Source organism: Actinoplanes sp. NPDC026619 (assembly GCF_040638295.1).
Taxonomy (GTDB): domain Bacteria; phylum Actinomycetota; class Actinomycetes; order Mycobacteriales; family Micromonosporaceae; genus Actinoplanes.
In genome coordinates this window covers 1-89,631 of record NZ_JBEZYA010000035.1, presented here as the reverse complement: position 1 = coordinate 89,631, position 89,631 = coordinate 1, and the positions used below count along the sequence as shown (strand labels likewise).

The 89,631-nt window shown below is 69.1% G+C and carries 70 protein-coding genes and 1 pseudogene; 39 read left to right on the top strand and 32 right to left on the bottom strand.

Annotated elements, in window-relative coordinates; all coding sequences use genetic code 11:
• The first annotated feature begins 209 nt into the window (after positions 1 to 209).
• Positions 210 to 803 (top strand): hypothetical protein, encoded by a 594-nt coding sequence (locus AB0E90_RS44865; RefSeq protein ID WP_360418547.1) that lies wholly within the window; start codon positions 210 to 212, stop codon positions 801 to 803.
• Between the two features lie 20 nt (positions 804 to 823).
• On the opposite strand, the gene AB0E90_RS44860 is transcribed toward AB0E90_RS44865, so the two are convergent.
• From AB0E90_RS44860 to AB0E90_RS44810, 11 genes are all read right to left on the bottom strand, one after another.
• Positions 824 to 2,059, bottom strand: coding sequence for a hypothetical protein (locus AB0E90_RS44860; protein ID WP_360418545.1), 1,236 nt, complete (start codon positions 2,057 to 2,059; stop codon positions 824 to 826).
• A 20-nt stretch (positions 2,060 to 2,079) separates the two neighbouring features.
• Positions 2,080 to 7,011 carry an AAA domain-containing protein gene (locus AB0E90_RS44855; protein ID WP_360418543.1) on the bottom strand — a complete coding sequence of 1,644 codons (4,932 nt, stop codon included), beginning with the start codon at positions 7,009 to 7,011 and terminating at the stop codon, positions 2,080 to 2,082.
• A 148-nt stretch (positions 7,012 to 7,159) separates the two neighbouring features.
• The gene (locus AB0E90_RS44850; protein WP_360418541.1) at positions 7,160 to 7,390 is read right to left on the bottom strand and encodes a hypothetical protein; all 231 of its coding nucleotides are present in this window, start codon (positions 7,388 to 7,390) and stop codon (positions 7,160 to 7,162) included.
• Positions 7,387 to 7,647 (bottom strand): hypothetical protein, encoded by a 261-nt coding sequence (locus AB0E90_RS44845; protein ID WP_360418539.1) that lies wholly within the window; start codon positions 7,645 to 7,647, stop codon positions 7,387 to 7,389. The genes AB0E90_RS44850 and AB0E90_RS44845 overlap by 4 nt, the downstream gene beginning before the upstream one ends.
• An 11-nt stretch (positions 7,648 to 7,658) precedes the next feature.
• A complete protein-coding gene (locus AB0E90_RS44840) occupies positions 7,659 to 8,129 on the bottom strand; it encodes a hypothetical protein (protein WP_360418537.1) in 471 nt (156 codons plus the stop codon).
• Between the two features lie 109 nt (positions 8,130 to 8,238).
• Positions 8,239 to 8,847 carry a DUF4352 domain-containing protein gene (locus AB0E90_RS44835; protein WP_360418535.1) on the bottom strand — a complete coding sequence of 203 codons (609 nt, stop codon included), beginning with the start codon at positions 8,845 to 8,847 and terminating at the stop codon, positions 8,239 to 8,241.
• 178 nt (positions 8,848 to 9,025) lie between these two features.
• Entirely contained in the window at positions 9,026 to 10,561 is a 1,536-nt protein-coding gene (locus AB0E90_RS44830; RefSeq protein WP_360418533.1) for a protein kinase, read from the bottom strand.
• A gap of 10 nt (positions 10,562 to 10,571) precedes the next feature.
• On the bottom strand, positions 10,572 to 13,580 hold the full coding sequence (locus AB0E90_RS44825; protein WP_360418531.1) for a type I restriction endonuclease: 3,009 nt from the start codon (positions 13,578 to 13,580) through the stop codon (positions 10,572 to 10,574).
• A 31-nt stretch (positions 13,581 to 13,611) separates the two neighbouring features.
• Positions 13,612 to 14,880 carry a restriction endonuclease subunit S gene (locus tag AB0E90_RS44820; protein WP_360418529.1) on the bottom strand — a complete coding sequence of 423 codons (1,269 nt, stop codon included), beginning with the start codon at positions 14,878 to 14,880 and terminating at the stop codon, positions 13,612 to 13,614.
• A complete protein-coding gene (locus AB0E90_RS44815; RefSeq protein ID WP_360418527.1) occupies positions 14,877 to 16,838 on the bottom strand; it encodes a class I SAM-dependent DNA methyltransferase in 1,962 nt (653 codons plus the stop codon). Before AB0E90_RS44815 ends, AB0E90_RS44820 begins: the two co-directional genes overlap by 4 nt.
• The gene (locus AB0E90_RS44810) at positions 16,835 to 18,718 is read right to left on the bottom strand and encodes an N-6 DNA methylase (RefSeq protein WP_360418525.1); all 1,884 of its coding nucleotides are present in this window, start codon (positions 18,716 to 18,718) and stop codon (positions 16,835 to 16,837) included. Before AB0E90_RS44810 ends, AB0E90_RS44815 begins: the two co-directional genes overlap by 4 nt.
• A 191-nt stretch (positions 18,719 to 18,909) precedes the next feature.
• Between AB0E90_RS44810 and AB0E90_RS44805 the strand changes: the two genes are divergently transcribed.
• The 5 genes from AB0E90_RS44805 (at position 18,910) to AB0E90_RS44785 (ending at position 27,968) form a co-directional block, all read left to right on the top strand.
• Positions 18,910 to 21,585, top strand: a complete 2,676-nt coding sequence (locus AB0E90_RS44805) for a hypothetical protein (RefSeq protein ID WP_360418523.1) — start codon at positions 18,910 to 18,912, stop codon at positions 21,583 to 21,585.
• A gap of 5 nt (positions 21,586 to 21,590) precedes the next feature.
• A complete protein-coding gene (locus AB0E90_RS44800) occupies positions 21,591 to 23,087 on the top strand; it encodes a hypothetical protein (RefSeq protein ID WP_360418521.1) in 1,497 nt (498 codons plus the stop codon).
• 41 nt (positions 23,088 to 23,128) lie between these two features.
• Positions 23,129 to 25,504 (top strand): AAA family ATPase, encoded by a 2,376-nt coding sequence (locus AB0E90_RS44795; RefSeq protein WP_360418519.1) that lies wholly within the window; start codon positions 23,129 to 23,131, stop codon positions 25,502 to 25,504.
• Positions 25,501 to 25,872 carry a hypothetical protein gene (locus tag AB0E90_RS44790; protein ID WP_360418517.1) on the top strand — a complete coding sequence of 124 codons (372 nt, stop codon included), beginning with the start codon at positions 25,501 to 25,503 and terminating at the stop codon, positions 25,870 to 25,872. The genes AB0E90_RS44795 and AB0E90_RS44790 overlap by 4 nt, the downstream gene beginning before the upstream one ends.
• Before the next feature lie 119 nt (positions 25,873 to 25,991).
• Positions 25,992 to 27,968: a tetratricopeptide repeat protein gene (locus AB0E90_RS44785; protein ID WP_360418515.1), complete on the top strand. Its 1,977-nt coding sequence runs from the start codon at positions 25,992 to 25,994 to the stop codon at positions 27,966 to 27,968.
• A gap of 53 nt (positions 27,969 to 28,021) precedes the next feature.
• Here the strand turns inward: AB0E90_RS44785 and AB0E90_RS44780 are convergent, their stop codons facing one another.
• Positions 28,022 to 29,068 (bottom strand): hypothetical protein, encoded by a 1,047-nt coding sequence (locus AB0E90_RS44780; RefSeq protein WP_360418513.1) that lies wholly within the window; start codon positions 29,066 to 29,068, stop codon positions 28,022 to 28,024.
• 543 nt (positions 29,069 to 29,611) lie between these two features.
• Between AB0E90_RS44780 and AB0E90_RS44775 the strand changes: the two genes are divergently transcribed.
• Positions 29,612 to 30,403, top strand: a complete 792-nt coding sequence (locus AB0E90_RS44775) for a Bax inhibitor-1/YccA family protein (RefSeq protein ID WP_360418511.1) — start codon at positions 29,612 to 29,614, stop codon at positions 30,401 to 30,403.
• Between the two features lie 85 nt (positions 30,404 to 30,488).
• On the top strand, positions 30,489 to 30,767 hold the full coding sequence (locus AB0E90_RS44770; protein ID WP_360418509.1) for a hypothetical protein: 279 nt from the start codon (positions 30,489 to 30,491) through the stop codon (positions 30,765 to 30,767).
• A gap of 65 nt (positions 30,768 to 30,832) precedes the next feature.
• Here the strand turns inward: AB0E90_RS44770 and AB0E90_RS44765 are convergent, their stop codons facing one another.
• From AB0E90_RS44765 to AB0E90_RS44755, 3 genes are all read right to left on the bottom strand, one after another.
• Positions 30,833 to 32,077: an acetyl-CoA C-acetyltransferase gene (locus tag AB0E90_RS44765; protein ID WP_360418507.1), complete on the bottom strand. Its 1,245-nt coding sequence runs from the start codon at positions 32,075 to 32,077 to the stop codon at positions 30,833 to 30,835.
• Positions 32,078 to 32,182: 105 nt separating this feature from the next.
• A complete protein-coding gene (locus AB0E90_RS44760; protein ID WP_360418505.1) occupies positions 32,183 to 32,971 on the bottom strand; it encodes an SGNH/GDSL hydrolase family protein in 789 nt (262 codons plus the stop codon).
• 105 nt (positions 32,972 to 33,076) lie between these two features.
• Complete coding sequence (locus AB0E90_RS44755) at positions 33,077 to 34,084, bottom strand: SGNH/GDSL hydrolase family protein (protein WP_360418555.1); 1,008 nt, start codon at positions 34,082 to 34,084, stop codon at positions 33,077 to 33,079.
• A gap of 165 nt (positions 34,085 to 34,249) precedes the next feature.
• Here AB0E90_RS44755 and AB0E90_RS44750 point away from each other — a divergent pair, with 165 nt between their 5' ends.
• Both AB0E90_RS44750 and AB0E90_RS44745 read left to right on the top strand, forming a co-directional pair.
• A complete protein-coding gene (locus AB0E90_RS44750; protein ID WP_360418503.1) occupies positions 34,250 to 34,594 on the top strand; it encodes a YkvA family protein in 345 nt (114 codons plus the stop codon).
• Between the two features lie 3 nt (positions 34,595 to 34,597).
• Positions 34,598 to 35,959, top strand: coding sequence for a cystathionine beta-synthase (locus AB0E90_RS44745; RefSeq protein WP_360418501.1), 1,362 nt, complete (start codon positions 34,598 to 34,600; stop codon positions 35,957 to 35,959).
• Here AB0E90_RS44745 and AB0E90_RS44740 read toward each other — a convergent pair.
• Entirely contained in the window at positions 35,956 to 36,900 is a 945-nt protein-coding gene (locus tag AB0E90_RS44740) for a trypsin-like peptidase domain-containing protein (RefSeq protein ID WP_360418498.1), read from the bottom strand. The two genes, AB0E90_RS44745 and AB0E90_RS44740, sit on opposite strands and share 4 nt — an antisense overlap.
• A 164-nt stretch (positions 36,901 to 37,064) precedes the next feature.
• On the opposite strand from AB0E90_RS44740, the gene AB0E90_RS44735 reads away from it, so the two are divergent.
• Both AB0E90_RS44735 and AB0E90_RS44730 read left to right on the top strand, forming a co-directional pair.
• A complete protein-coding gene (locus tag AB0E90_RS44735; protein WP_360418496.1) occupies positions 37,065 to 37,364 on the top strand; it encodes a hypothetical protein in 300 nt (99 codons plus the stop codon).
• Between the two features lie 321 nt (positions 37,365 to 37,685).
• Positions 37,686 to 39,887: a tetratricopeptide repeat protein gene (locus AB0E90_RS44730; RefSeq protein ID WP_360418494.1), complete on the top strand. Its 2,202-nt coding sequence runs from the start codon at positions 37,686 to 37,688 to the stop codon at positions 39,885 to 39,887.
• Positions 39,888 to 39,937: 50 nt separating this feature from the next.
• On the opposite strand, the gene AB0E90_RS44725 is transcribed toward AB0E90_RS44730, so the two are convergent.
• Positions 39,938 to 40,495 carry a GNAT family N-acetyltransferase gene (locus AB0E90_RS44725; protein WP_360418492.1) on the bottom strand — a complete coding sequence of 186 codons (558 nt, stop codon included), beginning with the start codon at positions 40,493 to 40,495 and terminating at the stop codon, positions 39,938 to 39,940.
• A gap of 111 nt (positions 40,496 to 40,606) precedes the next feature.
• Here AB0E90_RS44725 and AB0E90_RS44720 point away from each other — a divergent pair, with 111 nt between their 5' ends.
• Positions 40,607 to 40,927 carry a hypothetical protein gene (locus AB0E90_RS44720; protein ID WP_360418490.1) on the top strand — a complete coding sequence of 107 codons (321 nt, stop codon included), beginning with the start codon at positions 40,607 to 40,609 and terminating at the stop codon, positions 40,925 to 40,927.
• Here the strand turns inward: AB0E90_RS44720 and AB0E90_RS44715 are convergent.
• A complete protein-coding gene (locus AB0E90_RS44715) occupies positions 40,924 to 41,085 on the bottom strand; it encodes a hypothetical protein (protein ID WP_360418488.1) in 162 nt (53 codons plus the stop codon). The genes AB0E90_RS44720 and AB0E90_RS44715 overlap by 4 nt on opposite strands.
• A gap of 122 nt (positions 41,086 to 41,207) precedes the next feature.
• Here AB0E90_RS44715 and AB0E90_RS44710 point away from each other — a divergent pair, with 122 nt between their 5' ends.
• From AB0E90_RS44710 to AB0E90_RS44700, 3 genes are all read left to right on the top strand, one after another.
• Positions 41,208 to 42,641 carry a CYTH and CHAD domain-containing protein gene (locus AB0E90_RS44710; protein ID WP_360418486.1) on the top strand — a complete coding sequence of 478 codons (1,434 nt, stop codon included), beginning with the start codon at positions 41,208 to 41,210 and terminating at the stop codon, positions 42,639 to 42,641.
• 31 nt (positions 42,642 to 42,672) lie between these two features.
• On the top strand, positions 42,673 to 43,617 hold the full coding sequence (gene ppk2, locus AB0E90_RS44705; protein WP_360418484.1) for a polyphosphate kinase 2: 945 nt from the start codon (positions 42,673 to 42,675) through the stop codon (positions 43,615 to 43,617).
• Between the two features lie 339 nt (positions 43,618 to 43,956).
• Positions 43,957 to 44,871, top strand: a complete 915-nt coding sequence (locus AB0E90_RS44700) for a ribonuclease Z (RefSeq protein ID WP_360418482.1) — start codon at positions 43,957 to 43,959, stop codon at positions 44,869 to 44,871.
• Here AB0E90_RS44700 and AB0E90_RS44695 read toward each other — a convergent pair.
• Genes AB0E90_RS44695 through AB0E90_RS44685 form a run of 3 tightly spaced genes read right to left on the bottom strand, consistent with a single transcriptional unit; the run spans position 44,822 to position 47,191 of the window.
• Positions 44,822 to 46,057 carry a DUF6596 domain-containing protein gene (locus AB0E90_RS44695; protein WP_360418480.1) on the bottom strand — a complete coding sequence of 412 codons (1,236 nt, stop codon included), beginning with the start codon at positions 46,055 to 46,057 and terminating at the stop codon, positions 44,822 to 44,824. The genes AB0E90_RS44700 and AB0E90_RS44695 overlap by 50 nt on opposite strands.
• Positions 46,058 to 46,069: 12 nt before the next feature.
• Complete coding sequence (gene msrA / locus AB0E90_RS44690) at positions 46,070 to 46,729, bottom strand: peptide-methionine (S)-S-oxide reductase MsrA (protein ID WP_360418552.1); 660 nt, start codon at positions 46,727 to 46,729, stop codon at positions 46,070 to 46,072.
• Between the two features lie 48 nt (positions 46,730 to 46,777).
• Positions 46,778 to 47,191, bottom strand: coding sequence for an HIT family protein (locus AB0E90_RS44685; RefSeq protein ID WP_360418478.1), 414 nt, complete (start codon positions 47,189 to 47,191; stop codon positions 46,778 to 46,780).
• Positions 47,192 to 47,342: 151 nt separating this feature from the next.
• Between AB0E90_RS44685 and AB0E90_RS44680 the strand changes: the two genes are divergently transcribed.
• Positions 47,343 to 48,701, top strand: coding sequence for an amidase family protein (locus AB0E90_RS44680; protein ID WP_360418476.1), 1,359 nt, complete (start codon positions 47,343 to 47,345; stop codon positions 48,699 to 48,701).
• Positions 48,702 to 48,722: 21 nt separating this feature from the next.
• Complete coding sequence (ilvA, locus tag AB0E90_RS44675) at positions 48,723 to 49,943, top strand: threonine ammonia-lyase (protein WP_360418474.1); 1,221 nt, start codon at positions 48,723 to 48,725, stop codon at positions 49,941 to 49,943.
• A gap of 15 nt (positions 49,944 to 49,958) precedes the next feature.
• On the opposite strand, the gene greA is transcribed toward ilvA, so the two are convergent.
• Positions 49,959 to 50,453 carry a transcription elongation factor GreA gene (greA, locus tag AB0E90_RS44670; protein WP_360418472.1) on the bottom strand — a complete coding sequence of 165 codons (495 nt, stop codon included), beginning with the start codon at positions 50,451 to 50,453 and terminating at the stop codon, positions 49,959 to 49,961.
• Between the two features lie 128 nt (positions 50,454 to 50,581).
• Positions 50,582 to 51,001 carry a DUF4307 domain-containing protein gene (locus tag AB0E90_RS44665; RefSeq protein WP_360418470.1) on the bottom strand — a complete coding sequence of 140 codons (420 nt, stop codon included), beginning with the start codon at positions 50,999 to 51,001 and terminating at the stop codon, positions 50,582 to 50,584.
• 89 nt (positions 51,002 to 51,090) lie between these two features.
• Here AB0E90_RS44665 and mca point away from each other — a divergent pair, with 89 nt between their 5' ends.
• The 9 genes from mca (at position 51,091) to AB0E90_RS44620 (ending at position 67,549) form a co-directional block, all read left to right on the top strand.
• Positions 51,091 to 51,978: a mycothiol conjugate amidase Mca gene (gene mca / locus AB0E90_RS44660; protein ID WP_360418468.1), complete on the top strand. Its 888-nt coding sequence runs from the start codon at positions 51,091 to 51,093 to the stop codon at positions 51,976 to 51,978.
• Between the two features lie 56 nt (positions 51,979 to 52,034).
• Entirely contained in the window at positions 52,035 to 52,328 is a 294-nt protein-coding gene (locus tag AB0E90_RS44655; protein WP_360418550.1) for a hypothetical protein, read from the top strand.
• Between the two features lie 249 nt (positions 52,329 to 52,577).
• Positions 52,578 to 55,121: an EAL domain-containing protein gene (locus tag AB0E90_RS44650; protein WP_360418466.1), complete on the top strand. Its 2,544-nt coding sequence runs from the start codon at positions 52,578 to 52,580 to the stop codon at positions 55,119 to 55,121.
• Between the two features lie 265 nt (positions 55,122 to 55,386).
• Positions 55,387 to 58,170 (top strand): alpha/beta fold hydrolase, encoded by a 2,784-nt coding sequence (locus AB0E90_RS44645; RefSeq protein WP_360418464.1) that lies wholly within the window; start codon positions 55,387 to 55,389, stop codon positions 58,168 to 58,170.
• A 3-nt stretch (positions 58,171 to 58,173) separates the two neighbouring features.
• Positions 58,174 to 58,473 carry a hypothetical protein gene (locus AB0E90_RS44640; RefSeq protein WP_360418462.1) on the top strand — a complete coding sequence of 100 codons (300 nt, stop codon included), beginning with the start codon at positions 58,174 to 58,176 and terminating at the stop codon, positions 58,471 to 58,473.
• A 14-nt stretch (positions 58,474 to 58,487) separates the two neighbouring features.
• Positions 58,488 to 64,499, top strand: a complete 6,012-nt coding sequence (locus AB0E90_RS44635) for a carboxypeptidase regulatory-like domain-containing protein (protein ID WP_360418460.1) — start codon at positions 58,488 to 58,490, stop codon at positions 64,497 to 64,499.
• Positions 64,496 to 65,452, top strand: coding sequence for a polyprenyl synthetase family protein (locus AB0E90_RS44630; RefSeq protein WP_360418458.1), 957 nt, complete (start codon positions 64,496 to 64,498; stop codon positions 65,450 to 65,452). Before AB0E90_RS44635 ends, AB0E90_RS44630 begins: the two co-directional genes overlap by 4 nt.
• A 187-nt stretch (positions 65,453 to 65,639) precedes the next feature.
• Complete coding sequence (locus AB0E90_RS44625) at positions 65,640 to 66,020, top strand: hypothetical protein (RefSeq protein WP_360418456.1); 381 nt, start codon at positions 65,640 to 65,642, stop codon at positions 66,018 to 66,020.
• Positions 66,021 to 66,085: 65 nt separating this feature from the next.
• A complete protein-coding gene (locus AB0E90_RS44620; RefSeq protein WP_360418454.1) occupies positions 66,086 to 67,549 on the top strand; it encodes a protein adenylyltransferase SelO in 1,464 nt (487 codons plus the stop codon).
• Between the two features lie 137 nt (positions 67,550 to 67,686).
• Here AB0E90_RS44620 and AB0E90_RS44615 read toward each other — a convergent pair whose 3' ends face one another.
• A complete protein-coding gene (locus AB0E90_RS44615; RefSeq protein WP_360418452.1) occupies positions 67,687 to 70,464 on the bottom strand; it encodes a BTAD domain-containing putative transcriptional regulator in 2,778 nt (925 codons plus the stop codon).
• A gap of 214 nt (positions 70,465 to 70,678) precedes the next feature.
• On the opposite strand from AB0E90_RS44615, the pseudogene AB0E90_RS44610 reads away from it, so the two are divergent.
• A pseudogene (locus tag AB0E90_RS44610) lies at positions 70,679 to 70,837 on the top strand (DUF255 domain-containing protein); the annotation flags it as partial.
• A 79-nt stretch (positions 70,838 to 70,916) separates the two neighbouring features.
• On the opposite strand, the gene AB0E90_RS44605 reads toward AB0E90_RS44610, so the two are convergent.
• Positions 70,917 to 71,345, bottom strand: a complete 429-nt coding sequence (locus tag AB0E90_RS44605) for a MarR family transcriptional regulator (RefSeq protein ID WP_360418450.1) — start codon at positions 71,343 to 71,345, stop codon at positions 70,917 to 70,919.
• Positions 71,346 to 71,407: 62 nt separating this feature from the next.
• On the opposite strand from AB0E90_RS44605, the gene AB0E90_RS44600 reads away from it, so the two are divergent.
• Together AB0E90_RS44600 and AB0E90_RS44595 are read left to right on the top strand one after the other, a co-directional pair.
• Entirely contained in the window at positions 71,408 to 72,499 is a 1,092-nt protein-coding gene (locus AB0E90_RS44600) for an FAD-dependent monooxygenase (protein WP_360418448.1), read from the top strand.
• Positions 72,500 to 72,801: 302 nt separating this feature from the next.
• Positions 72,802 to 73,383 carry a hypothetical protein gene (locus AB0E90_RS44595; RefSeq protein ID WP_360418446.1) on the top strand — a complete coding sequence of 194 codons (582 nt, stop codon included), beginning with the start codon at positions 72,802 to 72,804 and terminating at the stop codon, positions 73,381 to 73,383.
• Between the two features lie 428 nt (positions 73,384 to 73,811).
• On the opposite strand, the gene AB0E90_RS44590 is transcribed toward AB0E90_RS44595, so the two are convergent.
• Both AB0E90_RS44590 and AB0E90_RS44585 read right to left on the bottom strand, forming a co-directional pair.
• Complete coding sequence (locus AB0E90_RS44590) at positions 73,812 to 74,096, bottom strand: hypothetical protein (RefSeq protein ID WP_360418444.1); 285 nt, start codon at positions 74,094 to 74,096, stop codon at positions 73,812 to 73,814.
• Positions 74,093 to 74,536: a hypothetical protein gene (locus tag AB0E90_RS44585; protein ID WP_360418442.1), complete on the bottom strand. Its 444-nt coding sequence runs from the start codon at positions 74,534 to 74,536 to the stop codon at positions 74,093 to 74,095. Before AB0E90_RS44585 ends, AB0E90_RS44590 begins: the two co-directional genes overlap by 4 nt.
• A gap of 318 nt (positions 74,537 to 74,854) precedes the next feature.
• On the opposite strand from AB0E90_RS44585, the gene AB0E90_RS44580 reads away from it, so the two are divergent.
• The 5 genes from AB0E90_RS44580 to purE all read left to right on the top strand — a co-directional run bounded on the left by AB0E90_RS44580 (position 74,855) and on the right by purE (position 81,275).
• Positions 74,855 to 76,060, top strand: coding sequence for a hypothetical protein (locus tag AB0E90_RS44580; RefSeq protein ID WP_360418440.1), 1,206 nt, complete (start codon positions 74,855 to 74,857; stop codon positions 76,058 to 76,060).
• A gap of 52 nt (positions 76,061 to 76,112) precedes the next feature.
• Positions 76,113 to 77,381: a polysaccharide lyase family 1 protein gene (locus AB0E90_RS44575; protein WP_360418438.1), complete on the top strand. Its 1,269-nt coding sequence runs from the start codon at positions 76,113 to 76,115 to the stop codon at positions 77,379 to 77,381.
• A 236-nt stretch (positions 77,382 to 77,617) separates the two neighbouring features.
• Positions 77,618 to 79,606: a thioredoxin domain-containing protein gene (locus AB0E90_RS44570; RefSeq protein WP_360418436.1), complete on the top strand. Its 1,989-nt coding sequence runs from the start codon at positions 77,618 to 77,620 to the stop codon at positions 79,604 to 79,606.
• A 28-nt stretch (positions 79,607 to 79,634) separates the two neighbouring features.
• On the top strand, positions 79,635 to 80,777 hold the full coding sequence (locus tag AB0E90_RS44565; protein ID WP_360418434.1) for a 5-(carboxyamino)imidazole ribonucleotide synthase: 1,143 nt from the start codon (positions 79,635 to 79,637) through the stop codon (positions 80,775 to 80,777).
• Complete coding sequence (purE, locus tag AB0E90_RS44560) at positions 80,778 to 81,275, top strand: 5-(carboxyamino)imidazole ribonucleotide mutase (RefSeq protein WP_360418432.1); 498 nt, start codon at positions 80,778 to 80,780, stop codon at positions 81,273 to 81,275. It begins immediately after the preceding gene.
• Positions 81,276 to 81,285: 10 nt separating this feature from the next.
• Here purE and AB0E90_RS44555 read toward each other — a convergent pair whose 3' ends face one another.
• A complete protein-coding gene (locus AB0E90_RS44555) occupies positions 81,286 to 82,089 on the bottom strand; it encodes an SAM-dependent methyltransferase (RefSeq protein ID WP_360418430.1) in 804 nt (267 codons plus the stop codon).
• A gap of 202 nt (positions 82,090 to 82,291) precedes the next feature.
• Between AB0E90_RS44555 and AB0E90_RS44550 the strand changes: the two genes are divergently transcribed.
• Positions 82,292 to 83,884: an MFS transporter gene (locus AB0E90_RS44550; RefSeq protein WP_360418428.1), complete on the top strand. Its 1,593-nt coding sequence runs from the start codon at positions 82,292 to 82,294 to the stop codon at positions 83,882 to 83,884.
• On the opposite strand, the gene AB0E90_RS44545 is transcribed toward AB0E90_RS44550, so the two are convergent.
• Positions 83,844 to 84,656 carry a helix-turn-helix transcriptional regulator gene (locus tag AB0E90_RS44545; RefSeq protein ID WP_360418426.1) on the bottom strand — a complete coding sequence of 271 codons (813 nt, stop codon included), beginning with the start codon at positions 84,654 to 84,656 and terminating at the stop codon, positions 83,844 to 83,846. The two genes, AB0E90_RS44550 and AB0E90_RS44545, sit on opposite strands and share 41 nt — an antisense overlap.
• A 97-nt stretch (positions 84,657 to 84,753) precedes the next feature.
• Here AB0E90_RS44545 and AB0E90_RS44540 point away from each other — a divergent pair, with 97 nt between their 5' ends.
• Positions 84,754 to 85,545 (top strand): SAM-dependent methyltransferase, encoded by a 792-nt coding sequence (locus AB0E90_RS44540; protein WP_360418424.1) that lies wholly within the window; start codon positions 84,754 to 84,756, stop codon positions 85,543 to 85,545.
• Between the two features lie 9 nt (positions 85,546 to 85,554).
• Entirely contained in the window at positions 85,555 to 85,911 is a 357-nt protein-coding gene (locus tag AB0E90_RS44535) for a DUF6086 family protein (protein ID WP_360418422.1), read from the top strand.
• Positions 85,912 to 85,936: 25 nt separating this feature from the next.
• On the opposite strand, the gene AB0E90_RS44530 is transcribed toward AB0E90_RS44535, so the two are convergent.
• Both AB0E90_RS44530 and AB0E90_RS44525 read right to left on the bottom strand, forming a co-directional pair.
• Positions 85,937 to 86,599: a hypothetical protein gene (locus AB0E90_RS44530; protein ID WP_360418420.1), complete on the bottom strand. Its 663-nt coding sequence runs from the start codon at positions 86,597 to 86,599 to the stop codon at positions 85,937 to 85,939.
• Between the two features lie 169 nt (positions 86,600 to 86,768).
• On the bottom strand, positions 86,769 to 87,101 hold the full coding sequence (locus AB0E90_RS44525; RefSeq protein ID WP_360418418.1) for a hypothetical protein: 333 nt from the start codon (positions 87,099 to 87,101) through the stop codon (positions 86,769 to 86,771).
• A 386-nt stretch (positions 87,102 to 87,487) separates the two neighbouring features.
• Between AB0E90_RS44525 and AB0E90_RS44520 the strand changes: the two genes are divergently transcribed.
• Positions 87,488 to 89,161 carry an ATP-binding protein gene (locus AB0E90_RS44520; protein ID WP_360418416.1) on the top strand — a complete coding sequence of 558 codons (1,674 nt, stop codon included), beginning with the start codon at positions 87,488 to 87,490 and terminating at the stop codon, positions 89,159 to 89,161.
• 72 nt (positions 89,162 to 89,233) lie between these two features.
• Here AB0E90_RS44520 and AB0E90_RS44515 read toward each other — a convergent pair whose 3' ends face one another.
• Complete coding sequence (locus tag AB0E90_RS44515; RefSeq protein WP_360418414.1) at positions 89,234 to 89,530, bottom strand: hypothetical protein; 297 nt, start codon at positions 89,528 to 89,530, stop codon at positions 89,234 to 89,236.
• Positions 89,531 to 89,631: the final 101 nt, after the last annotated feature.

Genomic DNA, 89,631 nt, shown 5'->3' with positions numbered 1-89,631 from the left:
TCGTGGTCACGGCACCCCGCTCACGTCCCGCCCCAAGCCCGCGGCCAGTCCCATTCCATGAGCCCAGGCCAGGGGAATTACGTGAGCGTCAACACGAATCTGGCCGGTGGCGCGTTGTGAAGGGTCTCTGCGAGAATCCGGCCAGGTGCGGGCATGTGAGGGATGGGGTCAGCGATGTCAAGACCGGTAATTGACGAAGGTGACATCTGATGGCGTACCGGCGGACGATCGGATCGGAGATCCAGCGGCTACTGCGTAATCTCGCTGTCGAAGTGGCGCGCGATGTACTCGATGAACAGCGGCCGCGCGTCATTAGGTGGGTGAACGACCGGGCGATTCCGGCCGTGCGGTCGACCGTAGCGTCGGCCGCGACATCGGCCCGGCGGACGGTCACGACTATCGGTCAGCGGCGCAAACGTCCCGTCCATGTCGAAGCGAAGGTTGGCCCGGTCGAGGCGGAGCCGGCGGTGGAGCAGGGGCCCACGGAGGCGCCGCACGACGTGGCGGCTGTGATCGATGCGTACCGAGCAGGGATGAGCAAGGCTGAGGCGCGGCGGCGCATCGTCGCGGCCTTGGCGGCGAACCTGTCCAGCGAGCAACAGCTGGAGATCGCGCGGCAAGCGGGGATAGACGACAACGGCGACACGCCGGAGCTGGCCACCGCGACGATCGCGCTCACCCAGAAGCAGCTTGGGGAGAGCATCCAGCTGCTGCTGGAGACGACTCCGTCCCTGGTCAGCGAAGAGTCGCTGGACGCACTCCGGGAGATCCTCGAAGCCGAGCCCCTCGCGGACGCCGATTAGAGGCCGGATGCCGAGCCTGCCTACTCAGCGTCTCCGCGTTGCCGGCGCGCCCGGTCGGCGAGCTTGCCAGCCAGCTTGCCGGTCACCGATCCGGCCCGGTCGAGCGTCTTGCTGCCGAAGCTCACGGCGGCGCCGACGCCGTTTGCTCCGGTCTCAAGGGCCTTGTCTTTCGCTTCCGAGGCTGCGTCGACCCAGCGTCTCGCCTCCGCCGACTCCCGGCCGGACTCGATGCCGAGCCGCCCGTGGAATTCATCGACGCTGATCGCGACGTGGTTGCTGGACCGGACGACAGCTGGGGACGTGGTCGGATGCAGCAGCACCTTTTCGTTGGCCATGCCGGCAGCCGCGTTTATCCGGGTCACCAGAAGCTGGGTGGTACGCGAGATGAGTTCCAGCCGTTTCTGGCGGGCCTCCTTCAGCCCGAGGCGGTGCCCGTCCAGTTCGTCGGGCGACGCGTCCAGCACCCGGTCGAGCTCGAGCACGGCGATCGCGTCCTGCAGCTGGAAGCAGCGAGCCAGCACCGCGAGCCACTCCTGGACCTTGGCCTCGGCTTCCTTGGCCGCGGTGGCGAGGTCACCGATGCCTGTCTTGCGCTCCAACTTCTCCGCGAGCGCGTCGAGCTGTCGCAGCGCGTACGCCTGGGTCTCCGCAATCGTCGTCGGTGCGGTCTGCACCTTCGACCAGGTGACCTCGTCGACCCTGCCTCTGGACTCCCGGAGGGTCATTGCCTCCTCGAGGACAAAGCCCACTCCGATCATGCGGGCCAACACGGCGTCCTTTTGGGCGCGCAGCACGTCGTCGACCTTCTCGTCGATCGTGGCGAGGTAGTCGGTGATCTCGTCCATGGCCTGCTGCATCGCCAGCTGCGCCATGATGCTCGCCGCCCCGGCCAGGATCGCCGGGTTGCTCAGCAGCGCACCGGGCTTCTTGGCGAACTCGACGAATCCCCCGATCTGGCCCTTCTGCCCCTTCACTACCCCGGTCTTGAGACCGTTTTTCGAGCTTTCCCGCAGGCCGTGCTTCTTGACGAGGTGTGCCGACTCCTTGGTCAGCTTCATCCAGCGACTGGAGTTAGCTGAAATCTCCGAACCGGCCTGCGCGAGCGCCGACCCGGCGCTGGCGACGGACTTGAGCCGCGGCAGCGGGAGATCCTTCGCCGACAGTCCCTCCGATGCGAGGAAGCGTTCCACATCCGTCGGGTCGCCAATGATCGCCAGTCCGTCGCCGTCGCTGATTAGTTGAATCTCGTTGTCCATCGTCCGGTCCTGGGAATTCATCAATGCTCGTCTTTCGCGTAGTCGGAACGTCGCCCATCGGGCTCGTGTCTCGCGCCGCGGATCCGCAAGAGTCGCGTGGAGCTGCGGAATCGTTGTGCCTCGGCGCTCTGAGGGGGGTAGTACTGCACGTGACCGGTGTAGCCGCGTCCCCGCTCACCTACCGCGATGTCGGACTGCTCTGCGGCCGCTTGCAGCAGGGCCTTGGCTTCCGCCTGGCGTAGCCAGCACACGAACCGCGTCCCCGCCGGTGATACCCGCTCCAGCAGGACGTTCGCGCCGTACTTCCGTGCCTGTTCCGAATCGTCAGGATGGAAGCGGGCCCAACCGGTAGTTCTGCCGTGTTCCCGGATCGGGGCATCCTCTCCGGTGGCATAAGCCTGCGAGACCGCCTCGGACTCCTGCGGACGTACCCAAGCGACGCTGCGGTATCCCTCCGGCACATCAACCCATCGGGAGTCCTCGGTCGCCGAGGTTTCATGTGCAGGCGGCACCTCGGGCGGCGGGAATTGCTCGGCCGGCTCGCGCTGTTCCGGCAGAGCTTCGCTGGCGGGCTCGGCCGGTGCGGTGGACGCTGCGGGAAGCGGGGGCGCCGCCGGTGCGGGGTACTCCGGGGGCGCCGGTGGGCTGACCGGCGCCGGGTGTTCGGGGACGACGGCAGCGACTCCGCCCAGTTCCTCGATGCGGTGCCACAGCGGCTCCATCGCCTTCTCCGGGTCGCGGCTGAAGACGCTGCCCCGGATGCGGACGAATACGCAATTGCCGACCCGCTCGAGCAGCGCCTGCCGGCGGATGTCCGCTTCCCATTGGTCGGGGCCGTGATAGGCGTCGCCGTCGCATTCGATGGCCAACCGCCGGCCGTCGGCTAGTGGCAGCACGAAGTCGATCCGATAGCTACCGATCTTGAACTGGGGGAGCGGCCGTAGGTCGCGCAGCAGCATGCGCTTGAGGACAGCGCGCTCGAAGTCGCTGTCGCAGCGCTTCTCCAGATCCTGGTATGCCTCCTGGGCCGTGCCGACGTTCTGGCAATAGACGAGCAGCTTCCCGCGGGCGTCGTCGGCCGGGACGTCGTCCGGTTGGAACGAGTGGAAGACCCAGAGCTGGTCGCGGGCCCGTGAAGCGGCGACGTTGACGCGCCGGTGGTAGTCGCGTTTGGTGAAGGGTGCGATCCGGCCTCCGTTGGCCGACGCGACGAGGGAGAGCAGCACGACGTCGCGTTCGTCGCCTTGGAACGTGTAGGAGTCGCCGACCCGCAGTTTCCGTCGTTCGAGCTCTTCCATGCCGACCGTTTCCCGCAGCTGATGCAGCAGGTACATGCCCTGGTCACTGGTGCTCAGCAGGCTGACGACGCCGATCGTCTTCCCGTCGTACGCCGGGTCGGCCACGATGGCCAGCACCCGCTCGACGAGAAGCCGTGCCTCCTCGACGTTGACATCGCCGTAGGAGTCGACCGCCTGGCGAACACCGCCGGGCACGTACACGGCCTGGACCGGTGCGCCGATGCCGGCCGGCCGGTCCGTGCGCAACGGCTCGATCTTGCTGTCGTAGTAGTTGATGCTGGAGAACTCGATGATCTGCGGCACGCACCGGAAATGCTCGGTCAGCAGAATCCGCTCGGACCGGCGTACGGCGTGGTCGTAGAGACTGCCCTCGGGGTCGAACTGGTTCGCCGACGGCACGTCGTCCAGGTGCGCCTCGATCAGGCCCTGCACGTCACCGACGAATGTCAGCTGGGGGCCGATCTGCTGGTCGTCGCCGACCACGACGGCGCGTTCGGCGAGGCTGAGCACCGGCAGCGAGAACATGTCCGCCTGCGACGCCTCGTCGACGATGATGACGTCGAAGTTGCCGCCGGTCGGGAACTGCTCGATGGCCCGGTCGATCGACATGACCCACACCGGCACCGCGTCGACGGCGGCCGACATCTGCCGCTGTGCCTCGGCCTGCCAGTGGGACGCCTTCTTGCCGGTGCCCTTGCCGATCTTGCGCAGCGAGGTGGCCCAGTCGGTCAGAGCGGCTCGCTTGCGGTCGTCCAGGGCACGTGACACCGCCAGCCAGGACGACGCGACCACCACTTCGCTGGTGAGCTTGCGGATCTGCGCGCGGCAACGCTCGACGCGGCGGCCGATCACCGCGGCGTCCAGGTCACCGATCGCCTCGTCGAACCACGTCTGCACCTGACGCCAGCGCCAGCGCTGAAGACAGTCGGCTCCGGTTCCGTGCAACGCCGTCGCCGTGCCGGCGTCGATCTCGGCGGACCACTGCGGTGCGACGGCGGCGACGCGGTGCCGCAGATTCGCGTACGTCTGGGCTTGCGGAACCAGCGACGCCAGCCGGCGGATCTCCGCGCAGGTCGCATCCCAGCCTTGCAGATCCGCCTCCTGCCACTGCAGATCCAGGACGCGCCACAGATCGCTGGCCGCGGGCCGGGACATGCCCTCCTGCAGGTACGCCGCGATGCGGTTCTGCGCGGAGGCCAGATGATCGTGCTCGAACACGGCGGTGGCTCGCCCGAGTAGCTGGGCCGCCGAGTGCAGGGTCCCGCTGTCGGCACGCGGTTCCAGCTGGGGCAACGCCTGCCGCAGTTTTGCGTACAGGTCGGGCCATTCGTCGCTGTCCCAGCGCACCGCGGTGCGGGCCTGTTCGATCAGCTCGCTGGCCCACATCTCCGGGGCGCCCTGCAGCTGGTCCGGCGGGATGCCGAGCCACTGCGCCCAGTCGGTCCACCGCGCGGCCAGCTGAGCGCGCACCTGCTGGCGAGTCACGTGGGCAACGACTAGATCAACATCTTGCACCGTACGCAGCGGTTCGCCGTCGACCTGGCATTCCTGGGCCAGCTTGGCCAGGCTGCCGTGGAACAGCTTGCTGACGGTCTTGCCGGCGGCGAACCGCTGCCGCACCTCGGCCAGGTCCGCCTGGAGCTGCCGCGGCTGACTTGCGTACGAGTCGGGAACGGCGACGATGTGGCCGCCGATCGTGCCGGCCAATCCGGCGAGCTGCGCCATCGCGGCGTGGCACGCCTGCACGTGCTGACTCCACAGGTGCTGCCATTGCGGATCGTTCAGGCGACGCCCGAGCCGGTCGATCCACGCACCTTCCCGCCGGCGCAGCAGGCCGACCGCGTCGTGCAGGCGTCGTTCGAGCTCGGCGAACGCCTCGTGGCCCATCACCCGCACCGCACCGAGGTGAATGCCGGCCGCCGACAGTTCGCGGAGCTCGGCAGCCAAGGCAGCCAGGCGCTGACGGTCGGCGCGGACGGCTGCTTCCGGCGGCACGTTGCCGACCAGTGGCAGCTCGCGCAGTGCCTGCACCCGATCGGACGCGGTGAGCGCCGTGGCCAGGTGGAGCAGCCGGGAGAACTCGTCCGCATCGAGCGGGGGCGGCTGGTCGTCCCGTACGGAATCGGGAATGTCGCCGAAGGTGCCCTCCCGGGCACCGAGCCATTCGCCCACGTCGGCCGGTCCCAGCAGCGCGTCATCCAGGCGGTACGTCCGCGCATCGTTCTCGGCGATCGACCGCAGCGCTGCCAGCGTCCGGGCGAGCTCGCGTTCGGTCTCCTCCAACTGGCCGGTAAGGAGGTCGATGTGCTGCTGAGCCCGGCGCTGGTCGAGCGTGGCGGCTCGATCGGACAGCTCGCGCGCGGCCAGCTGCAACTGCACGAGCTGGTCCGCCGAGCGACCGAGCACCGCCAGGCACAGCGCCTTCACCTCCTCCGGGAGCCCGTCCCGCAGCACCCGCAGCGGATCTTCCTTCTGCGCCACCACCAGGACGCGCTTGCCGTGCGCCATCAGATGGCAGATCAGATTGCGAATGGTGTGGGTCTTGCCGGTGCCGGGTGGGCCCTGCACCGCGACCGTGCGGTTGCGCGACAGCCGCTGCGCGATGGACTCCTGCGCCTCGTTGGTCGGCAACGGCATGAGCAGTCGCGTGCCGACCGGTTGCCACCGTCGCGGGTCGTCCGAGGGCATCTCGAGCCTGCTCGGCTCGTGCGCGAGCACCGAGGCAAGCGCCCCGATGGTGTCCGTTTCCCCGGCGAGCAGCCGATCGCGGAGCTGCTCGAGGAAGCGCCGCAGCATCCGTTGCCGCGGCCGGACGAACAGCACACCGGTGTCGTGAATGTGTGGACCGCCGATCGCCGGCGCGTTGGCCAGGCGCAGCACCGGGTCGTGGCCGAGGCGGCGCAGCGCCCGCTCGAACAGCTCGCGCCGCTCCAGATCGTCCCAGGGGTCGACCGCAACCAGGCCACCGTCGCCGAGGCCGAGGAGCTGACGCAGCGACTGGTCGTCCAGCCCGGTCAGCGCGTCGGTCTGCAGCCGGGCCGGCCCCTGCGGCGACACGCTCACCACGGCCCGGTCGGCGTCGTAGTCGATGGCGACGGGCGTGGCCACCAACGGATACGCGACGCGATGCCCCGCGACATCGACGTGCACGACGCCGTGCCCCCAGACCAGTTCCTCGCCGGCGGCGTTCATGTCCAGCCGGCTGCGCAGTTCGATCAGGCGCGCATGCAGCTCGCGCGTTGCGTTGATCCGCTGCGTCGCGGCGGCCCAGGGCCGCCACGTGTTCTCGACCCACTCGGCGACCTCGGCGGCCCGGTCCTTGACGTCCTCTTGGCGGAGCCCGGCCGGAGCGCGGAAGGCGGGTTCGCGGGTCGCCTCGATCGGTCCGGAGAGCATCGAAGAGATCCGGCCCGGAGCGGCCAGCGGTTTGGGCTTCGGCGGCCGACCCACGCTGAGCCAGCTGGAGTCGGCGTCCCGCGGCCCGAGCCGGCAGTCGGGGTGCTCGGGAAGCCCGTGCTGCCAGATCGCCGATCCGGTGGGCACGCTCCGCGCGGGTTTTTCCATCTGAGCGCGCACAGCGAGCAGATACTCGGTGAGTGCGGCCGCCCGGGCGCGAATCGTGGTGGGTGCCTCGTGGTGGAGAAGCGAGGTCATGGTTCGCCGAACTCCCTGGCGCTGCGGGTGAGGGAACTGTGTACGCTACGTCATCTCACCGCTAATTGATGAGAATCGAACTGGGTCGTCACGGCCTAATAGGTCGTCCGGCCGTGCGCAGAGTCGACCGTTTCGGCCACCGTCGTGGTCAGCGAAACGTCTGACCGTCGAGCGTGTTGATCAGCTCGTCGTCGCGGGTGACGGTGAAGCCGCGCTCCCGCAGCGCCACGAGCAGTTCCGCCTCCGCCGCGACCGGAATCTCCAGGAAATCGCCGTTGAGGCTGGTGTCCATGCGGTGGCCGAACCGCGCCAGCAGCTCGCTGGGCAGCAGATCGAGCGCTCGGCTCGTCACCATCGGCGGCCAGTCGCCCTCGATCACCTGCCCACCTGATTGATGTCGAAGCTCGCGGCGTCATCATGCTCGTCGGGATCGTCCTCGATTTCCGGGACGGGGTTCCACACGTGCCGAGGTGCGATACCACGCGCCTCACCCCAGGTGCGGGCCGAGGCGATGGCGACGATCTCCCGCGCCTCCGCCGTGGCGGTCTCACCGTCGGCAATGGCGAGGCAGTCGTGCAGCTCGGCGTGGCCGTAGACCAGCGAGCGGGTTCCCGCAGGCGAAGGCTTGTTGATCATTGCGGGATTGTTCAAGAGTTACAACCTTCGCTATACGGCAGGGGGTGAGAAGTCGTCGCGTGTTGCTGGGCCACCTGAAGACAGGCCCGCATGGTTTCGTCCGGTACGCCCATGGCTGCCGCAAGCGCCTCTTCGGGCGCCGCTTGTCCACGGCTGACCAGATCGTCACGGATGTCCAAGAGGCCGCGGTGATAGCCGTCGGCGTCGGCGGGCAGTGCGGCCAACCGGTCCTCGAGGTAGCGGCGCACCATGACCGCGTGTCCACCGACAGCGGGAATCTCGTTGAATTCGGCCGCCATGTCGGCGAGGTGACGGTCGGCACGGCGCATCACGCTGGATGTGATGCCGCCCGCGATATCGGCTGCCACCTCGACGGCGACCCGTCGCGGGCCGGCGAGGTGCGTCGAGTCCTCGGCGCCCTCCCATTCGGCGACGACGTAGAGAGTGGGCTCGCGACGCTCGAGCCGAGTGGTGCTGTTCATCCGAAGAGACCTCCAGGCTCTACAGAACTTCGATGGAGTCGACGCTGAGTTGCGATGCGGTGCGGTGGTGCTGCCGCCGATCTGGGCGGCTCCGGCGGCGGAAGATACGTCACTGGAGCGCCACCTCAACGCCGCCGGAAAAGATCGAGTCGTGCAGCTCCAGTGAGGTCAGCTTGGTGCCCTTCGGTACGTCGAACACCAGCGTGCCGGTGACCGCGTTGCCCGGGTTGATGTCCTGGTAGAGCACCTGGTTGTCGCTGTTGGCATAGATCCCCGCGGCCGAGTCGGCGGAGTATTCGACCTTCTCGGCGCCGTACGCCTTCTGTGCCGAGTCGGCGAAGGACTGTGTCTGTTTGCCGATGTTCTTCACCCGCACGGTGATCAGGCAGTACTGGCCCTGCGCCTTCGCGCCGAGCAGGTCCGAGCCGACCTTGGTGGCGCCGCACTTGACGCGGGCGACGGTGAACTCGAATTTGCCGTCGCGGACCGGCTGGTTCAGACCGGGCGTCTTGTCCTGCTTGATTTCCTGCTTCGCGGTGGTCTGCTTCGTCGGCGCTGAGGTCGCGGCCTTGGTTTCTGCCGTCTCGGCGGTGTCCTTCTCTCCGCCGCTAGACACGCCGCAGCCCAGCATCACGACGAGGACGGCACCGTAGACGATCCAGGGCCACGTGCGGTGCTTGGCCGGAGTGAGGAATGGGTTCAGCTGCGGAGAGGTCATGGCGGACTCCTAGAGAGTTTCAGTCTCGGGCGATGAGGGCGCGAGGGCGCAGTCAATGTAGATCGCGATTGAAAGCTCTGTCAACAGACCAGGTACTTGCCGAACGCGTACACGAGGGGCGCGGCAAAGCAAAGAAATCTTGCCGCCGACATAGGCGGCACCGATGAACCGCTTGCTCTCAGCCCTCGTCAGCGAGACGCCGAAGATGATCTCGCAGGGCTTCCACTTCGGCGATCTCCATGGGATCCGTCCCGAACATCGATCGCATGTCGGCCAGGAGTGCGTCGAGTTGCTGGAAGGCCTCGTCAACCTGCCCGACGCCGGCCGTGATCACGGCCATCTGGGTGCGCAGCGGGAAGCCCTCCGCATCGGGGGATTCACGCAGGAGATCCTGCAGCGTGCGCAGGGCCTCGGTGGCTTCCCCCAGTTCGGCCTGGCACGTTGCCACCTGCAGTCGGCATTCCCGCACTGCCTGGTGTTCGGGGCCGTACTGAGCCGTCAGGTCGGTGATGAGCTGCTCGAACGTGACCAGCGCCGTGCGGAAATCGCCGGCCAGCATGAGCATTCCGGCATAGTCCAGCCGAGCCTCGAGAATCTCCGGCGATCGCTGCCCGTAGATCGGGGCGGCCCGGCGCAGCATCGTCTGCAAGGCATCCGCCGCCTGGCCGAACCTGTCGTCGTCGGCTAGGGCAAGCGCCTGCGCGCGGACGGCGTGCACGTCGTTGAGGCTCGGGATGCTCGCGGGCGCGGCGGAGGCGGCCGGACGTGCCCGGGCGATCGTGTCGCGAGGCAGAGGCCCGAACGGAAACCGATGCGGAGACGTCGGATCAGCGGCGCTGTGCTCGGGCGGCGCCTTGGCCAGGTCAGGCAGCTCGGCGCTGGCCCACTGCAGCAGCTGTCGGTAGACGACCGCGGCCGAATCGGGCCGGCCTTGCGGGTCCTTGGCGAGCAGCGTGACGATGAGCTTGTCGAGTTGCGCGGGCACGTCGTCACGGGAGTCCGCGACGTGCGGGATGGGTGACTCGAGGTGCTGGTGCAGCATGCCGAGCGCGTTGTCCGCCAGATACGGCGGATCCCCGACGAGCAGTTCGTATAGAACGCAGCCGAGCGCGTAAAGGTCGGCGCGGGGGCCGACCGACGAGCTGCCGAGCGCCTGTTCCGGCGCCATGTAGGTCGGGGTGCCGATGGTCTCGCCGGTTACCGTGAGCTTCGGCAGGTCGGTGTCGAGCACCGCCGCCACCCCGAAATCAAGCACCTTGACCAGGCCGGTCGGTCCGAGGATCAGATTGTTGGGCTTGAGGTCGCGGTGCACCAGCGACGCGGCGTGTGCGGCGGCGAGCACCGAACAGATCTGCGCGCCGATGGCCGCCACCCACGGCACGGGCAGCGGTCCGTTCTCGGCGACCAGGTCGGTGAACAAGGTGCCGGGCACAAGCTGCATGACGATGTACAAGTCGTCGCCGAACACCCCGGCGTCGTGCACCGTGGGCACTCCGGGGTGGTCGAGACGCGCGGTGATGCGCGCTTCCCGCTGGAACCGCTCGACGACGTCGTGGCGGTCAGCTTCGACGGCGAGACCGGGTTTGAGGAATTTGACAGCGACGGGCCGGTCGAGTCGTTCGTCGTAGCCGGCCCAGACGTGCCCCATGCCGCCGCTGCCCACCGGGTACGTCAGCTCGTACCGGTCGGCGATCCGCGTTCCCGCCTGCAGCACCTGTCTCCCGTCAGGTCAGGCCGTGCTTGCGCCGGATCAACTTGTACGCCTGGCTGCGCGCGAACTGGTTCATGTGGCTGCGAAGCGTGTCGTCGTCCAGATATCGCTGCATTAGCTTCCCGTTGTCGTCGTGCCGAGACAGGATCACATCTTCGATGCGTTTCTCGCACACCACGCCGAAGTTGCTCTCGTCGTTGACGAGCGCGGCGGCTTCGACAGCCCCGTCGTCGGCGAGCGCAACGACCTGCTGCTCAAACCACACCTTGTCGCCCTCGCCCAGGCCCATCCCGAACCGGTCGTTGAGGTCGTCGATCAACTCGGACAGGGCGACCTTGTCGGGGTCGTTCTGCGGCCCGGCGCCGCCACCGGTGAAGCCGGGCAGCATCTGCTCCCCTTCGGCCTCCAGCGCCTTGTCCTGCGCGACGCCCGCGGTCAGCCGCAGGTGGGTCAGCTGCACCTCGCCGATGTCGACCGACGGGTCCTGCCGGCGTGGCAGCCGGTTCAGCAGCGCCCGGCCGTACAGATAGAGCCGTTCGAGGTCCTGGTCCTGGTAGGGCACCACCTGGGAAAGGAACGCGTACATCCGGACGTAGTCCCGCAGAGCGGTGCGGAACCCGTCGGCGGCCTCCGGGTCGTCGGCGGCGAGCGCGATGTAGCGGTCGCGCGCCGGGTCGGTGAAGCGGTAGAGCGCCTGGTGCGCCTTCGCCAGCGCGGCGTCGTTCTTCGCCTTGCCTTCGGCTTCGAGCAGAGCTTCGGCGTACGCCTGCATCTCCGATTTCACCAGCAGCGGGTACGACATGACTGCGCCCTCGGCCCGGTAGAGCAGGTTCGGGTCGGTCGGCACCGTCGCGGCGGTTTCGAAGTACGGCTTGAACTGGTCGGCGATGTCGTCGGCCTTGTTGACGAAGTCCAGCACGAACACGTCACCCTGCGCCTTGAGCGGGTGGATCCGGTTGAGCCGGGACAGGGTCTGCACCGCGGCCACGCCCTTGAGCGGCTTGTCCACGTACATCGTGGTGAGCAGCGGCTGGTCGAAGCCGGTCTGATACTTCTCCGCCACCACCAGGATCTTGAACTCGACCGGCTGCTTGGCCTTGGGCGTCCCGGCGTGCTTGTCGTCGGCGGCCGTGTAGCCGAACCGTTCCGGCAGCTCGCTCTCGCCGAAGCCGTTGAGCCGCGCCTCGGTCACCTCCGCCTCGTTGCCGATCTTGAGTTCGCCGGAGAAGGCAACCAGGGCCGCACAACCGATGTAGCCGTTGGTCTCGATGTACTTGTTGATCGCGGTGTAGAGCTTGACCGCCGCCTCCCGGCCGCCGGTCACCACCATCGCCTTGGCACGGCCGCCCAGCAGCGGCGCGGTGTGCCTGCGGAAGTGCTCGACGATGATCTCAGCCTTCTGCGCCATCATCGTCGGGTGCAGCACCGCGAACCGGGCCAGCTGCGACGACGCCTTTTTCGGATCGACCTCAGGATCCTCCGGGTTGGCGTTCGCCAGCTTCCAGTACACGTCGTAGTCCATGTACTGCCGGAGCACGTCGAGGATGAAGCCCTCCTCGATCGCCTGCCGCATCGAGTACGTGTGGAACGGGTGCATATTCCCGTCGTCACCCAGCGTCCCGAACAGTTCCAGGGTCTTCGGTTTCGGCGTCGCGGTGAACGCGAAGTACGACAGCGTCTCGTGCCGGCCCCGGGCCAGCGCCGACGCGGTCAGCGGGTCCCCGTCGTCGTCGATGTCGTCGCTGCCCTTACGCAGCAGCACCTTCTTCATCGAGGCGGCGTTGTCCCCGGACTGCGACGAGTGCGCCTCGTCCACGATCACCGCGAACCGCTTGCCGCGCAGCCCATCCACCTTGTCCAGAATGAAACCGAATTTCTGCATCGTGCTGATGACGACCTTGGCGGTCTCCCCGGACAGAGCGGCGGCAAGCTGGTTGGAGTCCTTGTCGATGCGCTGCACCACACCGGGCACGTGCTCGAACTGGAACACCGTGTCCTGCAACTGCCGGTCCAGCACCACCCGGTCGGTGATGATGATGACCTTGTCGAACACCGGCTCGTTCGCCTTGATGTCCTTTTCCGTGATCGCCCGGACGGTGTGCAGGCTGGACAGCCGGTGCGCCAGCCAGGCGATGGTGTTCGACTTGCCCGACCCGGCCGAGTGCATGACCAGGTAGTTGTCGCCAGAACCGTGCGCGGCGGCATGGTCGGTCAGCGCGGTGACCGCATGCCACTGGTGGTAGCGCGGGAAGATCAGCGCTCGCGACTCCTTGTCGGTGTGCAGGAACCGCCGCATCAGATCCATCCACGTGTCCGGATGCCAGATCTGCTCCCACAGGTAGGCGCTCCGGTAACCCTCGGCCGCCGGGTTGCCCGCCCCGCCGGACACCCCGGGCCCGTCCGACCCGGTGTTGAACGGCAGGAACCGGGTCTTCGCCCCCGCCAGCTTCGTCGTCACGAAAACCAGATCAGGATCAACAGCAAAATGCACGAGGGTACGCCGTGAGAACAGCAGTTCCTTCGGGTCTCGTTTCTCGCGGTACTGCTTCTTGGCGTCCTCGACGGTCTGGTTGGTCAGCGGATTCTTGAGTTCCGCAGTGGCCAGCGGGATGCCGTTCACGAAGAGGGCAAGGTCGAGGCTCTTCTCGTCGTGCGCGGAGAAGTGCAGCTGCCGGGTCACGGTGAGCCGGTTCGCCCGGTACAGCTTCAGTGCGTCGTCGGTGATCGAGTGCGCCGGCTTGAAGTACGCCAGCCGGAACAGGATCCCCTTGTCCTTGATCCCACGCCGCAGCACGTCAAGCGGCCCCCGCTCGTCGATCTGCCTGGCCAGGTATTCTTTGAAGTGCCGCTGCGTCTCGGCGACGTCGTTCCCGTGGTAGGCGACCAGCTTCAGCCACGCGTCGTTCTGCGTCGCCCCGATGAACGCGAACAGCTCCGAAGTGTCCAGCCCGAGGTGCCGGTCATAGTTCCCCGGAATCCCCCGCAGCCAGCGGCTATCGAGCAGCACCTGCTCGATAGCCACCTCGAACGAACCCTCCCCGTGCACACTCACATCAATCCACTCCCCGAGCCGTAGTAACGTCAATCTGACCAGTAACCACGCCGGTGATCAAAGCATTCAACCTTTCCTCGAGAAGAACACTCTGCCGGTTCCGGGCTACACGCAGGGAGTCAATTCTGCCGATTTCGTTCTCGATGCGCTTAGCAGTCAATTGCTGAACATCAGTCGGATGGACGGGAATTCGAATGTTGCGAACATCCGGCAACGATAACTGTGTTTTTGTGCCTCCATACTGGGAGGCAAAGAGGCTTTGCTGAACCCTAGTTGAACTCATCACATAGGCCAGCCATTGAGCATGGGCCGCGGCAGCCGGACGCACAAGACATACATGTTGACTCACGTAGCCGCCCGCGACAGATGGCCCCGCGAGCGAAATCCAACCCGTGTTGGCGCCAGTGATACCGATCAAGACATCGCCACAGCGGATCCGCGCTCTACCGGCTTCGACCGCCACCTTGGCTGGCGGGTCGACGTAGACCACAGAAGTCAGGTTCGGATTGATTCCGTCACGTCGCAGGTTGGCGCTCCTGAAGAAGACGTCTCCACTTTCACCGACAAGCTCGGACCAGGAACGTGACCCGCTGGTAGCAAGGCTTACCCTATAGCCGAGGCGAACGCTCGGCGAATCGAAATCCCATACGCCATTGATGACCGAAATGCGATGCTCCCGAGCCAACGCATCCGCAGACGCGAGAGCAGCTCTCAGACGCTCGAACTTGCCAACCTGCGCGTCGAGGAAGTCAGCGATTCGCCGCTGCTCCTCCATCGGAGGAATCGCTACAGGTGCACTGCCAAGTCTCTCTCCGACCAACTCGATTTGGTTCGTGGCTCCGACGATCAGCGCCGAGTAGATGTAGTGCTGGAACGGCTCGGACGAGAAGTAGTAAAACCCGAATCGGGGATGCAGTATCTCCGTGTTAGCCCTAACCCGAGTGACGTGTCCATCGGCCATAGCTGGACGATCGTCGGGACTTCCGGTGAAGTAGCCGACTCTGCCTAGGGTGCCGCGTCCAGTAGAGTTGATGAGGATGTCCTCGGCAGCCAATAACCCTTTGAGTCCCGCGACCCGCGAGCCTCCGTGAAAGCGGGCCCGATCCCAATCCAGCCGATTTGGCTGGTTCACAGCTTGGCTAACGGCCCAGACCGGGCCGTCGTCGACATAATCCGGCGCGGAGCCTCGATTGGCGGCACGGACCGCGTGCTTCAGTGGCCGCCATTGCCATCCGACAGGCAACTCAAGGCCGGCGAGCCCTGTGGTCACTTCGTCACCTCACCCAGAAGATTCTGAATCTGCGCTTCCAGCGCCCTGATCTCGGCATCGATTTCGATAAGCTGCCGCGGTGGCTGATAGACGTAGAAGTGGCGGGTGAAGGGGATCTCGTAGCCAGTCTTCGTCTTGGGCTCGTCGATCCAGGCGTCGGGGACGTGTGGGAGGACTTCGCGCTTCAGGTAGTCGCTGATGTCCTCGTTCAGCGGGACGTTCTCATTGTCGCGCAGGTCGGCGTCCGGCAGCGGGTTGCTCTTGCGGTCGGTCTGCACCTCGCCGTCCGGGCCGCTGATCGAGAACGCTTCCCAGATGGCCTTCTCCACGGGAGCTGGGAGCTTGCCGAGCGCGGCAAGCTTCATCGCGAACTCCGAGCGGGTGCTCGCCGCCGTGCCGAGCAGGGACTTCACTGTGGTCAGCAGGGCCTCGCTATCGGCGTACCGAAGAATGGGTTTGGCGTCAGCGAGCAGAGCGAGCGTCTCTTCGGTGATCTCGAAGCGCAAGCGCAGCGGGCGCTCGACGGTGATGCGCTGGTAGCCGAAGTCGGTGGTCTTGAAAACCTTGACCTTACTGTGTTGCTCATGCGCAGGGTCATCGGCGATGGACAGGGCATTGACGTAGGCCTTGGTGAGCGCCGCGATGTGGTCGGCGTTGAGCATTTTGCGCTTGTCGCCGAGGCTCTTGCGCATCTTGACCCAGTAGTCGTGGCCGTCGAGCAGCACGACCTTCTTGCGGCGTTCCGGGGGCTTGCGGTTGGTGAGGATCCAGAAGTAGGTGGAGATGCCGGTGTTGTAGAAGAGCTGGTCGGGCAGGGCGACGATGCCTTCGAGCAGGTCGTTCTCCAAGATCCAGCGACGGATCTCCGACTCGCCGGAGCCGGCCGCGCCGCTGAACAACGGGGAGCCGTTGAAGACGATTGCTAGCCGGCTGCCGCCGTCTTCCGGGCGCTTCATCTTCGAGATCATGTGCTGGAGGAACAGTAGCGAGCCGTCGTTGATCCGGGGCAGCCCGGCGCCGAAGCGCCCCGCGTGGCCGCGCGCCGCCTCGTCCTTGACGAACTTTTCGACCTTCTTCCACTCCACGCCGAACGGCGGGTTGGCGAGCATGTAATCGAAGCGTTCGCCCTCGTGACCGTCCTGGCTGAACGAGTTGCCGTACGCGATCTTGTTGGGGTCGCCGCCCTTCATCATCATGTCGGAGCGGCAGATCGCGTACGTCTCGCCGTTGAGTTCCTGGCCGTAGACCTCGACGGTGGCGTGCGAGTTGTGCTTTTCGATGTGGTCCTGGGCCTCGCTGAGCATGCCGCCGGTGCCGCAGGCCGGGTCGTAGACCTTGCGGACGATGCCCGGGGTGACCAGGTCGTCCTCGTCCGGGGCGAGCAGTAGGTTGACCATCAGTTTGATGACCTCGCGCGGGGTGAAGTGTTCACCGGCGGTCTCGTTGCTGATCTCGGAGAACTTCCGGACGAGCTCCTCGAACAGGTAGCCCATCTGATGGTTGCTGACGGCCTCGGGTCGCAGGTCGATTTCGACGAACTTGCTGACTACCTGGTAGAGCAGCCCGGCCTCGTCCAGGCGGGTGATCTGGGTGTCGAAGCCGTACTTGTCGAGCACGTCGACCGCGCCGGGCGAGAAGCCGCCGATGTAGGAGCGCAGGTTGGTCGCGACGTGGTCCTGGTCGGCCAGCAGGTTGCGGAAGTTCAGCTGGCTGGTGTTGTAGAACGTGAGCCCGGCGCTCTTGCGCAGCACGGGGTCCATGTTCTGCACCCCGGCGGACTTGAGCTGCTGATGTCGGGCGAGCACGGCGTCCTTGGTCGGTTCGAGGACCCAGTCGAGGCGGCGCAGCATGGTCAGCGGCAGGATCACCCGGCCGTACTCGGACCGCTTGTAGTCGCCGCGGAGCAGGTCGGCGACCTGCCAGATCAGGTCCGCCAGTTTCTGGTGATCGGTGCTCACCGGGGTCCTTCCTCGATCTTCTTCTTGGTGGGGTTCAGCTTGCCGGAGGCGAGGCCGTCGGCCGTCAGTCGCGTCAAATCGGCGCTGAAGGCGGCAGCCCGCTGCATCGTGTCGTTCAACTCGTCCAGTCGCCGGAAGACTTCGCCGTGGCTGCGTTGCTCCACAATCGGTATTCGTGGCACTTGAGCGCGTCGAACGTCCAGCCGCAGTGTGCCGGAGAGACTGCTGGCATGGCGTTCATTGGACGAGGTGCGCAGGTGCCCGGCCAGGAACCAGGGGTCGAGCACGTCCGGGTTGGGGCGCAGCAGGAAGATGTGGCGGCCCAGCAGTGCGCCGCCTTCGGCGACTACGCGGGCGGTCATCTGCCGGGAGATCACTGGTACGACGACGTCGCCTTCGTGTACGGAGATCCGCTGGTTGATGGTGTCTTCCGCGGTGCCGGACGCCGGCCGCCCCATCACGATGTCCTGTGCGGTGAGGATGGGCGCCTGCGCGGGGTCGCCGTCGTCGCCGCCTCGTATAGGTCCGAGGATCTCGAGCGCTCCGCCGCGCGCCAGGTCGGCGATCGAGACGGTGGGTCTGGTCGCGCCTGCGGATGCCTCAGTGACCATGCTGGGTAGCAGTGAGGGAAGGCGGTCGACAAGCGTGGCGAGGCGGCTCCCGGTTTCGTGTAACTCGTCCGCCAGATCCGGATGGGATGCTTCGGCGGGGGCTCGGCGGCCGGGGGAGAGGTCGACCTCTTCGTCCAGCAGGTCGATTACCGGCACCGGATGGGCGATCGGGTCGGCCGGGTCCGCGCCGTCCAGGAACCGTTCGACGGTGATCTTGGCCTGGTGGTAGGCGGCGTCCAGATCCAGCGCTGAGGCGTCGACGAGTAGGACGGTCGGGGCGGCTCGCGGCGTACGGTGCAGGATCCACAGGTGGAGCCCGATGGCGTGCGGCGCGGCAGCTCCGGGAGGAAGGGCGATGATCGCGCGTAGGGCGCCGCGGCGCAGCAGCTCGGCGCGGATGCGCCGGCCGGCGCGGCGGCCGGCGGCCGATGGCGGCATGAGGAGTACGGCGGTCCCGTCCGGTTTCAGGTGCGCGAGCGCGTGCTGCACCCAGGCCAGTTCCGATTCAGTGCGCGGCGGCACGCCGAACTCCCAGCGGCGGTCGTAGCCCAGTGCTTCGTGCCCCCAGTTGGTCAGGCCGAACGGGAGGTTGGCGACCACCGCGTCGACGGTGAGGTCACCGAAGGCGTCGTCGCGTAGGGAGTCACCGGTGCGGATCTCACCGGTCAGGTCTTCGATGCCGAGCCAGAGCCGGGCCAGGCGGGTGGCGGCCTGGTCGTTGTCCTGACCGTAGACAGTGGCGGCGCCGGCCTCGGCCGCAGCGCGCAGCAGTCGGCCGGTGCCGCACGCCGGGTCCAGGACGGTGCGGTCCCGAACGACGGCGAGCCCGATCATCAGCTGCCCCAGGGCGTCTGGGGTGGTGACGGCGCGCTGGCCGGGTAGGTCGGCGAACCTCGCCCACAGGTGCGCGAACGCGGCGCGGACCCCGTGTTTTGTCGTAAACGCATCGAGGTCGGGGCGCAGCGTCTCGAACGGCAGAGGCCGGGTGCCGTTGAGGTGTTCACCGGCGGCGGCGAGAGCTTCGGCGGGGTCGCCGGCTGCCGCCAGCAGGTTACGCCAGAGCCGGTCCTCGTCCGCGACGGCTGGCAGCTTGTCGTTCTCCGCGAGCCACTGTTCGACCTGGTCGAGGTCGAATTGCGGGCTCGCGGCGGTGCCTCCCACCGGGTCGGGGAAGGAGCCGTAGCGCTTGCGCCAGTTGCTGACCGCGGCTCGTCCGACGCCGGCAAGCCGGGCGATGTCGGCTGCGGTCACTCTCGCTGTCTGTTGCACGAGAGGCAGTGTACGCGACTGTCAAGAGGTATGTGTGTTGACACAGCTTTCATGCGGTGTTTCTATGTGTCGTGTCCACGGCGTTCCACGTGGTGTCTGGGGCCAGACGTCGAGGCCGCGGAAGAAGTTATGTCACCGCGCAGACGTCCGATACCACGCGTGGGAACCCGAGAAGAGCGAGGGAGCGGTACATGGGTGGACTGCAGTCCGGAGGGGGAACGAGTGCCGTAGCCGCGTCGGCGCATGCCGGGTGTGAGCGATTCCGGCTGACCGATCCCTTCATCACCCGCAAGACCCGCAAGGCTCTTGCCGCGCACATCGGCCACCCGGACACGAGCGCTGGGATCCCGGAAGCCCGCTGGATGCGAGCGATGACCTTCGAGACGCTCGTGCGCTCCGAACGGTTCGTCGCCGAGCTGCTGACCAAAACCGTGGGACGGCTCGGCCTGGCTCGCCCGGTGGGGGTGCGTCGGCGAGACTGTCACGGCGCCGTCGACATCACGGCGAAGGAGCTCGAGCAGGCGCACCGCAAGGCCGTACTCGCTGGTGAGGCCACCATGCTGACCGCTCTGGCGGTGCCGTATCTCAGCCTTGAGGACGTCGCCGGCGCCACCGCGATCCAGCCGGACTTCGCGATTGTCTGCCCTCGCCCGGCTGACGAAGGCCGTCCGGCCGGATCTTGGTTGATCATGGGAGACGCCAAGGACTACGAGCGGGTCCGCTCCCGCATCGACGACGGCCGGATGCTCAAGGGCTTCCTGCAGGTTGCTCTCGGCGCCGAGTCCGCCGCGGCGTGGAGCAAGCTTCCCGATGGGATGCACGTTCATCGGTCGGGTGCGCTGGCGGTGCCGCGTAACGCCTTCCTGCAACCGGAGGCGGTTGTCGAACTGCTCGACGACCACCGGCATGAGGTGCGCACCCGCGCCGATGAACGGCTGGCGGTGAAGGAGAAGCTCGGCGACGACACTCCGGCGGAGAACGACCTGGCAACGTACGTCGCCGGCCTGGAAGCCGACTTCGATCCGCACAGCTGTGTCACCTGCAATCTGTTCTCCTCGTGCCGGCAGGAGTTGCGCGCGGACGACGACCCCCTGGCGCTGCTGACCGAGATCGGCGTCGATCGGCTCACCCGGCCCGCTGTGGTGGCGATCGTTACCGCCGACGGGCGATTCGATAATGTGCCGCACAGCACCGTCGCGCAGGTCACCGCCACCGTTACCGGTCTGCCGCACTGGACCGGCCGGCTGCGTACGGATCCGTGCGGGCTGCCCGGCACGATCAATGTCATCCTGGTGAAGTCCGACGCCGCGGCCCTCGGCGTGTACGGCATCGCCGTTCAGGTCGTCGACGCGAACGGGCCCGGGACGTGGGTGCGGCGGGTCTTCGAGGAACCGCAGTCTCCGCTGACCCGGCGGGCCGTGATGCGCCTCCTCGGCCGCGCCATCCGGGAGATCTTCGAGGGCGGACTGGGCCCGGTCCATCTGGTCGTCCCTGACCGGCCGACTGCCGATCTGCTGGCCACGGTCGCGGATTCCCTGGCCGGGGTGGAGTTGAGCCGGCTGCGCTGGCAGCACGACCTGAACTCCGGCCGTCCGGCGCTGACCTTCGACGGTGAGCCGGCCACACTGCCCGACCCGCTGGACTGCGATGAGCGGGTCGCGGTGAGCTTCCTGTTGGAGGAGGACCGGGCCCGGGCGATGAGTCTGCGTACGCCTCTCGTCGACCTGCGGTCCGTCCTGGCCGCGCACGTCGTGCCGGGCGGCCCCGCGGTGGACGCGGGCAGGCTGGATTACCTCGTCACCTGGGCGGAGGCGGCCGAGCCGCTCGATCACCGCGTGGTGTCCGACGACATCGCGACGCGCTCGGACACCCCAGGCGCCCGGCTGTCCAACGACGCGTCGGATGCCATCCATCGCGCCCAGCGCCAGGAGAAGGACCGGCCGACGTACGAGGGGCTGGTACAAGAGGCGTTGGACTACCGCATCGCGGTGGTCGGACGGGCGCTGGCCGTTCTTGACGGCGTCGCATCCTCGCAGCTGCGAGGAGTGCACCGCGTCCTCGAAGGCGACGCGCAGGAGGTGTGGGGCCGCCGACTCGCGTTGCAGGCCTCGGACCTGGTGCGGTTCTCCCGCACCTATCCGAACTGGCGCAACGCGCAGGTCGGGATGCTGGACGACGACCGCAAGTGCCTGGACCAGCTCACCTGTCTGACCGACGCGTCCGCCGCGCGGGACAAGGCCATCGACGCCGGCGTGCGCGAGATTGCCCTCGCGACGGTGATCAGTGTCGACCCGATCCGGCTGGAGGTCAGGTCGCGCCGTCTGGTCCACGGTTCACAGGTCGTTGCTCTGCACATCGGAGGTCGCAACCTCGTCGAGGACCCCACGACGACCCTGAAGATTCAGAAAACGTCGTTCAAGCTCGGCCAGTTCCCGCTCGGCCTGCTCACCGAGGTTGCAGGTGAGGACGGACTGCTGTGGCAGCCGTCGGTCACGCCGAGCATGGCGGTGGGCGACGAGGTGATCCTGGCCGACACTGCCTGGTTCGGGAAGGCTTTTCGCTCCGGCCATGAGATCGCGGTGTGCCGTCCCTCGCTCGACAACCAGTCCGCGCCCAAGGCTGCCTGCGGCACCGCTACCTATGCGGCCGACCCGGAGGGCCACCGATGGTGCTGCAAGCCGCACACCGTCGCCGAGGCCGAGTGGTCGGATCTTCTGGCGCAGCGCCGGGAGCGCGGCGAACTCAACCCCGAGGTGTGGCCGCCGCTGGTCGACGAGGAGCGGTTCGACGTCGGCCCCGCCGCCGAACCGCCCGGAGACCCGCACCCGCCGGTCCCCGACCGCCTCACCCTCGACGACCTGGACTGACAGCCGTGACCATCACCCTCTCCGTTCCGACCGCATCGGCCGAGAACGCCGTCCACCACGAGCAGGCGGCTCGCGGCAACATCGATGCCGCCCAGCGCGCTATCTCTGCCCTGACCGCGGCCCTGAGCGGCTCGGCCGACTTCGACAAGATCCTGCTGCGGGCCGCCGCGGGTGCCGGAAAGTCGTATGCGCTGGTCCGCATGGTCCGCGAGGCCCTCGACCACCCTGACTGCACCCGTGTCGCGGTCACCGCCTTCGCCAACAAGCAGGTCTTCCCGCTCGCCGGTGATCTGGGCAAGGCGCTGGGCGCCGCACGAGTCTGCCTGTTCGTGGCGGGGGACCGGCTCCCGGACGTCCCGCAAGAGGTGCGCGACAACGTGTCCATCGCGTCCACGACCAGCGCCATCCCGACCTCGTGCGACGTCGTTCTCGGAACATCGCACAAGCTGGGCGCCTTCGGCGAGCGCCGACGACTGCTCAACGAGCTCGGCGAGGCCGCCAACGGTTCATTGCCCTTCGACGTGCTGTTCGTCGACGAGGCTTGGCAGCTGCCCCGGCACCGCTACTCGACCGTCGAGGGGCTGGCTCCCGTCTCCGTCGGCGTCGGTGATGTGGGCCAGCTGCCGCCCATCGACCCCAGCCAGAACCCGTGGCGCGGCGACCCCGGCTACAACCCCTATCGGGCTTGGCCGACCGCCTACGAGAAGAACGAAGCGACCTGCGTGGTTGATCTCCCGGCGGTGTGGCGGCCCACGGCCGCGCAGCTGCCGCTGTGGCGAGCCTTCTACAGCGACTGGGATGAGCTCCAATGCGTGGCGGCCCCCGGCGACCGATCGGTGGAGCTACCGCCGTTGACCGGAACGCCGTCCGTGGTCTGGAACTCCGTCGTCACCGGAAACCCCACGCTCCTCGAAGTCGACGGTCTGCCCGCCCCCGAGGCGGTCGACATCGACCTTCCGGTGCTGGGCGTCGTCGAGGATCTGCTCGCTCCCCTTCTTGAGGGCGGCTTCAGCACCGTCACCCGCCGCTACGACAGCCAAGGCGCCCCGCTCGACGCGGTTCGCACCGACGCGGCGACGCCGCACGGCGACCCGCTGATCGTCATCCTGGCCACCCGTAACCAACTCGTCGACGACGCGACCGACATGGTTGAGCGTCTGACCGACAAGTACGCCCTCCCCGAAGGGGTCCTCGTGGCGTCGACGGTCGACTCCTGGCAGGGACAGACCAACGCGATCACCATCGCCATCCACCCGCTCTCCGGCGCCGAGCAGCTCGACGAGTTCAACTCCGCCTTTGGGCGCCTTGCCGTCACCTGCACTCGGGCGACGCACGGTCTGCTGATGGTCGCCCGCGGCGGTCTGGACGACTTGCTGGCCAAGGCGCCGGCTCGCCCGGGTACGCCCCTGGGCGAACCCGGATCACGATCGCTTCCCCGCCAGACCCACCAGCGGATCCTGGCCGCCTTCAGCCGAGCACGCCTCGTCGACGAGCCCGCCTGAACAGCCGCGCTATCCATCCCCTCGTGTTCTGGGAGAACCAGATGACCAGAGATCAGGCACTACTCGACTTTCTGTTCGACCGGCTGGCCGACACGAACGCTCCCGACCGGCTCGCCGAAGTCATCCTCGGCGCGTACGCCGGCGACGATGAGCTGCGGGCCGTGCTGGCCGGCGAGGACGCCCATCTGCCGCGCCGCACCGACGACGCCGACGCTCGGGCGGATGTCTATCTCGACCGGGTGAGCGTGGCCGGCTTCCGCGGCATCGGCCCGAAGGCGACGCTGCACCTGCGCCCGGAAAACGGTCTCACCCTCATCGTCGGCCGCAACGGCTCCGGCAAGTCCAGCTTCGCTGAGGCCATCGAACTCGCGCTGACCGGCGACAGCCAGCGATGGGCCGAGCGCAACAGCATCTTCCGCGACGGTTGGCGCAACCTGCACACCTCAGCGCCCTGCGAGATCGACTTGATCGCCCGGGTCGACGGTGTGGCGGCACCCTTGCGACTGCGGCGCACCTGGGACACCGACGCCACCGAGCCCGGGCAGGCCGAGGCATCGCAGCCCGATGCCGACGCGCTCGGCTGGCGGCAGCCGCTGGACACCTACCGGCCCTTCCTCACCGCCAACGACCTCGGCCGGCTCATATCGTCCCGCCCCAGCGAGCTGTTCGACGCGATGGCGCCGCTACTGGCGATCGAGCCGGTCACTGACGCCGAGACCCGGCTGAAGAATGCGCGCAAGATCTACGACGACCGGGCCAAGACCGTCCGGACCGGCCGGCTCGCCCTACGGACCGCGCTCGCCGAGGTCGACGACGACCGAGCCCGAGCCGCCGGAAAGCTGCTCGCCGCCACCAAACCAGACCTCGACGCGCTCGACCAGCTACTCAGCGACGACGACGAAGCCAACCCCGCAGTTGCCGCCTACCGGCGCCTCGCCGCCATCCCCGATCCCACTCCTCCGGACGAGATTGCGGACCGGCTGCTCGCCGCCGGATCTGCGCTGGCCCACATGCCCGCCGCCCCCGATGAACTGACCCGGCTGCTGCAGACCGCGGTCGAGCACTTCGACCGGCGCGGCGCCGGCGCCTGCCCGGTCTGCACCACCGGCTCGCTCGACCAAGCCTGGCGGGACGCCGCCGAACAACGGCTCGGGCAGGTGCGGCGCGAGGCAGGTGCCCGCCGCGAGGTCGAGGAGCAACTACGGGCTGTCCGGCGGGACGCGGCGCGCTTGCTGTCCTACGGCGTCGATCTCCCCGCCGTCATGGGCGAGGAAATGGCGACCGCCGAGCAGCGGTGGCGTGCCGTTGACCTTGACGCGGACCCGCAGGTGCTCGCCGAGCATCTTCGCGAGCATTACCCGGCCTTGCGTGCCGCCGTCGACAACGTGCGTGCTGCCGCCGCCGACTGGCTGCGCACCAGACACGACGCCTGGCGCGAACACGCAACCGAACTGCACAACTGGCTCACGGCGGCGCGCGACGCCCGGCAGGATGAGGAACCGCTGACCCTCCTCAAGGACGCGCTCACTTGGCTCAAAGTGGCCATCGCCGATCTGCGGACCGCTCAGCTCGCCCCGTTCGCCAACCAGTCCCAGCAAATCTGGGAACAGCTGCGCCAGGAGAGCAATGTCGAACTCGCCGGCATGAGACTCGACGGCACCAGCACCCGGCGTCGGGTCGCCTTCCCGGCTACCGTCGACGGGACCGCCACCTCGGCTATGGCCGTCATGAGCCAGGGCGAGCTGCACGCCTTGGGACTGGCCGTCTTCCTGCCCCGCGCGACCGCGGCGGCGAGCCCGTTCCGGTTCCTCATCATCGACGACCCCGTGCAGAGCATGGATCCATCCAAGGTCGACGGTCTCGCCCAAGTTCTCGCCGACCTCGCGCAACACCGACAAGTTGTCGTGTTCAGCCATGACGACCGGCTCCCGGAAGCCGTACGCCGCCTCGAAATCGACGCGGTCATTTGGGAAGTCACCCGCCGTGTCAATTCCGAGGTCGAGATCCGCAAGAACCTCGACCCCGCCGAGCGGTATCTCGCCGACGCTCGTGCCCTGGCGAAAACCGACGAAATCCCCGCCGATCTACGCTCGCCACTGATCACCAGTTTCTGCCGCTCCGCCCTCGAGGCCGCCTTCCATCAGCGAATCAGAGCCGTACGCATCGGCCGCGGCGAACGCCACAGCGACGTCGAAATGCTGATCGACTCTGCGAGAACCACCACCCAGGTTGCGGCGCTCGCCCTCTTCGACGACCCGGACGCCGGCAACCGGGTGTACAGCTACTTCAACAACCGCCTGGGCCCGTGGGCCGCGGACTCCTTCCGAGCATGCAAGGAAGGTGCCCACGGCGCCGCGGTCGCCGACCCGGAACGACTCGTCGGGAATGTCGCGCGCATGGTCGAGGCCGCCCGATGACCTCGCCCCAGACTTACCTCAGCGAGGCCGAACACCTCATGGCGGCCCCGGCCACGGGAACCCGCGGACTGTGGCCGCGAGCCTGCGCGTGGCTCCTGCGGCTCGCCCTCGAATCGGCGCTGGACATCTACTGGACGGCCACCGCGCCGGCCGTCGGTGCCTGCCGCAGCCGCCGATCTCAGATCCTGATGCTCAGCCGCTACCACGAAGCTGGCAGCGCCCGGCGGGTCGCCATGCTGTGGTGGTCGTTGTCGCGGGCCGGGCACCACCACAGCTACGAACTCGCCTTGACTGCCGGTGAGCTCAGACACTTACACGCCGAGGTCCGCAGCGTTGTTGTCGCCTTGCAACCCGGTTCACCGAGCTAACCACGGCTGAGCGCTTGCGCTGTCGACCCGGCAGCGGGGAGATACCCCTCAGCTCGAGCGAATTCGAGCCGACTGAGGTGGCCATGTCAGTGCAAGCGCCCCCACGTCAGCACGTCGCCTTGCTCAGCAGCCAGTGGCCACAGACCCGCCCGCAACACGTGGTTGTGGTCGACGCGCCACCGGTCGCCAACCAGCTGCCCGCCTCCGACGGCCGCTGCGGCATCTACGTCCTGGCGTTCGACAACGGGCAGCTGTATGTCGGGCAGGCCCGCGACGTCGTGCGCCGGTTTGGCAATCACCGCAAGACCTACGGCGATATCACGGAGATGCACTTCTGGCGCATCCCGCAGGCGAGCCTCGACGAGTTCGAGCAGCAGGCCATCCGGACACTGCAGGCCGAGGGGTTTCTCCTCCGCAACGTGACCCATGCTGCGGGACGGCTCGGAGCGGGCAGCCTGGATTCGCTCGTCTCGGCCGCGCGGCAGCAGGAGTGGTTTACCTCTCCGGAGTCCGACGATCTCGGTAACGAGGTTCGCCCCGACCGGGCGCAGGTCCGCATGGCCAATCAGGTCAGATTCGAACGGATCAAAGCCGATCCCCGGCTGGCTGCGATGCTGCCCGCGGTCCGTCGCTACCTTGCCCGCACCGTACCCCTCCCCCGCCACACCGAGTTCTCCCGCTGGTCGATCAGCGCCGCGCCCGACACCAACAAGAATTCCTCGCCGCGGATATTCACGATCACCGTGCACTCGCTGGAGACGCTGCACGTCTGGGCGCCGTTCGAGGAGCAGCACCGGACGATCTTCGAGCTCAACGTCGACCTGGCGACGATGCAGCGGCGCTGGCCCGACCTCGGCGAGATGGTGGAAATCTTCGGTGCCGCCGTCGTCCAAGACACGATTTATTCGGTACGTCCGGGCGTGCTGAGGCTGGCGGTCGAAGGCGCCCGAAATTTCATGCTTCTCCTCGACCTCGACGGAGTGGTCGAGGCAGCACGCCGGCTCAACCTCGACATGATGCGCAAGGGCGCGGCCATGCAGTGGAAGAGCCACTCCTTCGCCCTTGCTGATCTGCTGCTCGATGCGGACGTCGAGCCGGTTGGCAGCGAGGATGGTGACCCGTTGACGCGCGGCCTGGCCGCCGATTGTCTGGGTGACCTGCGGCAGGCGGAACGGTGCTACCTGCAGGCCGCCGACGGCGGCAACCCGGAAGCCGCCTTCCGGCTTGGCGAGCTGTATGCAGAGATCCGCGATGACGAGGAGGCGGCATGTTGGTACGAGCGTGCCGAGGGTGGTGGCTACCACGGCGTACGGCGAGCTGCGGAACGAGCTAACACCTACGCCCTCATGACGTACGCCCGCCACAGCGCGGAGGACGGCGACCTGTCCGCGGCCGCCGACTACTACCAACGGGCGGTTTACAGCGGCTGCACCGAGGCGTACGCCGAACTCGGTCTGCTTCTGGAAGAGTTGGGTGACACGGCCGAGGCCGAAGTGGCGTACCGGCATGCCGGCGAAGCGGGCCACGGGCTCGGTTGGTCGGGTCTCGCGTCACTGCGGATGCAGGTGGGCGACCTTGAACAGGCAGAAACCCTGTATAAGCGAGCTGTCGACGCCGGTCATCTGGGCTCCCTGATCGACCTCGGCCTATTGCACCAGCAACGGGACGAACAGGAGCTCGCCGAGGCCAACTTTCGGACGGCGGCAAAGGCCCGCTTTCCCTACGCCGAGGTCCTGCTCGGTGACATCGCCGCACAGCGTCAGGATCGCGCCGCCGCCGTCAAGCATTACAACCGCGCCATCAAGTGGGGTCACACGGACGGACTGATCGGCCTGGGCCTCTTGCTCGAGAACGAGAGCGACCTGGCCGGCGCGGAGATTCACTACCGCCAGGCAGCCGACGCCGGAAACCTGCGTGCACTGGTCAACTTGGCAATGCTGTACGTCGTGCAGCACGACGACGAACGAGCCGAGGCCTACTGCCGCGAGGCGGTTAACGCCGGTCATAGCGATGCGTTCGTCGAACTGGGCGACATGCTGCACGGCGAGGGCTACCCGGAAGCGTCGGAACGATACTACCGTCTAGCTGGCGCCTGAGGTGGAGTCTGCTGCAGGGATAAGGGACATCTGTGGCTGGGTAGGGCCGGCTTTCAAACGTCGCTAGCGTCTTCCACTTCGGAGGCGATCCACCACAAGGTTCGTCCCAGGTAACACCAGGTGTCGCCAGCGGAGAAATTTGGTTCTGGCGCTCCTGCGCGGGCGAAAATGGTGTTGCGTAGGGCCGAAGGCGTCCATGTCTTGTCGGGTTCGACGGCCCATACGAGCGGCCGTATCGGGTCGTTGACCCACGTGATTCGGGCGCGATCAGGATTTTCGGTGAGCCACGCATCCACCTGCGCTTTCACCTCCGGACGGCTGACTCCACCCAGTTCAAGGGTCATCAGCGCGCCCGCCGGGATCAGATCATGCTCGACGATGAGCTTGGCCGATCGTGCCCGGCGCCGGTTGGTTGCAACCTGTTCACTGGTCTCGTTCGCGGCCGCGGTCACGGCGGGCCGTAGGCGCCGATTTTCCAGGGTGTCGACGGGGAAGAGCCGCTGGAAGCTGACACAGAGCCCGTCCGTGTCGCGAAATAGCTGGTACTCGTGGCATTCGATGGTGATGGCAGGGGCCGCTGTTGCCAGCCATTGGACCGTGGTCAGAACTTGTGCGGGGAAGTGCTCGGCGACCAGCAGCAGCCGCGGGAGAGTAAGAAGTTCGTCATTCCACTGCGAGTCGACGTGGGCAGTGAGCCGCTCCAGCGCTTCCTCAGCGCTGATGCGTTCGTCGCGTTCGCGGGCCAGCCAGTCGGCGTGTGCCTGCGCGAGGGTCTCTTTGGTAAAACCTGCTACGAGCGCCCCGTAGGTGATGGCCTGCAAGTGGATGCGCCGGTCGCCGTCGCGCTTGAGCTCCATGACGACGAGTTCGCCGCTGGTCGACAATGCCAGTACGTCGGGGCGTTCCCGGGCCGCGTCGTCGTTTGCTGCTGCCCAGGAACCGAACTGGTTGGTGACCACCAGGAGGGTGTCATCGATCAACTGTGGGCAATCTTTGATCCAGCGTTCCAAGTCGGTTGTCTCGGTCTTGCCGGCGGCCACCATCGTGGTTCGCTCAAGCGGGATGAACGTGTCGTGCGTCACGCGCAGCAGTTGCGCCATCGTCGGTCACGTCCCTTCCGTAGGTGGCCATCATCTTCTCTCTCTCGGACCAGTCGCAGTGCATCCATTCCGGGAACATCCGCGCTCGAACGTGATCCCCATCTCAACGGCTCCTTTGCAGGTGGCCTTGATCTTTGTTGCGCGACGCCGAGACATACTGGTGTTTCGTCAAGTCGACGGTGACCCTCCCGGCGATCTGGCCTTGAGTGGCGTGGTCCGGAGCCGGTCACCTGCCGGGACTCGCCGCCGGACCGGACGACGGACCACGGTCGCACAGCGTCCGAATCCTAATGGTCGCGCTCACCCAATTTCCCGGAACTCCTGCCTCGGCGGCAAGGCGACACGCTCCTGGATGACGAGCTGCCCGGGCTGGCGTGGTGTGGTGTGCTAGACGTTTGAGAGGCTCTGCGTGACCCGCCCCGGGCACCTACCAGGCTGTTTAGACCGCTGTTTTTTCAGCCTGCTCACAGCTTCTGGCCCCCTCATCGCGAGCATGCGACCCGTACCCTTGAGGGGCAGTTCAATCTCAGGGAGGCTGGACAAGTGAAATCTTCGAACCCGGTGCTATCCCGCCTCGGCCAGGCGGCCGAGCGTGAGCGGGCGGCCGGGTACGGATATAGCGAGCCGTACCCGACGCAGGGATACCAGGCGGCTCCGCCCGTAGCCCAGTCCATGACGATCGACGACGTGGTCGTCAAGACCGTCATTCTGCTCGGCCTCACCGGCATCTCGGCCATCGTCGCGTGGAACGTGTTCCCCGACAGCGTGGCCGGCGGGGCCCTGTTCGGTGCCGCGATCGTCGGTTTGATCCTCGGCTTCGTGATCTCGTTCTCCCGGATGGCCAACCCGGCGCTCGTGGTGGCCTACGCGGTCATCGAGGGTGTGTTCGTCGGTCTGGTCAGCAAGGCGTTCGAGTCGTTCTACAACGGCATCGTCCTGCAGGCGGTGACCGCCACCTTCGGCGTGTTCCTGATGATGGCGGTGCTCTACAAGTTCCGGGTGATCCGGGCGACGCCGAAGTTCACCAAGGGCCTGATCGCCGTCATGGGCGGTCTGTTCATGATCATGCTGATCAACCTGGTGCTGTCGTTGTTCGGTGTGCACACCGGCATCCGTGACAACGGCGCGATCGGCATCATCTTCAGCATCGTCTGCATCGTGGTCGCGGCGCTCAGCTTCATCCTCGACTTCGATCAGATCGAGCAGGGCGTCCGGATGGGCCTGCCGCAGCGTTACTCCTGGACCTGCGCGTTCGGCATCCTGGTCGGCCTGATCTGGCTCTACCTGGAAATCCTGCGCCTGCTCAGCTATCTACAGGGCAGCAGCAGAGACTGACGCCATTCTTCATTGAGCAATCAGCCTCATAGAGCAGCGCCCGGGCCGTCCTCCCACGGTCCGGGCGCTGTTTTATGCTGCCGGCGTGACCGATTTCGCGACCTCCGTCGAGCGCCTGCACAACCAGGTGCGGCATTGGGAAGGGCAGCGATGGAAGGCCAAGGCCGAGCAGATGTACGGGTTGGTCCAGCTCCTCGCAGACTTGGGCGCCGACGCCGAGGGTCGGCCGCATCGACCGATCCCGCGTGAGCACGACATGGTCCTGCCCGACCAGCTACGCGTGGTGACCGACGATCTGATCGCCGCAGGCCCGGTGCCGGCCGAGGCGATCGCGGCGGTCGACGAGGTCCGCCGGAGCATGTGAAATGAAAACCGCCGAGCCCGGCCGCTCGTGGCAGGCCGGACCCGGCGGACATCCGGGGGGATCGCTCAGCTGAGGCGCTCGATGATCAGTGCCATGCCCTGACCGCCGCCGACGCACATCGTCTCCAGCCCGATGCTCTTGTCGTGCCAGTCGAGCGAGTTGAGCAGGGTGCCGGTGAGGCGGGCGCCGGTCATGCCGAACGGGTGGCCGACCGCGATCGCGCCGCCATTGACGTTCAGCTTGTCGATCGGGATGCCCAGGTCCTGGTACGACGGGATCACCTGGGCCGCGAACGCCTCGTTGATCTCGACCAGGTCGATGTCGTCGATGGTCATGCCGGCCCGCTTGAGCGCCTGCTTCGACGCCTCCACCGGGCCCAGCCCCATGATCTCGGGGGAGAGCGCGGTGACGCCGGTCGAGATGATCCGGGCCAGCGGGGTGATGCCGAGCTCGCGGGCCTTCGTGTCGCTCATGATGACCACCGCGGCGGCGCCGTCGTTGAGCGGGCAGCAGTTGCCCGCGGTGACCCGGCCGTCCGGGCGGAACACCGGCTTGAGACCGGACACGCCCTCGACGGTCACACCGGCGCGGGGGCCGTCGTCGTGCGAGACGACCGTGCCGTCCGGCAGCGTCACGGGGGTGATCTCCCGCTCCCAGAAGCCGTCGGCGATCGCCTTCTCCGCGAGGTTCTGGCTGCGTACGCCGAACTCGTCCATCTCTTCGCGGGAGATGCCCTTGATCTGGGCGAGGTTCTCCGCGGTCTGGCCCATCGAGATGTAGATGTCCGGCACCTGGTTGTCCGCGCGCGGGTCGTGCCAGGTCTGGCCGCCCCGCGCGTAAGAGAGAGTGCGCTCCTGGGCGGATGCGAAGTACGGGTTCTCCCAGCCGCCGCCGACCAGCGCGGCCAGCTCGGAGGGGAGGCCGTCGGAGGAGCCCCGGGCGAACCGGGAGACCGTCTCGACGCCGGCCGAGAGGAAGATGTCGCCCTCGCCCGCCTTGATCGCGTGGAACGCCATCCGGGTGGTCTGCAGCGAGGACGAGCAGTACCGCGTGATGGTGGCGCCGGGCAGGCCGTCGAGGCCGAGCTTGGTGGCGACCACGCGGGCCATGTTGAAGCCCTGCTCGCCGCCGGGAAGCCCGCAGCCGAGGTAGAGGTCCTCGATGAGGGTGCGGTCGAGCTCGGGCACCTTGTTCAGAGCCGCGTCAACGATGGTGGCGGCGAGGTCGTCAGGACGAAGGTCCTTCAGCGATCCCTTGGCGGCACGGCCGATGGGGGAGCGAGCGGTGGCGACGATGACGGCTTCGGGCATGCGCCGATGTTAACCGGCGAGTAACAACCCGTGCGAGTGCAACTTTGTCACACAGCTTTATCACAATGTCACATAGCGTGCTCACATAGCGGACATTCGGTCGTATCACACCCCGGACATCGCCGCCTTGGCCACTGCCGGGTAGAGCGCGTGCGCCCAGACTCGATAGCCGTCCGCCGATGGGTGGAAACCGTCGTAACAAAAAGTGCCGGCGTCGGCCCGGAACACCGCGCCGGTCTCCTCGGCCAGGTCGACCACCGCGCCGCCGGCCGCCACCACCGCCTTCGTCTGTGCCTTGGCCATCCGCCGGCCGAGCACGCTCGCCACCTGGCGCAACGGCGGCGCGATCGCTCGCAGCGCGCCCAGGTCGGGGCAGGTGCCGACGACGACACGGACGCCCGCCTCGCGCAACCGGCGCACCGCCTGGCCCAGCAGCTCGGCGGACTCCTCCGGGCTGCGCAGGCTGGTCGCGTCGTGCGCGCCGATCAGCACCACGGCCACGTCCGGCCGGTCGCCCAGCAGCGCCCGCGCCACCTGGGTGGCCAGGTCGGCCGACCGGGAGCCGGCCACGCCCACGCTGGAGAGCAGCACGTGTCGTTCGCCGGTGTCGGCGCCGCCCTCGGCGAGCAGCCGGGCCAACTGGCCGCCGACCGTCTCGGACAGCCACTCCACGCCGACGCCGATCGCGGCCGAATCGCCGAGCAGCACCAGGCGCAACGTGGGCGAGGAGAGCTTGCCCATCGAGGTGCGCAGTGCCAGGCCCATCGTCGGCTTCGCGTAGCGCCGGGCCTTGGCGGCGAGCACTTCGCCGGCGAGCAGGGCGAACCCGCTCACCGCACCGGCGAGCAGGCCGGTAGCCGCCGCCTTACCGATCCGTGCGTTCAGCCCCGCCATTTCGCCCCCTCGGAAAGGTGCTCTCTATGAGGGTTATTCAGGGCGGTGGAGACCAGCGCGCTGACCTGCGGCAAGTCGCCGGTCAAGGTAGGCCCTGAATAACCCTCATTGATCCGCTGGAGTCCAGCCTACGGCTCCGGCCGCCGGACGGCCGCTCGGAACGGGTGCCTTATGTCCGAACCAGGTGCGCGGCTCACCGAACCAGGGGTGCTTGCGCAGCACCGCCCAGCGCCCGGCCGGCCCGCGTTCGCGCCCGCCCACCTTGACCGGGCTGACCTCGGTGCCGGCCGTGTGGACCGCCTCCTGCGCGGCCTCGGAGAGACTGCGCACGCCCTCGCCGGCGGCCAGCGCCGGGCGGTCATCCTCGCCGAGTGCGGCCAGCAGGGTCGGCAGCACCACCGACGCGGCCCGGGCATAACCCTCGGCGGACGGGTGGAAGTGGTCCGAGCTGAACATCCGCACCGGGTCGGCCTCGAACACCGGGCCCAGCAGGTCGACCAGCGAGACCGAGCGGCCGCCTGCCTCGACCACGGCGACCGTCTGCGCGGCGGCCAGGTCGCGGCTCCACTTGCGGGCCAGCCAGCGCAGCGGCGGCTTGATCGGCTGGATCGCGCCGATGTCGGGACACGTGCCGACGACCACTTTGCAGCCCGACTCGCGCAGCCGGCGCACCGAGTCGCCCAGGTAGCGCACGGCCATCGCCCGTGCCGACACGTGCGTGACGTCGTTGCCGCCGATCAGGATCACCGCGACGTCCGGCTCGTATTCCAGCGCGGCGTCGACCTGATAGGGCAGACCCGACGACATGGCGCCGACCACGGCCACCCGGTAGAGCTTCACCGGGCGGCGCAGGCGGCGGGACACGCCGGTGGCCAGCAGCGCGCCGGGTGTCTCGCGGGGACGGTGCACGCCGTACCCCGCGGCGGAGGAGTCGCCGAGAATGACCATCGTGATCGACTTGCCGCCGAACTTCGCGCCGTAGACGCCGTCGCCGCGCGGGGGCGGCGCCTCGGCCATCGGGATGATCCGCCGGGCGGCGGCCGCCTGCCGCATCAGCAGCCCCGCCGACAGGGCAGTCACGCCGGCCAGGGTGCCGGTCACGCCGCCGGCGATCTGCCCGGCGAGCTTGATCCGGCGCCAGTCCTCCGCGGTGAACTCGATGCCGCTCACGGGTCCCCCCCTCCAGATCCGGCTTGGATTTCGAGGCTAACTCGTTCCGGCGAGAGGCAATCATGGCGCGTCCACGTCATGCTTGGGGGACAGAGAGGGGAAATAGAGATGGCTAAGACGTTGAAGCGAACGGCGGCCTTCACGGCGCTGGCCAAGCAGTTGATGCGGGGCGCTCGCGGCGGACCGTCGATGAGCCAGCGCATGTCCGCTCTGCCTCGCATGATCAAGGCGACCGCCAAGGGGGAGTACGACGGCGGCATGCGGGTCGCGATGATGGCGGCCGCCACGGCGTATGTGGTGTCCCCGATCGACTTCATCCCGGAGGCGTTCCTGCTGGTCCTCGGGCTTGCCGACGACGCCGTGATGATCACCTGGCTGGCCGGCTCGGTGCTCGCCGAGACCGAGCGCTTCCTGGAGTGGGAGAAGCAGCGAGATCGCGTCGTCGTAATCTAGGGCGTGCGTTACTACGACAACGTCGTCGAGATCATCGGTGACACACCCCTGGTCAAGCTGAACCGTGTCACCGAGGGCATCTCCGCCACGGTGCTGGCGAAGGTCGAGTACTTCAATCCGGGCGGGTCGGTCAAAGACCGGATCGCGTTGCGGATGGTGCTCGATGCCGAGCAGGCCGGCTTGCTCCGTCCGGGTGGTGTCATCGTCGAGCCGACCAGCGGAAACACCGGTGTCGGTCTGGCTCTGGTCGCGCAGCGGCGCGGCTACAAATGCATCTTCGTCTGCCCTGACAAGGTCAGCGAGGACAAGCGAAACGTCCTCAAGGCGTACGGCGCTGACGTCGTCGTTTGCCCGACCGCGGTCGCTCCCGAAGACCCGCGGTCCTATTACAACGTCTCCGACCGCCTGGCCCGCGAGGTGCCCGGCGCGTGGAAGCCGGACCAATACTCCAACCCGGCCAACCCCCGGTCACATTACGAAGAGACCGGCCCCGAGCTGTGGAAACAGACCGAGGGCCGGATCACTCACTTCGTCGCGGGCGTCGGCACCGGCGGCACGATCACCGGCGTCGGGCGCTACCTCAAGGAGCAGGGGCCGGTCCGGGTGATCGGCGCCGACCCGGAGGGCTCGGTCTACTCCGGTGGCACCGGGCGGCCCTATCTGGTCGAGGGCGTCGGCGAGGACTTCTGGCCGACCACCTACGACCGGGACATCTGCGACGAGGTCATCGAGGTCTCCGACTCCGACTCGTTCGAGATGACCCGCCGCCTGGCCCGTGAGGAAGGCCTGCTGGTCGGCGGCTCGTGCGGGATGGCCGTGGTGGCGGCGCTCGAGGTGGCCCGCAAGTGCGGCCCGGACGACGTGATCGTGGTGCTCCTGCCGGACGGCGGGCGGGGCTACCTCTCCAAGATCTTCAACGACGACTGGATGGCCCGGTACGGCTTCCTGCATACCGGCGACGGCGACGCACCCACCGTTGCCGACGCCCTGGCGGGCAAGGACGGCCGGACGCCGCCACTGATCCACGTGCACCCGACCGAGACGGTGCGCGACGCGATCGACTACATGCGGGAGTACGGCGTGAGCCAGCTCCCCGTGCTCAAGGCCGAACCGCCGGTGGTCACCGGCGAGGTGGCCGGGTCGATAGCGGAGAAAGCGCTGCTGGACGCGCTGTTCACCGGGCAGGCCCACCTGCACGACACGATCGAGCGGCACATGACCGAGCCGCTGCCGATGATCGGCGGCGGCCAGCCGGTGGCGGAGGCGGTCGCCCTCCTGGAGAAGTCGGACGCCGCCATGGTCCTGATCGACGGCAAGCCGGCCGGCGTGCTGACCCGCCAAGATCTACTGACCCACCTGAGTTAGTTCAGCTCGGCCGGGATCGTGACGACGTCCACCAGGGCGTTCTTGCGGAGCAGAGTGATCGGCAGCTGGGCGCCGATGGCGGGGCTCAGCATCAGCCGCTGCAGGGCCTGAACGGTCTGCAGCGGCTGGGCGCCCGCCGAGATCAGGATGTCGCCCAGATAGATCCCGGCCGACCCGGCCGGGCTTCCCGGAATCACCTCGACCACGCGCAGGCCCAGTTTCTGGCCCAGGCGCTCGGCGAGCGGCGGTGGCAGGGGCGTGGGCATGCCGGCCACACCCAGCCAGGCGCGGCGGACCCGGCCGGTCGCCACCAGCTCGCCGATGATGGTGCGGGTGGTCGTGTTGATCGGGACGGCCAGGCCCAGGCCGTAGCCCGCGACCGCGGTGTTGATGCCGACCACCGTTCCGGTCGAGTCGGCCAGGGCGCCGCCCGAGTTGCCGGGGTTCAGGGCCGCGTCGGTCTGGATGACGCTGTCGATGATCCGGATCCGGCGGCCGTCGCGGGCCGGGAGTGAGCGGCCGAGGCCGGAGACCACCCCGGCGGTGACCGAGCCGGCCAGCCCCATCGGGTTGCCGACCGCCACCACCAGCTGGCCGATCCGCAGGCGGTCGGCGTCGCCGAGCGGCGCGGCCGGTGCGCTCGGGCTGTGCACCCGGACCACGGCGAGGTCGGAGAGCGGGTCGGCGCCGACCACGTCGAACTTCGTCTCGGTGCCGTCGGCGAAATCGGCGGTGCCGCTGGTCGCGCCGGCGACCACGTGAGCGTTGGTGAGCAGGAAGCCGTCGTCGGTGAAGGTGACTGCCGAGCCGGCGCCGGTCCCGCGGGCGGTGCGCACCGAGAGCGCAGCGACCGAGGGCAGGAGGCTGGTGGCGACACCGGTCACGACGCGGCTGTAGGCGTCGAGCGCCTCAGGTTCGACACCCGTGTGTTCGGTATCCATGAGGGCCACAACACCAGCCCGAACCGGGTCCATGCCGCCCCGTCGTCCGCTCACGGCGAACAGCGACAGTCACGGATCGCACCTGTTGTCCGACCCTGGGTGAGGATGCTGGGGTTGTATCTGACGTACCGGAGGTTGCAATACGACCCGACGGAGTGTGATTGATGGTCATCGCCGACCAGTCAGTGCCGCCCGACATCGTGGACCGCCTGCTCTGGCGCGACGCCCAGCAGATGCTGGGGCGGCACGCCGAGGCGGATCGCGACGCCAATTGCGTTTGGTGCGGGTGGCGGTGGCCATGTGCTCCGCGCCGCTTGGCCGAACGTGCCGACGCCGCGTCCCGGCGTCCGTGGCGGGAGGCGTGGACGCTGCGGCACGACCTGAACAGCATCCGGGCGATGCCCGGCTTCGGGGACAACCCGGATCGGCATGCCCGGTCCCGCAACCGCGGATATTTCGACTGACAACTCCATGAATCCGGCTCCGACGTCGTGCCGACAGCTTGACCTCCCCCGGCAGGCCCCGGCTCTCCAGCCCGGCCGACGTCTCCGGCGGTGACACCGCTGCGCCCCGCCAGCGCCGCGGCATCCCGCCACAGGGCCCGCCCTTGAACTGGTAGGACCAGCACGCCTCCGCTGGTCCAGCGCCTCCGGCCAGGCGCGACCCCCGGTCTGGGCGGGATGGTTGGCGGGAGCGCGTGACCACAGGTTCCCCCGCAATATCTCGGTCGCGCGCTCCCGCCCACCTATAGTGGAACCGGTCCATAGTGGAGGTGCGGCGCCGCCATGTCTGTTCCCGCCAACCTGCCTCCTGACGTTGCCGGGTTCACCGGGCGCGACGCCGAGATAGCCGCCCTCGACGCCGACTCCAGCGCGGTCACGGTTCTCCACGGACCACCCGGCGCCGGCAAGAGCGCCCTCGCCGTGCACTGGGCCCGTGCCGCCGCGCGCCGCTACCCCGACGGCCGCCTCTACCTCGACCTGCGCGGGTTCGGCAGCGCCGAGCCACGCGACCCGGCCGACGGCCTCCGCCTGCTGCTCACCGCGCTCGGCGTCGAACCGGGCGCGATGCCGGCCGACCTCGACGGCCGCCTCGGGCTGTTCCACGAGCTGACCGCATCACGGCGGTTGCTGCTGATCCTCGACAACGCCCGCGACGACGAGCAGGTGCGGCCGCTGCTGCCGGCCGGCGACGCCACCCGCACGGTGGTGACCAGTCGAGGCACACTGACCGGCCTGATCGCCGGGGCCGGCGCCCGGCCGCTCGCCGTCGCGATGCTGCCGCCGGCCACCGCCACCGAGCTGTTCCGCCGCCGGCTCGGCCCTGAGGAGACCGAGGCCGCGGCCGAGGCGGAGATCGTCCGGGCCTGCGCCGGCCTCCCGCTGGCGCTGGCTCTGGCCGCGGCGCGCATCCGCACGGCCAGTTACCCGCTGGCCGCGTTGACCGCCCTGGCTGCCGAGATGCGCCGGCCGGTCAACCGCCTCGAAGCCCTGGGCCCGGCCCGGGTCGTCTTCTCCTGGTCGTACCACGGGCTCGAACCGGCCGCGGCCCGGCTGTTCCGGCTGCTCGGGCTGGCGACCGGGCCGGACATCGGGCTCGCCCCGGCCGCCGCGCTGGACGGCCGGCCGCCCGCCGAGACCCGGCGCACGCTGCGTGAGCTCGTCGAGTCGGGGCTGGTGGCCGAGCCCGCGCCGAACCGGTTCGCGATGCACGACCTGATCCGCTCCTACGCTCTGGAGCTGGCCCGCGAGCAGGAGCCGGCCGACGGCCGCCGGGCCGCGCTGACCCGGCTGCTCGACCACTACACGCACACCGCCTACCAGGCCGATCTCGTGCTCAACCCGACCCGGGCGCCGATCCCGATGACGCTGCGCGCGCCGGCCGATGATTCCCGGCCCCGCCCGCTCGTCGACATGAAGGCCGCCATGGTGTGGCTGCGCGGGGAGCGGGAGACGCTGCTCGCCGCCGTCCGGCAGGCGCGCGACGAGGGCCTGGACACCCAGGCGTGGCAGTTGAGCTGGGCGCTCGACTCGTTTCTGCACGAGGAGGCGCGCTGGGACGAGGAAGGGGCAGCGTGGGCGGTCGCGCTGGACTCGGCGGCCACACTCGCCGATGGGCCGGCCCTGGCGTACGCGTACTCCTTCCTCGCCGTCGCCGATGGTCGCCGGCAGCGCTTCGCCGAAGCGCAAGCCAACCTGAGCCGGGCTCTCGCCGTGGCCGAGAGCGCCGGGGAGGGTGCCGGCGACGTGACCGGCATCGCCGAGTGCCGGTTCATCCTGTCCTACCTGTGGTGGCTCCAGGGTGATCAGGAGCAGGCGCTTGCTGAGGCCGGCGCGGCCCTGGAGCTGTTCGACACGGCCGGCGACACGATCTGGGCGGGCAAGGCTGCGCTGGCGGTGGGGTGGTACCACGCGCAGCGCGCCGAACCGGGCGTGGCGCTGCCGCACTTCGGCCGGGCGCTCGCGCTGCAGCAGCGGGTCGGCGACTGGGAGAACGAGGCGATCACCCGGGACAGCCTCGGCCTGCTGCATCTCACGATCGGCGAGCACGATCATGCGGCCCGGCACTTCGAGGAGGGGCTGCGGCTCGCCCGCAAGACCGACAATCCGGTGCTGGAGGCGCAGATCCTCGCCCACCTCGGTGACCTCTACGAATCGTTGCGCGACCCGGACGTGGCGGCGGAACGCTGGCGGCAGGCGTACGCAATCCTCGCCGATCTGAGCCACCCGCAGGCCGCCGACCTGCGCAGAAAGCTGGCCCCGGGAAAGAATCGGCCGGAACCGGCCGGGATCCGCGGCCATCGGCTGCGGCGCGGCATGTCGCAGGAAGAGCTGGCCGAGCGCACCGGGCTGAGCGTGCGCACCATCCGTTACCTCGAGTCGCGCAAGGCCGGCCGGCCGCGCCCCGAGACCGTGCGGTTGCTGGCCGACGCCTTCGGCCTGACCGGCGAGGAGCGGGAGCGGTTCCGCGTCGTGCTGTCCCGCTGATTGCCGGTTATTTGCATATGCAGTTGCCTGGGCCGGCGGCCCTCATCCACTCAGGATGGAGGTATTCCGGGGGAGCGCCCGGGCGGCCGACTGGTCGTCCGGGCGCTGAGGTCCAGGCGGTAGCGCAACTGCGCCACCGGCACCCCGCTGATCGGCTCGACCCGGGTGGCGCCGTCCGGCCGCCAGCCGCCGCGGTCGTAGAAGCGGCGCGCCTGTTCGTTGTCCTCGAGCACCCAGAGCACCGCCGGGCCGTCGGACATCTCCGCGAGCTGGCCGAGCGCGTTGACCATGAGCAGCCGGCCGACCCCGGTGCCGACCAGGTCCGGTTCGACGTGGATGGCGTATAGCTCGGCGGCGCCGTCGACCTCGCTCGGCCCGACGTAGGTAAAGCCGGCCAGCCGACCGCCGTCCTCGGCGACGGTCAGCCGATGGGTGTCCTGCTCCCACTTCCACCGCTCGCTCCACCAGGCGCCGAGGGCGTCCGCCGACAGCGAGGCGAGCGTCTCGGCGGTGAGGATGTGCGCATAGGCGGCCGCCCGCGATCGATAGTGCAGGTCGCCCACTGCGAAAAGATCAACGTCGGCGGCGGTACGCAGGGAGGCGGTCACCGCCCCACGTTAGCCGCCGCCCGATGTCACGCGGCTGGCTGAAAAAGATCGACATATCCCGACATCGTTCGCACACTGGAGGCGACCCTCTACACCCCGGGAGGTGCGACCGTGCCGACATTCAACAACGAGGAGGAGCGAGCCGCCTGGGCTCTCGCCGAATCCCTCACCGAGCAGGCCGGGAAGATGATGCGCCAGGCCGAGGCCGCCCTCGAGACATGGAAGATGGGCAAGGAGATGAACCGGCTGCGCTGCGAGCGCCGGGGGATCAGCGCCTCGGACGCGGAGATCCGCTGGGCGGGGTCGGCCAACTCGAAGAACGCGCTCACCGACAACAGCTTTCACGTCGGTCTCGCGACGATGTATTTCAGCGCCGCCACCGCGAGTTACTCCCGCGCGCTCTACCTGCGGGCCAAGTCGGGTGGTCGCTAGTCCTTGTCGACGATCGGGGAGGCCGCCGGCTTGGGGCGGGCATCGTCGGCCGGCGATGCGGCCGACGCCGGTGTCGCGAGGGTCAGGCCGAGCACGGCTCCCGCGCTGATCAGGCCGATGCCGGCCAGCGAGATCGGGCGACGGTCGGGCTTATCCATGTGCTACCTCCAGCCGGATGAACCGGCCCTCAACAGTGCCACCGCCACCTGAGACGAACCTGTGCGGAAGCTGCCAATCCATTGGTCTGTGTATGCGCCCCTCGGTCGGGCAACATGAACGCATGGAGATCGCCAGCGAAACAGAGCGTAAATACGACGTCCCGGACGGCTTCGTACTTCCCTCGCTGGTCGGCACGGCCGGCATTCGCGACATCACCGGCGCCGAGACGCACGATCTCGACGCGACTTACTTCGACACCGATGATCTGACCTTGATGCAAAACCGGCTGACATTGCGCCGGCGGACCGGCGGCGGCGACGCCGGCTGGCATCTGAAGACCCCGGGCGCCGGCAACACCCGCACCGAGCATCGCGTCCCGCTCGGCGACGACAAGGACACCGTGCCGGCCGAGCTGCACGGCCTGGTCCGGTCGGTCAGCCGGCGGCAGAGCCTCGGGCCGATCGCCCGCCTGCGCACGCACCGGATCGAGACGCCGCTGCGCGACGCGAAGGGCCGCACGCTCGCGCTGGTCGCGCAGGACCAGGTGATCGCCGAGTCGGACGGCAAGGAGCAGCGCTGGCAGGAGGTCGAGGTCGAGCTGGTCGACGGCGACACCGCGGTGCTCGAGGCGGTCGAGCGTCGCCTGCTCGAGGCGGGCGCCACGCCGGCCGCCGGCCCGTCCAAGGTCGCCCGCGCGCTCGACAGCCGCCTGCGGAAGGTCCGCAAACCGATCAAGAAGAAGATCAAGACCAACCCGGTGATGACGTACGTCCGGGAGCAGCGCGCCGCCCTCACCGAGTTCGACCCGGGGGTCCGGCAGGGCGACCCCGAGTCCGTGCACAAGATGCGGGTCGCCACCCGGCGCCTGCGCAGCACCCTGAAGACCTTCAAGCGCTCGCTGCCCGGCTTCGAGGAGCTCGGCGGCGAGCTGAAGTGGCTCGCCGACCTGCTCGGCCAGGTGCGCGACGGCCAGGTGCAGGAGGGCAAGCTGCTGGCAAGCATCGAGGGGGCCGGCTCGCAGTTCGACGAGGTCTCCGCCCGCATCCGGGAATACCTGGACGACCAGGTGGCGAGCGGCCGCACCGCGCTGGCCGAGGCCCTGGAGGGCGAGCGCTACCTGACGCTGCTCGACCGCGTCGACGAGCTGACCGGCCTGGCCGGGGACGCCGAGCCGAAGCCGGTCAAGCGGGCCGCGAAGAGCCTCGCCAAGGCCGACGACCTGCTCGACCAGGCGCTGGCCGGCGGCGAGGATGTCGAGCTGCACGAGGCCCGCAAGGCCTACAAGCGCGCTCGCTATGCCGTCGAGGTCTTCGCGGGTGACGCCGGCAAGCCCGGAAAACAGCTGGTCAACGCGCTCACCGACCTGCAGGACGTGCTCGGCGCACACCAGGACTCGGTGGTCGCCCGGGAGCTGCTGCACGAGCTCGGGCCGGACAATTTCTGGTTCGGCGTGCTGTGGGCCCGGCAGGAGCAGGTCGGCAAGGACACGTACGCCGAGCTGCCCGTCGTCGTGGAGGCCTCCCGAAAGCGAAAGCTTCGAGCCTGGATCGGCTGAAGTTCACTTCCGGCGGGTATGAAATCAACTTATGCAGGCGGAGTTCCAGGAAGACGCGACCACCGAGCCCTACGACGGCCCGATCACCACGCTGGGCGGCTACCGGGTAGCCGACGATGACGATGACGACCCGGTGCTGCTCAACGCCGACGGCAGCCCGGTGGACACCTGGCGCGAGGACTATCCGTACGACGAGCGGATGGACCGTCAGGAGTACGACCGTCACAAGCGGCTCCTGCAGATCGAGCTGCTGAAGCTGCAGAACTGGTGCAAGAGCACCGGCGAGCGGATGGTGATCCTCTTCGAGGGCCGGGACGCGGCCGGCAAGGGCGGCACGATCAAGCGGTTCATGGAGCACCTGAACCCGCGCGGCGCGTCGGTGGTGGCGCTGGAGAAGCCCAGCGAGCGCGAGAGCAGCCAGTGGTACTACCAGCGCTACATCAGCCACCTGCCGGCCGCCGGCGAGATCGTTCTGTTCGACCGTTCTTGGTACAACCGGGCCGGCGTGGAGCGGGTGATGGGCTTCTGCACCCGCGCCGAGTACCTGGAGTTCATGCGGCAGACCCCCGAGCTGGAGCGGATGCTGACCCGCTCGGGCATTCACCTGATCAAGTTCTGGTTCTCGGTGACCCAGGGCGAGCAGCGCACCCGCTTCGCGATCCGCCAGGTCGACCCGGTGCGCCAGTGGAAGCTCTCCCCGATGGACCTGGCCTCGCTCGACAAGTGGAGCGACTACACCGAGGCCAAGGAGGCGATGTTCTTCTACACCGACACCGCGGACGCCCCGTGGACGGTGGTGAAGAGCAACGACAAGAAGCGCGCCCGCCTGGAGGCGATCCGGCACGTGCTGAGCCGCTTCAAGTACGAGAACCGGGACGATGAGGTGGTCGGCCGCCCCGACCCGCTGATCGTCGGCCCGGCCGCGCTCGCGGTCGAGGGCACCGAGATCTCGCCCAAGGTATTCCCTCGGCTCTAGTGAGGGCGAGGAGTGAGCCGGTTTTGCGAGCCCCGCAGTCGCGAACGAAAAGCGGTTCTGTGATTCAAAAATCATTGGCACCACCTCCCTGACGTGGTTACCGTGGCCGTACACGTGAAGGGAGGTGGTCCAAAGTTGGATAGCAACGGGACTCGTGAGGTGGCTGTCCGCTAGCCGCTGTCCTCGACAGCTTGTTTGAGCGTCGAGATCGTGTGGCAGCGGTCGCGGCGAAAATCAGGCAGCCATCCGACCCCCAGGGATCCGGCCTTGTCCGACCGGACCACTGCGCTTCGCGTCAGTGGAAGCCCCCTGGGGGTCGACCATATTCAGGAGTCGGTGATGCGCGAGCTGGTCGTGCTCGGCACGGCGAGCCAGGTCCCCACCCGGCACCGCAACCACAACGGTTACGTGCTGCGCTGGGACAACGAGGTGATCCTCTTCGACCCCGGCGAGGGCACCCAGCGCCAGATGCTGCTGGCCGGCCTGGCCGTGACCCCGCTGCGCCGCATCTGCATCACCCACTTCCACGGCGACCACAGCCTCGGCCTGCCCGGAGTGCTGCAACGCATCTCGCTGGACAAGGTCGCGCACCAGGTGACGGTCCACTATCCAGCGGCCGGCCAGGAGTTCTACGACCGTCTGCGGCACGCCACGAGCTACTGGGACAACGCCGACATCAAGGCGGCCCCGGCCGACGGCGCGATCTTCGAGGCGGAGACCTCGGCGGGGCGGCTCACCGCCCGGCCGCTCTGGCATTCCCTGCCGACGTACGGCTATCGCCTCACCGAACCGGACACCCGCCGCATGCTCCCCGAGCGCCTGGCCGAACACGGCATCGCCGGCCCGGCCGTGGGTGAGCTGCAGCGCGCCGGCCGCCTGGGCGAGGTGACGATCGAGCAGGTGAGCACGCTCCGCCCGGGCCAGACGTTCGCCTTCGTGATGGACACCGGCCTGTGCGACAACGTCTACGCCCTGGCCGAAAATGCCGACCTGTTGGTGATCGAGTCCACTTTCCTCGACGAGGATGCCGAGCTGGCGGCCATGGTGGGCCACCTGACCGCCGCCCAGGCGGCCACCGTCGCCCGCGAGTCGAACGTCCGCACCCTGGTCCTGACCCACTTCTCCCAGCGTTACCCGGACGCGTCCCGCTTCCTGGCCGAGGCCCGCCCGCACTTCGCCGGCGAGATCGTCCTGGCCGAGGACCTCATGCGGGTCCCGGTCCCGCCCCGGCCAACTGGTCGCGGCGAAGGCTGAGGTAAGCCTGCTCGGCGGTGTTGCCGGCCAGCCCGATCGCCCGGTCGTAAGCGTCCCGCGCCTGATCGCCGTGGCCCAGCCGGCGCAACAGTTCGGCCCGGGTGGCGTGGAAGGCGTGATAACCCTCCAGCGACAGCCCGTCGACCTCGGCCAGCCCGGCGGCCGCCCCGTCCAGTTCGGCGACCGCGATCGCCCGGTTGAGCCGCACGATCGGCGAGGGGTCGAGCCGCAGCAGTTGGTCGTAGAGCGCGACGACCTGCGACCAGTCGGTGTCCCGGATGTCGCGCGCGTCGGTGTGGACCGCGTTGATCGCGGCCAGGATCTGATAGCGCCCGGGTGCCTGCCCGGCGGCGAGGCGCGCGCGGACCAGGGCGTGGCCCTCGGCGATCAGCTCGCGGTCCCAGGCGCCGCGGTCCTGCTGGTCGAGGGGGACGAGCGCGCCGCTCGCCGACACCCGCGCGGCCCGGCGCGCCTCGGTCAGCAGCATCAGCGCGAGCAGGCCGGTGGCCTCGCCGTCAGCCGGCATCAGCTCGCCGACCAGGCGGGTCAGCCGGATCGCCTCGGCGGTCAGGTCACCGCGGACCGGCGCTTTCTCCGGATCGGAGGCCAGGTAGCCCTCGTTGAAGATCAGGTAGAGCACGGCGAGCACCCCGGTGATCCGGTCCGGGAGGTCGTCCCGGGACGGCACGCGATAGGGGATCCGGGCCGCCCTGATCTTGTCCTTCGCGCGGGTGATCCGCCGGCCCATCGCGCTCTCCTGAACCAGGAACGCGTGGGCGATCTCGGGCACCGTGAGCCCGCCGACCATCCGCAGCGTCAGCGCCACCCGCGTCTCCATCGCGAGCGCGGGGTGGCAGCAGGTGAACAGGAGGCGCAGCCGGTCGTCGTCGACGGCGCCGAGCGGCTCGGGGGCGCCGGTCAGCATCAGCGCCTGCTGGTGTTTCCCGTCCCGGCCGGCCTCCCGCCGGAGCCGGTCGATGGCCTTGCGGGTGGCGGTGGTGGTGAGCCATCCGCCGGGATTCGGCGGCACGCCGTCGGCCGGCCAGCGCTCGACGGCGGCGGCGAACGCGTCGGCGGCCGCCTCCTCGGCGACGTCGAGATCGCCGAAGCGGCGGGCCAGAGCCGCGACCACCCGGGCCCATTCCTCGCCGTGGGCCCGGGTGATCGCTTCGTCGACGTCCGTCATCCGCCTTTCTTATCAGGCGGTTCGGGCCACCCCGACCGGGCAGGTCATCCCGTTGGGGCCGTGGGTGCAGTAGCCGTTCGGGTTCTTCGAGGGCGCTAAGTACTGCTGGTGGTAGTCCTCGGCGTAGAAGTAGGTTGTCAGCGGCTGGATCTCGGTGGTGATCCGGCCACGGCCGGCCTTCGTCACCACCGGTTGGAAGGCCTCCTCGGACGCCTTCGCCGTGGCCAGCTGCTCGTCGCTCGTGGTGTAGATCGCCGAGCGGTACTGGGTGCCGACGTCGTTGCCCTGGCGCATGCCCTGGGTCGGGTCGTGGTTCTCCCAGAACGCCTTCAGCAGGTCCTCGTAGGCGATCCGGCTCGGGTCGTAGACCACCTGGACCACCTCGGCGTGACCGGTGGAGCCGGAACAGGTCTCCTCGTAGGTGGGGTTCCTGGTGAATCCGCCGGCGTAACCGACCGAGGTCGAGTAGACCCCGGGTAGCCGCCAGAAGATGCGCTCGGCGCCCCAGAAACAGCCCAGCCCGAAGACCGCGACCTCGAGGCCGGCCGGCCATGGGCCCTTGAGCGGGGTGCCGAGCACGGTGTGCTTGTCGGCGACCGGCATCTCGAGGAGGCGACCAGGCAGAGCCTTGTCGGGGGTGGGCAGCTCATGCTTCTTGTACCGCAGGAACACGGTCACTCCCTTCATCCGATCTCTGCAACGCTCGGAGTTAGGTGACCCTTACCCGAGCTCGGCGGCGATCTTCTCGGCGTACGTGGTGGCCTCGTCGTCGTTCGCGTACCTGGTGCGTGGCCAGAAGAAGCCGCGCAGGCCGTCGCCCTTCGTCCGCGGCACCACGTGGGTATGCAGGTGCGGGACCGATTGCGACACGATGTTGTTTATCGCGACAAACGTGCCGGTGGATCCCAGCGCGAGCGGAACCGCCGCGGCCACCCGCTGGACCAGACCGAAATATCCTGGCAAAAGGTCGGCGGGCAGGTCGGGCAGCGTCACCACGTGGGGGCGGGGGACCACCAGGACGTGGCCCTTGAACACCGGGCGGGTGTCGAGGAACCCCACTCCGTCGGGGGAATCGATGACCTTGAAAGCGGGCACCGACCCCGCCACGATCGCACAGAACACGCAGTCCGCCACCCCGCGAGACTAGCCTTGCGCAGCACGACACACCGGTCCGCCGCGGTCTTGCCGCTTGAAGTCCCCGCCGATCTCGTGCGACTGTCTGTCGGCATCGAAAGCGGGCACTCGGCTGAGACCCCTGAGCTGATTTCAAAGCATGGAGCATGGCATGTCGGATGGCACGAGCTGGGTGGGCGCCACGGCGAAGCAGATCTCCCGGGCGGTACGGCGTGGTGACGTGTCCGCCACCCAGGTCGTCGCCGACACGCTGGAGCAGATAGCCATCTCCGACCCCTCGCTGGACGCGTTCCGGGTGGTGCGCGCAGGCGAGGCGCTCGCCGAGGCGGAGAAGGTCGACGACCAGGAAGATCTGGCCAACCTGCCGCTGGCCGGCGTGCCGGTCGCGGTGAAGGAGAACACCGCGGTGGCCGGCCTGCCCACCTGGGGCGGGTCCGCCGCCGCGCGCGGCCCGGTCGCCGAGGTGGACCACGAGGTGGTGCGCCGGCTGCGCGGCGCCGGCGCGGTCGTCGTCGGCGTCACCCGGATGCCCGAGATGGGGCTGTGGGCGGTCACCGACGACACCGACGTGCCGACCCGCAACCCGTGGGATCGCGACCGCACCCCGGGCGGCTCGTCCGGTGGCTCGGCCGCGGCGGTGGCCGCCGGGCTGGTGCCGATCGCGCAGGGCAACGACGGGCTCGGCTCGATCCGCATCCCGGCCGCCTGCTGCGGTCTGGTCGGGCTCAAGCCGGGCCGCGGCGTGATCCCGGCCGAGCTGGGCATCGACGACTGGTTCGGGCTGGTGGAAAACGGCGTGCTGACCACCACGGTGGCCGACGCGGTGCTCGGCTTCGCGGTGCTGGCCGGCCGTGAGCCGATCCGGCTGGTCGAGCCGCCGAAGCTGCGGGTCGGCATCTCGACCCGGTCGCCGGTGGTCGGCATCAAGCCCGACGAGCCGAACCGCCAGGCCGTCGCGACCGCCGCAAAACTGCTGGTGGGGGCCGGGCACGACACGGTCACCGCGGAACCGCGCTACCCGACCTCGCTGGGTCTGCGGGTGCTGGCCACCTGGTTCGCCTCGGCCTACCGCGAGTCGCAGCAGCTCGACGTGTCGCAGCTGCAGCCGCGCACCCGCCGGCACATCCGGCTCGGCAAGTGGGCGTGGAAGGCCGGGCTGGTCAAGCAGTCGCACCGGGACGCCTGGCGGGAGGCGGCCATCGCCTTCTTCGCGGAGCACAACGTGGATGTGCTGGTCACGCCGGCGCTGGCCGCCGCGCCGCCGCTCGCGGAGCAGTATTCGACCGGCTCATGGCGGCACAACATGCAGGTGAGCATGCGGTACGCCCCGTACGCCGCGCCGTGGAACGTGGCCGGTCTGCCGGCCATCGTCGTCCCGGTGGGCATGCGCCCCGACGGTCTTCCGCTGACCGTGCAGATCGTCGGCCCGCCCGACTCGGAGCTGCTGCTTCTCGCGATCGCCGGCCAGTTCGAGGTCAGCAACCCCTGGCAGCGTCACGCCTTCGGGTGACCGGGTGGCAGGATTCCTACCATGGACCTCCTGTCCCTCGCCGATGTCCAAGCGGCTCGTGAGCTGCTTACCGGGATCGCCACCAGGACCCCGCTGATCGAGTCCCGCCCGCTCTCCGAGATCACCGGCGTGCCGACCTGGTTGAAGTGCGAGAACCAGCAGCGCGCCGGCTCGTACAAGGTGCGTGGCGCGTACACCCGGATCGCCCGCCTCTCCGACGCCGAGCGCAAGCGCGGCGTCGTGGCCGCCAGCGCCGGAAATCACGCGCAAGGGGTGGCGCTCGCCGCCGGCCTGCTCGGCGCGCGCGCCACGGTCTTCATGCCGGAGGGCGCGCCGCTGCCGAAGGTCACCGCCACCAGGGGGTACGGCGCGGCCATCGAGTACGCCGGGACCAGCGTGGACGACGCGCTCGACGCGGCGCACCAGTTCGCGGCGGAGACCGGGGCGGTGCTGATCCACCCGTTCGACCATCCCGACGTGATCGCCGGTCAGGGCACGGTCGGCCTGGAGATCCTCGAGCAGTTGCCGGAGGCGGCCACGATCGTCACCGCGACCGGTGGCGGCGGCCTGATCTCGGGCTTGGCGGTGGCGGCGAAGGCGCTGCGACCGGACATCCGGATCGTCGGCGTGCAGGCCAGCGGGGCTGCCGCCTTTCCGCCGTCGCTGGCCGCGGGCGCGCCGGTGAAACTCGAGCGGGGCGTCACGATCGCCGACGGCATCGCCGTGCTGCGGCCCGGGGATCTCACGTTCGCGCACGTCAGCAAGCTGGTTGACGAGATCGTCACGGTCACCGACGAAGATCTGTCGGCGGCGCTGCTGGTGCTCTTGGAGCGGCACAAGATGGTGGTCGAACCGGCCGGCGGGGCTGCGGTGGCCGCCCTGCTCACCGGGGCCTGCGTGGCGACGCCGGGCGGGCCGGTGGTGGCGATCCTGTCCGGCGGCAACATCGACCCGATGCTGCTCATGCGGGTGATCGAGCACGGGCTGGCGTCGGCCGGTCGGTTCCTGCGGCTGGCGGTGCACTGCGACGACCGGCCGGGGGCGCTGGCGCGACTGCTGGGGGAGATCGCCGATCAGCGGGCGAACGTGGTCGACATCGCGCACTCCCGGCAGAGCCCGCGGCTCAGTTTCGGGGAGGCGGAGGTGGCCCTGTCGGTGGAGACCCGCGGGCCGGACCACTCGGCCGCGCTGATCAGCGCGTTGCGGGGGTCGGGCTATCGGGTGGACCCGCTCAGTTACTGAACGGGCCCACCCGGGTCAGCCTTCGAAAGCGCCGAACTTGACCACGGTGACCTTGATGTCGGCGCCGCTGGGGGCCGTGTAGGTCACGGTCTGCCCGGTGCTGCTGCCGAGCAGCGCCTTACCCAGGGCTGACTCGGGGCTGTAGACCGTGAGGTCGGTGGTGGAGGCGATCTCGCGGGAGCCGAGCAGGAACGTCTCGGTGTCGGTCTTGTCGTTGTCGAAGTAGATCGTCACGACCGAGCCGGGCTGCACCGAATCGGCCGCCTGCACCTCGCCGACCTCGGAGTTACGCAGGAACTCCTTGAGGTATTGGATGCGGCCTTCCTGCTTGCCTTGCTCCTCGCGGGCAGCGTGGTAGCCGCCGTTCTCCCGGAGGTCACCCTCCTCGCGCCGCGCGTTGATCTCGGCCGCGACGGCGGGCCGGCCGGCGATCAGCTCGTCAAGCTCGGCCTGCAGCCGGTCGTAAGCGTCCTGAGAAAGCCAAGTCTTGGGCGCCTCTGAACTGGACACGGTCGATCTCCTTGCTGGAACGGGGAACGCTGCGGAAACGAACGGAGCGAATCACCAAGCTTACCAGCGGTAGGCCAGGCGCCTGGATTGCTCGATCTTGCACTATTCGACCCCCGGACGGGAGGGGGTCAGCCGGCCGGTTGACACCCGAGCACATCGCCGACCGAGCCCTTGACGGTGGTGGTCACCGACTCCTCAGCCTCCAGCGAGCTCTGCCCCGCCGCGGCACGCACCACGACCGTCCGGCGACCGATCTCGTTGCCGCCGAAGTCGCGGGCGCGCAGCACGCACTCGGCCGCGCCGCCGGCCGGGACCGTGACCCGGAACTTGATCAGCATGGTGGTGTCGTTCGGCTCCTGCCACCCGACGATCTGCGCCTGGTAATCGGTCTGGCCGTACCGCTGATAGAGCTTGTAGGTCACCAGCAACGACCCCAGGATGACCAGGATCAGGGCAGCGATCGGCAGCACGCGTCTGCGGCGCGCCTCGCGCCGCCGCCCGTAGCGTCCAGGCGGGAAGACCGGGTCTGTGGTGTGCGTCTCGCTCACCTGACCACCTCTCGTGCGTTTCTTGTCGGTGGGATCGGCCAGAATGGCAGGGTCCATCTTCGCAGCAGGCCGTGCAGGGAGAATTTCAGGTGACCGAGCAGATGCGTCTCATGGCGGTGCACGCCCACCCCGACGACGAGTCGAGCAAGGGCGCCGCCACGATGGCCAAATATGTGGCCGACGGCGTGCAGGTGCTGGTCGCGACGTGCACGGGCGGCGAGCGCGGCAGCGTGCTCAACCCGAAGATGGACCGTCCCGAGGTGCTGGCCGACATCACCAACATCCGGCGCGCCGAGATGGCGAAGGCGCGCGAGATCCTCGGCGTCGACCAGGCGTGGCTCGGTTTCATCGACTCCGGCCTGCCCGAGGGCGACCCGCTGCCGCCGCTGCCCGAGGGCTGTTTCGGCCTGCAGGACCCGGAAGAGGCGGCCAAGCCGCTGGTCAAGCTGATCCGCGAGTTCCGCCCGCACGTCATGACGACCTATGACGAGAACGGCGGTTACCCGCACCCCGACCACATCATGTGCCACAAGATCTCGGTGGTGGCCTTCGAGGCGGCCGGCGACCCGGAGAAATACCCGGAGCTCGGTGAGCCGTGGCAGCCGATGAAGCTCTATTACAACTCCGGCTGGACCCGGGCGCGGATGCTCGCGCTGCACGAGGGCATGCTGGCGGCGGGCCTCGAGTCGCCGTACACGGAATGGCTCGAGAAGTGGTCCGACCGGGACGACCGAGGTGACAAGATCACGACCCGGGTCGAGTGCGGGGAGTTCTTCCACATCCGGGACGACGCGCTGCGCGCGCACGCCACCCAGGTCGACCCCGACGGTTTCTGGTTCCGCATCCCGCTGGAGCTTCAGCAGAAGGTGTGGCCGACCGAAGACTTCGAGCTGGTCCGTTCGCTGGTCGACAGCCCGGTCCCGGAGTCCGACCTGTTCGCGGGCATCCACGAGTCGGCGGTACGCTCCGAGGTGTGAACCTCTTCGCGGTCAACAATTTCGGCGACACCCGGTCCGGCGGTCTGGCCGGCCCGATGGGTCTGTTCGTGATCGTGTTGCTGGTCATAGCAACTGTCTTGTTGATTCGCAATATGAACAAGCGCTTGCGTCGGCTTCCCGACAGTTTTTCGGATGCGGAGCAGACGCAGCGTGAAGCTGAGATCGCACGCCTTAACGCCGACCTCGAGCAGTCGGGTGCTGATGACCCCGCGCAAAACGTCGACCAGGATCGATCGCAGGCTGCCCCGGCCACCACGGAAGACGAGGTCAAGGGCATTACTACGGACAGTGACGCCCTTCCCGCAGAAGGCGATCAGCGGCGCGTCTGACCACGGCGCGGCCCATTCTTCGGCCTGAATGGACACCACCCTCCGTATTGGTCTGACCAAATACGACCACGGGTCGTACGTCAACCCTTGTTGTGTTCATCGGGATTGATTTAGCCTTCCGCCGGGGGTCTCAACGACCCCTGACCCGGCGCGGAAGGGGGCCATCTAAATGACCATTCCCCGCCCCCGCCATTCGCTCCTGCAAATGCACGTGCATCCGTCCGTGCCGCTCGTGAACTGGGACAACTCATGACCGCCCCACCGGTCGCCCGGTCCGGCGTCCGTCGATCGTGGATCGACGCGACCGGCCTCGCCGGACGCTCCCGGGCGGTGCGTTCGCTCACCGCCTGCGTCATCGCGCTGGCGGTCCTGGTGGCCGTCGGGGGCGCTCTTCTGCCCGTCCCGCGGCCCGCCGATCGTCCACTCTCGGTAACGATCGGGGTGGCTCTCGCGGCTCTGCTCGTGGCGGCCGGACAACTTGCCCGGCTTCGTTTCCGCCTCGGGCGTGGCGTCGTCTCGGTCTCCTGGGGCGAGGCCGCGTTCATCATCGGTTACGTCGTGGCGCCGCCTGGCTGGCTGCCACTGGCCACGCTGGCGGGCGCGGTCGGCGCCTGGGCGGTGCTGTCCTGGCTCGACGAACACCGCAACGTGGCCGAGGTGACGCACCTTGCCGCCTCGCTGTCGCTCGGTGCGGCCGGCGCCGCCACGGTGGCCCGGCTGATCGGCGGCGACGCGCCGATTCTGAGCGTGCGCACGCAGGTAGCCCTGGTCGCCGGCGCACTGGCCTACCTCGTGGTCACGTTCGGGCTCGCCGCTCTCACGTTGACGCTGCACCGGGACGCCGCCACCGCACAGATCTTCGCGCGTATCCCGTACGCCAAGATCCCGATGTTCGTCGGGAACGTCCTGGTCGGCCTGGCCGCCGTGTTCGCGCTGGTCCGCGGGCCGGCCTGGTTGTTCGCGTTCGTGCCCGGCCTGTGGCTGCTCCAGCGCACCTACCGCTTCCACCTGCGCGCCGAGGAGGAACGCCGGATGTGGGAGGCGTTCGCCGCGGCTACCTCGACCCTGCCCGGCGCCACCGAGTCGGAGGTGGCGGCGGCCGGTCTGCGCGGCGCCCTCGACGTCTTCGGCGCCCGCCGGGTCGAGCTGGAGGTGCGCACCCCGGAGGGCGAGCATCGGTACGCGAAGGACGGCCCCGGCCAGGACAACCTCCTCGCCGGCCTGCCCGGCCCGGCGATCACCCGCACGATGGTGGTCGGCACCGAGATCGTCGGCGAGCTGACCGTCTGGCTGGCCGCCCCGACCCTGCCGGTGCCCCGCGACGAGGCGGCCATCTCCGCCTACGGCGACGCGCTCGCCGCGGCGCTGCATGATGCGGCGGCCGGCGCCCGGGTCGCCGAGCTTCGCGAACAGGCCACCTACAACTTCGCCCACGACCAGCTCACCGGCGTGCGCAACCGGGCCAGCCTGCTTGCCGACGGCGACCACCTGCTGCGCTCGCTGGAACGCGACCGGCACGTGGCCCTGCTCCTGCTCGACGTCAACGGCTTCCGTGAGGTCAACGGGACGCTCGGCCACCGGTGCGGCGACGAGGTGCTGGCGCTGATCGCCGAGCGGCTGGGCGAGATGTCCCGCGAGTCGGAACTGGTGGCGCGCACCGGCGACGACGAGTTCGCGCTGCTCATTCCGGCGATCGCCACCCTCACCGACTCGGCGATGCCGCTGCACGAGACGCCGAGCCCGCTGCCGCTGGCCGTGCGGCGGGCCCGCGAGCTGGCCGAGCACATCGGCCAGCCGATGGAGATCGCCGGCGTGCGCCTGGCGGTCGAGATCGCGGTCGGCGTCGCGGTCGCACGGGCCGGCCGGGTGGAGTTCACCGAGCTGGTGCGCCGCGCCTCGCTCGCCCTCGACCAGGCGAAACAGCAGGAGCTGGCGGTCTCCACCTACGACACCAGCCAGGACGCGCTGACGACCGACGAGCTCGCGCTGCTGGCCGAGCTGCAGGACGCGCTGGCCGTCGACGATCAGATCGTGCTGCACCTGCAGCCCGCGGTCGACCTGGTGACCGCCGCCCCGACCGGCGTGGAGGCCCTGGTCCGCTGGCGGCATCCCCGCCGGGGCCAGCTCTCGCCGAACGACTTCATCCGCACCGTGGAGCACACCGAGCTGCTGACGCCGTTCACCCACCGGGTGCTCGACCTGGCTCTGACTGCCGCCGGGAACTGGAACCAGGCCGGGGTCGACCTGCCGGTCTCGGTGAACGTGTCCGCGCGCAGCCTGCTCGATCCGGGTTTCCCGGGCCAGATCACGGACGCCCTGCGCCGTCACCGCACGCCCGCCTCCCGCCTGGTCCTGGAGATCACCGAGTCGGTCGCGGTCAGCGAGCAGGCGATCGTCGACGACGTCCTGGCCGAGCTGCGGGACGCCGGCGTGCAGATTTCCCTCGACGACTTCGGCACTGGTTATTCCTCCCTGGCAATAGTTACGAGAGCGCCGGTCCACGAGATTAAGATCGACCGCTCGTTTGTGGACGACATGATCGACTCGGCGGCCGCGGAGGCGGTCGTGCGCGGCGCGGTCGAGCTCGGCGCCCGGCTGGGCGTGCGGGTGGTGGCCGAGGGCGTGGAGACCACCGAGCAGCGGGCCGCGCTGATCGAGCTGGGCTGTCCGAACGCGCAGGGCTACCACTTCTGCAAGCCGATGCCGGCCGACCGCATCGTCCAGGCGCTGACCCAACTGGCCGAGGCGGCTCCGGACAACATCCGCCCGTTGCGGGCGGACGACGCCTCGTAAACGGGGTTTGACCGGCCTGTCTTGACGTAGGTCGAATTGACCGGCCTGTCGCAAGTTACAAGATCGGTGATCGGTCATTGACGCGCCGTGATCGCGTTCGTAGCGTGCAATCCAATTAGGACGCTCAATCGTCTCTTGTGGACTTGCGCAATTCGCCGACCGGGTCATGGGGCACTCGGACGACGAAGCAACCACCAGGGACATCCCGGCCGCCACACGGGAGGCAGAGGTGTTCCGGCTTTTTCGTCGCCCCATTCTTGTTGTCGTGCTCGTCGCGACAGTGCTCGCCGCACCACCACCGCGCCCGGCCGAGGCCGCGCCGCCCGACCCCGGCGCCACCGGCCGCGCCGCATCGGCCCGCCGGACCGCGACCGCCGTGGATCAGCCCGCCACCCAGGCCCGCGGCACCGCGGCATTGTCCCCGGTCGGCACCGACGACGGAGCCGCCCGCGCGCTGGCGCAGGCCGCCTTCGACGGTGGTTACGCCGACGCCTCGTTCGTGCGGGTGCCGCCGCTCGGCGGCACTCACGCCGTGGTCTCCGCGCTGGGCGCCTATCCGCCGTCCGGGAGCTCGGCGGCGCTGCTCACGACCGGCGACGCCACCCTCGCCGACGACCCCGACGACTACCACTCCTCCGGGCGTGACTCCGGCGGTGGGGTCTATCGGGGCGACCACACGTACGACGTCACGGTGCTCCGCGTCGTCTTCGACGTGCCGTCCGGGAACAACTGCCTCAACCTGCGTTTCCGGTTCTACAGCGAGGAATACCCGGAGTTCGCGACCGGGACCTACAACGACGCCTTCCTCGCCGAGCTGGACAGTTCGACCTGGGACACCGCCGGGACGACGATCAACGCGCCGAACAACTTCGTCCGTAGCCGCAGCGGTGGCCCGATCGGCAGCGCCGCCGCCGGCCAGCTGGGCATGAACCGGAGCAATGCCACCGGGACGACGTACGACGCGGCCACCCCCACTCTCGAGGCGACCACCCCGGTGACGCCCGGGCGGCATTCGGTCTTCCTCTCCGTCTTCGATCAGTACGACGCGGTCTACGACTCGGCCGTCGCCATCGACCGGGTCAGCTCCAGTCAGCGGCAGGACTGCCCGGTCGGGATCGGGAGCCGGGACCGGCCGATCATCTTCGTCCCCGGCATCCTCGGTTCGCAGCTCGACGACGGCAACGGCAAGGAGCAGTGGCCGGCCGTCAGCAAGCTGCTCACCAGCCGATCCGACGACCACCTGGACCGGATCAAGCTGAAGGCGGACGGCATCACCGACGAGTGCAACTGCAACATCCACCCGACCAAGGTGATCGAGAAGATTCTCGTCAAGGACATCTATAAGAACGGGCTGAAATACCTGCAGGACGCCGGGTACGTCCTGGACAAGGACGGCCGCCCCAGCGCCGGCGAGACGCTCTTCCCGCATCCGGTGGACTGGCGGCTCTCCGCGGCGCAAAATGCCGGCGGCCTGCTGACGCACATCGAGGCCGTGCTCCAGGCGACCGGCGCCGACAAGGTGAACATCATCGCCCACTCCCAGGGCGGGCTCGTCACCATCGCGATGCTGTCGCTGAACGCGTCGGTGGGCAAGGTCAACCGGGTGGCCACGCTCGGCACGCCGTTCCTGGGCGCGGCCAAGGCCCTGGGCGTCCTGCGTTACCAGAAGCCGTGCATGATCCCGGCCGCCTTCTTCTGCCTCGTGAACGAGGCGAAGCTGCAGGAGGTCGGCACCAACATGCCGGGCATGCTGAACCTGCTGCCGAGCCAGTTGTACTGGGGCCAGGTCGGTGTGCCGCTGGTGACGAAGCGGCCGTTCCGCGACGAGAGCGGCAACGAATACACCGTGGAGCACAAGCTGACCTTCGGCGAGGTGCGGGACAAGCTGTCCGGCTTCAACCTGCCGCTGATCGACCAGTCCACCGCCTGGCACAACGCGAACGACGTCTTCACTCCCCGGGACCCGAACCTGGCCATGGTTCGGATCGTCGGCTCCGGCAACGCGACCATCCACCAGATCGCCGAGGTGCACCGCCGCGGCTGCCTGCCGCCGGAGATGGGCGGGGGCTGCACCGAGACCGACAACGTCGAGTTCAGTGAGCCCAAGACCGGCGATGGGACCGTCCCGGAGGGCTCCGCTCGCGGCAGCGGAGACACCCGCTTCTACCGGGTCATCAACGTCAACCCGCGGGATCACGGCGATGTCAGCCACGTCGCTCTGCCCGGCAACAAGAAGGTGCTGGCGATGGCTCTGGACATCGTCCGGGTGGACGGACCGCTCAGCACCAGTGCCGGCCCCGGCGCCGGCATCGCGGAGGCGACCGGTGCGGCGATGCCGCCCGGGGTGAGCGAGGAGCCGGCCGCTCTGGCCGGCACCGAACTGACCACCTGGGGCCCGATCGGTGGCCTGCTCACCGACGCCGACGGGCGCCGGACCGGCCTCACCGAGCTGACCGAGCGCCGCCCGGTCACCGACATCCCGGGCAGTTCCTTCGACGACTCCGGCACCTACTCGAGGAGCTTCCTCATCGAAGGCGGCGCCGCGGGCCGATGGACCGCCACCGCGACCGGCGAGGTGGGGTTCCGGCTGCGCGCCTTCACCGACGGCGCCGCCGCCACCGCGGTCGCGTATCCACCGGTGGCGGTGCGGCAGGGTGCGGTTCTGACCCTCGCCCAGGTCAGTGCGCCGCTGCCGGCCACCGCCCCGGCGCTGGGGATCGACGACGACGGGGACGGCGACGTCGACCGGACGGTGGCGCCCCGCCCGCCGGTCGCCGGCGCCGCGGCCGGGGACGACACCCCACCGACGACCAGCTCGGCCGTGGCACTCGCCGCGGGCCGGGCGCGGATCACGGTCACCGCCGCCGACGAGACCGGTGGCTCGGGTGTGGACCGCATCGAATGGCTGCAGACCTCGCCCGGCGACAACCGCTTCCGGCCCTACACCGGGGTGCTCGACGTGCCGGCCGGCGGCACCGTTTACATCCGGGCGGTGGACCGGGCCGGCAACGCCGATCCGTCGTACTACGGCATCAACCTCGGAGGCTGAGGGATGTCGCGATCGGCGGCGGTCGTCGCCATCCTCGGCGTGCTGGCGGGCGGCTGGACGGCTGCGGTGCTGCTGATGGGCTACGTGATCGGGAAAGGCTTCCTGGGTCTCGAGCAGCCACGACGTACGTACATCGGTCTGTTGTTCCTGGCCGGACAGGTTCTCCTGCCGGCTGCCCCGGCCGTGGCGGCGCTGATCGCCGCCCGGCAGGGCTGGAGCGCCGGCGCCTGGATCTTCGGGATCCTCGCGGCCGCCGTCGCGCTCGTGCTGATCGTCTGGTCGGTCCTGAACTTCGAGCACTGAACCATGGGGGCGTCGTGCGTTTCACTCTGTTCGGCCGGCTTCTCGGGGCCGCCGTCCTCGGATTTGCCACCACCACCGCGCTCACCTGGCTGGTGCTGCTGATACTCGCCGGCACCGACGGCTCGGCCGGGATGCTGGCCGGCCTGCTCGGCGCCGATCCGCACGGGGTGGCGGTTACCGCGGCGGCGTCGACCGGATCGCCGGTGAGCTGGTCGATCCCCGGCCTCGGGGTGAGTGGTCGGATGTGGCCGATCACCATGCTGTTCACCGGCTCCCCGCTGGCCTTCCTGGCGGTCGCGCCGATCGCCGGCGCCCTGGTCACCGGGGCGGTCGCGGGCCGCCGCCGACTCTTCATCGCCGGCGCCGGGCTCGGCTACGGCGTGGTGGCGTCGCTGGTGGCCGTGCTCGCGAACGGCCTGCCCCAGGCGGGCGGGATGGGCGCCAGCAGCACGCCGCCGTGGCTGGTGCTGCCGTTCTCGGCGATCTGGACGGCGCTGGTCGGCATGGCCGGTGCTCACGCGTACGAGATGGTGCGGCCGAAGGCCCGGGTCGGTCTGGTGGTTCTTTCGTTGCTGGCCACGTTCGTGGTGGTGGCCGGCTCGGCGCCGTCCGGCCTGCGGCAGTCACCGGACACCGGCGGGACCGGCGAGGCCGCGCCGATCGGGCATCGGCAGCCGGGTGTGCAGGACGCGCTGGCCGCGCTGCGCCTGACCAGCGACGAGACGTACAACGTCGCGATGGATCCGTGGCGCGGGGTGCCGTCCATGGTCTCGATGCGTAACCCGCTGAACGGCAGCATCACCACCTGGCTGCGCCGCAACGCCAAGCTCTTCGCCGTCCCGGATCCGGCCGCCCAGCTCAGGCAGATCCGTTCCGAACGCGACCAGCTCGGCCAGCGTCACGTCTGGTACCAGCAGACCGTCGGCGGCGTCCCGGTGTTTGCGGCCCGGGTCGGCGTCCACCTCGACCAGGCCGGGGGATTTGTGCAGGCGCTGAGCAACGGCCTGCAGCCGAACCTGGCCCCGACCGCGACCAGGCCGACGGTGCCGCGCAGCGGGGCGCTGGCCACCACGGCGAAACTGGTGCCGGGCGGCCGGCCGATCGGGACGCCCGAGCTCTACCTGTTGCCGGACCGGGCGCGGCCGAACACCCCGACCGTGGCGACGCTGGCCTGGCGGGTGGTGTGGGCCGATCCGGACGGCGGCGCGGACGGGGTGCAGGCGTACTTCGTCGCGGCGACCGGTACGGCGCGCATCGTCAAGACGATCCCGGTGAGCATGCCGGCGCGATCGCGGACGGTCACCGACTACGCCAACTCGCTGAATCCGGGCGTGACCCGGCAGGAGGGTGGCGCGGCGACCGGAATTCACGACGCCGACGCGGCCTACGAATACGCGGGCGCGTTCTACGACTACTACAAGAACACGTTCGGCCGGGACAGCTGGAACGCCTCGGGCGGGCACCTCACGTCGTGGACCCGATGGACCGAGACGGCCGGCGAGCCGCTCGCCAACGCGTACTGGGACGGGGAGAAGACCGTCTTCGGCGACGGCATGGCCACCGTGGACGTGGTCGGCCACGAATGGACGCACGCGGTGGTCGAGCGGACCGCGGACCTGGTCTACAGCGATCAGTCGGGCGCGCTGAACGAGAGCTACGCGGACATCTTCGGCGAGATGATCGAGAAGGATCACACCGGGCACAACGACTGGTTGATGGGCACCGGGTCGGCGCTCGGCACCATCCGCAGCTTCGCCAACCCGAACGACTACAACCAGCCCGACCACCTGCGCGACTATCTCAACGACTGCCTCGACGCGGGCGGCGTGCACACCAACAGCGGCATCTCCAACAAGGCGTTCTACGTGCTGGCCCAGCGGATCGGCACGACCAAGGCGGCGGCGGTCAACTACCGGGCGCTGACCAGCTATCTGCACTCGACGTCGGGCTTCACCGACGCCCGCAACGCCGCCATCCAGGCCGCCTGGGACCTGTACGGCAAGTCGTCGCAGGAGGCCAAGGAGGTGTGGCGGGCCTGGGGCTCGGTGGGCGTGGACGGCTCGGCCGAGCCGAACATGGAGTCGTGCACGTGCTTCGCCGAGGCGTCGCTGCACGGCACCGGGCTCGACCTGCTGGACTCGGCCGGGATGGACCAGAGCGCGGTGGCCAGTGCGTTGCTGCGCACCCGGGACATGCTCGCGAGCGGTGCGAGCCCGGCGCTGGCGCACTACAGCCTCGTCTACAGCCAGGCCAACGCGGACGCGCTGCGCCTGCTGACCTCGAACAGCGAACTGCAGCAACGCACCGCCCACGCGATGCAGTCGCTCGCACCGCTGCTGGCCGCGGTCACCACCCCGGCGGGCGACGACCTCATCGCGACCAAGGCCCTGATGGACGAGCTCGGCGGATTGGTCGACGCGTTCGTCAAGGCCGACGGGGGCGGCGCGCTCGCCGAGCTGCTCCAGCGTGAGCGCGGGCTCGTCGACATGGCCGGGATGGCCGGGATGACCACCAACGAGGTGAAGGCGTACCTGGACCGGGTCTTCGCCGGCGCCGCACCGGCCGGTCCGTCCCGCACGCCCGGCACCGGCGTCGTGGACAGCGCGGTGCAGCACGCCCTGGCCGGCGGGGGCACGTCCACCGTCATGGTGGAACTGCGCGACACCACCGACCTCAGCCAGGCCGGCAAGATCAAGAGCCACGGCAAGCGGACGGCGTACGTCCGGGACCGGCTCGCCACCACCGCCGGTAACAGTCAGCGCGGGGTGGCCCAGCTGCTCACGGCCGAACGCGCGAGCTTCGAACGGTTCTGGGTCGTCAACGCCGTCCTGGTGCGCGGCGCCGACCTCGCACTGGTCGACGCGCTGGCTGCCCGCGGCGAGGTGCAGAAGATCCGGATGCCGGGCATCGTGGCGCTCCCTGCGCCGACACCGGCCTCGGCGCAGGCCGCGGCCGACGGTGTGGAGTGGGGAATCGAGCGGATCCGGGCGAACGAGACCTGGTCGGAACTGAACGTCCGCGGTGCCGGCATCGTGGTGGCCAACATCGACACTGGCGTCCAGTACGACCATCCGGCGCTGGTCAACCAGTACCGCGGGCGCCAGGCCGACGGCACCTTCGACCACAACTACAACTGGTACGACCCGGCGCGGGTGTGTGGCGACGCGGCCCCGTGCGACGGCAACGACCACGGCACGCACACCATGGGCACGATGGTGGGCGACGACGGCACGAACCACATCGGCGTGGCGCCCGGCGCGAAGTGGATCGCCGCCCGCGGCTGCGAGACCACCAGTTGCTCCGAGGAGTCGCTGCTGAACGCCGGTCAGTGGATCATCGCGCCGACCGATCTCAACGGTGCCAACCCCCGCCCCGACCTGGCCCCGCACGTGGTCAACAACTCGTGGGGCGGCGGCCACGGCGACGCGTTCTACGACGGCATCGTCAACGCGTGGATCCAGGCCGGCATCTTCCCGGTCTTCTCCAACGGCAACGACGGCCCGGGATGCGGCTCGGCTTCGTCGCCCGGGGACTCGCCGGCCACCTACGCGGTGGGCGCGTTCGCCGAGTCCGGCGCGATCGCGTCCTTCTCCGGTCGCGGCGCGTCCGCTGTCGACGGCGAGACGAAACCGAACATCAGCGCCCCGGGGGTCGCGGTCCGATCCTCGGTGCGCGGCGGTGGGTTCTCCTCCCTCAGCGGTACGTCGATGGCGGCGCCGCACCTGGCCGGGACGGTGGCGCTGATGTGGTCCGCGTCCCCGGCGCTGGTCGGCGACATCGCGGCCACCCGCCAGCTGCTCGACGACACGGCGGTGGACACCGTCGATCTCACCTGCGGCGGCACCGAGGACGACAACAACGTGTGGGGTGAGGGGCGGCTCGACGCGTTCTCCGCGGTGTCCTTCGGCCCGCACGGTCCGACCGGCTCGATCCTCGGCGCGGTCACCGATTCGCGGGGCGCGCCGATCGCCGGCGCGCGGGTGACCGCGACCAGCTCGGACGGCGGTCAGCGGTCGGCGTCGACCGATCCGTCCGGCACCTATTCGATGGTGGCGCCGATCGGCACGTACCAGATCACGGCGCGGGCGTTCGGTTACCGCGACGTCACCGGGACGGCGACCGTCACCGACGGCTCGTCGGCGCGGGCCGACGCGCGGCTGCTCATGCAGCCGCGTTACCCGATCCTCGGTCAGCTCACCCAGTCGGGCACCCCGGTGCCGGACGCCCCGGTCACCCTGAACCAGTCCGGGCTGGAGGCCGAGACGACCGACGGCGACGGCATGTTCGGTCTGGCCGACGTGCCGGCCGGCACCTACACGCTGACCACCGGCGCCACCCAGTGCGCGGCCGAGAGCACGCAGAGCGTGACCGTCGACTGGGACGAGATGGTCACGGTCGGCGCGTCCGAACGGGCCGCCGGTTCGTACGTCTGCTCCCAGGTCGCGCACTCGTTCCCGGCCACCGACACGGTGCTGCCGCTGACCGGGGACGACGAGGCGACCGCCGTCGCGCTGCCGTTCGACTTCCCCTACTTCGGCAAGACCTATCGCACCGCGTACGTCTCGACCAACGGCGCGCTCAACTTCGAATATCCGAACGCCCTGTCGATCAACGGGAGCGTGCCCGGCCCGGGCGCCTCCGACACCGCGATCTACCCGTTCTGGGACGACCTCGTCGTGGACGCCGCCGCCCAGGTGCGCACGTCGAGCAGCGCCGGCGCGTTCGTGGTGGAGTGGCGCAACGTCACCTTCGCCGACGACCCGGCGCAGCGCGTCACGTTCGCCGTCTCACTGACCGCGACCGGCCTGCTGCGCCTGCACTACGGCGCGCTGACCGGCGGCGACCTCGCGCTCGGTGGCTCCGCGACCGTCGGCATCGAGGACGACAGCGGAACCGTCGGGCTGCAGTACCACCGCGACCGGCCGTCGCTGACGCCCGGCATCACCGTGCAGTTCGCCAGCACCGACGGCACGGTCACCGGCCGGGTCACCAGCGCGACCGGGGCCCCGGTCGCCGGCGCCACCGTGACCGCCGGCGCGCGGATCGCCGGCACCGGCGCCGACGGCCGGTACGGCCTGCAGCTCCCGCCCGGGACGTATCAACTGACCTTCACGCATCCCGACCATTCGCCGTACAGCACCCAGGTCGTGGTGGCCGGGGGCGGGCAGACCGTGACGGTGGACGCCGTCCTGCAGGCCGGCCCGAAGGACATCTCCGGCGTCGTCACCGGGCCGGCCGGCGCCCCGGTGGTGGGCGCGGTGGTCACGCTGATCAGCAGCAGTACGTCGGCGGTGCCCACGGCCCTCACCGACGAGCAGGGCCGGTACACGCTGAACGACGTGCCGGGCGGCCCGGCCACGATCCGGTTCAGCGCGCTCTGCAAGGCGCCCCGGGAGGAGACCATCACGGTCGACGGCGACGAGACACTCGACGTCGCGCTGGCCGGGACGAGCGACGACGCCGGCTACACCTGCGACACCGTGCCGGTCGAGGCGTTCACCACCGACACCCCGGTCGCGGTCTGGGGCGACGACGAGGCCGTCGCCGTTCCGATCGGCTTCGACGTCCCGTTCTACGGCCAGTCCTACTCGACGGCCGTGGTCGGCACCAACGGCCTGCTCGGTTTCAACAGCGGCCTGGACGAGTACAAGGCGTACAACGTGCCGCGACCACCGCACACGGTCACCCCGAACAACGCGCTGTACGCCTTCGCCGACGACCTCTACGTGGACAGCGACTCGAGCATCACCTCGCTGACCACCGGCACCGCACCCAACCGGCGATTCGTGGTCGAGTGGCGCAACGTGCCGTTCTTCAACGGCCGGAGCCAGCGGACCACGGTCCAGGCGGTGCTGTACGAGGACGGCCGGCTGCGGGTGCAGTTCCTGGCGCTGTCCGACGACTCGTGGGGGCACGGCGTCAACGCGGGCGTCGGCATCGAGAACGCCGCCGGCACGACCGCCCTGATCGCCTCGTGGGACGCGGAGGTCCTCCGCCCCGGCATGGCGATCGAGTTCCGGCCGTGATCCCGGCCGACGACCTCGCCGGGTGGCTGGACGTCGCCGCGAAACGGATGGACCAGGTCCTGCGGGAGGCCGTGCACGCCTCCGGTGATCCGTTCCTCACCGCGGCGTCCACCCACCTGCTCGACGCCGGCGGCAAACGCCTGCGCCCACGGCTGGTCCTGCTCGCCGCTCAGTACGGCGAGCGGAACCGGCCCGGCGTCCCGCGCGCGGCCGCGGTCGTCGAACTGATCCACGTCGCGTCGCTGTACCACGACGACGTGGCCGATGCCGCCGCCACCCGGCGCGGCGTGCCCAGCGCGAACAGCCGTTGGGGCGAGCGCACGGCCGTGCTCGTCGGCGACTGGCTGGCGGCCCGTGCCGCCCTGCTCGGCGCCACGCTGGGCCGGGACTCGGTCGCCGACCAGGCACACACGCTGACCCGGCTGGTGCGGGGGCAGATGCGGGAGGCCGCCGGGCACGACTCGGAGCAGCACTACCTGGAAGTGGTGGCGGACAAGACGGCCTCGCTGTTCGCGCTGGCCGCCCGGCTCGGCGCCCGGGCCGCCGGCGCGCCGGCCGCCACCGTCCAGGCCCTCGGCGAGTACGGCGAGGCGCTGGGCATCGCCTTCCAGCTTGCCGACGACCTGCTCGACCTGCACAGTCCGAGCCTCCCCGACCTGCGCTCCGGCGTGCACACCCTGCCCGTCCTCCGGGCGCTGCGCGAGCGCGGCGGACACGCCACCCAGCTGCGGCAACTCCTCGCCGACGGCCCGGTGCGCGATCCGGCCGCCCGGGCGGCCGCGGCCGCCCTGCTGCGCCGCTCGTCCGCCATCGACTCGACCCGAGCCGAGATCGAGCGGTACACCCACCGCGCCGAGGCAGCACTGCGATCCGTCCCACCCAACGGCGCCGCCGAGCCACTGACCGACCTGTGCCGGTCGGTGGCAGCACGTGGCGAGGCCGAGGCCGCGTGAACGGCCGGAGGCATGGCCAACCGCCTCGCTGACGCGACCCCGCCCGATCTCCCGCAACACCGGGAGAACCCGGTCGAATCCCCGAGTCGTGGGATGAGTTCCGGGGGCCCAGCCGCCGGTAGGTGTGCGTGCGGTGGCGGGCGTCGGCGGAGGACTTACGGTAGGTCTGCATCGCAGGCTGAGCCGCATGTTCAAGGCCGCTGCTGAATTGACCGCTGCTGAAGTGACCGGCCGCGACGTCGCTGGTCCCGTTGTTGTGATCCTGCTCCTCGCCGGGTCGGCGGTCTTCGTCGTCGGCTATGCGATGGCTGTGATGCACCGTGCCAACAAGGACTACAAAACCACTAAGGCTGCTCTGCCAAATCTGCGCAAGGGCTTCTGGCGCTCATGGTGGACAGCGGTCAAACGCGGCGCTGTCGTCCTGCTGATTTTCATCTGCCTAGTCATCTACTGGTGGCGCTCCGGTGGCAGCGATGCCGACGCAACCACGCCCCATCCATCGAAGTCTCCGCGGCCCGTCATGACTGACCGTTGGGTTACGCGCACACCGGCCATAACACACCGATAACCTGCAGGCGCCCTGGCGGCGGTCGCCGACGGGGTGGGGCCGACGCCGGCGGGTAGCCTCGACGGGTGAGTGTCACCCCGCTGTCCACTGTCGTTCTGGATCATCGCTTCGCCCGTGAACTGCCGGAGATGGCCACTGGCTGGCAGGCCGAGCCGGCTCCGGGCGCCCGGCTGCTCGTCCTCGACGAGGCGCTGGCCGCCGAGCTGGGTTTGGACGCTACCTGGCTGCGCAGCCCGGACGGCGTGGGGTTGCTGGTTGGCACCACTGTCCCGGCCGGCGCGGTGCCGGTGGCGCAGGCTTACTCCGGGCACCAGTTCGGCGGGTTCAGCCCGCGGCTCGGTGACGGTCGCGCGCTCCTGCTGGGCGAGTTGATCGACGCTGACGGCCGCCTGCGCGACCTGCACCTCAAGGGTTCCGGACGCACGCCCTTCGCCCGCGGCGGCGATGGCCTGGCCGTGGTCGGCCCGATGCTACGCGAGTACGTCGTCAGCAATGCCATGCATGCGCTCGGCATCCCCACGACGCGTTCCCTCGCCGTGGTGGCGACCGGGCGCACGGTGCTTCGCGAGACCCCGCTGCCGGGAGCCGTGCTCGCCCGCGTCGCCGGCAGTCATCTGCGCGTCGGCAGCTTCCAGTACGCCCGGGCCACGGGCGACGTCGATCTCCTGCGCCGCCTCGCCGACCACGCGATCAGCCGGCATTACCCGGGTGTTGCCGAGGCCGAACAGCCGTACCTTGCCCTGTTCGAGGCGGTGGTCGGCGCCCAGGCATCGCTGGTTGCCCGGTGGATGCTCGTCGGCTTCGTGCACGGGGTGATGAACACCGACAACATGACGATCTCCGGCGAGACCATCGACTACGGGCCGTGCGCGTTCATGGAGGCCTTCGACCCGGCCACCGTCTACAGCTCGATCGACCACGGCGGCCGGTACGCCTACGGTAACCAGCCGGTGGTGGCCGAGTGGAACCTGGCCCGGCTTGCCGAGGCGATCCTTCCGCTGCTGCACAACGACGAGGAGCAAGCGGTCGCACTCGCCGTGCAGGCCCTGGGCGGATTCCGCGGTCAGTACGATGCCGCCTGGTCAGCCGGCATGCGGGCCAAGCTCGGCCTGTCCGGCGTCGTCGACCAGACGGTCGTCTCGCCGCTGGTGGAGGAGATGCTCGTCCTGCTCCAGGCGGCCCACGTCGACCACACGTCGTTCTTTCGCACCCTTGCCGTTGCCGGGCGCGGTGACGCCGGGCCGGTGCGCCGCCTCTTCGCCGACGTCGTCAAGGTCGATGACTGGGTGATGCGCTGGCGCGCACTGGGCCCGGACCCGGACGCGATGGACCGGGTCAACCCGCTGTACATCCCCCGCAATCACCTTGTAGAGGAAGCCCTGTCTGCCGCGACCGACGGTGATTTGGACCCGTTCGAACGGCTGCTGACGGCCGTAGCCGCCCCGTATGACGAGCGCCCCGGCCTCGGACGGTACGCCGCAGCGGCCCCAGCCGACTCCGGCCCCTACCGGACCTTCTGCGGAACCTGAACACCGACGCTCCCCGCCCCGTCCAGCCCGCCGCGCATCCGGCTCAGGGCCGGATCACCCAGTCTGGCGGCTCTCCGCCCGATTCGGCTCGCGGCGTTCGCGGCCAGTGCTTCGAGCATGGTCCGGTAGGCGCCGGCTCAGTCGTCGAGTTGGCGCAGCGACTCCTGGACGCCTGCGACGCTCGGGTGGTCGAGTGCGGTCAGCAGCCGTTCCGCCTCCGTCCACGCGATGCGCGCCTCGGCGGGCTGCCCGGCCGCGCAGTGCGAGTCGCCGAGGTGCACCAGCAGCTCGGCGACGAACAGGTCGTGGTCCATGGTCCGGGCCAGCGTGAGGCCGTGCTGATAGCAGCCGATGGCCTCGGCATGGCGACCGAGGTGGTGGTGGGCGTATCCCAGGCTGTCCCAGGCGCCGGTGGCGCCGTGCAGGTCGGCGTCCGCCTCGAACAGCTCCAGCGCCTGCCGGCAGTACGACAGCGTGTGCTCGAACTCGCCGAGCAACGCGTGGTACCACCCGATCGCATTGAGAGCCTCGGCCTGCCCGGTCCGGTCGTCGGTGCCGGCGAAGAGCGCCAAAGCCTGCCGGGCATGCCCGAGGGCGGTCGCGGGCTGCTTCCGCTGGCCCCACAGGTAGGCGAGGTGGTGCTCGGTGTGTGCCTGACCGATACGGTCGCCCACCGTGGTGAAGAGCTCCAGCGCGCGATTCAGGTTGTCATCCGCCTCGACGTGGCGGCCGAGCCGGGTGTCGGCCTGAGCCAGGCCACGGTGGCCGTAGGCACGCGCCGGCAGTTCGCCGAGGCGGTCCGCGCACTCGATGGCGGTCTGCCAGGCCATGGCCTGATCGTGCACATGGCCCTTCCGGGCGGCATAGGTGTCCAACGACCAGGCGAGCTGCCAGGCGAGCCGGTCGAGCCCCACCGCGGCGGCCTGACGCAGCGCGGCCACCAGAACGGGACGGTGCTCCCCGTACCAGGCCATCGCGGCGCTGTGATCCTTGAGCTGCTCCGGACACACTCCGGCGGCCGGTTCGCGCAGGGGCAGCACGATAGGTTCGCGGGCCGGGTTGAGCAGGCGATCCGCCGCGTACGCGGTGTGCGTGTAGTGATCGAGCAGGCGGACGGTGGCCGACCGGCGGATGTCCTGCGCATCATCGTGGCGGGCGAGTTCGGCGGCGTACTCGCGCAGCAGGTCGTGCTGGCTGTACCGGCCGAGGTCGTACTCGGTCACCAGGCTCGCACGAGTCAGCTCGCGCAGGGGTGTGCGCAGTTCCCGTTCCGGCAACCCGGCCAGGCTGGCCAGCGCGGGGGCGTCGAAGTCGGGTCCGACGGCGAGTCCGAGCAGCCGAAACAGTCGAGCGGCGGCCTCGCTCAGGGCGGCGTACGACCAGGAGAGCACCGCTCGCAGGTCACCGGCCGGCTCGCCGACCTCCAAGGCGGTCAGCCGGTCACTGGCCTGGCTGAGCTCGGCGGCGAGCGCCGTCAGCGGAAAGTTCGTCTGCCGGGTCCGGGCCACGGCGATGCTCAACGCCAGCGGCAGCCGGGCGCAGGCCGCGATGACCTGATCGAGCGCGCGGCGCTGCGCGACGACCTCCGGACCGAGCCGGTTGGTCAGCAGCTCCTCGGCCTCCACCCAGGACAGCAGGCCCAGAGGCACGGTAGACGCGCCGTCGGTCAGCAGACCGGTGAGCTGAGCTCGGCTGGTCACCACGACGACAACACTGGCGGTGCCCGGCAGCAACGGCCGGACCTGCTCGGCGTCGCGGGCGTTGTCCAGGACCAGGAGTATCCGGCGGCCGGCCACCACGCTGCGGTACAGGGCGGCCTGCGCGTCGAGGCCGGCCGGCATCCGGTCGGGTGCGACGCCCAGCGCATCGAGCAGGCTGCGGAGCCCCTCTTGCGGTGAGACGACCTGTCCGGTCGGGTCGAAGCCGCGCAGGCTCACGAAAATCTGGCCGTCCGGGAAGCGGGACCGCACCGTGTGGGACCAGTGCACGGCAAGGGCGGTCTTGCCCACCCCGGCGGTGCCGGACACCACCGCGACGGCCATGGCCGTCTCCGCCAGCAGGTTGTCCAGGGTGCGCAGTGCCGCGGCACGGCCGGCGAAACCGGGAACATCCGCCGGGAGCTGGGCCGGCACGACAACGGTGACCGGCACCCCGGCCGTCACCTTGGCGGTCTCCCGCGGCGTGACCGGTTCCCCGCGCAGCATGGCCTGGTGCAGTGCCTGCAGGGCGGCGCTGGGATCGGCGCCCAGCTCGTCCGCGAGCCGGCGGCGGAACTCCGCGTAATACGCCAGCGCATCGGCGGGCCGGCCGGCGGCGGCATAGGCGCGGATCACCACGTCGGCCAGCGGCTCCGTCAGCGGGTGATCAGCGGCGAGCTCGACCAATGGCCCGAGCGCGGCGTGCGGGTTGCCGGCCCGCAGCTCGGCGAGCCCCCACGCCACCGTGGCATCGAGATACAGCGCCCCGTACGCGTTCCGGCAGCGTTCCACCCAGCTGCCCTTCAGCCCGTCGAGCGGCTCGGCCCGCCACCACCCGCGGGCCGCGCGCAGCAACGTCAGCGCGGTGGACGGGTCGGCGCCGCGAGCACGCCGGACGTGGTCGGCGAACCGGTTGGCGTCGACCCGGTCGGGCGCGATGTCGAGGACGTAGCCGCTGGAGCGGCGCAGCAGGCGGGCCGGTGGCGTGCCCACGGCTTCGGCCAGCAGCCGCCGCAGGTGAGTGATCTGCACCTGCAGAACCCGGGCCGCCGCCGGCGGCGGCTCGTCCCACACCCGCGCGGCAAGAGCGTCGATCGTGACGGGGCGACCGGCATCGACCGCCAGGGCTGCCAGCGTGTGCCGTCGCTGCGGTGGACCGATCTCGACCGGCTGGCCATCCGCCCAGATCTCCACCGGACCCAGCAGGCGGACCTCCACTATGGGTCTCCTGTCCTCGAGCCTCGGCGACAGCATTTCATTAGCTGTGTACGGCCATGCTCGGTGGCCGGGAGTATCGAGCTGACCACCGGAAAGCGAGACAGGACTCCGCGGACGGGTCGAGCCAGGCACGGGGGTGGCTCGGCCCATGTCCCCGGACCCGAACCGGCCGCCCAGGCCGCCGAGTCTCGCCCGATGTGAGACGCTGGCCGACGTGAACCGATTGGGCGCTGCGACCTCGCCGTACCTGCTTCAGCATGCCGAGAATCCGGTGGACTGGTGGCCGTGGGGCGACGGAGCGTTCGAGGAAGCGCGGCGGCGAGATGTGCCGATTTTGATCTCAGTCGGGTACGCCGCCTGTCACTGGTGCCACTGAACTTGCAAAGGCAGTACTTCACTGGCGTCACGTCGCGCGATGTTCCCGTTCGGTCGGAGCTGATCACCGGACCCGGTTACGACACATCGGCCGCGTGGCTGATGAGCCGGGCCAGCAGGCCGTGCAGCTGTACGCGCTCGTCCGGCGTGAACGGCGCCAACAACTCGGCCATCGCCGCGTCGGTGGTGGCGGTGGCGGCGGCGAGGCGCTGGCGGCCGGCCTCGGTGAGGCAGACGGCGTAGCTGCGGCGGTCGCGCTCGTTACGGCGGCGCTCGGCGAGACCCTGCCGTTCCAGCTCGTCGACGATGTACACCATTGACGACTTATCGAGCTGCAGCCGGGCGATCAGGGCCGCCTGACTGAGCGGACCCGCCTGCGCGAGCACGCCCAGGACGCCGAGGTGGCGCAACTCAACGCCGTGCACCTGCAGGGCGCGGTTGGCGGCGGCGCGGGCGTATCGGTGGGCCAGGTAGAGCTGGCCGCCAATTTCAGCGCTCTCGTTCACGGTACCAATGTACGCCGTGGACGGGCGATGACAGACAATCTGTGTTCAGATAGTCTCTATTCATGCACATCATCGTCGTCGGAGCAGGGCTCGCCGGGCCGCTGCTTGCGCAGGGGCTGCGACGCGCCGGGGTGGGCGCCACCCTGTTCGAGCGGGACCGGGCGGATCAGCTCAGCCAGGGATACCGCATCCACATCGCCCCAGAGGGCGAGCTCGCCATGCGCGATTGCCTGCCGCCCGAGCTGCACGCCGAGGTGCTGGCGACGTCAGGGCTGCCCGGTTCGGGCTGGCGGGTGCTCGATCCGCAACTGCGCACCGTCCAGGAACATCTGGTACCGCAGCGGGCAGACGCCGACGGGCCAGGTGGCCGGCACCTGACGGTCGACCGGCAGACCCTCCGGCGAATCCTGCTGACCGGGGTGGACGTGCGGTACGGGGCCGTGTTCGAGCGCTTCGAGTTCCTGCCGGACGGCCGGGTCCGGGCCGAGTTCGCGGGCGGGTTGAGGGCGGAAGGCGACCTGTTGGTGGCCGCCGACGGGACGCACTCGCGGATCCGTGCGCAGTTGCTGCCGCAGGCGCGGGTCATCGAGACCGGCACGTGGGAGTTGTACGGCAAGACGATGCTCACCGGCGAGGTCCGTGCGCTGCTGCCGGCTGCCGCGCTCGACGGGTTCTGCGTGGTCGCGGGCGCCGACGGGCGGTTCATGCCGCTGGCCGCGCACCGGTTCCGTTCCGGCGGCGACGATTACGTGATGTGGGTCGTCGGCGGGCCCGCCGCTCGCTTCCCGGCGGATGTGTCCACATTAGATCAGGTGGCGATGCGGGAGGCCGCGGCTCAGCTCGTCGGGGACTGGCACCCGAGCCTGTCCGCGGTGGTGCGGCTCGGCGAGCCGGGCAGCGTGCACTTCACGACCGCGCGGACGGCTCAGCCGTTGGAGCATTGGGAGACCGTGCCGGTGACGCTCACCGGCGACGCCATCCACACCATGATCCCCCAGGGCACCAGCGCGGCGGTGGCTCTGCGGGACGCGGGGCTGCTGTGTCGCAAGCTCACCGAGGGAGCACCGCTACTGGAAGCGGTCCACGCCTACGAGACGGAAATGCTCGAGTACGGCTTCGTCGAGGTCGCCCGGGCGCTCAAGTCCGCGGGATAGGCCGAACCCCAGCGAGCCGGCACCACTTGCCGGGAGTCCGATGACGTCGCCGGCCAAACGAGCGGTGTGCTGTCGAGACGCTCTTCGACCTGCTCTGCAATACCAGCAACGCGCGCACCTGCCGCTGTCCGCTTTGGTGTGCCCAAGCAGGTAATTCTCATTGGTATCGAGGCGCGCGAGCCTCGTACACCCCTCCGGCTCCGCGATGTCCAGGTCGTCGTCGCCGTTACCGGAACCTGATGGGCACAGCGTGCGTCCGAGCAGTGACGGCAGCTCAGGTCACGGCATGGGAGGAGCGTTCGATGCGGCGCATGTTTGTCATCGCGGTTGTTGCCGGACTGCTGGCGGCGGCCATGGCGAGTTGTGCCCGCGAAACTGAGGTCAGCGCCTCGCCGACCGGGGAAGCGTCGGCCGGAGACTGGCCGGCGGCAGTCCGGGACGCCGAAGTTTACGTGCAGGTTCTGCGCAGATACCTCGGCACGTCGACAGAGAACTCCTTCCCCGACCGGACCTTTGAGACGGTCTACGTGCTCGACCAGGCTTATCCGGGCGCTGGTGACCCTCAGGGAAAGCAGGAACGGGGCGCGCCCATCAGGCAGAACATCCAGCACCAGATCACCGCTGCCCTCACGCGGGTGGCTCAGGTGGCATTCATCACCGACCGAACCGCCGTGATCGAAACGAGAAACGGCTGCGCGCAAGTCAAAGATGGAGGCATCTTGATCACGCTCGGCACGGTAAACGGCGACGACCACGAGGTGCAGGTCCCTATCAACGGCTTCGTTGCCTGCCTCGGCGCCACATGGCTGACCTACGTTGTGTACAACGAGCCTGGCAGCGGGTGGCGGGTGACAGGCACGACCGGCTCGATGGCGATCTCGTAACCGGAATGAGTCGTGGCGTGCCGGCGACCGGATCTGGCGGGTAGAGCGCCGCTCCTGTGGTGACGTGTTGGGCACCGACCCGCAGAGCCGCCGTTTTTGGAAACCATGCGCGATATCGCCGGACGGTACGGCGGCGACAACGTACGGCTGGTTGTTTGGTTCGACAGCTAGCGGTAGCGGCCGGTCTCGCGTGACCGAGACCCGACCCGGCGGCGAACGACGCCTGGCAGCGATCTGACTGGGGCATGGCGACCCGCCCGAGGGCCACAGGTAATGCCTACGCATCCAATCGAACACGGTGTCCTCGTGCTGCACGATGCTGGAGATCAACGGTCGCAGCGGTTCGGACTCGGCGTCGGGGATGGTTGACCAGCCGTACCAGTAGATGTAGTGCCCGCCCGTCCGGACATCCAGCGTTTCCTCGACTATCAGCCGTGCCCACCACCGCACCAATGCCCAGGCCGCGGCACGCGCAAGACAGGCAAGTCTTGTGGTGCAAGCCGCAGCTCGGCGGTTACCCGGTCGAACAATTCCTGCGCGTCCTGCTCCTCCGCGTGGGTCAGCCCGGCCAGAAGCGGCAGGGATGGTGCGTCGACGCCGGCGAGCAGCGCATCAAGTCCGAGCTGGATGAGCCTGTCGGAGCCGACGTGGCGTCCCACGAGCCGGTCGATCGTCACCGTGCGCAGCGCCGCGATCGAGGCTTCGGTGTTCATGACGTCGCAGTATCCCCAGCCGCGTGCGGACTGTGTATGCGTTTTGCGCGAGGACCGTGGTCAAACCTCATCTCAGCAGCGCCTATCTCTGCCGCCGTGCTGCACAGCATCTCGAAAGGCTGGCGCAAGGATCGGTGCTCAGGGTGGCCGCCGCGATTGGTCGCGGACCGCGACTGCCCTCGGTGCACCTGACGCACGCTCGTGCCGTTTCTGTCGGAGGTGGCAGGTGCCTGCGCCGCCGGCGGTGGAGAGAAGGGGTGAGCTCGGCGGGATCGGGAGTCAGCGTGGTAGGCCGGCCAGGGAACCGTCAGCGGATTCAGATAGATCGCGGTCAGTCGATGCTGCTTGTCTCGTACGACGTTGATCCGGCCGATCTTGGCGAAGGCGCGGCGGGACTGGATCACGTCGACCGTGCCGTCCCAGTTGTTGCCGACGAACATGACCTCTTGCAACGCCGGGCCCGCATGCGCAGGCGTGCCGAGGGCAGAACGGCGACGAGTAGCGCTCCGAGCATGGTCGCTGTCAAGCGATGAGCTAGGGACATGGGAAAAATCTTCCGTCCGCGGAGGCAACCTTCGGCCGTTCCCGAACCACTACAGGTGTCCGGTGTGATCGCCGGGCGCAGAAACGAGCCTGCAACAAAGCTGCAAACAATATTTATTGACTTCAATGCGTCTCAACCCCGACCTTAGAGGCATAACTCCCAAATACCGCTGGTATCCGGTTGCGGTATCCACCCTGCGACAGGAGAGAACTCCATGGCACCCGCACCCCGAGTACGCCGACTGGCCGGCGCCGCCGGACTGGCCACGCTGGTGACCGCCGGGCTCATCGCCGCCGTGACCCACGCCGACGCCGCGACCTCGTCGCTGGCCGCCGCTGCGATCTACGTGTCGCCGAGCGGCACCGCCGGCGCGGCCGGCACCGAGTCCAACCCGACCAACCTCGCCACCGCGATCACTAAGGTGGCCGCCGGCGGCAGCATCTACCTCCGCGGTGGCACCTACCAGCTGTCCACCACCCAGACCGTTGCGGTCGGCAACAACGGCACGTCGGGGGCGCTCAAGACGCTCTCGGCCTACCCGAACGAGAAGCCGGTGCTGGACTTCTCGGCCATGGCCGAGGCCGACGCCAACCGCGGGCTCGCGCTCAACGGCAACTACTGGCACGTAACCGGCATCACCGTGCAGCACGCCGGTGACAACGGCATCTTCGTCGGCGGCAGCAACAACATCATCGAGCGGGTCGTGACCGCCTTCAACCACGACAGCGGCCTGCAGATCTCGCGGGCCTCGTCGAGCACGGCGCAGAGCAACTGGCCGGCCAACAACCTGGTGGTCAGCTCCGAATCGCACGACAACGCCGACTCCGACGGCGAGGACGCGGACGGCTTCGCGGCCAAGCTGACCGTCGGCTCCGGCAACGTGTTCCGCTACGACGTCTCGCACAACAACATCGACGACGGCTGGGACCTGTACGCCAAGACCGACACCGGCCCGATCGGCGTCGTCACCATCGAGGACTCGCTGTCCTACAGCAACGGCACCCTGAGCAACGGCACCGTGAACGCCAACGGTGACCGCAACGGCTACAAGCTGGGCGGCTCGGACATCGCGGTCAACCACATCGCGCGCCGGGACATCGCCATCAACAACGGGCACCACGGCTTCACCTACAACAGCAACCCGGGCTCGATGACGATCGCGAGCAACCTGAGCATCGACAACGCCGAGCGCAACTTCTCGTTCGACGAGGGCACCTCGACCTTCACCGGCAACACCTCGTGCCGCTTCAAGGTCGACGGCTCCAACGACAAGACCGTCGGCACGGTCGGCAGCAACAACCAGTTCTGGACCGGCACGAACGGCTCCCGCTGCACCACCTACAGCGGCGCTCTGGCCTGGTCCTTCGCCTCCACCGGCAAGCTGGCCGTCACCCTCGGCGGCAAGGCCGTCTCGCTCTGACGGCAGGTCCCGCCCCGCTCCCATATTCGTCCGTCCTGCGTAGAGGAATCCCATGAAGGCAGAGAACGATGCTCCGGCGGTGAGCCGCCGGAGGTGGTCGACCCCGCTCATCTCGGCGGTGGCGCTCGCCGCACTGACGGCCACCGGCGTGGCCGCCGCGCACACGGCGTCGGCTTCCACGGACGCCGCCGCGGCGGCCGCCGACAACTCGACCGGCACCGCCACCGCGGGCTGGGCGACCCAGTCCGGCGGCACCACCGGTGGCTCGGCGGCGGCCGCCGCGCAGATCTACACCGTCTCCACCCGGGCGCAGTTGCTGGCCGCCGTCGCCGGCACCGACCCGGCGACGGGCAAGACCAACAAGAAGGCTCCGAAGATCATCAAGTGGGTCGGTTCCATCGACATGAGTGAGGGCAAGGCCTACACCAGCCACGACGATCAGGCCGCCCGCGCCGAGATCAAGCTGAACCCGAACACCACGATCATCGGCGTCGGCGCGAACGCCTACCTGCCGAACGGCTGGTTCATGATTCGCAAGGTCGACAACGTGATCATCCGCAACATCAAGATCACCAATCCCTGCGATCTCGCCCCCAAGTGGGACTCCGGCGACGGTGCCGGCAACTACAACTCCGAGTGGGACGGCATGACCGTGGACGGCTCCACGCATGTCTGGATCGACCACATGTGGTTCACCGATGCGCCGTACACCGACGACATGGAGCCGCTCGGCAACACCGACGCCAACGGTGTGCGCAAGCACATCCAGTGCCACGACGGCGCGCTCGACATCAAGAACGCATCCGACTATGTCACCGTCTCGAACAGCATCGTCGAACAGCACGACAAGACCACGCTGGTGGGTCAGTCCGACAGCAACACCAGCGACGAGGGACACCAGACCATCAGCTTCCTCGGCAACCTGTATCGCAATCTCGGTCAGCGCGCCCCGCGGGTCCGGTTCGGCAAGGTGCACGTCGCCAACAACTACTTCGTCGGTAGTAAGACCGATCCGACCTACCCGCACCTGTACAGCATCGGCACGGGCCTGATGTCGAAGATCATCTCGCAGAACAACGTCTTCGACATCACCGGCGCGGCCGCCGGATCCTGCACGGCTGTGGTCAAGAACCCGAACTCGGACAACCCCGAGGGCAACTTCGCCGACACCGGGTCCCTGGTCAACGGGGCCGCCCTGGCCGGCTGTACGGCGCCCACCGCGGTCGGGTGGTCGCTGCCCAGTGGTTACGGCTACACCTTGTTGCCCGCCGCCCAGGTCAAGGCCTCGGTGCTCGCCAACGCCGGAACCGGAAAGATCTGACGTCGCCAGTGCGGGATCGGCCTCGAGCCGGTCCCGCGCCGCTGCGTTCCGCCGTGATCGTCCCTGGTAGCCGGGGCGTCGTCGTTCGCGGCCATCAGCGAGACACCCGCCTTCACCCGCTGCTCGACGCCATCGAGGCCGTGCTCGGCACCCTGGCCGGGGTGCGTTCGCCGCGACCGAGATGGCGGCTCGCGGCTCTCGGTACTTGCACATGCCGATGTGAGACGCTGGTCAGCGTGAATCGCTTGGGCGCTCTGACCTCGCCGTATCTGCTCCAGCATGCCGAGAATCCGGTGGACTGGTGGCCCTGGTGCCCAGAGGCGTTCGAAGAAGCGCGGCGGCGAGATGTACCGATATTGATATCTATCGGGTATATGTCTTGTCACTGGTGTCACGTGATGGCGCACGAGTCCTTCGAGGACGACGCCGTCGCCAAGCTGGTCAATGACGGGTTTGTCGCGATTAAGGTGGATCGGGAGGAACGCCCCGATGTCGATGCCGTCTACATGACCGCCACGCAGGCCATGACCGGGCAGGGTGGCTGGCCGATGACGGTCTTCGCGACGCCCGAGGGTGAGCCGTTCTTCTGCGGCACCTATTACCCGAAACCGCACTTCACGCGCCTGCTCGAGTCGGTCGCCACGGCCTGGCGGGAGCAGCGCGACGAGGTTCGCAAGCAGGGCGCCGACGTGGTCAAGGCGATCGGTGGCGCTCAGCTGGTCGGTGGGCCGACGGCGCCGATCTCGGCGGAACTGCTCACGGCCGCGGCCGACGGGCTTTTGAAGGACCAGGATCAGGCGTACGGGGGTTTCGGTGGCGCGCCGAAGTTTCCGCCGCACATGAGCATGTTGTTCCTGCTCCGGCACCACCAGCGCACCGGGTCCGCCGAGGCGCTCGAGGTGGTGCGGCACGCGGCTGAGCAGATGGGCCGCGGCGGCATCTACGACCAGCTCGCCGGCGGGTTCGCGCGCTACTCGGTCGACGCGACCTGGACGGTTCCGCACTTCGAGAAGATGCTCTACGACAATGCGTTACTGCTCCGGGCGTACACCCAATTGTGGCGAATCGGCGGTGACCCGTTCGCCCGGCGCATCGCCGACGAGACCGCGGCTTTTCTCCTGCGTGACCTGGGCACGCCGGCCGGTGGGCTGGCGTCGGCGCTCGACGCGGACGCCGACGGGGTCGAGGGTCTCACCTATGCCTGGACGCCCGCCCAGCTGATCGAGGTGCTGGGCGAGGAGGACGGCCGGTGGGCAGCCGATCTGTTCCGGGTGACCGACGAGGGCACGTTCGAGCACGGCAGTAGCGTGCTGGTGCTGGCGCGGGACATCGACGCCGCCGAGCCGGCGCTGGTCGCCCGCTGGAACGACGTACGCACGCGGTTGCTCGAAGCCCGCGCCGCGCGTCCGCAGCCCGCGCGCGACGACAAGGTCGTCGCCTCCTGGAACGGTCTCGCCGTGACCGCGCTCGCCGAACACGGCGTGCTCACCGGTTCGGCGGCGTCCCGGTCCGCCGCGGTCGAGCTGGCCGAGGTGCTCGCCACCCGCCACCTGGTCGACGGCCGGCTGCGGCGGGTGTCGCGCGACGGCGCGGTGGGGGAGCCGGCCGGGGTGCTCGACGACTACGGCTGCGTCGCCGAGGGTTTCCTGGCCGTGCACCAGATCACCGCCGACGGCCGCTGGCTGACCCTGGCGAAGCAGTTGCTCGACGTGGCGCTGGCCCACTTCGGCACCGGTGACGGCGGCTTCTTCGACACCGCTGACGACGCGGAACGCCTGGTCACCCGCCCGGCCGACCCGACCGACAACGCGACGCCGTCGGGTCAGTCGTCGCTCTGTGCCGCGCTGGTGTCCTACGCCGCGCTGTCCGGCGAGACCTCCTACCGCGAGGCCGCCGACGCCGCCCTGGAGAAGGCGGCGCCGCTGTTCGTCAAGCACGCCCGCTTCGCCGGCTATGCGGCGACGGCGGCGGAGGCGGCGCTGACCGGCCCGTACGAGATCGCCATCGCCACCACCGACCCGGACGACCCGCTGGTGGCCGCCGCCTACCGGCACGCCCCGCCCGGGACCGTGATCGTCGCCGGCGAGCCGGACCGTCCGGGAGTCCCGCTCCTGGCCGACCGTCCGCTGCGCGAGGGCCGTCCCACCGCGTACGTCTGCCGGGGTTTCGTCTGTGACCGCCCGGTCACCGAAGTGACCGAGCTGGTCGCCCGCTTGAGTGCCTGAGCTGGAGCATCGCTAGGCTGGTCAAGCCATGGATACCCGAACCGGTCTGCCCGTAGTCGGCATGGTGGGCGGCGGCCAGTTGGCCCGGATGACCCACCAGGCTGCGATCTCCCTCGGCCAGTCACTGCGCGTGCTCAGCGTGACCGCCGATGACAGTGCCGCCCTCGTGGCCGCGGATGTGCGGATCGGCACGCACACCGATCTTGCCGCGTTGCGCGAGTTCGCCCAGGGGTGTGAGGCGGTCACCTTCGACCACGAGCACGTGCCGACCGAGCACATCGAGGCGCTCGAGGCGGACGGCGTCAAGATCTACCCCGGTTCCAAGGCGCTGCTGTACGCGCAGGACAAGGGCCTGATGCGGGAGCGGCTCGCGGCGTTCGGCGCGCCGGTGCCGCGCTGGCAGCGGGTCACCACGGCGGCGGAGATCGAAAGCTTCGCGGGCGGCGTCTGGCCGGTGGTGGCCAAGGCGACTCGCGGGGGGTACGACGGCAAGGGCGTGTGGATGCTGTCGTCGGCCGCTTCCGCCGAAGCCTTGATCGCGTCGGGCACACCGCTGATCGTCGAGGAACGCGTCCCGCTGCGGCGGGAGCTCGCCGCCCTGGTGGCGCGCTCGCCGTTCGGGCAGGTCGCGGCATATCCGATCGTCGAGACCGTGCAGAAGGACGGCATCTGCGTCGAGGTCCTCGCGCCGGCGCCGGGGCTGCCGGAGTCGCGGGCGCTCGAGGCGCAGCAGCTCGCGATCGACCTCGCGCACTCGCTCGGCGTGGTCGGGCTGCTGGCCGTCGAGCTGTTCGAGACCGACGACGGGATCGTGGTCAACGAGCTCGCCATGCGGCCGCACAACTCCGGCCACTGGACCATCGAGGGCGCCAGGACCTCACAGTTCGAACAGCACCTGCGGGCCGTCCTCGACTACCCGATGGGCGCCACGACGCTGACCGCGCCGGCCGTCGTGATGGCCAACGTGCTCGGAGGTCAACCGGGCGGGATGTCGATCGACGAGCGGCTGCACCACCTGTTCGCCGAGGACCCGGGAGCCCGGGTCCACCTCTACGGCAAGCAGGTCCGGCCGGGCCGGAAGATCGGGCACGTGACCGTGCTCGGGGACGACATGACCTCGGTGCGGGCCCGGGCCGCCCGCGCCGCCCAGTGGTTGCAGGAAGGCGAATAGATGACCCCGCAGGTCGGCATCATCATGGGCAGCGACTCCGACTGGCCGACGATGGAGGCGGCGGCGCTGGCGCTGGCCGAGTTCGAGGTGCCGTTCGAGGTCGGGGTCGTCTCGGCGCACCGGACCGTCCGCAAGATGGTCGACTACGCCGAGTCCGCCGCCGATCGTGGCATCCGGGTGATCGTGGCGGGCGCCGGCGGAGCGGCCCACCTGCCGGGGATGGTGGCCGCCCTGACGCCGCTGCCGGTGATCGGGGTGCCGGTTCCGCTCAAGCACCTCGACGGCATGGACTCGCTGCTGTCGATCGTGCAGATGCCGGCCGGTGTGCCGGTGGCGACCGTCTCGATCGGCGGGGCACGCAACGCCGGCCTGCTCGCGGTGCGGATCCTCGGTGCGGCCGACCCGGTGCTGCGCGCGCGGATGGCGGACTTCCAGGCGGGCCTGGAGAAGCTGGTCGCGGAGAAGGACGCGGCCCTGCGCGAGAAGCTGCTCGGTTAGGGCTTCCGCGTCAGGGCTTTTTGGCGACGACTGCCCAGCACATCGCGTCGGCCACGCTCGTCTTCGGCGGGTCGGCCGGATCGGGGAGCCACTCGACGCTGGAGACGATGCCCGGCGCCAGCACCTCCCAGCCCTCGACGAACTGCTCGATCTCCGCGCGGGACCGGGCGCGGTAGGCGCCCTGCCTACCGGTGGCGAGCATGGCGGTGACCTTCTGCCGGGTCGGCTCGGGCAGGGTGTCGAACGTGCCGTGGACGATCACCAGGAAGCTGCCCGGCGCCAGCGCGTCGCGCAGCTCGCGCACGGCGGCGCCGGCCTGCGCGTCGTCCTCGATCAGGTGCAGCACGCTGGCGAGCAGCACCACGACCGGCCGGCTCAGGTCGAGGGCGCCGTCGACCGCGTCACCGGTGAGCAGCTCGCCGACGTCACGCAGGTCGCCCTCCTGGAAGTCGGCCCGGCCCGCGGAACTGCTCATGACCGTGCCGCGGTGGTGGACCGCGACGAGCGGATCGTTGTCGACGTAGACCACCCGGGTGGCCGGCTCGACCTTCTGGGCGACCTCGTGGACGTTGGGCGTGAGCGGCTGCCCGGCCCCGATGTCCAGGATCTGCCGAATGCCGTGCTCGCCGACCAGGTGCCGAACGATCCGCATGACCACGGCCCGGCCCTCGCGGGCAGCGTCGATCATGTTGGGCAGCACGGTCAGGACGGTCTTGGTGGACTCCCGCTCTATCCCGGTGTGGTCTTTCCCGCCGACCCACTGGTTGTAGCGCCGCGACGTGTTCAGCGCGGTCAGATCGGGTGGCTCGGTCATCGGGGAGCACCTCACGGTAGTGGCGGCACGGACCGGTTCCGGCCACTGTAGTCAAACGCGGCGAACGCGGACGTCCGGCTTGTCTGTAGCCGGAAAGTTGTCCGCTGCACGCAATCGGTCGTCCGGTTTTGGCGTTCCGCGTGGGTCCGGTCTGCCCATAGCGTCATTGGTGCTCCCACCTCGCCAAACGCTTGGAGAACCGATGACCGTGACGACCGTGACGACCGCGCGCACCGGGCCACCGATCGCCGCGCCGCGCCGGCCCGGGCTGGTGCTGTTCATGGTCTGCGTCGCGATCTTCATGCTGATGCTCGACGCGACCGTCGTCTCCGCCGGGCTCGCCGACATCCGCGCCGACTTCGACGCCTCCATCGACGGGCTGCAGTGGGTCATCGACGCGTACTCGATCCCGCTGGCCGGCCTGCTGCTGACCTTCGCCACGATCGGCGACCGGTTCGGCCGCAAGCGCATGTTCGTGGCCGGGATGTTCGTGTTCACCGCCGCGTCGCTGGCGCTGTCGGTATCCGGCACGATCCTGCAGCTGGACATCCTGCGCGCGGTGCAGAGCGTTGGCGCCGCCATGCTGTTCGCCACCGCCCTGCCGCTGCTGTCGGTCGCCTACCCGGGCGCCGGGGCGCGGGCCAAGGCGATCGGCCTGTACGGCGCCGTGATGGCCGGCGCGACCGTCGCCGGCCCGGTCGTCGGCGGCGCGCTCGTCACCCAGTTCGGCTGGCGTTCGATCTTCACCGTCAACGTGCCGATCGGCATCGGCATCATCGTGCTGGCCGCGCTGCGGTTGCCGGAGTCGGCCCGGATCCCCGACCGGCGCGCCGACTGGCTGGGCGCGACCCTGCTCACCGGTGGCCTCGTCGCCGGCGTGTTCGGGCTGACCCGCGGCAACTCGCTCGGCTGGCAGTCGGCGCAGGTGGTGGCCCTGATCGGCGGCGCGGTCGTGCTGCTGATCGCCTTCCTGGCCTGGCAGGTGCGAGCGAGGCATCCGCTCTTCGACATCGCCATGGCGAAGAAGCCCGGATTTACCGGGACCGCGATCGTGTCGGTCGCACACATGGCGACCCTGATGGCCGCAACCAGCTACCTCGCCCTGTTCTTCATCGGCACTCTCGGCTACACGCCACTCCAGATGGGCCTGCGGGTGCTGCCGATCAGCGTCGGCGCGATGATCGCCGCGCCGCTGACCGCGATCTTCGCCAAGCGCGTGCCGATCGGGATCTCGCTGCCGGTCACCATGGCGCTGGTCACGGTGGGCATGTGGCTGATGGGCAACTTCGGCTACGACAGCGCGTGGACGCACTTCCTGCCCGGCATGCTCATCGGCGGCGTCGGCCTCGGCTCGCTCACCGCGGTCAACCAGGCCGCGTCGCTGACCTTCGCGTCGCCGGAGAACGCGGGCATGGCCAGCGCCACGTTCGGCACCCTGCGACAGGTCGGCCTGGCCACCGGCGTCGCCGGGCTCGGTGCGCTGTTCAGCCACGTCGCCCGGGAGCGGGCGGCAACCGGGATCGAGGCGCTTCCGGGGGCCGGCTCCGACCTGCCGGCCGACCTGAGGGACCAGTTCGTCCACCAGGTCGGAGCGGGCTCCGGCCACGAGGCTGCCTCGGCGGTGCCGGCGCTGGCGCAGGTCGCCGACCATGCCTCGATCGACGCGCTCAACGCGCTGGCCACCCTGGGCGCGGTCATCGGCGCGGTCTCGGTGGTCCTCGCCGTGCTCGCCTTCACGATCGACGGCCTCCGGATCAAGCGGCAGGCTCGGACCTCGGCACCTGCTTCAGCGTGAGCTCAGACTTGGTAACACCCCCGCCGAAGTACGCGGCGGGAGTGGTGCCGAGCTCGCGGCGGAACGCGGTGACGAAAGCGCTCGCGGTCTTGTAGCCGACCGCGTGCGCGACCCGGGAGATCGGCTGGCCGGCGCCCAGCAGGGGGAGGGCCGCGTTGAGTCGCTCGAAGGTCCGCCAGCTCGCGAAGCTCACCCCGGTCTCGGCGCGGAACCGGCGCGATAGGGTGCGCGTCGAAGCGCCCACCTCCCGGCCCCAGTCCACCAGGTCACGGGGATCGGCCGGGTCGTCCTTGAGGGCGAGGGCGATCCGCAGGGCGAGCGGATCGGTGGGAAGAATGGTCGGAACGGTGGCGACCGACATGGGCGTCATCAGATCCCACAGCACGGCCGTCGCCCGGGCGCGGCGGTCATCGGCACCGTAGTCGAGGTCCACCAGGTACGCCAGGAGCGGCCCGACCATGCCGGTGGCGTCGACGACCGTCGGAACGTCCCAGCGCAGCGGGCAGTCCGCCGGTTCGAAATACAGCGAGAGCATCGCGACCGACGCGGTCGGCAGAACGGCGTGCGCCACGCCGCCGGGAATCCACAGTGCACGCGAGCGCTGCACCACCCAGCGGAAGTCGGCCACCTCCATCGTCAGCACACCGTTCGGAGTCCAGGTGAGCTGGTGCTGCGGGTGGCTGTGTGCGGACACGCTCAGGCCGGCGTCGAGCGGGATGACCAGACCGGAATAGGCTGAATAATCGATCGAGGGATGCTTCTCGCCGGCCACAGATCCCGATGCTACCGACGCGAACCGGGCCCCGCGATCAGCAACACAGTGGACACTATGCTCTGGCGAGGCCCTGGCACTTCTGGAAGGCGGATCGATGACGAACTCCGATGCTGACCTGCAGGCTCGGCTGAACGCCGATCAGCCGCACAGCGCCCGAATCTGGAACTATCTGCTCGGCGGCAAGGACAACTTCGGCGCCGACCGCAACGCCGCCGACGCCGTGCTCGCCCAGCTCCCCGAGATCCGCGACTTCGCCCGGGCCGGCCGCGGCTTCCTCACCCGGGCCATCGGCTACCTCGCCGGCGAGGCCGGCATCCGCCAGTTCCTCGACCTGGGCACCGGCCTGCCGACCGCGGACAACACCCACGAGCTGGCCCAGCGCATCGCGCCGACGTCCAAGATCGTCTACGTGGACAACGACCCGCTGGTCCTGGTCCACGCCCGCGCGCTGCTGACCAGCGACCCCCGCGGCGCGACCAACTACATCGACGCCGACGTCCGCGACCCGGAAAAGATCCTGCAGGCGGCACGGGCCACACTCGATTTCGAGCAACCGGTAGCGGTCATGATGATCGGCATCCTCGGCCACATCCCCGACTCCGATGAGCCGGCCCGGATCGTGCGCACCATCGTCGACGCCCTGCCCGCCGGCAGTTACCTGGCGATCAACGACAGCATCACCACCCCGGCGAACGACGACGCGGTGGAGACGGCCAAGAACGAGGGCGCGAACTATCATTTGCGTACGGTCGAGCAGATCACCGCATTCTTCGACGGCCTCGAACTGGTCGAACCGGGCGTGATTTCCACTCCGCTGTGGCGTCCGGCCCCGGGCGCGACGCCGGGCGAGATCGCGGTCTACTGCGGGCTCGGCCGCAAGCCGTAACGCCGCCCGGTGAGTTACAGCTTCAAATCCGGTGGCGTCATCGTCTGGGATCCCGCGCTGCGGGTCGGCCGACTGTTCCTCGGCCAGGCCCAGACTGCCGCGGAACTCCTGGCCGTGCCGTCCGGCCTCACCAATCGCATCGACGGCACCTGCGACATCGACCCGGCGGCGTTCGCCGCCTTCGTGGCCGCCCTGCAGGAGTGGCGCCTGAAGAGCAGCCACCCGGTGCTGATCCCGCTGGTGCACGGCGTGCTGACCGTGTCGTTGGCGCTGTTGGCGAAGATCGGCCGGGATCTTCCGGCCGGCAGCGGTGAGGCGTGGGAGTCACTCCGCGCCGAAGCCGCGCTCCTCGAGAAGGCGTTCTAGACCTAACCGGATGATCGGGCGTTCGTCAGGCGGTGAAGCGCCCGGCGAACGCCCGGTCGTTCTGGGTCACGCCACCCTTGAACGTAAGGTCGGCGCTGTCCTCGGTCACCTCGCCGGAGATTGAGGCTTCGCCGAGCCCGTCGGTGTAGGGCGTCGCGAAGGCGGCCGGGCCACAGCCGAACTTCCGCGGGAAGTTCAGGCCGTTGTAGGCCAGTCCGGCGCTGGTGCCGTTGTTGATGAGCTCGCCCTCGATCTCGCCATCCGCATAGGACGTGTCGAAGAAGCGGACGTTCACCTCGCGGCCGTCGCGGGTGTCAGTGCCGGAGATGCCGGTCCCGAGCGGCCGGGTGCCGGCCGACGACTGGCTGTTGGTGGCGAGGTAAACGTGCGGGGACGACCCGGGACCTTGGCGGACCACGAGGGTCGCGGCGTAGCGGTAGCTGTTCTCGTAGGCCTGGTTGGTGCAGCCGTCCAGGGCCCGCACGGTGATCTTGAGGGCGCCGCGATAGACGCCGTACGCCTCGCTGGTGCTCTCCTCATCCGCCGACGAGTCCGAGTCCGAAGTGTCCGAATCGGATTCGTCGGAATCTGAGGCGTCCGAGTCCGATTCATCCGACTCCGACTCCGACTCCGACTCCGATTCCGGCTCCGCGTAGGAGGAGTCGGAATCTGTCCGAACCGGCGGCAACGGCCACCCCGGCACCCGCCACGACCAGCACAGCGGCGGCCGCGACCAGGATCTTCCAGCGGAGCCACCGGCGGAACCACGAAGGCGAAGAGAGCATGTCATCACCGTAAGTGAGCGACGCCGCGACGCTCAGCACACGAAGGTGGGACCTGCATTCGAGGGACAGGGCTCAGTCGGTGGCGAGCCCGCTCAGCACGATCGCGGCCGTGACGAGCAGCGCCGCGCCGGACCACCACGGGATCGGAGCGAGGCCCGCATCCTTGGTGATCCAGGCGGCGATGGTCGAGACCAGGGCCACCAGCGGAATGACAGGCAGGAGCCACGCCAGATACACCCGGCGGGGCAGCGGCTGGGGAACCTGGTCGGTGAGCATCGCCACCACACCCAGAGCGAGCGCGGCAAAGACCACCACGACGGTGGCGGTGGTGCTGAGCGCCAGCCACCCATCGGCGCCGGCCCAGTGCAGGATCAACCACACCAGACCAAGCGGAACAACCATCATCCCCAGTACGCCGAAACCGCACCCACATCCCTTAGGAGCCGCCACAGCCGCGATTCTGCCCGCGCCCGCCCGACAAGTCTGTCGGCTACCGGTCCTTGAGGAGCTGCCGCGCCATCACGATGCGCTGCACCTGGTTCGTACCACGCAGGGTGGCCGCGGCACTTTGCAGGGACATCGACCGATGGCTCACTATTGAAACTGACTACAACAACGAGCAGCAACCAGCGCGATCGGCGGCGACCGCGTGAACGCAAGCACGCTTCGCATCAACTTCGCACTTACTTGGCACCTACTTGGCACTTTGCTTGTCAGGGTGCCAAGTAGGTGGTGGGATGGGACCTGTGGGCACTGAAGCTGTCAGGGAAGCGCTTGCTGTACTGCGGAGGATGGGCGGGGAGCCGACGCGGATAGAAGCCAAGCGTGCCGTCGGCGGGATGCCGAAGTCCGTCCGGGAGACGCTTTCCGCCTTCTCGAACACGGACGGTGGGACGATACTGCTCGGTGTCGACGAGGCGAGCGGCTTCAGCCTTGTGGAGCTGACGGACCCTCCGGCGCTTCGCGACGCGCTGGTGCAGATGTCACGAGACGATGTCACGCCACCGTTGCAGATCAGCGTTGAGCTGGTCGAAGTCGAAGACCGGTGGCTGGTCGTTGCCGAAGTGCCCCCGACGCCGGCGGACCGGCGCCCCGTGTACGTCACTGCGCAGGGAGTGTCGGGCGGTTCCTACCTGCGCGGCGGCGACGGTGATCGTCACATGACCGAGGCCGAGATCGCGCTGGTAATGGCCGCACGGACCCAGCCTTTGTACGACCGGGAAGCCGTCGAAGGGACGACCGCGCAGGATCTGGATGACGAGGCGTTGCGCCGCACGCTGCGCAGAATCCGATCCGGGTTTCCCAAGCTCGCCCAGTCGCACGACGCGACGGTCCTTTTCAAGCTCGGGATCACCGCTGGGAACTCGACCGACGCTCCGTTGACGCTGTCGGGGCTCATGGCCTACGGCCAGTTTCCGCAGCAGTTCTTCCCTCAGCTGATGGTTTCGGTGGTCGTGCACAGCCCGGATCGCGCCTCCGGCACGAGATTCCTGGACAATCAGACGGTACGGGGATCGATCCCCGAAATGATCGAAACAACGCTGTCCGTGCTCCGGCGAAACCTCGCGGTCCGGGCGGTCATCAGCGATCGCGGCTCGCGCGTCGATGAGGTCGAGTATCCGTTGGAGGCCGTCCGCGAGGCACTCGTCAACGCACTGATGCACCGCGACTACAGCCCCGTTACCCGCGGCACGCAGGTCCAGGTCGAGCTGTTCCCCGACCGGCTCATCGTTCGCAGCCCGGGCGGCCTTTACGGCGGAGTCACCGTCGACGAACTCGGCGAAACAGGAATTTCGTCCTCACGAAATGCCGTACTGGCCAGCCTTCTCGCCGACACCTACCTCCCCTCGTCGAACGAACTCGTCGCCGAGAACCGGTCATCCGGCATCCCCGCGATGCTCGCCGTAGCGCGCAGTCGCGGTCTGCCCCGGCCCAGCTTTCGCAGCTCCATCGCCAGCTTCATGGTCACCATGGCGAGATCGGAACTCCTCAGCCCCGAAACGCGTCGCTGGATCGCAGGACTCCACGCGCACCTGCCCACGCCGGCACATCAGATCGCCGTGGCGATGCTGCGTGAGGACTACCTGACCAACGAAATGCTCAGACAATGGGGCGTGGACCGCGTCACCGCCGGCCAGGTCCTACGAGACCTTGTCGAGCAGGGCTTGGCCCTCAAGGAAGGCGGCCGCCGCTACGCAAGGTACGTTCTCGACCCCGTCGCTTCCGGACATACGGAAGCCCCTGATCTCTTCTCCGCGCTATCCGCCGAACTGACACCCGACGTAGGACAAGCACTCAAGGCGCGCGGCGAGGCAACCGCCAGCGAACTGGCCGAAACGACCGGGCTGTCCCGACGAGCAGTCCTGAACCATCTGCGCAGCCTGACGGAAGCGGGGGCCATCGACGCCGTCGGCCCCGCCCGAAGCCCTAAGCGCCGCTACCGATGGATCGGACAAGTCGACTGATCCTGATTCGAGGAGCAGGCAGAACCCGTGACGGTCCGTGGCGATCGGATCGCGGCATGACAGTGCGCTGGATCATGAGCCACCGGACCGTGGAACATCCGGCGGGAGAATCCGATTCGGGTCGCTGCCGGGAGGGAAGAAGGCGAGCGAACTCGGATCATTGTCTCGCCCATCGTCTTCACACCAGCCGACGGCGGCGGTGACGACATAGTCGAATTCTGCCGCCGTCTCGATCACAAGAACTTGGAGGGTCTTTCCGCCCAGCCCGGTTGATGCGAGGACGCGGTCACGTGCGGCAGCGGTCGCGCACCGGATCACCAGCCCTTCGTACTCGGTGCGCAGTTTCATGGCCTCGACCGGCTTGAACAAGACGTCGGGACTGCCCCCGGTTCGGTTGACTCCTGACCTGTGAGGACGTGAGTCCTCGCTGGGAGGATGTATCCCATGCCGAAAGCGTTCCCGCCGGAGTT

Excerpts from the sequence above, each read along its gene's own strand:
- AB0E90_RS44780 (WP_360418513.1), bottom strand. The coding sequence starts at position 29,068 with ATGGCGCAACTGCTGCGCGTGACGCACGACACGTTCATCCCGCTTGAG.
- AB0E90_RS44760 (WP_360418505.1), bottom strand. The coding sequence starts at position 32,971 with ATGGCGGGGCTGAACGCACGGATCGGTAAGGCGGCGGCTACCGGCCTG.
- AB0E90_RS44640 (WP_360418462.1), top strand. The coding sequence starts at position 58,174 with ATGTCGCGATCGGCGGCGGTCGTCGCCATCCTCGGCGTGCTGGCGGGC.
- AB0E90_RS44680 (WP_360418476.1), top strand. The coding sequence starts at position 47,343 with ATGTCGGATGGCACGAGCTGGGTGGGCGCCACGGCGAAGCAGATCTCC.
- AB0E90_RS44700 (WP_360418482.1), top strand. The coding sequence starts at position 43,957 with ATGCGCGAGCTGGTCGTGCTCGGCACGGCGAGCCAGGTCCCCACCCGG.
- AB0E90_RS44580 (WP_360418440.1), top strand. The coding sequence starts at position 74,855 with ATGGCACCCGCACCCCGAGTACGCCGACTGGCCGGCGCCGCCGGACTG.
- AB0E90_RS44625 (WP_360418456.1), top strand. The coding sequence starts at position 65,640 with ATGTTCAAGGCCGCTGCTGAATTGACCGCTGCTGAAGTGACCGGCCGC.
- AB0E90_RS44840 (WP_360418537.1), bottom strand. The coding sequence starts at position 8,129 with ATGAACAGCACCACTCGGCTCGAGCGTCGCGAGCCCACTCTCTACGTC.
- AB0E90_RS44865 (WP_360418547.1), top strand. The coding sequence starts at position 210 with ATGGCGTACCGGCGGACGATCGGATCGGAGATCCAGCGGCTACTGCGT.
- AB0E90_RS44710 (WP_360418486.1), top strand. The coding sequence starts at position 41,208 with ATGGAGATCGCCAGCGAAACAGAGCGTAAATACGACGTCCCGGACGGC.
- AB0E90_RS44575 (WP_360418438.1), top strand. The coding sequence starts at position 76,113 with ATGAAGGCAGAGAACGATGCTCCGGCGGTGAGCCGCCGGAGGTGGTCG.
- AB0E90_RS44835 (WP_360418535.1), bottom strand. The coding sequence starts at position 8,847 with ATGACCTCTCCGCAGCTGAACCCATTCCTCACTCCGGCCAAGCACCGC.
- AB0E90_RS44650 (WP_360418466.1), top strand. The coding sequence starts at position 52,578 with ATGACCGCCCCACCGGTCGCCCGGTCCGGCGTCCGTCGATCGTGGATC.
- AB0E90_RS44585 (WP_360418442.1), bottom strand. The coding sequence starts at position 74,536 with ATGTTCGTCGGCAACAACTGGGACGGCACGGTCGACGTGATCCAGTCC.
- ppk2 (WP_360418484.1), top strand. The coding sequence starts at position 42,673 with ATGCAGGCGGAGTTCCAGGAAGACGCGACCACCGAGCCCTACGACGGC.
- AB0E90_RS44525 (WP_360418418.1), bottom strand. The coding sequence starts at position 87,101 with ATGATGGTTGTTCCGCTTGGTCTGGTGTGGTTGATCCTGCACTGGGCC.
- ilvA (WP_360418474.1), top strand. The coding sequence starts at position 48,723 with ATGGACCTCCTGTCCCTCGCCGATGTCCAAGCGGCTCGTGAGCTGCTT.
- AB0E90_RS44695 (WP_360418480.1), bottom strand. The coding sequence starts at position 46,057 with ATGACGGACGTCGACGAAGCGATCACCCGGGCCCACGGCGAGGAATGG.
- AB0E90_RS44555 (WP_360418430.1), bottom strand. The coding sequence starts at position 82,089 with ATGACCGAGCCACCCGATCTGACCGCGCTGAACACGTCGCGGCGCTAC.
- AB0E90_RS44520 (WP_360418416.1), top strand. The coding sequence starts at position 87,488 with ATGGGCGGGGAGCCGACGCGGATAGAAGCCAAGCGTGCCGTCGGCGGG.
- AB0E90_RS44855 (WP_360418543.1), bottom strand. The coding sequence starts at position 7,011 with ATGACCTCGCTTCTCCACCACGAGGCACCCACCACGATTCGCGCCCGG.
- AB0E90_RS44550 (WP_360418428.1), top strand. The coding sequence starts at position 82,292 with ATGACCGTGACGACCGTGACGACCGCGCGCACCGGGCCACCGATCGCC.
- AB0E90_RS44790 (WP_360418517.1), top strand. The coding sequence starts at position 25,501 with ATGACCTCGCCCCAGACTTACCTCAGCGAGGCCGAACACCTCATGGCG.
- AB0E90_RS44600 (WP_360418448.1), top strand. The coding sequence starts at position 71,408 with ATGCACATCATCGTCGTCGGAGCAGGGCTCGCCGGGCCGCTGCTTGCG.
- AB0E90_RS44765 (WP_360418507.1), bottom strand. The coding sequence starts at position 32,077 with ATGCCCGAAGCCGTCATCGTCGCCACCGCTCGCTCCCCCATCGGCCGT.
- AB0E90_RS44715 (WP_360418488.1), bottom strand. The coding sequence starts at position 41,085 with ATGGATAAGCCCGACCGTCGCCCGATCTCGCTGGCCGGCATCGGCCTG.
- purE (WP_360418432.1), top strand. The coding sequence starts at position 80,778 with ATGACCCCGCAGGTCGGCATCATCATGGGCAGCGACTCCGACTGGCCG.
- AB0E90_RS44595 (WP_360418446.1), top strand. The coding sequence starts at position 72,802 with ATGCGGCGCATGTTTGTCATCGCGGTTGTTGCCGGACTGCTGGCGGCG.
- AB0E90_RS44860 (WP_360418545.1), bottom strand. The coding sequence starts at position 2,059 with ATGGACAACGAGATTCAACTAATCAGCGACGGCGACGGACTGGCGATC.
- AB0E90_RS44805 (WP_360418523.1), top strand. The coding sequence starts at position 18,910 with ATGGGTGGACTGCAGTCCGGAGGGGGAACGAGTGCCGTAGCCGCGTCG.
- AB0E90_RS44795 (WP_360418519.1), top strand. The coding sequence starts at position 23,129 with ATGACCAGAGATCAGGCACTACTCGACTTTCTGTTCGACCGGCTGGCC.
- AB0E90_RS44740 (WP_360418498.1), bottom strand. The coding sequence starts at position 36,900 with ATGGATACCGAACACACGGGTGTCGAACCTGAGGCGCTCGACGCCTAC.
- AB0E90_RS44590 (WP_360418444.1), bottom strand. The coding sequence starts at position 74,096 with ATGAACACCGAAGCCTCGATCGCGGCGCTGCGCACGGTGACGATCGAC.
- AB0E90_RS44845 (WP_360418539.1), bottom strand. The coding sequence starts at position 7,647 with ATGATCAACAAGCCTTCGCCTGCGGGAACCCGCTCGCTGGTCTACGGC.
- AB0E90_RS44565 (WP_360418434.1), top strand. The coding sequence starts at position 79,635 with ATGGATACCCGAACCGGTCTGCCCGTAGTCGGCATGGTGGGCGGCGGC.
- AB0E90_RS44735 (WP_360418496.1), top strand. The coding sequence starts at position 37,065 with ATGGTCATCGCCGACCAGTCAGTGCCGCCCGACATCGTGGACCGCCTG.
- AB0E90_RS44655 (WP_360418550.1), top strand. The coding sequence starts at position 52,035 with ATGGGTCTGTTCGTGATCGTGTTGCTGGTCATAGCAACTGTCTTGTTG.
- AB0E90_RS44540 (WP_360418424.1), top strand. The coding sequence starts at position 84,754 with ATGACGAACTCCGATGCTGACCTGCAGGCTCGGCTGAACGCCGATCAG.
- AB0E90_RS44750 (WP_360418503.1), top strand. The coding sequence starts at position 34,250 with ATGGCTAAGACGTTGAAGCGAACGGCGGCCTTCACGGCGCTGGCCAAG.
- AB0E90_RS44730 (WP_360418494.1), top strand. The coding sequence starts at position 37,686 with ATGTCTGTTCCCGCCAACCTGCCTCCTGACGTTGCCGGGTTCACCGGG.